Annotated in this window: 102 protein-coding genes and 2 pseudogenes (1 of these 104 running past the window's edge); 39 read left to right on the top strand and 65 right to left on the bottom strand. The window is 74.2% G+C overall.

Annotated features, from left to right (window positions below; all coding sequences use genetic code 11):
* Positions 1-237 carry the 3' portion of a 5'-3' exonuclease gene (locus LWC35_RS04695; RefSeq protein WP_232868742.1) on the top strand. 714 nt of this gene lie to the left of the window's left edge, so the window shows 237 of its 951 coding nt (coding positions 715-951); its start codon lies off the left edge, out of view; its stop codon occupies positions 235-237.
* A 128-nt stretch (positions 238-365) separates the two neighbouring features.
* Here the strand turns inward: LWC35_RS04695 and LWC35_RS04690 are convergent, their stop codons facing one another.
* From LWC35_RS04690 to LWC35_RS04655, 8 genes are all read right to left on the bottom strand, one after another.
* Positions 366-1,694, bottom strand: a complete 1,329-nt coding sequence (locus tag LWC35_RS04690; protein WP_232868631.1) for a GNAT family N-acetyltransferase — start codon at positions 1,692-1,694, stop codon at positions 366-368.
* Positions 1,695-1,789: 95 nt separating this feature from the next.
* Entirely contained in the window at positions 1,790-2,665 is an 876-nt protein-coding gene (locus LWC35_RS04685; RefSeq protein WP_232868630.1) for a DUF4333 domain-containing protein, read from the bottom strand.
* Between the two features lie 200 nt (positions 2,666-2,865).
* Positions 2,866-5,631, bottom strand: coding sequence for a DEAD/DEAH box helicase (locus LWC35_RS04680; RefSeq protein WP_232868629.1), 2,766 nt, complete (start codon positions 5,629-5,631; stop codon positions 2,866-2,868).
* A gap of 80 nt (positions 5,632-5,711) precedes the next feature.
* Positions 5,712-6,641, bottom strand: coding sequence for a twin-arginine translocase subunit TatC (tatC, locus tag LWC35_RS04675; protein ID WP_269803608.1), 930 nt, complete (start codon positions 6,639-6,641; stop codon positions 5,712-5,714).
* Between the two features lie 61 nt (positions 6,642-6,702).
* Complete coding sequence (gene tatA / locus LWC35_RS04670; RefSeq protein WP_232868627.1) at positions 6,703-7,008, bottom strand: Sec-independent protein translocase subunit TatA; 306 nt, start codon at positions 7,006-7,008, stop codon at positions 6,703-6,705.
* A 61-nt stretch (positions 7,009-7,069) separates the two neighbouring features.
* Positions 7,070-7,255: a hypothetical protein gene (locus LWC35_RS04665; protein WP_232868626.1), complete on the bottom strand. Its 186-nt coding sequence runs from the start codon at positions 7,253-7,255 to the stop codon at positions 7,070-7,072.
* On the bottom strand, positions 7,255-8,253 hold the full coding sequence (locus tag LWC35_RS04660; RefSeq protein ID WP_232868625.1) for a helix-turn-helix transcriptional regulator: 999 nt from the start codon (positions 8,251-8,253) through the stop codon (positions 7,255-7,257). Before LWC35_RS04660 ends, LWC35_RS04665 begins: the two co-directional genes overlap by 1 nt.
* Before the next feature lie 22 nt (positions 8,254-8,275).
* Positions 8,276-9,265 carry a helix-turn-helix transcriptional regulator gene (locus LWC35_RS04655; RefSeq protein ID WP_232868624.1) on the bottom strand — a complete coding sequence of 330 codons (990 nt, stop codon included), beginning with the start codon at positions 9,263-9,265 and terminating at the stop codon, positions 8,276-8,278.
* 217 nt (positions 9,266-9,482) lie between these two features.
* Between LWC35_RS04655 and LWC35_RS04650 the strand changes: the two genes are divergently transcribed.
* Entirely contained in the window at positions 9,483-9,731 is a 249-nt protein-coding gene (locus tag LWC35_RS04650; RefSeq protein ID WP_232868623.1) for a hypothetical protein, read from the top strand.
* A 67-nt stretch (positions 9,732-9,798) separates the two neighbouring features.
* On the opposite strand, the gene pafA is transcribed toward LWC35_RS04650, so the two are convergent.
* Positions 9,799-11,160 (bottom strand): Pup--protein ligase, encoded by a 1,362-nt coding sequence (gene pafA, locus LWC35_RS04645; protein ID WP_232868622.1) that lies wholly within the window; start codon positions 11,158-11,160, stop codon positions 9,799-9,801.
* A 42-nt stretch (positions 11,161-11,202) separates the two neighbouring features.
* On the opposite strand from pafA, the gene LWC35_RS04640 reads away from it, so the two are divergent.
* From LWC35_RS04640 to LWC35_RS04625, 4 genes are all read left to right on the top strand, one after another.
* A complete protein-coding gene (locus LWC35_RS04640) occupies positions 11,203-11,991 on the top strand; it encodes a diacylglycerol/lipid kinase family protein (protein ID WP_232868621.1) in 789 nt (262 codons plus the stop codon).
* Between the two features lie 88 nt (positions 11,992-12,079).
* The gene (locus LWC35_RS04635) at positions 12,080-12,847 is read left to right on the top strand and encodes a methyltransferase domain-containing protein (protein ID WP_232868620.1); all 768 of its coding nucleotides are present in this window, start codon (positions 12,080-12,082) and stop codon (positions 12,845-12,847) included.
* A 57-nt stretch (positions 12,848-12,904) separates the two neighbouring features.
* A complete protein-coding gene (gene fdhD / locus LWC35_RS04630) occupies positions 12,905-13,732 on the top strand; it encodes a formate dehydrogenase accessory sulfurtransferase FdhD (RefSeq protein ID WP_232868619.1) in 828 nt (275 codons plus the stop codon).
* 25 nt (positions 13,733-13,757) lie between these two features.
* Positions 13,758-14,120 (top strand): VOC family protein, encoded by a 363-nt coding sequence (locus LWC35_RS04625; RefSeq protein WP_232868618.1) that lies wholly within the window; start codon positions 13,758-13,760, stop codon positions 14,118-14,120.
* Positions 14,121-14,186: 66 nt separating this feature from the next.
* On the opposite strand, the gene prcA is transcribed toward LWC35_RS04625, so the two are convergent.
* The 5 genes from prcA to fdhA form a co-directional block, all read right to left on the bottom strand.
* Positions 14,187-15,017 carry a proteasome subunit alpha gene (gene prcA, locus LWC35_RS04620; RefSeq protein WP_232868617.1) on the bottom strand — a complete coding sequence of 277 codons (831 nt, stop codon included), beginning with the start codon at positions 15,015-15,017 and terminating at the stop codon, positions 14,187-14,189.
* Between the two features lie 73 nt (positions 15,018-15,090).
* The gene (prcB, locus tag LWC35_RS04615) at positions 15,091-16,035 is read right to left on the bottom strand and encodes a proteasome subunit beta (RefSeq protein ID WP_232868616.1); all 945 of its coding nucleotides are present in this window, start codon (positions 16,033-16,035) and stop codon (positions 15,091-15,093) included.
* A 127-nt stretch (positions 16,036-16,162) separates the two neighbouring features.
* Positions 16,163-16,360, bottom strand: coding sequence for a ubiquitin-like protein Pup (locus tag LWC35_RS04610; RefSeq protein WP_037038873.1), 198 nt, complete (start codon positions 16,358-16,360; stop codon positions 16,163-16,165).
* A 144-nt stretch (positions 16,361-16,504) separates the two neighbouring features.
* Complete coding sequence (gene dop, locus LWC35_RS04605; protein WP_232868741.1) at positions 16,505-18,007, bottom strand: depupylase/deamidase Dop; 1,503 nt, start codon at positions 18,005-18,007, stop codon at positions 16,505-16,507.
* Positions 18,008-18,123: 116 nt separating this feature from the next.
* Positions 18,124-19,335 carry a formaldehyde dehydrogenase, glutathione-independent gene (gene fdhA, locus LWC35_RS04600; protein WP_232868615.1) on the bottom strand — a complete coding sequence of 404 codons (1,212 nt, stop codon included), beginning with the start codon at positions 19,333-19,335 and terminating at the stop codon, positions 18,124-18,126.
* Between the two features lie 51 nt (positions 19,336-19,386).
* Between fdhA and LWC35_RS04595 the strand changes: the two genes are divergently transcribed.
* Entirely contained in the window at positions 19,387-19,947 is a 561-nt protein-coding gene (locus LWC35_RS04595) for an NUDIX domain-containing protein (RefSeq protein ID WP_232868614.1), read from the top strand.
* Between the two features lie 32 nt (positions 19,948-19,979).
* Here the strand turns inward: LWC35_RS04595 and lpdA are convergent, their stop codons facing one another.
* Positions 19,980-21,383 carry a dihydrolipoyl dehydrogenase gene (lpdA, locus tag LWC35_RS04590; protein WP_232868613.1) on the bottom strand — a complete coding sequence of 468 codons (1,404 nt, stop codon included), beginning with the start codon at positions 21,381-21,383 and terminating at the stop codon, positions 19,980-19,982.
* Positions 21,384-21,483: 100 nt separating this feature from the next.
* Positions 21,484-22,020, bottom strand: coding sequence for a MarR family winged helix-turn-helix transcriptional regulator (locus tag LWC35_RS04585; RefSeq protein WP_232868612.1), 537 nt, complete (start codon positions 22,018-22,020; stop codon positions 21,484-21,486).
* Between the two features lie 92 nt (positions 22,021-22,112).
* On the opposite strand from LWC35_RS04585, the gene LWC35_RS04580 reads away from it, so the two are divergent.
* Entirely contained in the window at positions 22,113-22,673 is a 561-nt protein-coding gene (locus tag LWC35_RS04580; protein WP_232868611.1) for a YceI family protein, read from the top strand.
* A gap of 112 nt (positions 22,674-22,785) precedes the next feature.
* Complete coding sequence (locus LWC35_RS04575) at positions 22,786-23,586, top strand: AraC family transcriptional regulator (protein WP_232868610.1); 801 nt, start codon at positions 22,786-22,788, stop codon at positions 23,584-23,586.
* A gap of 65 nt (positions 23,587-23,651) precedes the next feature.
* On the opposite strand, the gene LWC35_RS04570 is transcribed toward LWC35_RS04575, so the two are convergent.
* From LWC35_RS04570 to LWC35_RS04560, 3 genes and pseudogenes are all read right to left on the bottom strand, one after another.
* The gene (locus LWC35_RS04570; RefSeq protein WP_232868609.1) at positions 23,652-24,068 is read right to left on the bottom strand and encodes a VOC family protein; all 417 of its coding nucleotides are present in this window, start codon (positions 24,066-24,068) and stop codon (positions 23,652-23,654) included.
* Between the two features lie 129 nt (positions 24,069-24,197).
* Entirely contained in the window at positions 24,198-25,955 is a 1,758-nt protein-coding gene (gene arc, locus LWC35_RS04565) for a proteasome ATPase (RefSeq protein WP_232868740.1), read from the bottom strand.
* Positions 25,956-26,170: 215 nt separating this feature from the next.
* Positions 26,171-26,992, bottom strand: a pseudogene (locus LWC35_RS04560) (tRNA (adenine-N1)-methyltransferase); the annotation flags it as partial.
* Between the two features lie 410 nt (positions 26,993-27,402).
* Between LWC35_RS04560 and LWC35_RS04555 the strand changes: the two are divergent.
* Together LWC35_RS04555 and LWC35_RS04550 are read left to right on the top strand one after the other, a co-directional pair.
* Positions 27,403-28,500 (top strand): RecB family exonuclease, encoded by a 1,098-nt coding sequence (locus tag LWC35_RS04555; RefSeq protein WP_269803602.1) that lies wholly within the window; start codon positions 27,403-27,405, stop codon positions 28,498-28,500.
* Between the two features lie 56 nt (positions 28,501-28,556).
* Positions 28,557-29,297 (top strand): thioesterase family protein, encoded by a 741-nt coding sequence (locus tag LWC35_RS04550; RefSeq protein WP_269803601.1) that lies wholly within the window; start codon positions 28,557-28,559, stop codon positions 29,295-29,297.
* Between the two features lie 145 nt (positions 29,298-29,442).
* Here the strand turns inward: LWC35_RS04550 and hisG are convergent, their stop codons facing one another.
* From hisG to metH, 4 genes are all read right to left on the bottom strand, one after another.
* The gene (gene hisG, locus LWC35_RS04545) at positions 29,443-30,327 is read right to left on the bottom strand and encodes an ATP phosphoribosyltransferase (RefSeq protein ID WP_232868738.1); all 885 of its coding nucleotides are present in this window, start codon (positions 30,325-30,327) and stop codon (positions 29,443-29,445) included.
* Positions 30,328-30,401: 74 nt separating this feature from the next.
* Positions 30,402-30,665: a phosphoribosyl-ATP diphosphatase gene (locus LWC35_RS04540; protein ID WP_232868606.1), complete on the bottom strand. Its 264-nt coding sequence runs from the start codon at positions 30,663-30,665 to the stop codon at positions 30,402-30,404.
* 218 nt (positions 30,666-30,883) lie between these two features.
* Positions 30,884-31,609, bottom strand: a complete 726-nt coding sequence (locus tag LWC35_RS04535) for an HAD family hydrolase (RefSeq protein WP_232868605.1) — start codon at positions 31,607-31,609, stop codon at positions 30,884-30,886.
* On the bottom strand, positions 31,599-35,180 hold the full coding sequence (gene metH, locus LWC35_RS04530; protein ID WP_308194462.1) for a methionine synthase: 3,582 nt from the start codon (positions 35,178-35,180) through the stop codon (positions 31,599-31,601). The genes LWC35_RS04535 and metH overlap by 11 nt, the downstream gene beginning before the upstream one ends.
* A 76-nt stretch (positions 35,181-35,256) precedes the next feature.
* On the opposite strand from metH, the gene LWC35_RS04525 reads away from it, so the two are divergent.
* Both LWC35_RS04525 and LWC35_RS04520 read left to right on the top strand, forming a co-directional pair.
* Complete coding sequence (locus LWC35_RS04525; RefSeq protein ID WP_232868604.1) at positions 35,257-36,153, top strand: PAC2 family protein; 897 nt, start codon at positions 35,257-35,259, stop codon at positions 36,151-36,153.
* 20 nt (positions 36,154-36,173) lie between these two features.
* On the top strand, positions 36,174-37,328 hold the full coding sequence (locus LWC35_RS04520; RefSeq protein WP_232868603.1) for an MFS transporter: 1,155 nt from the start codon (positions 36,174-36,176) through the stop codon (positions 37,326-37,328).
* Between the two features lie 30 nt (positions 37,329-37,358).
* On the opposite strand, the gene mshC is transcribed toward LWC35_RS04520, so the two are convergent.
* Positions 37,359-38,597, bottom strand: coding sequence for a cysteine--1-D-myo-inosityl 2-amino-2-deoxy-alpha-D-glucopyranoside ligase (gene mshC, locus LWC35_RS04515; protein WP_232868602.1), 1,239 nt, complete (start codon positions 38,595-38,597; stop codon positions 37,359-37,361).
* Between the two features lie 53 nt (positions 38,598-38,650).
* A complete protein-coding gene (locus LWC35_RS04510; protein WP_232868601.1) occupies positions 38,651-39,346 on the bottom strand; it encodes a GntR family transcriptional regulator in 696 nt (231 codons plus the stop codon).
* A gap of 107 nt (positions 39,347-39,453) precedes the next feature.
* On the opposite strand from LWC35_RS04510, the gene LWC35_RS04505 reads away from it, so the two are divergent.
* The 5 genes from LWC35_RS04505 (at position 39,454) to LWC35_RS04485 (ending at position 44,886) form a co-directional block, all read left to right on the top strand.
* Entirely contained in the window at positions 39,454-40,881 is a 1,428-nt protein-coding gene (locus LWC35_RS04505) for a sugar porter family MFS transporter (protein ID WP_232868600.1), read from the top strand.
* Positions 40,878-41,795, top strand: a complete 918-nt coding sequence (locus tag LWC35_RS04500) for an N-acetylglucosamine kinase (RefSeq protein WP_232868599.1) — start codon at positions 40,878-40,880, stop codon at positions 41,793-41,795. Before LWC35_RS04505 ends, LWC35_RS04500 begins: the two co-directional genes overlap by 4 nt.
* Before the next feature lie 29 nt (positions 41,796-41,824).
* The gene (locus LWC35_RS04495) at positions 41,825-42,832 is read left to right on the top strand and encodes an SIS domain-containing protein (protein WP_232868736.1); all 1,008 of its coding nucleotides are present in this window, start codon (positions 41,825-41,827) and stop codon (positions 42,830-42,832) included.
* Positions 42,829-44,022 (top strand): N-acetylglucosamine-6-phosphate deacetylase, encoded by a 1,194-nt coding sequence (locus tag LWC35_RS04490; RefSeq protein ID WP_232868598.1) that lies wholly within the window; start codon positions 42,829-42,831, stop codon positions 44,020-44,022. Before LWC35_RS04495 ends, LWC35_RS04490 begins: the two co-directional genes overlap by 4 nt.
* Before the next feature lie 63 nt (positions 44,023-44,085).
* A complete protein-coding gene (locus LWC35_RS04485; protein ID WP_232868597.1) occupies positions 44,086-44,886 on the top strand; it encodes a CPBP family glutamic-type intramembrane protease in 801 nt (266 codons plus the stop codon).
* A gap of 6 nt (positions 44,887-44,892) precedes the next feature.
* Here LWC35_RS04485 and LWC35_RS04480 read toward each other — a convergent pair whose 3' ends face one another.
* A complete protein-coding gene (locus tag LWC35_RS04480) occupies positions 44,893-45,060 on the bottom strand; it encodes a hypothetical protein (RefSeq protein WP_232868596.1) in 168 nt (55 codons plus the stop codon).
* 79 nt (positions 45,061-45,139) lie between these two features.
* Entirely contained in the window at positions 45,140-46,147 is a 1,008-nt protein-coding gene (locus LWC35_RS04475; RefSeq protein WP_232868595.1) for a bile acid:sodium symporter family protein, read from the bottom strand.
* A 70-nt stretch (positions 46,148-46,217) separates the two neighbouring features.
* Here LWC35_RS04475 and LWC35_RS04470 point away from each other — a divergent pair, with 70 nt between their 5' ends.
* Entirely contained in the window at positions 46,218-47,075 is an 858-nt protein-coding gene (locus LWC35_RS04470) for a LysR family transcriptional regulator (protein WP_232868594.1), read from the top strand.
* 92 nt (positions 47,076-47,167) lie between these two features.
* Here LWC35_RS04470 and LWC35_RS04465 read toward each other — a convergent pair whose 3' ends face one another.
* The 7 genes from LWC35_RS04465 to LWC35_RS04435 form a co-directional block, all read right to left on the bottom strand.
* The gene (locus tag LWC35_RS04465; protein ID WP_232868593.1) at positions 47,168-49,123 is read right to left on the bottom strand and encodes a vWA domain-containing protein; all 1,956 of its coding nucleotides are present in this window, start codon (positions 49,121-49,123) and stop codon (positions 47,168-47,170) included.
* On the bottom strand, positions 49,116-50,516 hold the full coding sequence (locus tag LWC35_RS04460; RefSeq protein WP_232868592.1) for an ATP-binding protein: 1,401 nt from the start codon (positions 50,514-50,516) through the stop codon (positions 49,116-49,118). The genes LWC35_RS04465 and LWC35_RS04460 overlap by 8 nt, the downstream gene beginning before the upstream one ends.
* A 159-nt stretch (positions 50,517-50,675) precedes the next feature.
* On the bottom strand, positions 50,676-51,155 hold the full coding sequence (locus LWC35_RS04455; protein WP_232868591.1) for a pyridoxamine 5'-phosphate oxidase family protein: 480 nt from the start codon (positions 51,153-51,155) through the stop codon (positions 50,676-50,678).
* A gap of 228 nt (positions 51,156-51,383) precedes the next feature.
* Complete coding sequence (locus LWC35_RS04450; protein WP_232868590.1) at positions 51,384-52,286, bottom strand: M56 family metallopeptidase; 903 nt, start codon at positions 52,284-52,286, stop codon at positions 51,384-51,386.
* A 29-nt stretch (positions 52,287-52,315) separates the two neighbouring features.
* Positions 52,316-52,669 carry a BlaI/MecI/CopY family transcriptional regulator gene (locus LWC35_RS04445; protein ID WP_232868589.1) on the bottom strand — a complete coding sequence of 118 codons (354 nt, stop codon included), beginning with the start codon at positions 52,667-52,669 and terminating at the stop codon, positions 52,316-52,318.
* Between the two features lie 55 nt (positions 52,670-52,724).
* Positions 52,725-53,465, bottom strand: coding sequence for a L,D-transpeptidase (locus LWC35_RS04440; RefSeq protein ID WP_232868588.1), 741 nt, complete (start codon positions 53,463-53,465; stop codon positions 52,725-52,727).
* Between the two features lie 211 nt (positions 53,466-53,676).
* Complete coding sequence (locus LWC35_RS04435; protein WP_232868587.1) at positions 53,677-54,408, bottom strand: enoyl-CoA hydratase; 732 nt, start codon at positions 54,406-54,408, stop codon at positions 53,677-53,679.
* Between the two features lie 81 nt (positions 54,409-54,489).
* Here LWC35_RS04435 and LWC35_RS04430 point away from each other — a divergent pair, with 81 nt between their 5' ends.
* Positions 54,490-56,004 carry an MFS transporter gene (locus tag LWC35_RS04430; protein WP_232868586.1) on the top strand — a complete coding sequence of 505 codons (1,515 nt, stop codon included), beginning with the start codon at positions 54,490-54,492 and terminating at the stop codon, positions 56,002-56,004.
* Here the strand turns inward: LWC35_RS04430 and LWC35_RS40115 are convergent.
* Together LWC35_RS40115 and LWC35_RS04420 are read right to left on the bottom strand one after the other, a co-directional pair.
* Positions 55,977-58,199 (bottom strand): FUSC family protein, encoded by a 2,223-nt coding sequence (locus tag LWC35_RS40115; RefSeq protein ID WP_232868585.1) that lies wholly within the window; start codon positions 58,197-58,199, stop codon positions 55,977-55,979. The genes LWC35_RS04430 and LWC35_RS40115 overlap by 28 nt on opposite strands.
* A 45-nt stretch (positions 58,200-58,244) precedes the next feature.
* Positions 58,245-59,090 (bottom strand): LLM class F420-dependent oxidoreductase, encoded by an 846-nt coding sequence (locus LWC35_RS04420; protein WP_232868584.1) that lies wholly within the window; start codon positions 59,088-59,090, stop codon positions 58,245-58,247.
* Positions 59,091-59,193: 103 nt separating this feature from the next.
* On the opposite strand from LWC35_RS04420, the gene LWC35_RS04415 reads away from it, so the two are divergent.
* Positions 59,194-60,783 carry an FAD-dependent oxidoreductase gene (locus LWC35_RS04415; RefSeq protein WP_232868583.1) on the top strand — a complete coding sequence of 530 codons (1,590 nt, stop codon included), beginning with the start codon at positions 59,194-59,196 and terminating at the stop codon, positions 60,781-60,783.
* Positions 60,780-62,459 carry a bifunctional 3'-5' exonuclease/DNA polymerase gene (locus LWC35_RS04410; RefSeq protein WP_232868582.1) on the top strand — a complete coding sequence of 560 codons (1,680 nt, stop codon included), beginning with the start codon at positions 60,780-60,782 and terminating at the stop codon, positions 62,457-62,459. The genes LWC35_RS04415 and LWC35_RS04410 overlap by 4 nt, the downstream gene beginning before the upstream one ends.
* Positions 62,460-62,903: 444 nt before the next feature.
* On the opposite strand, the gene LWC35_RS04405 is transcribed toward LWC35_RS04410, so the two are convergent.
* The 5 genes from LWC35_RS04405 to LWC35_RS04380 form a co-directional block, all read right to left on the bottom strand.
* Positions 62,904-63,422: a pyridoxamine 5'-phosphate oxidase family protein gene (locus tag LWC35_RS04405; RefSeq protein WP_232868581.1), complete on the bottom strand. Its 519-nt coding sequence runs from the start codon at positions 63,420-63,422 to the stop codon at positions 62,904-62,906.
* Positions 63,423-63,463: 41 nt separating this feature from the next.
* Positions 63,464-64,351, bottom strand: a complete 888-nt coding sequence (locus LWC35_RS04400) for an SGNH/GDSL hydrolase family protein (RefSeq protein WP_232868580.1) — start codon at positions 64,349-64,351, stop codon at positions 63,464-63,466.
* Between the two features lie 84 nt (positions 64,352-64,435).
* Positions 64,436-65,680 (bottom strand): adenosylmethionine decarboxylase, encoded by a 1,245-nt coding sequence (gene speD / locus LWC35_RS40810; RefSeq protein ID WP_372462990.1) that lies wholly within the window; start codon positions 65,678-65,680, stop codon positions 64,436-64,438.
* 11 nt (positions 65,681-65,691) lie between these two features.
* Positions 65,692-66,810, bottom strand: a complete 1,119-nt coding sequence (locus LWC35_RS04385) for a type III PLP-dependent enzyme (protein WP_232868579.1) — start codon at positions 66,808-66,810, stop codon at positions 65,692-65,694.
* 23 nt (positions 66,811-66,833) lie between these two features.
* The gene (locus tag LWC35_RS04380; protein WP_232868578.1) at positions 66,834-69,386 is read right to left on the bottom strand and encodes a PEP/pyruvate-binding domain-containing protein; all 2,553 of its coding nucleotides are present in this window, start codon (positions 69,384-69,386) and stop codon (positions 66,834-66,836) included.
* A 130-nt stretch (positions 69,387-69,516) separates the two neighbouring features.
* On the opposite strand from LWC35_RS04380, the gene LWC35_RS04375 reads away from it, so the two are divergent.
* On the top strand, positions 69,517-70,002 hold the full coding sequence (locus tag LWC35_RS04375) for a pyridoxamine 5'-phosphate oxidase family protein (protein ID WP_232868577.1): 486 nt from the start codon (positions 69,517-69,519) through the stop codon (positions 70,000-70,002).
* A gap of 170 nt (positions 70,003-70,172) precedes the next feature.
* Here LWC35_RS04375 and LWC35_RS04370 read toward each other — a convergent pair whose 3' ends face one another.
* Positions 70,173-71,180: an acyl-CoA dehydrogenase family protein gene (locus tag LWC35_RS04370; protein ID WP_232868576.1), complete on the bottom strand. Its 1,008-nt coding sequence runs from the start codon at positions 71,178-71,180 to the stop codon at positions 70,173-70,175.
* A gap of 32 nt (positions 71,181-71,212) precedes the next feature.
* The gene (locus tag LWC35_RS04365) at positions 71,213-72,394 is read right to left on the bottom strand and encodes an acyl-CoA dehydrogenase family protein (RefSeq protein WP_308194461.1); all 1,182 of its coding nucleotides are present in this window, start codon (positions 72,392-72,394) and stop codon (positions 71,213-71,215) included.
* 66 nt (positions 72,395-72,460) lie between these two features.
* Here LWC35_RS04365 and LWC35_RS04360 point away from each other — a divergent pair, with 66 nt between their 5' ends.
* The gene (locus tag LWC35_RS04360; protein WP_232868575.1) at positions 72,461-73,933 is read left to right on the top strand and encodes an NAD-dependent succinate-semialdehyde dehydrogenase; all 1,473 of its coding nucleotides are present in this window, start codon (positions 72,461-72,463) and stop codon (positions 73,931-73,933) included.
* Positions 73,934-74,038: 105 nt separating this feature from the next.
* Here the strand turns inward: LWC35_RS04360 and LWC35_RS04355 are convergent, their stop codons facing one another.
* A complete protein-coding gene (locus LWC35_RS04355; protein ID WP_232868574.1) occupies positions 74,039-75,457 on the bottom strand; it encodes a lipopolysaccharide biosynthesis protein in 1,419 nt (472 codons plus the stop codon).
* Positions 75,458-76,023: 566 nt separating this feature from the next.
* Between LWC35_RS04355 and LWC35_RS04350 the strand changes: the two genes are divergently transcribed.
* The 4 genes from LWC35_RS04350 to LWC35_RS04335 are packed head-to-tail and all read left to right on the top strand — an operon-like array spanning position 76,024 to position 80,441.
* Entirely contained in the window at positions 76,024-77,175 is a 1,152-nt protein-coding gene (locus LWC35_RS04350) for a Gfo/Idh/MocA family protein (protein WP_232868573.1), read from the top strand.
* Complete coding sequence (locus LWC35_RS04345) at positions 77,172-78,176, top strand: SDR family NAD(P)-dependent oxidoreductase (protein ID WP_232868572.1); 1,005 nt, start codon at positions 77,172-77,174, stop codon at positions 78,174-78,176. Before LWC35_RS04350 ends, LWC35_RS04345 begins: the two co-directional genes overlap by 4 nt.
* A gap of 8 nt (positions 78,177-78,184) precedes the next feature.
* Entirely contained in the window at positions 78,185-79,309 is a 1,125-nt protein-coding gene (locus LWC35_RS04340; RefSeq protein WP_232868571.1) for a DegT/DnrJ/EryC1/StrS family aminotransferase, read from the top strand.
* A gap of 7 nt (positions 79,310-79,316) precedes the next feature.
* Positions 79,317-80,441: a DegT/DnrJ/EryC1/StrS family aminotransferase gene (locus tag LWC35_RS04335; RefSeq protein ID WP_232868570.1), complete on the top strand. Its 1,125-nt coding sequence runs from the start codon at positions 79,317-79,319 to the stop codon at positions 80,439-80,441.
* A gap of 72 nt (positions 80,442-80,513) precedes the next feature.
* Here LWC35_RS04335 and LWC35_RS04330 read toward each other — a convergent pair whose 3' ends face one another.
* The 3 genes from LWC35_RS04330 to LWC35_RS04320 all read right to left on the bottom strand — a co-directional run bounded on the left by LWC35_RS04330 (position 80,514) and on the right by LWC35_RS04320 (position 82,529).
* On the bottom strand, positions 80,514-81,359 hold the full coding sequence (locus LWC35_RS04330; RefSeq protein ID WP_232868569.1) for a polysaccharide deacetylase family protein: 846 nt from the start codon (positions 81,357-81,359) through the stop codon (positions 80,514-80,516).
* Between the two features lies 1 nt (position 81,360).
* Positions 81,361-81,792 carry a hypothetical protein gene (locus LWC35_RS04325; RefSeq protein ID WP_232868568.1) on the bottom strand — a complete coding sequence of 144 codons (432 nt, stop codon included), beginning with the start codon at positions 81,790-81,792 and terminating at the stop codon, positions 81,361-81,363.
* A gap of 152 nt (positions 81,793-81,944) precedes the next feature.
* Complete coding sequence (locus tag LWC35_RS04320) at positions 81,945-82,529, bottom strand: acyltransferase (RefSeq protein WP_232868567.1); 585 nt, start codon at positions 82,527-82,529, stop codon at positions 81,945-81,947.
* A gap of 326 nt (positions 82,530-82,855) precedes the next feature.
* Between LWC35_RS04320 and LWC35_RS04315 the strand changes: the two genes are divergently transcribed.
* The gene (locus tag LWC35_RS04315) at positions 82,856-84,553 is read left to right on the top strand and encodes a lipopolysaccharide biosynthesis protein (RefSeq protein ID WP_232868566.1); all 1,698 of its coding nucleotides are present in this window, start codon (positions 82,856-82,858) and stop codon (positions 84,551-84,553) included.
* 35 nt (positions 84,554-84,588) lie between these two features.
* Positions 84,589-85,971, top strand: a complete 1,383-nt coding sequence (locus tag LWC35_RS04310; RefSeq protein WP_232868565.1) for a glycosyltransferase family 4 protein — start codon at positions 84,589-84,591, stop codon at positions 85,969-85,971.
* A gap of 89 nt (positions 85,972-86,060) precedes the next feature.
* Here the strand turns inward: LWC35_RS04310 and LWC35_RS04305 are convergent, their stop codons facing one another.
* The 7 genes from LWC35_RS04305 to LWC35_RS04275 form a co-directional block, all read right to left on the bottom strand.
* Positions 86,061-86,933 (bottom strand): glycoside hydrolase family 16 protein, encoded by an 873-nt coding sequence (locus LWC35_RS04305; RefSeq protein ID WP_232868564.1) that lies wholly within the window; start codon positions 86,931-86,933, stop codon positions 86,061-86,063.
* A 101-nt stretch (positions 86,934-87,034) separates the two neighbouring features.
* Positions 87,035-88,285, bottom strand: coding sequence for a glycosyltransferase family 2 protein (locus LWC35_RS04300; protein WP_232868563.1), 1,251 nt, complete (start codon positions 88,283-88,285; stop codon positions 87,035-87,037).
* 57 nt (positions 88,286-88,342) lie between these two features.
* Positions 88,343-90,046: a choline dehydrogenase gene (locus LWC35_RS04295; RefSeq protein ID WP_232868562.1), complete on the bottom strand. Its 1,704-nt coding sequence runs from the start codon at positions 90,044-90,046 to the stop codon at positions 88,343-88,345.
* Positions 90,047-90,176: 130 nt separating this feature from the next.
* The gene (locus LWC35_RS04290; RefSeq protein WP_232868561.1) at positions 90,177-90,536 is read right to left on the bottom strand and encodes a hypothetical protein; all 360 of its coding nucleotides are present in this window, start codon (positions 90,534-90,536) and stop codon (positions 90,177-90,179) included.
* Positions 90,533-92,620 (bottom strand): hypothetical protein, encoded by a 2,088-nt coding sequence (locus tag LWC35_RS04285; RefSeq protein ID WP_232868560.1) that lies wholly within the window; start codon positions 92,618-92,620, stop codon positions 90,533-90,535. The genes LWC35_RS04290 and LWC35_RS04285 overlap by 4 nt, the downstream gene beginning before the upstream one ends.
* On the bottom strand, positions 92,617-92,994 hold the full coding sequence (locus LWC35_RS04280; RefSeq protein WP_232868559.1) for a hypothetical protein: 378 nt from the start codon (positions 92,992-92,994) through the stop codon (positions 92,617-92,619). The genes LWC35_RS04285 and LWC35_RS04280 overlap by 4 nt, the downstream gene beginning before the upstream one ends.
* A 202-nt stretch (positions 92,995-93,196) precedes the next feature.
* Complete coding sequence (locus tag LWC35_RS04275; RefSeq protein WP_232868558.1) at positions 93,197-94,468, bottom strand: glycosyltransferase family 2 protein; 1,272 nt, start codon at positions 94,466-94,468, stop codon at positions 93,197-93,199.
* A gap of 383 nt (positions 94,469-94,851) precedes the next feature.
* Here LWC35_RS04275 and LWC35_RS04270 point away from each other — a divergent pair, with 383 nt between their 5' ends.
* From LWC35_RS04270 to LWC35_RS04250, 5 genes are all read left to right on the top strand, one after another.
* The gene (locus tag LWC35_RS04270; protein WP_232868557.1) at positions 94,852-95,745 is read left to right on the top strand and encodes a glycosyltransferase family 2 protein; all 894 of its coding nucleotides are present in this window, start codon (positions 94,852-94,854) and stop codon (positions 95,743-95,745) included.
* Between the two features lie 167 nt (positions 95,746-95,912).
* Positions 95,913-96,638: an energy-coupling factor ABC transporter permease gene (locus LWC35_RS04265; protein ID WP_232868733.1), complete on the top strand. Its 726-nt coding sequence runs from the start codon at positions 95,913-95,915 to the stop codon at positions 96,636-96,638.
* Positions 96,635-96,994, top strand: a complete 360-nt coding sequence (locus LWC35_RS04260) for a PDGLE domain-containing protein (protein WP_232868556.1) — start codon at positions 96,635-96,637, stop codon at positions 96,992-96,994. Before LWC35_RS04265 ends, LWC35_RS04260 begins: the two co-directional genes overlap by 4 nt.
* A gap of 1 nt (position 96,995) precedes the next feature.
* Entirely contained in the window at positions 96,996-97,760 is a 765-nt protein-coding gene (cbiQ, locus tag LWC35_RS04255) for a cobalt ECF transporter T component CbiQ (protein ID WP_232868555.1), read from the top strand.
* Complete coding sequence (locus LWC35_RS04250) at positions 97,757-98,533, top strand: energy-coupling factor ABC transporter ATP-binding protein (protein ID WP_232868554.1); 777 nt, start codon at positions 97,757-97,759, stop codon at positions 98,531-98,533. The genes cbiQ and LWC35_RS04250 overlap by 4 nt, the downstream gene beginning before the upstream one ends.
* Before the next feature lie 108 nt (positions 98,534-98,641).
* On the opposite strand, the gene LWC35_RS04245 is transcribed toward LWC35_RS04250, so the two are convergent.
* The 3 genes from LWC35_RS04245 to LWC35_RS04235 form a co-directional block, all read right to left on the bottom strand.
* A complete protein-coding gene (locus LWC35_RS04245) occupies positions 98,642-99,853 on the bottom strand; it encodes an SPFH domain-containing protein (RefSeq protein ID WP_232868553.1) in 1,212 nt (403 codons plus the stop codon).
* Between the two features lie 15 nt (positions 99,854-99,868).
* Positions 99,869-100,300: an NfeD family protein gene (locus LWC35_RS04240; RefSeq protein ID WP_232868552.1), complete on the bottom strand. Its 432-nt coding sequence runs from the start codon at positions 100,298-100,300 to the stop codon at positions 99,869-99,871.
* A 70-nt stretch (positions 100,301-100,370) separates the two neighbouring features.
* Positions 100,371-101,195 carry a DUF3097 domain-containing protein gene (locus tag LWC35_RS04235; protein ID WP_232868551.1) on the bottom strand — a complete coding sequence of 275 codons (825 nt, stop codon included), beginning with the start codon at positions 101,193-101,195 and terminating at the stop codon, positions 100,371-100,373.
* 169 nt (positions 101,196-101,364) lie between these two features.
* On the opposite strand from LWC35_RS04235, the gene LWC35_RS04230 reads away from it, so the two are divergent.
* Complete coding sequence (locus LWC35_RS04230; RefSeq protein WP_232868550.1) at positions 101,365-102,153, top strand: Rv1486c family protein; 789 nt, start codon at positions 101,365-101,367, stop codon at positions 102,151-102,153.
* Between the two features lie 313 nt (positions 102,154-102,466).
* Here the strand turns inward: LWC35_RS04230 and LWC35_RS04225 are convergent, their stop codons facing one another.
* A complete protein-coding gene (locus tag LWC35_RS04225; protein ID WP_232868549.1) occupies positions 102,467-103,324 on the bottom strand; it encodes a LysR family transcriptional regulator in 858 nt (285 codons plus the stop codon).
* Between the two features lie 70 nt (positions 103,325-103,394).
* On the opposite strand from LWC35_RS04225, the gene LWC35_RS04220 reads away from it, so the two are divergent.
* Positions 103,395-104,579, top strand: coding sequence for an FAD-binding oxidoreductase (locus LWC35_RS04220; protein ID WP_232868548.1), 1,185 nt, complete (start codon positions 103,395-103,397; stop codon positions 104,577-104,579).
* Between the two features lie 218 nt (positions 104,580-104,797).
* Positions 104,798-104,998, top strand: a pseudogene (locus tag LWC35_RS40805) (helix-turn-helix domain-containing protein); the annotation flags it as partial.
* A gap of 107 nt (positions 104,999-105,105) precedes the next feature.
* Here LWC35_RS40805 and LWC35_RS04215 read toward each other — a convergent pair.
* The 7 genes from LWC35_RS04215 to LWC35_RS38965 are packed head-to-tail and all read right to left on the bottom strand — an operon-like array spanning position 105,106 to position 112,237.
* Entirely contained in the window at positions 105,106-106,146 is a 1,041-nt protein-coding gene (locus tag LWC35_RS04215) for a ferrochelatase (RefSeq protein ID WP_232868547.1), read from the bottom strand.
* A gap of 36 nt (positions 106,147-106,182) precedes the next feature.
* Entirely contained in the window at positions 106,183-106,959 is a 777-nt protein-coding gene (gene fabI, locus LWC35_RS04210) for an enoyl-ACP reductase FabI (protein ID WP_232868546.1), read from the bottom strand.
* 43 nt (positions 106,960-107,002) lie between these two features.
* Entirely contained in the window at positions 107,003-107,713 is a 711-nt protein-coding gene (gene fabG, locus LWC35_RS04205) for a beta-ketoacyl-ACP reductase (protein WP_232868545.1), read from the bottom strand.
* Positions 107,714-107,759: 46 nt separating this feature from the next.
* On the bottom strand, positions 107,760-108,755 hold the full coding sequence (locus tag LWC35_RS04200; protein ID WP_232868544.1) for a VWA domain-containing protein: 996 nt from the start codon (positions 108,753-108,755) through the stop codon (positions 107,760-107,762).
* Positions 108,752-109,702, bottom strand: coding sequence for a DUF58 domain-containing protein (locus tag LWC35_RS04195; protein WP_232868543.1), 951 nt, complete (start codon positions 109,700-109,702; stop codon positions 108,752-108,754). Before LWC35_RS04195 ends, LWC35_RS04200 begins: the two co-directional genes overlap by 4 nt.
* On the bottom strand, positions 109,699-110,817 hold the full coding sequence (locus tag LWC35_RS04190; protein ID WP_232868732.1) for an AAA family ATPase: 1,119 nt from the start codon (positions 110,815-110,817) through the stop codon (positions 109,699-109,701). Before LWC35_RS04190 ends, LWC35_RS04195 begins: the two co-directional genes overlap by 4 nt.
* A gap of 52 nt (positions 110,818-110,869) precedes the next feature.
* Positions 110,870-112,237 carry an NlpC/P60 family protein gene (locus tag LWC35_RS38965; protein WP_269803577.1) on the bottom strand — a complete coding sequence of 456 codons (1,368 nt, stop codon included), beginning with the start codon at positions 112,235-112,237 and terminating at the stop codon, positions 110,870-110,872.
* A gap of 210 nt (positions 112,238-112,447) precedes the next feature.
* On the opposite strand from LWC35_RS38965, the gene LWC35_RS04180 reads away from it, so the two are divergent.
* Entirely contained in the window at positions 112,448-113,980 is a 1,533-nt protein-coding gene (locus LWC35_RS04180) for a flagellar basal body protein FliL (RefSeq protein ID WP_232868542.1), read from the top strand.
* Positions 113,981-114,035 lie beyond the last annotated feature (55 nt).

Raw genomic sequence — 114,035 nt, 5'->3', positions numbered from 1 at the left:
GCGGACCCCGGCGACAGCCGGCTCGCCGCGAGCGTGCGGAGCAAGCTCGCCAAGGCCACGGACTACCTGGCCGTCGTCGAGCCCGTGGTCCGGGTGGTGCAGGACGCGCCGGTGGAGCTCTCGCGCTCCGACGTCCTGCCCGACTCCCCCGCCGACGCCGGTGCCCTCGCCGCGCTGGCCGAGCGCTGGGGTCTGGGCGGGTCCGTCGACCGCTTGGTGGCGGCGCTCAAGGGCTGAGGCCCGGCCCGCCGGGCACCGCTCGACGACCGGTGCCCTCGGTGCGGCCGTCGGCACTGCGGTCGGCACGGCGGTCGGCGCCGCGGTCGGTACGGCGGTCGGCGCCGTGGCCGGCCCTGCCGGGGTGGTCAGAAGAAGGTCCCGCACCACGGCACGCTGCCCGGCCCGGGCGCCGCGAAGAGCCGGTCGGCGCGGCCGACGGCGGCCCCGTCGTGCGCGGTCCACCAGCCGCTCGCGACCAGCTCGGACGGGCGCCGGTCGCCGAGGTAGGCCATCGCGAGGCCCGCGACGTCGCACTCCAGGTCGGCGGGGCCGTCCCCGGCCGGCGCGGGATCGGCGGGGTCCGCGCCGTTCGAGCCGGACGCGCGGCCGCCGACCAGGTGTACGCCGTCGTTCGCCGGGAAGAGGGCGTCGTGCACGCGGAGGCGGAGCGGCTCACCCGCCGTCTCGCCCCAGCTGCGGGCGGCGAGCGCGGCCGGCACGTCGAGCAGCCGCAGCCATGTCTCGTCGCCGACGCCGGTGGTGCGGCAGGCCCGCGGGTCCTCGAGGAACAGGTCCAGTGGCTCGTCCAGGGGGCGCAGGTGCGCCGAGACGGCCCGGAGGAGGTCGATGCCCAGCAGGAAGCGCCAGAGCCCCGCGGTGGCCTGCGGGGTCGCGGCGTGCAGGTCGGCCAGCTCGAGGACGTTCTCGCCGAAGTCCGTGCCGTCCTGGCGCACGGTCCAGGTGGCGAAGCCGTCGTCGCCACCGGAGCCGGTGTGCACCGCGATCCCCCGGGCCTGGTCGTCACTGCGCCGGGAACGCAGGACGTGCGCCCACCAGCCCTCGTCGCGCACGATCGGCCCGGCGCGTGCCGTGTCGGCCAGGATGCGGGCGTAGAGCGGTGGCAGGATCCCGGCGGCCTCTTCGGGGTGGAGCAACCGGACCTCGCCGCCCGAGGGGGCGCCGACGCGGAAGCGCGCCCCGGCCGTCACCCGCAGGTTCCGGCCGCGGCTCGCCACGCCGTAGCCGAAGCGGCCGTAGATGCGCGCCTCGCTGGCCCGCAGGGTCGCGGCGACCTCACCCCGGTCGGCCGCGTCGGACAGCTGCTCGCGCATGAGCGCGGTGAGCAGGCCGCGGCGCGTCCGGTCGGCCCGGACGCCGACGCGGGTGACGGCCGCCATCGGCACCCGCGCCCCGCCGGGCACGGTGAGCGCGGACCCGAAGCTCATCGCGGTCCCGGCGAGCGTGCCCGCGGGCAGGTCCACGCCGAACGTGCGGCCCGGGGCGTAGGACAGCCGGGTGCGGGCCCAGTGCTCGTCGTCGACGGGGCCACCGGCGTGGAGGGCGGCACCGAAGAGGGCGTGCGCCGAGCGGAACTCGCCGGGCTCCAGCACCCGCACCTCCGCGCCGGCCGGGGTTGCGGGCGGGCGCGGGCTGTCGGTCCCGGGCTCGCGGGGATCGGTACCGGTCGTGCTCACGATCGCCGATCCTCGGCCCCGGACCGCCTCCTGTCACCCGAAATCGGGAGCGGCCGAGGTCCGGCCGCCGTCCGCGGCCGCGGGTCAGACGCGGGTCAGACGCGGGCGACCTGGTAGGTGCCCTGGTCGTCGAGGACCGTGACCGGGACCTCGACGTTCTCGCCGTCGACGTTCGCGGTGCAGCTGAAGGTCGAGCCGGCCTCGACCTTCTGGCCCTCGGGGCAGCTCACGCCCGTGGCGCCGAGGCCGTAGTCCTGGGTGAGGATCCGGGTGACCCCGGCCTGGAGGGCCTGCTGATCGAACTCCTCGGTGACGAGGAAGCCCGGCTTCCAGAACGCGGTCACGGCCAGGACGGCCAGCACGACCGCCAGCAGCGCCGCGCCGGCGATCAGCGTCCGGCCGCCGCCCGACCGCCCGCGGCGGCGTGCGGCGCGGCCCTCCCCGCCGGGCAGGGTCGAGGTCGCCGAGGCCGCGCCCGGGATGCCGGCGCCCGCGGGGTCCCAGCCGCCGTGCTCGGCGGTGCGGTCGCCCGCCGGGTCCCAGCCGCCGTGCGCGGCGGCGCGGTCGGCCTCCGGGCTCCAGGACGTGTCCTGTGTGGTCGCGGCCGGATCCCACGCCGCGGTTCCGGCCGGGTCCCGGTCCGGCCCCTCGCCCTGGCCGGCGGAGCTCCAACCGGAGGCGGGCGCGACGGCCGGGGAGCCGTAGGCCGGGGTGGGCGGGTCGGCCTCGGCGCCCCGGGTGAAGTCCCACCCGGACCGCCCGGTGTGCGGCACGGTGCTCGACGCGGCGTCGTCCGTCCCGGCACCTGCACCGTCGCCGTTCCCGACCGCGGCCGTGTCGGCGCCGGTGGCGCCGTACCGGTCGGCGCGGTCCGCCTCGGCGGACGGGTCCGGCCCGGTCGCGTCGCCCTCGCCGCCGGCGGCCCGGTGGCCCCGGTCCGTGTCGCCGTGCGGGTCCCGTGGGGTGCTCATCGCCGACCTTCCGTCCGTTCTGCGTTCCGTGCCCTGGTGCGTGTTCGTGTCGCCGGGCGCCGGGCAGGCCCGGCAGAGGCCCGCCAGGGCAACGATCCAAGCACACCGCGACGCGCCGTCGCGGCCGGTCACCGCTCGCGTCCGGCGCTCGACCGCGGGTGCGCTCGCTGCGACCGCGGCTGGACGTCGAGTCCCGCCGGTCAGCCCACTCCCGCCGCCACGACCCCTCGGCGGACCTCGCGGGCCGCCCGGCGCGCGGTGCGCCCGACGCCTTCGGTCTTCCCGGCGACCGAGGCGATCTGCTCGAGCAGGTCGAGCACCTGCCGGGCCCACCGGACGAAGTCGCCCGCGGACAGCTCCTGCCCGTTGCGCTCGGCGGCCTCGAGGACCTGGGCGAGCGACTCGCCGCGGGCCCACCGGTGCATCGGCCAGGCGAAGCCGAGGTCCGGCTCACGGGTGCGGTCGATCTTGTGCCGGCGCTCGTCCTGCTCCAGCTCCGCCCAGATCCGCACCGTGTCGGCGAGGGCCTCGGTGACCGCGCCCTGCGGGACCCGCGGCACCGGGGCGTTGTCCCGGCGCGACTCGTAGACCAGCGCGGACACCACCGCGGCGAGCTCGGCGGGCTCCAGGCCCGCCCACACCTCGTGACGGAGGCACTCGGCGGCGAGCAGGTCCGACTCGCCCCAGAGCCGCGACAGCCGGTGCCCGTGGTCCGTGACCGTCTCGCCGTCGAGGTAGCCGCGCTCGGTGAGCAGCGCGCGGATCCGGTCGAAGCCGCGGGCGAGCGAGTGCGTGGTGGCCCGGACCTTCTGCCGCAGCTGCTCGGTCTCGCGCTCCAGCCGCGCGTACCGCTCGCCCCAGCGGGCGTGGGCCTCGCGGTCGTCGCAGCCGTGGCACGGGTGGGACCGCAGCGCGCGGCGCAGGGTCGCGAGCTCCGGATCGTCCGCGGCGCCGCCACCGCGCCGCTTCCGCTGCGGGGTGGGCGGCACGATGCCGGTGTTGCGCAGCGACGAGGCCAGGTCGCGCCGGACCCGCGGAGAGCGGTGGTCGACGCGCTTCGGCAGCCGCATCCGGCCGAGCGTGCTCACCGCGACGGGGAAGTCGGCGGCGGAGAGGCGGCCCGCCCAGCGGTCCTCGGTGAGCACCAGCGGCCGCGGGTCCTCGTGGTCGCCCGGCGGGTCGAGGACGACCGCGAGCCCGGCCCGGCGCCCGCCCGGCACCGCGATGACGTCGCCCGGCCGGAGCGTGAGCAGCGACTCCGTCACCTCCTGGCGCCGCTCGGCGGAGCCCTGCCGGCGCAGTGCCTTCTCCCGGTCGGACACCTGGCGGCGCAGCCGGGCGTACTCGGCGAAGTCGCCGAGGTGGCACTGCATGGACTCGGCGTAGCCGCGCAGCGCCTCGGTGTTCCGCTCGATCCGCCGCGCCAGCCCGACGACCGACCGGTCCGCCTGGAACTGCCCGAACGACTGCTCCAGCAGCTCGCGGCCCTGCTCGATGCCGAGCCGCTCGACCAGGTTGATCGTCATGTTGTAGTCCGCGCGGAAGGAGCTGCGCAGCGGGTAGGTGCGGGTGGAGGCGAGCCCGGCGACGTGCTCCGGGTCCACCCCCGGCTGCCAGATGACGACGGCGTGCCCCTCGACGTCGATCCCCCGCCGCCCGGCACGCCCGGTGAGCTGGGTGTACTCGCCCGGGGTGAGGTCGACGTGGGCCTCGCCGTTGTACTTGACCAGCCGCTCGAGGACGACGGTGCGCGCCGGCATGTTGATCCCGAGCGCCAGGGTCTCGGTCGCGAACACACAGCGCACGAGGCCCTCGACGAACAGCTCCTCGACCGTCTCCTTGAACGCCGGCAGCATGCCCGCGTGGTGCGCCGCGATCCCCCGTTCGAGCGCCTCGCGCCACTCCCAGTAGCCCAGCACAGCGAGGTCGGCCTGCGGCAGGTCGCCGGTGTGCTTCTCGATGATCCGCCGGATCTCGGTGACCTCGACCTCGGTGGTGAGCCGCAGCCCGGCCCGGACGCACTGCCCCACCGCGGCGTCGCAGCCCGCGCGGCTGAACACGAAGGTGATCGCCGGCAGCAGGGCCGCCCGGTCGAGCCGGTCGATGACCGTGACCCGCGAGGTCGGCCGGATCCCGCCACGGGAGCGCGGTGGACCGCTCCGGCCCGGGCCCGACGAGCGGCCGCGGCGGCCGTCGGTCACCCAGGTCGCCATGTTGTCCTGGCGGGTGAGCTCGCGGGTCTGCCGCAGCAGCTCGGGATCGACGGCGAGCTCGCCGGCCCGCTCGGCGAACAGGTCGTAGAGCCGGTTGCCGACCATCATGTGCTGCCACAGCGGCACCGGCCGCACCTCGTCGACGACCACGGCCGTGTCGCCGCGCACGGCGACCAGCCAGTCCCCGAACTCCTCGGCGTTGCTGACCGTGGCGGACAGGCTGACGAGCGCGACGTGCTCGGGAAGCTGGAGGATGACCTCCTCCCACACCGCGCCGCGGAACCGGTCGGCGAGGTAGTGCACCTCGTCCATGACGACGAACCCGAGCTGGTCGAGCGACCGCGAGCCCGCGTAGATCATGTTGCGCAGGACCTCGGTGGTCATCACGACCACCTGCGCGTCCCCGTTCACGCTGGTGTCGCCGGTGAGCAGGCCGACGGCCGCGGCCCCGTGCCGCTCGACCAGGTCGGCGTACTTCTGGTTCGACAGCGCCTTGATCGGCGTGGTGTAGAAGCACTTGAGGCCCTGCGCCAGGGCCAGGTGCACGGCGAACTCGCCGACGACGGTCTTGCCCGCGCCGGTCGGCGCGCAGACGAGCACGCCGTGCCCGTCCTCGAGCGCCTCGCACGCCTCCCGCTGGAACCCGTCGAGATCGAAGGGGAGGGACCCGGCGAACTCGCTCAGCCGCGGATGCGCGGCGCGGGCCCGGGCCGCGGCGTACGCCTCGGCCGGGGCCGGTGTGCTGCTGGCCACCCGCCCAGGCTGTCACACCACACCGACACTCCGCCGTCGGACGGGTCCGTTACCCCGCTCACGACCGGGCGGATCCGCGCTCAGGTCACGTCGTCGACGTTGCGGGCGTTCGGTTCCGGGCTGTGCACGGGGGCGGGCGCCGGGACCGGGCCCGGTCCGTCGATGCTGCTCGGACCGTCGACCGCGCTCGGGGTGGTGTCGATCGGGGACGGCGCGTCGGGGTCCCAGTCGTCCCAGCCCTCGGCCTTGCGCTGCTTCGCCTTGCGTCTGTCGTGCACCCGCGCGATCTGGATGGCGAGCTCGAACAGCAGCGTGAGCGCCAGCGCGAGCGCCGTCATCGAGATCGGGTCCTGTCCGGGTGTGGCGACCGCGGCGAACACGAACAGGCCGAAGATGATCCCGCGCCGCGACTTCCGCAGCCGCTCGTAGCTCAGGATCCCGATCTGGTTGAGCATCACCACGAGCAGCGGGATCTCGAAGCTGACGCCGAAGATCAGCAGCAGCGCGATGACGAACCCGAAGTAGCTCTCGCCGGTCAGTGCGGTGGTCTGGACCTCGCTGCCGATCGTCAGCAGGAACGCCAGGCCCTGCGAGACGACGAAGTAGGCGAGCACCGCACCCGCGACGAACAGCACGGCGGCGGTGCTGACGAAGATCAGCGCGAACTTGCGCTCCTTCGGGTACAGCCCGGGCACGATGAACGCCCAGATCTGGTACAGCCACACCGGGCACGCCAGGACGATGCCCGCGACCGCACCGACCTTCAGCCGCAGCATGAACTGGTCGAACGGCCCGGTGCCGAGCAGGGTGCAGGACCCGTCGGCGGTGAACACGGCCCGCGACGAGGCGGGCAGCGAGCAGTACGGCTCCTTGAGCAGGGCACCGAGGCTCGGTGCGCCGAAGAACCCGACCTCGAACCAGATGTAGCCGACGATCGTGGTGACCGCGATCGCCAGCAGCGAGATGCCGAGACGGTTGCGCAGCTCGTAGAGGTGCTCGACGAGCGTCATCGTGCCGTCGGGGTTCTTCGGCCGCCGACGGAGGCTGAGCTTCACCACGTCGAGCGAAGCCCTACTGCTGGTGCTCGCGCTGCTCCGCCGGCTGCTCGGCCGGGCGCGGCGGCTCGGCCGCCGCGGTCCCGGTGCTGCCGGTGGTGCCCTGTGCCGGCGGGAGCTGTGCCGGCGGGAGCTGGGCCGGGGGCTCCTGCTTCGCCGACTCCTCGGTCTTCCCGTCGTGCTTCATGCCCTTCATCTCGCCCTTGAAGATGCGGGCGGACTGCCCGACGGAGCGGGCCATGTCGGGCAGCTTCTTGGCGCCGAACAGCAGGAGCACCACCACCACGAGGATGACGATCTCCCACCCGCCGAGACTCGGCATGAGCAGTCCTTTCGACGGAACCGGTTCGCCCCGATAGTACGCACGGGCGCCCCGAGCACGGTCAGCGGCGGGCGCGCAGTTCCGCGGCCGCCACCTGCAGCGGGACGACGGCCTCCCCGGCGCGGCGGCGCTCCTGCCGTGCGGCGTGCACGAACCGCCGCACATGTGCCAGGCAGACCACCGCCACCGCCAGCAGCAGCACGATCCCCGCCGCGCCCAGTAGCACCGGCACCCAGTACAGCCCCATCAGCGCTCCCCCGCTCCCTCGTCCGTCGTCCCCGGCGTCGTCCCCGCCGTGGCGGCGGCCGCCAGGGCCGCCCGGGCCCGCTCTGCCACCACGGCCGCGAGCTCCGGGGGCTCCAGCACCCGGGCGCCGCCCCCGAGACCCAGCACCAGCCGGACCAGCCACGCCGGGTCGGCGTAGCGGAGCCGCACGCGCGCCGCGCCCGACCCGTCGAGGTGCTCGACGACCTCGTCCACCGGGTAGTACTCGGCGATCCACCGGGCCTCGCGCGCCACCTCGAGGACCGCGGTGCGGTGCTCCTCGCTGGGCGAGAACAGCCCGTGCGAGACGTCCGTGGGCTCGGCGTCGGTGGGCGGCGCGCTCGGTTCCGCGAGCTCGGTGACCTCCTCGACCCGGTCCAGCCGGAAGAGCCGCACGCCCTCCGCGCGCCGGCACCAGGCCTCCAGGTACCCGCGACCCTCGACCAGCAGCAGCCGCATCGGGTCGACGGTCCGGCGCGACACCGCGTCCCGCCCGGCCGTGTAGTACACGATCTGCAGCGCCCGCCCGCGGTCGAGGGCCCCGCGCACCGCGGCGGCGGTGGCCTCCTCCTCGCGGGTGAGATCGACGGCGACGGTGGCCACCCCGGCGTCGCCCACCGCCCGCTCGATCTTCGCGGTGGCCCGGCGCACGGCCGCCGTGTCGACGACGCCGGGCGCCTCGCTCAGCGTCCGCAGCGCCACCAGCAGCGCGGTCGCCTCCGCCGTGGTCAGCCGCAGCGGGCGGCGCATCCCGGCGTCCTCGGTCACGCTCACCGTGTCGCCGGAGAACGAGAGGTCGACGAGGTCGCCCGGCCCGTACCCGGGCAGGCCGCACATCCACAGCAGCTCGAGGTCGCGGCGCAGCTGCCGCGGGGTGATGTCGAAGTCCGCGGCGGCCTCGGCGATCGGGATCCCGGGCCGGGCCAGCAGGTACGGCACCAGCGACAGCAGCCGCGGCAGCCGGTCCGCGACCCCGCTCACGCCGCACCCCCCACGACACGCCTCACCGGACCGGCTCCCCCGCGTGCGCGGCGAGCGCTCCTTCCCACAGCCGCCGGACGTGGGCGGCGAGGCCCGGCGGGTCGAGCACCACGACGTCCGGGCCCGCGCCGGCGAGCCAGCGGGCCACCGTGCGCTCGTTGCGCAGCTCGATCTCCAGCACATCGCCCGCGCGTCCGTCCCGCTCCCGCGCTCCGACGACGGTGCCGAGCCGCCGCAACCCGTGCGCATGCCCCTCGGGCACCCACACGCGGGCGGTACCGGTGACGGGCCCGTAGTCGAACGTCCGGCGGATCGACGCCATCAGGTCCGTCCCCGGCGGCACGGTCACCTCGCCGGGCTCGCCCACCGTCTTGACCGGCTCGAGGATGCGCGACAGCCGGAAGGAGCGGACGTCCGCCCGGTCCCGGTCGTGGCCCACGAGGTACCAGCGGCCCCGCCACGACACGACGCCCCACGGCTCCACGGTCCGCCGGGCGATCTCGCCGGTCGGCCCGCCGCGGCGGTGGTCGAAGGTCACCGCCTGGCCCGCCTGCACGGCCGCGAGCAGCGGGGCGAACGCCGGCTCGGCCGCCCGCACCCGCGGCTGCACCGAGCCACGCGTCTCGTCGACCTCCACCCCCGCGGCCCGCAGCTTGCGCAGCGCCCCGTGGGCGGCCCCGGACAGCTCGGGCGAGTCCCACAGCGACCCGGCCAGCGCGACGGCGGCGGCCTCCTCGGCGTCGAGGTCGATCTCGCCGAGCTCGTAGTCGCCCCGGGCGATCCGGTAGCCCTCCACCGTGTCGAACGCCGAGGTGCGGCCGGTCTCCAGCGGCACGCCCAGCTCGCGCAGCTCGGTCTTGTCCCGCTCGAACATGCGGAAGAAGGCCTCGTCGCTCGTGGCGTCGGCATAGCCGGGCACGGTCGCGCGGATCCGCTCGGCGGTCAGGAACTGCCGCGTCGAGAGCAGGCAGAGCACCAGGTTGACCAGGCGCTCGGCGCGGGCGGAGGACACGGGGGCAGCATACGACCAGCTGTTCGAACGGCGCGGGCACCCGCGGAATCTCGGCACGTCGGACCGCGGTCGGGTGAACGGGACCGGGGCGCGGCCACGGTGCCGGGGCGGTGTCGCGGCGGTGTCTCAGGAAGCGACACCGCACGGCCTTGACCCGGCGATCACCGCGGCAGAGGCTTCCGGTGACGCACGGCACAGCACGAGGAGGCCCACCGCGATGACGCACGACGCCGGCCAGCCGGAGACCTTCAACCCGTGGAGCGTCGTGAACCTGGTGTTCCACCATCTCGCCGACCAGGGGCTGCACCCCGTGCTCGGCGAGACCGGCGACCCGAAGCAGGCCGCCGAGGCGCTCCTGCACGCCCTGGGCATCGAGCCGGCGCCCGACCACGCCGGGCCCGCCGCCAAGCCGATCCAGGACGACCTGCTCGCCCTGCGGAGGAAGATGATGCCGGGCATCGAGTAGAGGCCGACGTGACGACGGCCCCGCCGCCCGAGGGCGACGGGTCCGTCCGTCCGTGGAGTGCCGGAGCTCAGAGGGACTGGATCAACCGGTCCACCCGCTCGTCGACCGAGCGGAACGGGTCCTTGCACAGCACGGTCCGTTGCGCCTGGTCGTTGAGCTTGAGGTGCACCCAGTCGACGGTGAAGTCACGGCCCGCGGCCTGGGCGGCGGCGATGAAGTCGCCGCGCAGCTTGGCCCGCGTGCTCTGCGGCGGGGTGTCCTTGGCGACCTCGATCTCGCCGTCGTCCGTGACCCGCTCGACCAGGCCCTTGCGCTGCAGCATGTCGAACAGCCCGCGACCGCGACGGATGTCGTGGTAGGCGAGGTCGAGCTGGGCGATCCGGGCGCTGGACAGGTCCAGGTCGTGCTTGTTGCGGTAGCGCTCGACCAGCCGGTACTTGATCGCCCAGTCGATCTCCCGGTCGATGAGCGAGAAGTTCCGGGTCTCCACGGCGTCGAGCGTGCGGCCCCACAGTTCCACGACCCGCTCCAGCGTGCGGTCCTCGCTGCCGCGCTGGCGCAGGTGCTCGACGGCGCGGGCGTGGTACTCCCGCTGGATGTCCAGCGCGCTGGCCTCGCGCCCGCCCGCCAGCCGCACGGTGCGCCGGCCGGTGAGGTCGTGGCTGATCTCGCGGATCGCGCGGATCGGGTTGTCCAGGGTGAAGTCCCGGAACTGGACGCCGGCCTCGATCATCTCCAGCACCAGGTGCGTGGTGCCGACCTTGAGAAGCGTGGTGGTCTCGGCCATGTTCGAGTCGCCGACGATCACGTGCAGCCGGCGGTAGCGCTCGGCGTCGGCGTGCGGCTCGTCCCGGGTGTTGATGATCGGCCGGGAGCGCGTGGTGGCGCTGGAGACGCCCTCCCAGATGTGCTCGGCCCGCTGGGACAGGCAGTAGACCGCGCCGCGCGGGGTCTGCAGCACCTTGCCCGCACCGCAGATGAGCTGGCGGGTGACCAGGAACGGCAGCAGCACGTCGGCGATCCGGGCGAACTCGCCCTGCCGGGCCACCAGGTAGTTCTCGTGGCAGCCGTAGGAGTTGCCCGCGGAGTCGGTGTTGTTCTTGAACAGGTAGATGTCGCCGCCGATGCCCTCGTCGACGAGCCGGCGCTCGGCGTCGACCAGCAGGTCCTCGAGGATCCGCTCGCCCGCCTTGTCGTGCGCGACCAGCCCGGTGAGCGTGTCGCACTCGGCCGTCGCGTACTCCGGGTGCGAGCCGACGTCGAGGTAGAGCCGCGCCCCGTTGCGCAGGAACACGTTGGACGACCTGCCCCACGACACGACGCGCCGGAACAGGTACCGCGCGACCTCGTCCGGCGAGAGCCGGCGCTGGCCGTGGAAGGTGCACGTGACCCCGAACTCGGTCTCGACCCCGAAGATCCGACGCTGCATGTCTCACAGCGTAAGCGCAGGAAGGCCCATAAGGTCACGCCTGTGACCGACTGGTTCCGGCGAGTCGCCCTGAAATCCCGCCGCCTCGATCGAGGCCTGGCGGCGGCCGACCGACACCACCTGCCGCTGGTGGTGGTCCCCGCCGGGACGCTCAACCACTTCGCCCGCGACGTCGGCGTCTACGACCTGCAGGAGGCGGTCGACGCGACCCGGGCCGGCGAGGCCGTGGCGGTGGACCTGGCGCTGGTCGAGGCCCACCCCGGGATCGGCGACGAGCCCGCGGACCCCGAGGTCATCCGCACCCGGTACTTCCTCAACACCGCCAGCATCGGCTCCTACCCCGAGCTGGTCCGGCTGCGCGAGAGGTGGCAGCCGCGGTGGGGCAAGTGGCCGGCCTTCGCCGCGGCGCTGGTCACCGTGCTGCGCCGGTCGGAGAAGGTCCGGGTCCGGGTCGGCGACCGCTGGCACCTGGTGTGGTTCCTCTTCGTCGGCAACGGGCCGTACCACCCGCGCGGCATGGTCCCCGCCTGGCGGCCGACCCTGGACTCCGGGCTGCTCGACGTCCGGTGGCTGCGCGCCGACGTCGCCTTCTCCCGGCTCCGGGTGGTCGCCGCCCTGATCCTCGGTGCGCTCGGGCACAGCCGCGTCTACACCCAGCTCGAGACCGCGGAGCTCGACGTCGAGCTGGCCGTGCCGAGCATGCTCGCCACGGACGGCGAGGTGGTCGAGGAGGCCGGGCGGTACACCTTCCGGGTCGCCAAGGACCCGATCCCGGTCTACCGGCGCGACGAGGAGCGCTGGACCGGGCGGGACCGGCCGTTCCAGGGCTGACCCGCGCCTGCCCCCCGACGCGGCCCGGGGCCGGCGTAATGCCCGCCCGATCCGGTCCGACCCACCCCGGCATCCCCGGGGAGGACCGATGACGCTCGCGTTCGACGAGGAAGGCGCCCGCGAGATCGAGCGGGTCTACGCGACCCCCGACATCGTCCGGCAGCGCGCCGAGGTCCTGGCCCTGCTCGCGCCACGGCCGGGCGAGCGGATCCTCGACGTCGGCTCCGGGCCCGGGTTCCTGCTGGAGGACCTCGCCGCCGCCGTCGGACCGGACGGGGCCGCCCGCGGCATCGACCCGAGCCCGGCGATGAACGCCCTGGCCGCACGCCGGGCGGGGGCGCTGCCTGCCGTGACCCTCGCCCTGGGCACCGCGGAGTCGCTCCCCTACCCCGACGGCGACCTCGACGCCGTCGTCTCCACCCAGGTCTACGAGTACGTCCCGGACATCCCGAAGGCCTTCGCCGAGCTGCACCGGGTGGTCCGGCCGGGCGGGCGCGTGCTGCTGCTCGACACCGACTGGGACTCGGTGGTCTGGCACGTCGCGGACCGGGCCCGGCACGCCCGCGTCATGGCGGCCTGGGACGAGCACCTGGTGCACCCGCACCTGCCCGCGGTGTGGGCCCGGCACCTGGCCGACGCCGGGTTCCGCGTGACCGCCCAGGCCGCCGTCCCCCTTCTCAACCCGGGCCTCGACGAGGACACCTACAGCGCCCTCATCGCCCGCACCATCGCGCAGTACGTCGCGAACCGCCGGGGCCTGACCGTCGCCGACGCCGAGGCGTGGCTCGCCGACGTCCGCGGGGGCGACTACTTCTTCAGCATGAACCGCTTCTGCGTGCTCGCCGTGCGGGAGTGAGGCACGCGCACCCGACCGAACCGGGCGGCGGCCCCCGCGGCTCCGTACGCTGGTGGCATGGGAAGGCTCACCGCGCGGCGGCCCGTGCTGCGGATCGCGGCGGACGGCACGCAGCGCCGCCGCCCGGACACCCTCGCCGCGGAGGAGCCGCTCGAGCTGCGGGTCGACGGAGCGCCGCTCACCGTCACCATGCGCACCCCGGGGCACGACGTGGAGCTCGCCCACGGCTTCCTGCTCACCGAGGGCGTCGTCGGCGCCGCCACCGACCTGCTGACCGCCCGCTACTGCGACTCGGTCGACGCGGACGGCCGCAACACCTACAACGTCCTCGACGTGGCCCTCGCGCCGGGCGTCGAGCCGCCGGACACCTCGGTCGAGCGGAACTTCTACACGACCTCCTCCTGCGGGGTGTGCGGGAAGGCCTCGCTCGACGCGGTGAAGCTCAAGTCGCGCTTCTCCCCCGCCCACGACCCGGTCCGCGTGCCCTGGGAGGTCCTGGGCACGCTGCCGGACCGGCTGCGCGAGGCCCAGAAGGTGTTCGACTCGACGGGCGGGCTGCACGCGGCCGGGCTGTTCGAACCGGACGGCACCCTGCTGGTCACCCGCGAGGACGTCGGCCGGCACAACGCCGTCGACAAGGTCCTCGGGCACGCGCTGCTCGAGGGGCGGGTCCCGGCGGCCGGCACCGTGCTGCAGGTGTCCGGGCGGGCGTCGTTCGAGTTGGTGCAGAAGGCCGTGATGGCCGGGGTGCCCGTGCTGGCCGCGGTGTCGGCGCCCTCGTCACTGGCGGTGGAGCTGGCGGACGAGGCCGGCCTCACCCTCGTCGGGTTCCTGCGCGGCGGCGCGGGCAACGTCTACACGCACCCGGAACGTCTCGCCCTGTAGGCGCCGGCCGCCCTACCCTCGCGGCATGCGCGTCGACGGGCTGGACCACATCGTGCTGGTGACGGAGGACCCCGAGCGGCTCCTCGCCTGGTACCGGGAGACCCTGGGGCTCGCGCCCGAACGGCTCGAGGAGTGGCGGCGCGGCGAGGTGCCGTTCGCCTCCCTGCGGGTGTCCGAGGGGACGATCATCGACGTCCAGCGCGGCGAGCGGACCGGCACCAACGTGGGGCACTTCGCCCTGCTCGTGACCGGGGCCGATCTCGACGCCCTCGCCGCCGAGCACGGCGTCGCGGGACCGAAGGACCTGTTCGGGGCGCGGGGCCAGGGCCGCGGCATCTACCTGACCGACCCGGACGGCAACGGCGTGGAGCTACGCACCTACTCCTGAGCCGGACGGCCCCGAGGACGACCGCGCCGGCCCACCACGAGGATGGACCGGCGCCGGGTCGAACGCTCAGTTCAGCGACGGCGGCTTGCCCGAGCCGCCCGTGGTGCCGTTCTCCGGCAGGACACCACCGGCGGCCGGGGCGTCGTCGCCGCCGCGGACGTTCGGCTCGTCGGCCGCCTCGCCACGGTTCGCGGCCGGCAGCAGGTTGCGCAGCACGGGCCCGGTGATCCGGCGGAAGGCGCGGCCCGGCCGGCTGCGGTCCAGCACGGCCACCTCGAGCGCCTTCTCGCCGAGCACGCGGGCCTCGGTGCCGTTGCCGGGGCCCGACCCGGGGACCTGCAGACCCTCCAGCGCGGACGCCAGCGCCTCGCCGAGGTCGTGCCCGCCGTCGTAGACGTCCTTGAGCTTCGCCGAGATGGGCTCGGTCGTGCCGCCCATGACCACGTACTGCGGCTCGTCGGTGATCGAGCCGTCGTAGGTGATGCGGTAGAGCTGGTCGCCGTCGGGCGTCTCGCCGACCTCGGCCAGGCAGATCTCCGCCTCGTAGGGCTTCTGCTGCTCGACGAACGCGGCCCCGATGAACTGCGCGTAGGTGTTGGCCAGCCAGCGGCTGGTGACGTCGCGCCGGTCGTAGGAGAAGCCGCGGGAATCGGCGAGCCGGATGCCGGCGGTGCGCAGGCCCTCGAACTCGTTGTACCGGCCGACGGCGGCGAAGCCGATCCGGTCGTAGATCTCGGAGACCTTGTTCAGGGCGGTCGAGTGGTTCTCGGCGACGAACAGCACGCCGCCGGAGAAGGTCATGACCACGACGCTGCGGCCGCGGGAGATGCCCTTGCGGGCGAGCTCCGACCGGTCGCGCAGCAGCTGGTCGACGGAGGAGTAGAAGGGCATCGTCATCGGGGGACGCTCCTGGATCTCATCGTGCTGGCCGGGTGGGGCGGGCGCGCCCGGGGGGCCGGGCGCGGCACGCTCAGCCGCCCGGGTTCTCCGCCCGGTCCGCCACGATCCGGTCGACGATGCCGGCGACCTCCTCGTCCGAGCGCCGCACGGCGCCCTCGGGACCCGTGATGCTGACGACGACCGGGTAGATCCTCCGGACCAGGTCCGGCCCGCCGGTGGCGGTGTCGTCGTCCGCGGCGTCGTACAGCGCCTCGAGCGCGTTGCGCAGCGTGGTCTGCAGGTCCGCCGACGTGCGGTGCAGCTTCTTCATCGAGGACTTGGCGAACACCGACCCGGAGCCGACCGCGTGGTAGCCGAGCCACTCGTCGTAGCGGCCGCCGGTGGGGTCGTAGGTGACGATGCGGCCGGCCTTGGCCGGGTCCGGCTCCTCGGTGTCGTAGCCCGCGAACAGCGGCACCACCACGAAGCCCTGCATGGCCGCGCCCAGGTTGCCGCGGATCATGCCCGCGAGCCGGTTGGCCTTGCCGTCGAGGGACATGGCCACGCCCTCGATCTTCTCGTAGTGCTCGAGCTCGACCGAGTACAGCCGGATCATCTCGATCGCGATGCCGGCGGAGCCGGCGATGCCGACCGCGGAGTGCGAGTCCGTGATGAAGATCTTCTCGATGTCCCGCTGGGCGATGACGTTGCCCGCGGTGGCGCGCCGGTCGCCGGCGATGACGACGCCCTCGGCGAACTGCAACGCGACGATCGTGGTGCCGTGCGGCACGCCCAGCGCGTCCGGGGTCATGGGCCGACCCTCCGGACCGCGGGGCGCGTCGAACATCCTCCCCGGGAGCAGGTGCGGCTGGGTGGCCGCGACGTAGTTGGCGAACGACGTCTCGCCCAGTGCCGCGAAGGCGGCGTGGTGGCCGAGCCCCGGCTGCCCGTCCCGGCCGCCGGCGGCGGGCTCGGGGGAACCGGGGAAGGGACGGCCGATCGCAGCGGGCCCGGGGATGCCCTCGCGGAACTCCATGGTGGGGGGTGTGCCTCTCTCGTCAGTCGCTGTCGGGTGTCGCTCACGGATGGGGGCGGGGACCACCGACCAGCAGACGGGCCGGACCCCTTCCGGGGCCCGACCCGCCACCGGCTGTCAGGTGCGGCTACTGGCCGCCCTTCTGCACGTACGCGCGGACGAAGTCCTCGGCGTTCTCCTCGAGGACGTCGTCGATCTCGTCGAGGATCGTGTCGACGTCCTCGCCCAGCTTCTCCCGGCGCTCCTGGCCGGCCGCCGACGCGTCGCCGCTCTCGTCGTCGTCGCCGCCGCCACCGCCCTGGCGCTTCGTCTGCTCCTGCGACATGACGTCTCCTCCTCGCGTCCGATCCCGGCGACCCGCCACCGTCGTGGCAGGCAGACCCCGGGGTCCGATGCGCCCAGCCTACTTGCCGGGACCCGCCGCCGCCCACGGTTCGCGGGTTGCGAACTGGTGTCCCGGTACGGCGGCTCACCCGTTGGTGAGGGCCTTCACCAGCTCCTCGGCGGTCCGGGAGCCCTCGATCAGCTCCCCGACGTGCCGGCGCGTGCCGCGCAGCGGCTCCAGCGTGGGGATCCGGACCAGCGACTCGCGGCCCAGGTCGAAGATGACCGAGTCCCACGACGCCGCGGCGACCTCGGCCGGATAGCGCTCGAGGCAGCGGCCGCGGAAGAAGGCGCGGGTGTCGTCCGGGGGGTTGCGGATCGCGCGCTCGACCTCCTCCTCGGTGACCAGGCGCTTCATCGACCCGCGGGTGACCAGCCGGTTGTACAGGCCCTTCGCCATCCGGACGTCGGTGTACTGCAGGTCGACCAGGCCGAGGCGGCCCGAGCTCCACTGCAGGTTGTCCCGCTCCCGGTAGCCGTTGAGCAGCCGCAGCTTCGCCGTCCAGTCCAGGCGGTCGGCGGTGCGCATCGGGTCCTCGGACAGGTCCTCGAGGATCTCGCCCCACAGCCGGAGCACCTCGGCGGTGTCCGGGTCGATGTCGGCGCCCTGGGAGTTCTCGACGTGCTTGACGGCCTTCTCGTGGTAGGCCCACTGCAGCTCGACGGCGGTGAGCGAGCGCCCGTCGGTGAGCTCCACCTTCTGCTGCAGCGACGGGTCGTGGCTGATCTGGTGCACGGCGCGGACCGGCTCGGCCAGCCGCAGCTCGTCGAACCGGACGCCGTTCTCGATCATGTCGAGGACCAGCGCGGTCGTGCCGACCTTGAGGAGCGTGGCGTACTCGCTCATGTTGGCGTCGCCGATGATGACGTGCAGCCGGCGGTACTTGTCGGCGTCGGCGTGCGGCTCGTCGCGGGTGTTGATGATGCCGCGCTTGAGCGTGGTCTCCAGGCCGACCTCGACCTCGATGTAGTCGGCGCGCTGGGAGATCTGGTAGCCCTCCGCGTCGCCCTGGGCGCCGATGCCGACGCGGCCGGCGCCCGTCACGACCTGGCGGGACACGAAGAACGGGGTGAGCCCGCCGACGATCGCCGGGAACGTGGTCTGGCGGGCCATCAGATAGTTCTCGTGCGAGCCGTAGCTCGCGCCCTTGCCGTCGACGTTGTTCTTGTAGAGCTGGATCCGCGGCGCGCCGGGCACGGTGGCGGCCCGTACCGCGGCCTCCTCCATGATCCGCTCCCCCGCCTTGTCCCAGATGACGACGTCGCGCGGGGTCAGCACCTCGGGCGTGGAGAACTCCGGGTGCGCGTGGTCGACGTAGAGCCGGGCGCCGTTGGTGAGGATGACGTTCGCCGCTCCGAGGTCGTCGAGCTCCGAGTCGTTGCCCGAGCTGGACAGCGTGGGCGCCGACAGGTCGAACCCGCGCGCGTCGCGCAGCGGCGACTCCACCTCGTAGTCCCAGCGGGCGCGGCGGTTGCGCGGGATGTCCTGCGCGGCCGCGTAGGCCAGCACGATCTGCGTCGAGGTGATGACGGGGTTGGCGGTCGGGTCGCCGGGCACGGAGATGCCGTACTCGACCTCGGTGCCCATGATGCGGCGGGCGGTCACGAACGGACCTCGCGGGAGTGCATCCCCAGAGCCTAACCCGCCCGGCGGCCGGAAGGCGGCCGCCGAGCGGGCGGGTCATCTGCTGCGCAGGCCGTCGATCAGGCCGAGATCATGCCGTGCGGGTCGAGGACGTACTTGCGCGCCGCGCCGCGGTCGAACTCCTGGTAGCCGCGCGGGGCGTCCTCCAGCGGGATGACCGTGGCGTTGACCGCGTCGGCGATGTGCGCCCGGTCGTTGAGGATCGCCATCATCAGCATGCGGTTGTACCGCAGCACCGGGCACTGGCCGGTGACGAAGCTGTGGCTCTTCGCCCAGCCGAGGCCCAGGCGCACCTTGAGCGTGCCCTCCTTCGCGTCGGGGTCCGCCGCCCCGGGGTCGCCGGTCACGTACAGGCCCGGGATGCCGAGCCGGCCCGCCGCGCGGGTGATGCTCATGATGTCGTTGAGCACCTGGGCTGGCTTCTCCTCGCCGCCCCCGTGCCCGGTGGCCTCGAACCCCACGGCGTCGACGGCGCAGTCGACCTCGTTGGTGTTGAGGATCTGGTCGATCTGGTCCTCGAGCGCGGCGTTCTGCCCGATGTCCACGGTCTCGCAGCCGAAGGACCGGGCCTGCTCGAGCCGCTCCTTGTTGAGGTCGCCGACGATCACGACCGCCGCGCCCAGCAGCTGCGCGGAGTAGGCGGCGGCCAGCCCCACCGGACCTGCCCCGGCCACGTACACGGTCGAGCCCGTGGTCACCCCGGCGGAGACGGCGCCGTGGTAGCCGGTCGGGAAGATGTCGGACAGCATCGTGAGGTCGCGGATCTTGGCCAGCGCCTGGTCGCGGTCCGGGAACTTGATGAGGTTGAAGTCGGCGAACGGCACCATGACGTAGTCCGCCTGGCCGCCTTCCCAGCCGCCCATGTCGACGTAGCCGTAGGCCGAGCCGGCACGCGCGGGGTTGACGTTCAGGCAGACGCCCGTGGCCCCTTCACGACAGTTGCGACAGCGTCCGCAGGCGATGTTGAACGGCACCGTCACGATGTCCCCGACGTTCAGGAACTGGACGTCGTCGCCCTTCTCGATGATCTCCCCGGTGATCTCGTGACCGAGGGTCTGACCGGGCGGCGCCGTGGTACGGCCGCGGACCATGTGCTGGTCCGACCCGCAGATGTTGGTCGAGACGTTCTTGAGGATGACCGCGTGCGGCGCCTCGCGGCTCATGCCCATGGCCTGCGCGACGTCGACGGGGACCTCGAGCTTCGGCATGTCGTGGTCCTCGACCTCGACACGGCCGGGCTCCTTGTAGACGACGATCCTGTTTCCACCCATGACCCCCTCCCTACTCGTCTGTGGCCAAGGTCACAACGGGACGATGGACCCGTGACGAGCGCGGACGAGGTGATCGCCGTGTACGACGCGGCCGGGACGGTCGTCGGCAGCGCGCCGCGCGCGCAGGTGTACGCCCGCTCGCTGTGGCACGGCAGCTCCGGGGTGATCCTGCGCAGTACGGACGGCGAGCGCGTGTACGTCCACCGCCGGGCGGACGACAAGCTCGTGATGCCGGGCCTGTGGGACTGCGTGGCCGGCGGTGTGGTCGACCCCGGCGAGACCCCGCTCGACACGGCGACGCGGGAGCTGGCGGAGGAGCTCGGCGTGCGCGGGGTGGCCCTGCACCCCCTCCTGGCCGTGGCGTGGGAGTCCGGGCCGGGCCCCGGACTCGGGGGGCCGGCGGGGCTGCGCTGCCACCTGTTCGGTTTCGAGGCCTTCTCCGACGGCCCGGTCCGCCATCAGCCGTCGGAGGTCGCGGAGGGCGGGTGGCGGACGAACGCCCAGCTCGCAGCGCTGCTCACCGACCCGGCACAGCCCTTCGCCCCGGACTCGCGCGTCCTCGCCGAGCACTTCCTCGCGACGCTCGGAGAACGCGGACGGCACCCCCGCTGAGCGGAGGTGCCGTCCGTGGACGTGCCGGGGTCTCAGAAGTTGATCATGTGGCCGGCCAGGCCGTGGATCGCCTCCTGCAGCGCCTCCGAGAGCGTCGGGTGCGCGTGCACGTTGCGCGCGAGCTCGGTGGCGGTCAGGTCCCACTTCTGGGCCAGGGTCAGCTCGGGCAGCAGCTCGGTGACCTCCGGGCCGATCAGGTGGCCGCCGAGCAGCTCGCCGTAGGTCTCGTCGGCGATGAGCTTGACGAACCCGCCCGGGTCGGCCAGGCCCTGCGCCTTGCCGTTCGCGGTGAACGGGAACTGCGCGACCTTGACCTTCCAGCCGTTCTCCTCGGCCAGGTCCCGGGCCTGCTGCTCGGTGTAGCCGAAGCTCGCGACCTGCGGCTGGCAGAAGGTCGCCCGCGGCATCATCGCGTAGTCGAGCTCCTGCGTCTCCGCGCCCGCGAGCGTCTCCGCGGCCACGACGCCCTGTGCCTCGCCGACGTGCGCGAGCATCAGCTTGGCCGTGACGTCGCCGATGGCGTAGATGTGCGGCACCGAGGTGCGCATGAAGTCGTCGATCTTGATGGCGCCGCGCTCGGTCAGCTCGACACCGGTCTTGTCGAGGCCGTAGCCCTCGACCCGCGGCTGGAAGCCGATCGCCTGGATGACCTTGTCGGCCTGCAGGTCCCGGGTGCCCTTGGCGTCGGAGACGGTGACGGTGACCTGGTCGCCCGAGTCGTCGATCTTCTCGACCTTCGTGCTGGTCAGCACGTCGACGCCGAGCTTCTTGTAGCGCTTGCCGAGCTCCTTCGACACGTCGGCGTCCTCGAGCGGGAGCAGCCGGTCGAGGAACTCGACGATGGTGACCTTCACGCCGTAGTTCGCCAGCACGTAGGCGAACTCGACGCCGATCGCGCCGGCGCCGGCGATGATCACGCTGCCGGGCAGGTCACGGGTGGTGATCTGCTCCTCGTAGGTGACCACGCGCTCGGACAGCGAGGTGCCCGGCAGCAGCTTGGTGGTGGCGCCGGTGGCGATGATGCAGTTCTCGAACTCCACGGTCTCGGTGCCGCCGTCGGTGAGCGCGACCTCGATCGTGTTCGGGTCGACGAACGTGCCCCGGCCGTCGAACTCCGTGATCTTGTTCTTCTTCATCAGGAAGTGGACGCCCTTGACCCGGCCGTCCGCGACCTGGCGGCTGCGGTCGAACGCCGCGCCGTAGTCGAACGAGACCTCCCCGCTGATGCCGAAGGTCTTCTGCTCCTTCGTGACGATGTGCGCGAGCTCGGCGTTGCGCAGCAGGGCCTTCGACGGGATGCACCCGACGTTCAGGCAGACACCGCCCCAGTACTTCTCCTCGATGACCGCCACGCTCTTGCCGAGCTGCGCAGCGCGGATCGCTGCCACGTAACCACCGGGACCGGCACCGAGTACGACGACGTCGAAGCGAGACATGCCACCAGCCTAGGACGCCGGGGCCGCGCAGGTCGGGCCCGGTCCCGCCGGGCCCCACCGGTGCGATCCGGCGCACATCCGGCGGCGTGCCGGACGACCCTCATCCGGCCTCCGGGCAGGCCTCCTCGCCCGCCTGCGCCGGCGCCGGGCACGCCTTGTCGTCCCCCGCGGGCCAGACGGGCCGGTCGGTCAGGTGGGCGACGAGCGTCTCGCTGACGTCGCGCAGCGCCGCGGCCTGCTCGGGCGTCAGGGCGTCGAACAGCAACGAGCGGACGGTCTCCACGTGTCCCGGTGCGGCGGTCTCCAGGGCGGCCAGGCCGGCGTCGGTCAGTCGCGCCCACGCGCCCCGGCGGTCGGTCTCGCAGGCGGTGCGTTCGACCCAGCCCGCCTCCTCCAGCCGCGCGACCGCGTGCGACAGCCGGCTGCGCGAGGACAGCGAGGTGTCGGCGAGCCTGCTCATCCGCAGGGTGCGGTCGGGCGCCTCGGACAGCCGGACCAGGATCTCGTAGTAGCCGTGCGGCATCCGCGCCTCGTTCTGCAGCTGGCGCTCGACGCGCTCGAACAGCAGGCGCTGGGCGGTCAGGAAGGCCCGCCACGTGCGCTGCTCCTCGTCGTCGAGCCAGCGGGTGTGCGCCACGTCACTTCTCCTATGGTTGAACACTCAACTCAACAGCACTATGGTCGCTCTCAACACCTGAGAGTTCAACCAAAACTTCCTGGAGGGTCACGATGACCGCAGCCACCACCCAGATCCCCGGCTACGTCGTGGGGACGTGGGACATCGACCAGGTCCACTCGGACGTCTCCTTCTCCGTGCGCCACATGATGGTCAGCAAGGTCAAGGGTCGCATCGCCCAGTTCGGCGGCACCATCGAGACCGCCGAGCGCTTCGAGGACTCGAAGGTCACCGCGACGCTCGACGCCACCTCCATCGACACCAACAACGAGCAGCGCGACGGGCACATCAAGTCCGCCGACTTCTTCGAGACCGAGAAGTACCCGGAGTGGACCTTCGTCTCCACCGGGATCGAGGCCGACGGCTCGGACTACAAGCTCAACGGTGACCTCACCATCAAGGGTGTCACCAAGCCCGTGTCGCTGTACCTGGAGATCGGCGGCTTCGGCCCCGACGCCTACGGCGGCACCCGCGCCGGCTTCACCGCCACCACCACCATCAACCGCAACGACTTCGGCGTCGACATCTCGATGCCGATGGACGGCGGCGGCGTGGTCGTCGGCGAGAAGGTCCAGCTGACCCTCGAGATCGAGGCCGTGCTCCGCACCGCCTGATCGGCTCGCTCCTGCGGAAGGCCCGTCCACCGGTGTCAGGTGGGCGGGCCTCCGCCGTTCTCCCGGGCTTTCGCTCCTGTTCCCGTCGGAGGGGGGCGGTAGCGTCGCGGCCGTGAGCTACCGGGAGCTGGCCCCGCCCGCGCCGTTGCGCGGCCTGGTCGAGTGCCTGTGGGCCACCGGGAGCGCGGAGTCCGCAGCGCCCACCCGGGTACTGCCCGACGGGTGCATGGACCTGCTCGTCGACGAGGCCGGCGGGCTCTCGGTCGCCGGCCCGGACACCACGGCGTTCCTCGCGCGCGGCACCTGGGTGGGCGGCCTGCGCTTCCACCCCGGTGTGCTGCCGCGCCTGCTCGGAGTCCCGGCCGGCGAGCTGCGCGACAGCCGCGTCGCCCTGGACGACGTCTCCCCCGCTGCCGCGCGTCTCGGGAGCCGCGTCCTGGGGAGCCTGCGCGGCCCGGTCCCCGAGGCCGGGGTCGGTGTCGCGGTCGGAGTCGGGGTCGGGGTGACAGGCGGCGCCGGGCCCACGCGCACGGTCGCTGCGGGCCCGCTCTTCCGGCTGGCCACCGAGCTGGCCGCGGGCGAGCCGAGGCGGGAGACGGCGCCGTGGAGCCTCCCCGCCCTGGGGTCGATCACGGCGCGGCTCGGTGCGGGCGCGGCCGTCGGTGCGGTGGCCGCGGAGCTGGGATGGTCCACGCGCTCGCTGACCCGGCACTGCACCGCCGTCTACGGCTACGGCCCCGCCGTCCTGCGCCGGGTCCTGCGGTTCCGCGCCGCGGCCACGCTCCTGCACGCGGGCCTCGCACCCGCGGAGGTCGCCGCCCGTACCGGCTACGCCGACCAGCCCCACCTCTCCCGCGAGGTCCGTGCCCTCGCCGGCGTCCCCGCGAGCGCACTCCGCCCGGCGCGTTCGTGACCAGCAGGAGCCGAGGGCCCGATCTGGTCCCCGGAGGCGGCCGTCAGCTCCTCACGATCGCGGGATCAGGTCGTGGGCAGGGCGGCGAACAGGTCGACGGGGTTGCCGTCGGGGTCGCGGACCGTGGCGTAGCGCTGCCCCCAGAAGGCGTCGAACGGCTCGCGCTCCGAGGGCGCGCCCGCGGCGGTGAGGGTGGCGTGGGCGGCGTCGACGTCCGCAGGCGTGTCGTACCCGAACGCGAGTGCGAGCCGGCCCTCCCCCGTCGGCGGCGCGAAGTCGGGGGTGAAGCTCGCGATCGTGGCCTCGGTGTCCAGGGCCAGGCGGTTGCCGCCCGGCAGCGGCAGGTCGACGTGCGGCTGGTCCTCCGCCCCGGCGGGCACGTCCAGGCCGAGCGCCCGGTAGAAGGCCAGCGCCTTCACCAGGTCGGCGGTCACGATCTCGAAGAGGGTGCTGGTGGGTCGAGGTGTCGGTCGCGGTCCCATGCCGGCCACGCTACGAACGCCGCCCACCCGCCGTCGTGAACGGATCGGCCACGCTCGGTCCCCGGCAGCGCGCGAGGCCCCGCCCGGCGGACCGGGCGGGGCCTCGTGAGTGCTGCCTTGCTGCGTCGCCTACAGGTACTGGCCGGTGTTCGACGCGGTGTCGATCGCGCGGCCGGTGGCCTCGTTCTTGCCGGTGACCAGCGTGCGGATGTAGACGATCCGCTCGCCCTTCTTGCCCGAGATGCGGGCCCAGTCGTCCGGGTTGGTGGTGTTGGGCAGGTCCTCGTTCTCGGCGAACTCGTCGACGATCGCGGACAGCAGGTGCGCGACCCGCACGCCGCGCTGCCCGGTCTCGAGGACCGACTTGATCGCGGACTTCTTCGCCCGGTCGACGATGTTCTGGATCATCGCGCCCGAGTTGAAGTCCTTGAAGTACAGGGTCTCCTTGTCACCGTTGGCGTAGGTGACCTCGAGGAACCTGTTCTCCTCCGACTCGTCGTACATCCGCTCCACGACGCGCTGGATCATCGCGTCGACGCAGGCCTTGCGGTTGCCGCCGAACTCGGCCAGGTCCTCCTCGTGGACCGGCAGCGTGTTGGTGATGTACTTCGAGAAGATGTCCTGCGCCGCCTCCGCGTCGGGCCGCTCGATCTTGATCTTCACGTCCAGGCGGCCGGGCCGCAGGATCGCGGGGTCGATCATGTCCTCGCGGTTCGACGCGCCGATGACGATGACGTTCTCGAGGCCCTCGACACCGTCGATCTCGGCCAGCAGCTGCGGCACGATCGTGGTCTCGACGTCCGACGACACACCGGAGCCACGGGTCCGGAAGATCGAGTCCATCTCGTCGAAGAACACGATCACCGGGGTGCCTGCCGACGCCTTCTCGCGCGCCCGCTGGAAGATCAGCCGGATGTGCCGCTCGGTCTCGCCGACGAACTTGTTGAGCAGCTCCGGGCCCTTGATGTTGAGGAAGAACGCCCGGCCCTCGTTGGGGTCGTCGCCCCGCTGGGCCGCGATCTTCTTGGCCAGCGAGTTGGCGACAGCCTTCGCGATCAGCGTCTTGCCGCAGCCGGGAGGGCCGTAGAGCAGCACACCCTTGGGCGGGCGCAGCTCGTACTCGGTGAACAGCTCGGAGTGCAGGAACGGCAGCTCCACGGCGTCGCGGATCTGCTCGATCTGCTTGAACAGGCCGCCGATGTCCTCGTAGCCGACGTCCGGGACCTCCTCCAGCACGAGGTCCTCGACCTCGGCCTTCGGCACCCGCTCGTACGCGTAGCCGGCCTTGGTGTCGACCAGCAGGGAGTCGCCCGGCTTGAGCGGCACGAAGTTCGGGTCGGACTCGTCGAACAGGGGGGCGGCGAGCCAGACGACCCGCTCCTCGTCCGCGTGTCCGACGACCAGCGCGCGGCCGGCCAGGCCGTCGAGCGGCTCGGCGAGGACCTCGCGCAGGCCGCAGACCTCGCCGATCTTCTCCCAGTCGCCGGCCTCGACGACCGTGAGCGCCTCGTTCAGCCGCACGGACTGCCCGCTGCGCAGGGTGTCGAGCTCCACCGCCGGGGAGACGGCGACACGCATGCGCCGGCCGGAGGTGAAGACGTCGACGGTGTTGTCCTCGTAGGACGTGAGGTAGACGCCGTAGCCGCTCGGGGGCTGTGCCAGGCGGTCGACCTCCTCGCGGAGCGCGACGAGCTGGGAGCGCGCTTCCTTGAGGGTCTCGGTGAGCTTCTCGTTGCGCGCGCTGAGCTGGGAGAGCCTGCTGGCGGACTCGGCGAGCCGCTGCTCGAGCAATCGCGCGTGCCGGGGGGATTCGGTCAGCTTGCGCCGCAGCATCGCGACTTCTTCTTCGAGGTAGCGGATCTGTGCCGCCGCCTCCGCCGGGGACAGGGCCCCGCCGTCGCCTGGCTGGTGAGTGCCGGGACCGTCGTCGTAGGGGTTCACGGCATCCTCCCTCCGTGTTCCGTTTCCATACGGTACCCGTAGACGTCGCCCACGGCGGTGAGGCGATCTGGTGATCCGTCACTCACGCGGACGGCACCTTGACGCCACCGGAGTGTCTGGTTCCCGTAATCGGGCGGTTCTAACGGCGGGACCGAACGCCCTCAGCGACTGGTCGGTCTGCGCTGGGGTCGGGGCGGGACCACGCCGTCGGCGAGCCGGCGGGCGGTCACCAGGAACGCTGTGTGACCGATCATGCGGTGCTCGGGGCGAACGGCCAGCCCGACCACGTGCCACGGCCTGATCAGGGATTCCCACGCCTGCGGCTCCGTCCAGCACTGCATCTCGCGGAGCTTCTCGACGAGCGTCGACAGCTGCGTGGTGGTCGCGACGTACCCCACGAGGACACCGCCGGGAATCAGGGCGTCACGCACCGTCTCGAGCTGTTCCCAGGGCGCGAGCATGTCCAGGATCGCGCGGTCGGCGGGCTCGGCGCGCCCGTCGTGGGTCGCAAGATCACCGAGGCGCAAGGTCCAGTTGGGTGGCGTGTCGCCGAAGAACCGTCGCACATTGCGTTCGGCGTGTTCGGCGTGATCGGGGCGGATCTCGTAGGAGACCACCGAACCGGTGGGGCCGACGGCCTGGACCAACGAACAGGTCAGCGCCCCGGACCCGGCGCCCGCCTCGAGCACCCGCGCGCCCGGGAAGATGTCGCCCCACACGAGGATCTGCGCCGCGTCCTTCGGGTAGATCACGGCGGCGCCGCGGGGCATGGACAGGACGTAGTCGGCGAGCAGGGGCCGGAGCGCGAGGTAGGGCGTGTTGGCCGCGGAGTGGACGACGGACCCCTCCGGCTCGCCGATCAGGTCGTCGTGCGCCAGGGCGCCACGATGGGTGTGGTAGGTGCCGCCCGCCTCGAGGACGACCGTGTACTTGCGGCCCTTGGGGTCGGTGAGCTGCACCCGGTCCCCCTCGCGGAAGGGACCGCCGCGGGCCCGGAACCCCGCTGCCTCGCCGGCCCCGAGCGCGACCCCGGCGTCGACGGGCTCCGGGTCGGTGTCGACCAGCTCGGTGTCGACCAGCTCGGTGTCGACCGGCTCCGTGTCGACGGGCTCCGTGTCGACGGGCTCCGTGTCGACGGGCTCCGGGTCGACGCGCTCCGGGTCGACCGGTTCCCCGTCGACGGGCTCCGGCCGAGCGGTCCCGTCCGTGTGCTCGGCGGGGTCGGTGGGGTCCGGGGCACGGAGCTCGGCACGGAGATCGGAGTCGGGCACGGGGCGCAACGCTACTTCCCCCGCGCCCGCCGGTTCCGTGCGGCCGCCCGGGACTGTCGGTGGGCTCGCCTAGCCTGACGGGCGTGAACGAGCAGGCGGGCATCCCCGCGACCGTGCCGGCCCTGGGCGTCCCGGGTACGGGGTCCGCGGCGGACGCGGCGGACGCGGCGGAGCCGGCCGAGGAGCGCCGTCGCCCGGCCCTCTCCCCGTCGCGCGCCGCGGACTTCAAGCAGTGCCCGCTGCTCTACCGCTTCCGCGCCGTGGACCGGCTGCCCGAGGCGCCGAGCCCCGCCGCTCTGCGCGGCACCCTGGTGCACGCGGTGCTGGAGCGGCTGTTCGATCTCCCGGCCGCCGAGCGCGTCCCGGCCCGGGCGAAGGCGCTCGTCGGTGCGGTGTGGGCGGAGATCGCCGCCGAGGCGCCGGAGCTCGCGACGGCGGTGGCCGAGGAGCTGCGGGAGCGCGGGACGGCCGCGGGACCCGCAGGACCCGCGGGCCCCACGGATCCCCCGGATCCCGGCGAGACCCCGCAGCCCGGCGAGAGCGTGGGGTCCTCGGAGCCGGTCGACCCGCTCCCCGGCTGGCTCGCCTCGGCCGAGGCCCTGCTCGACACCTACTTCGCCCTGGAGGACCCGCGCTCCTTCGAGCCGCAGTCCCGGGAGCTGCTCGTGGAGACGGAGCTGGGCTCCGGGGTGCCGCTACGGGGCTACCTCGACCGGCTCGACGTCGATGCCGAGGGCGGGCTGCGCATCGTCGACTACAAGACGGGCGCGGCGCCGCGGGAGGCGTCCGAGGCGCGGGCGCTGTTCCAGATGAAGTTCTACGCGCTCGCCCTGCTCGAGCTGCGCGGCACCGTGCCCGAGCAGCTGCGGCTGGTGTACCTCGGCGAGGGCGGCGAGGAGCTGACGTACCGCCCCGAGGCCGGGGAGCTGCGCCGCTTCCAGCGGATCCTGGAGGCTATCTGGGCGGCGATCCGCGAGGCGGACCGCACCGGCGACTTCCGCCCGCGGCGTGGGCCGGGCTGCGCGTGGTGCGCACACCGCGCGCTGTGTCCCGCCTGGGACGGCACACCGCCGCCCTACCCCGGCTGGCCCGAGCTCCGCGCCGCGTCCACCCCGGCGGGCAGCCCCGCCTCCCCGCCGGTGTCCGGCCCCGGCTCCGCCTCCGTTGCCGGCCCCGCACACGGGGACGCACACGGTGGCGAGGCATCATCGGCCGCGTGAGCGAGGAGCCCTTCTACCGAATCGTCGACGAGAGCGCGGGCCGCTACCACGCGACGATGTCGACCGCCGGCCCGTGGTTCGCCGACGCCCAGCACCTCGGGCCGCCGTCGGCGCTGCTCGTGCGCGCCTTCGAGCGCTGCGCGCCCAGCAGGCCCGACGCTCCCCCGCTGCAGCTGTCCCGCTACACGATCGAGATCCTCGGCGTGGTCCCCGTCGGCGACCTGGAGGTGCGGGCCTGGATCGAGCGGCCGGGTCGGACGATCGAGATGCTGGCCGCCGAGATGACCGCGGGCGGGCGTGCGGTGCTGCGCGCCCGCGCCTGGCGCCTCGCGGTCGACGACACCTCGACCGCGGCCGTGGGCGCGGCCGCCCCGCTGCCGACACCCGAGCAGGCGGCACCGCAGGGCGAGCGGCCGCACGGGTGGCTCCCCGGCTACCTCGACGCCGTCGAGTGGCGCTGGCTCGACGGGAAGTGGGACGAGCCGGGGCCGGGCCGCGCGTGGGGCCGGTTGCGGGTGCCGGTGGTGGAGGGCGAGGAGGCCACGCCGCTGCAGACGCTGGCGGCGATCGCCGACTCGGCCAACGGCGTGGCGGCATCCCTGCCCGTGCAGGACTGGCTGTTCGTGAACACCGAGCTCAGCGTGCACCTGCACCGCCCGCCGACCGGCGCGTGGACGGGCATCGACGCCGCGACGGTGATCGGCCCGACCGGCACCGGGACCGTCACCGCGAAGCTGTTCGACGCCGACGGGCACGCCGGGCACATCAGCCAGGAGCTGACCGTCCGGCGTCGCTGAGCCCGGGAGAGCACCGAGAACGCAGGCGGTCCCGGCGGCGCACGCCGCCGGGACCGCTCACGCGATGCCCGGAACCGCCTCAGTACCGACTCAGTACCGACTCAGCACCGACTCAGCACCGATTCACTACCGGCTCGGTACCGACTCAGTACTGGCCGCCGTCGACCGCGCGGCAGGAGCGGATCTCCGAGGTCAGGATGGCCTTGGCGCCGAGGGCGGCGAGCTCGTCCATGACCCGGTTCGACGCCTGCTTGCGCACCATCGACCGCACGGCGACCCAGTCCGGGTCGGCCAGCGGCGCGATGGTCGGCGCCTGCAGACCCGGGGTGATCCCCTTGGCCGCCTCGAGCTTCTCCTTGGGGCAGTCGTAGTCGAGCATCAGGTACTGCCGGGCGTAGACGACGCCGCGGATCCGCTCGGTGAACACCCGCTTGAAGGCCTTGATCTCCTCGGGCTCCACGCGGTCCATCCGCGGCTCGCGCTCGATCAGCATGGCCTCGGACTCGGCGATCGGGTCGCCGATGACCTTCAGCCCGTGCTGGCGCAGCGTACGGCCGGAGGACACGACGTCGGCGATGGCGTCGGCCAGGCCGAGCTGCACGGAGATCTCCACCGCGCCGTCGAGCTTGATGATGGTGGCGCCGATCCGCTTGCCGGACAGGTGGGAGCGGACCAGCCGCGGGTACGACGTGGCGATCGTCCGCCCGTCGAGGTCCTCGAGCTTCCAGTCCTTGTCCTCCGGCGCGGCGAAGCGGAACTTCGAGGCACCGAAGCCCAGCTTGAGCACCTGCTGGACCTGGCTGCCGGACTCCTCCATGAGGTCGTGCCCGGTGATGCCGAGGTGCAGGTCGCCGGACCCGACGTAGGTCGCGATGTCCTTCGGCCGCAGGTAGAAGAACTCGATGCCGTTCTCGTCGTCGACCATGGACAGGTCGCGCGAGTCGGAGCGCTGCCGGTAGCCCGCCTCGCGCATCATCGTCGCGGCGGGCTCGGCGAGCGTGCCCTTGTTGGGAAGAGCGACGCGGAGCATGGGTGTGGCTTCCTTCGGGTGGGTACGGCTGGTGCCGGACGGGGCGGGGGTGGTCGTCGACACGGCGGAGCTCCCTACAGGTACTTGTAGACGTCCTGCAGGCCCAGCCCGCGCCCGAGCATGATCACCTGCGCGCGGTAGAGCAGCTGGGAGATCTCCTCGGCCAGCGCGGCGTCGTCCTCGTGCTCGGCGGCGATCCAGACCTCGCCCGCCTCCTCGAGGAGCTTCTTGCCCTGCGCATGGACGCCGGCGTCGAGCGCCTCGACGGTGGCCGACCCGGCGGGCCGGGTGGCGGCCTTCTCGCGGAGCTCCTCGAAGAGCTCGTCGAATGTCTTCACGTCCCTGCGATCCCTCTCCAGCCGACTCCTGCGCACCCAGTGTCGGGGGCGCTCCGCGCGGTCACGAACCGGATCGTCCGCGGTGAGGCCGCCGGACCACGGGATGCGCCGGGCGGTGGCGCCTCCGGACGGGTCACCCGGACGGATGCGCCGCTCGTCGCGCGTCCGACACGCCCGACGGTACTCCGCGGCCGCGGGCACCCGCCCGAGCGGCCGCATCAGGCCGCCTGCTGCTCCCGCACCTCGCGGTGCGCCGCGGCCAGGTCGGCGGCGGTGAGGCCCTCCAGCGTCGGCCGCACGACCCGGCCCCGACCGGGCGGGATCGGCACCTCGCAGGGGACGGCGAGCACCACCGCCCCGGAGGCCTCGGCCGCTGCGATCCCGGTCGGCGAGTCCTCCACCGCCAGGCAGTCCTCGGGCGCGAGGCCGAGCAGGTCGGCCGCGCGCAGGTACGGGTCCGGCGCCGGCTTGCCCCGGGGCACCTCGTCGCCGCAGACCGTGACGTCGAAGTGCTCCGCCCCGATCCCGACCAGCGCCTTGTCCGTGAGGTAGCGACCGGTGTTGGTGACCAGCGCGGTGGCGAGGCCCGCCTCCCGCACCGTCCGCAGCGCGGTCAGCGCGCCCGGCCGCCACGGGAGGCCGCCCTCGAACATCTCGGCGGTCCGCCCCACCAGCCGGCGCGCGGCCTCCTCGGCCAGCTCCGGCGTCGGCAGGACACCGGCCTCGCGGAACACGATCGCGAGGCTGCTGCGGAGGTTGCCGCCGAGGGTCTCCCGGCGCGCCTCGGCCGAGAGCTCGGTGCCGCCCAGCCAGCGCAGCACCTCCACGAGCGAGCGGTCCCACACCTTCTCGGAGTCGATCAGGGTCCCGTCCATGTCGAACAGGACCGCGGCGGGCCGCACGGCGTCGACGTCCGGACCCGGCAGGCGATCCTCAGCCGGCATTGAAGTACTTCGCCTCCGGGTGGTGCGCGATCAGCGCGTCGGTGGACTGCTCGGGGTGCAGCTGCAGCTCCTCGGAGAGCTGCACGCCGATCCGGCCGGGCTGCAGCAGGTCGACGATCTTGGTGCGGTCCTCGAGGTTCGGGCAGGCACCGTAGCCCAGCGAGTAGCGGGCGCCGCGGTAGCCCAGCGAGAAGAACTCGGTGACGTCGGCCGGGTCCTCCTCGGCGACCGTGCGACCGGTCGACCAGGTCAGCTCCTCGCGGATCCGCTTGTGCCAGTACTCGGCCAGGGCCTCGGTGAGCTGCACGCCCAGCCCGTGGACCTCGAGGTAGTCCCGGTAGGCGTCCTTCGCGAACAGCGCGTTCGCGTAGTCCGCGATGGGAGCGCCCATCGTGACCAGGTGCAGCGGCAGGACGTCGATCTCGCCGCGGGCCAGCGCGACCTCGCGCGGGCGCCAGAAGTCGGACAGGCACAGGTGCCGGTCGCGGCGCTGGCGCGGGAAGGCGAACCGGTACCGCTCCGGGGCGTCCGCGCGCGGCTCGGTGAGCACCAGCAGCGAGTCCTTCTCCGCGACGGCCGGGAAATACCCGTAGACCAGCGACGCGTGGGCCAGCACGCCCTCTGCGGTGAGCCGCTCGAGCCAGTACCGCAGGCGCGGCCGGCCCTCGGTCTCGACGAGCTCCTCGTACGAGGGACCCGACCCGCCCTTGGCCCCGCGCAGGCCCCACTGGCCCAGGAACAGGGCGCGCTCGTCGATCATCCCGCTGTACTCGGCCAGCGACACGCCCTTGACCACGCGGGTGCCCCAGAACGGCGGGGTCGGCAGCGGGTTGTCCAGCGCGACGTCCGACCGCTCCGGCAGCGGTCCCGCGGTCTCGGCCTCGGCGGCACGGCGCTTGGCCGCGATCCGCTTGGACCGCTCGTGCCGCTCCTTGCGCTCGGCGGCCCTGCGCTCCTCCTCCGGGTCGACGGCGGGGGCCAGGCCGCGCTTGCGGGCCATCGTCGCGTCCATCAGCCGGAGGCCCTCGAAGGCGTCCCGGGCGTAGGAGACCCGGCCGTCGTAGACCTCGGACAGGTCGTTCTCGACGTAGGAGCGGGTCAGCGCCGCCCCGCCGAGCAGCACGGGCAGGGTGTTCCCGCGGGAGTTCATCTCCTGCAGGTTCTCCTTCATCACCACCGTGGACTTGACCAGCAGCCCGCTCATGCCGACGGCGTCGGCGCGGTTCTCCTCGGCGGCCTGCAGGATCGTGGCGATGGGCTGCTTGATGCCCAGGTTGACGACCGTGTAGCCGTTGTTGCTCAGGATGATGTCGACGAGGTTCTTGCCGATGTCGTGGACGTCGCCCTTGACCGTGGCCAGCACGATCGTGCCCTTGCCGTCGTCGTCCGTCTTCTCCATGTGCGGCTCGAGGTGGGCGACGGCGGTCTTCATGACCTCGGCGGAGGCGAGCACGAAGGGCAGCTGCATCTGCCCGGAGCCGAACAGCTCGCCCACGGTCTTCATGCCGGCCAGCAGCGTGTCGTTGACGATCTCCAGCGGCGGGCGCGACCGCATCGCCTCGTCGAGGTCGGCCTCCAGCCCGTTGCGCTCGCCGTCGACGATGCGCCGCTCGAGCCGCTCGAACAGCGGCAGCGCGGCCAGCTCCTCGGCCCGCCCGGCCTTGGCCGACGACGCCGTGACGCCCTCGAACAGCTCCATGAACCGGTTGAGCGGGTCGTAGGGAGGGTGGGCATCGGGTCTGCGCCGGTCGTACACCAGGTCGAGCGCGACGGAACGCTGCTCGTCCGGGATCTTCGACATCGGCAGGATCTTCGCGGCGGACACGATCGCGGTGTCCAGCCCGGCGTTGACGGCCTCGTTGAGGAACACCGAGTTGAGCACCTGACGGGCCGCGGCGTTGAGCCCGAACGACACGTTGGACACGCCGAGCGTGGTCTGCACGTCGGGGAAGCGGCGCTTGATCTCCCGGATCGCCTCGATGGTCTCGAGGGCGTCCCGGCGGACCTCCTCCTGCCCGGTCGTGATCGGGAAGGTCAGCGTGTCGACGACGATGTCGGAGACCCGCATCCCGTGGTTCGTGGTCAGGTCCGTGATGAGCCGGTCGGCCACGCGGACCTTCCAGTCCCGGGTCCGGGCCTGGCCCTCCTCGTCGATGCACAGCGCGACCACCGCGCAGCCGTGCTCGCGGACCAGCTCCATCGTCCGCTGGAAGCGCGAGCCGGGGCCCGCGCCGTCCTCGTAGTTCACCGAGTTGACGATCGAGCGGCCACCGAGCAGCTCCAGGCCGGCCCGCAGCACCTCGGGCTCGGTCGAGTCCAGCATCACGGGCAGGGTCGAGGCGGTGGCCAGCCGGGAGGCCAGCTCGGTCATGTCCGCCACGCCGTCGCGCCCGACGTAGTCGATGCAGAGGTCGATCATGTGGGCGCCCTCGCGGGTCTGCTCGCGCGCGATCGCGACGCAGTCCTCCCAACGCTCCTCGAGCATCGCCTCGCGGAACTTCTTGGACCCGTTGGCGTTGGTCCGCTCCCCCACCATCAGCACGGAGGTGTCCTGGCGGAACGGCACCGGGGCGTAGAGCGACGACACGCCCGGCTCGGGGCGCGGCTTCCGCGCCGCGGGGGTGACCTGGCCGACCGCCTCGGCGACGGCCCGGACGTGCGCGGGCGTGGTGCCGCAGCAGCCGCCGACGAGCCGCAGGCCGTAGTCGCGGACGAACGTGGAGAGCGCCTCGGCGAGCTCCTCGGCCGAGAGCGGGTACTCGGCGCCGTTCGGGCCGAGGACCGGCAGGCCGGCGTTGGGCATCACCGACAGCGGCACGCGCGCCTGCTTGGACAGGGTGCGCAGGTGCTCGCTCATCTCGGCGGGGCCGGTGGCGCAGTTGAGGCCGATGAGGTCGATGCCCAGCGGCTCGAGCGCGGTGAGCGCCGCGCCGATCTCGGAGCCCAGCAGCATGGTGCCGGTGGTCTCGACGGTGACGCTGGTGATGACCGGGATGCGCCGGCCCTCGGCGGCCATCGCGCGCTGCACCCCGTGCACCGCCGCCTTGACCTGCAGCAGGTCCTGGCAGGTCTCGATGAGGAACGCGTCGGCCCCGCCGGCCAGCAGGCCGCGGCCGGTCTCGGTGTAGGCGTCGCGCAGCGTGGCGAAGCGCTCGTGGCCCAGCGTCGGCAGCTTCGTGCCCGGGCCGATGGAGCCGAGGACGTACCGCGGCCGGTCCGCGGTCGCGACCTCGTCCGCGGCCTCGCGGGCCAGGGCGGCACCGCGCTCGGAGAGCTCCCGGATGCGGTCGGCGATGCCGTAGTCGCCGAGGTTGGGCAGGTTGGCGCCGAAGGTGTTGGTCTCGACGGCGTCGGCCCCCGCCTCGAAGTAGGCCCGGTGGATCCCCCGCACGACGTCCGGACGGGTCGCGTTGAGGATCTCGTTGCAGCCCTCGAGCCCGGCGAAGTCGTCGAGGGTCAGCTCCACCCCCTGGAGCATGGTGCCCATCGCACCGTCGGCGATCACCACGCGCTGGTCCAGTGTCCCCAGGAGCGTGGTGTCGAAGCTGTGATCTGACGCGGCTGCGTTCACGGCTGACACCCCCTCAGGCTACCGGCGTCGCCCACCGGGCCCCTCGTGTTACCCGCACGCGCCGTAGGGTGGACGGATGAGCGAGCGAGAGCAGCGGGCGGGGGTGCCCTCGGATCTCCCGGATCTGGTCGACCCGGTCATGATCACGGCGTTCGAGGGTTGGAACGACGCCGGTGAGGCCGCCAGCTCCGCGCTGGAGCATCTCGAGCTGAGCTGGGACGCCGAGCCGCTCGGCTCGATCGACCCCGAGGACTACTACGACTTCCAGGTCACGCGGCCGCTGGTCCGGTTGGCGGGCGGCGTGACCCGGCGCATCGAGTGGCAGACCACCCGGCTCTCGACGGCCAAGCTCCCGGGCAGCGGCCGGCACGTCGTCCTCGTCAACGGGATCGAGCCGAACCTGCGCTGGCGCTCGTTCTGTGCCGAGCTGCTCGAGTACGTCGACCGGCTCGGGGTGACCAAGGTCATCAACCTCGGCGCCATGCTCACCGACGTCCCGCACACCCGGCCCACCCCGGTGCGGGGCACGGGCTACGACACGGCCTCGGCGAAGAAGATGGGCGTGGAGCCGTCGACCTACCAGGGCCCGACCGGGATCGTCGGGGTGTTCCACAGCCTCTGCATCGAGGCCGGGGTCCCCGCGTTGTCGTACTGGGCCGAGGTGCCGCACTACGTGTCGCAGGCCCGGGTGCCCAAGGCCGCCATCGCGCTGCTGCTGCGCGTCGAGGAGGCGCTCGACGTCGAGGTCCCGCTGGGCGGGCTGCCCGAGCAGGCCGAGGAGTGGGAGCGCACGGTCAACGAGATGGCCGACGCCGACGACGAGGTGCGCGAGTACGTGCGCCAGCTCGAGCAGCAGGCGGTCGAGGACGACGAGGACAAGCCGGTGAACCTGGCCGAGGCCAGCGGCGACGAGATCGCGGCCGACTTCGAGCGCTACCTGCGCCGGCGCGGCGGCCCCGGCGGCGGGAGCTGACCGGGGGCGCACCGCACACCGTGTCGCTCCGCCGGGCCGGGCTCTACCTCGGCGGCTTCCTCGGGCCGTTCGGAGGCGGGGTCACCACGGCCATGCTGCCCGAGCTGGGGGCGAGCTACGGCGTGTCCCCCGGCGCGGCGTCCGCCTCGCTCACGGCGTTCCTGCTGCCCTTCGCCGCGATGATGCTGGTCTCGGGCACGCTCGGCGAGCGCTGGGGCCGCAGCCGGACCGTCCGCGGCGCGTACCTCCTCTACGTGCTCTCCTCGCTGGCGTGCGTGCTCGCGCCGACCTGGACGCTGTTCCTCGGCGCGCGGGCGCTGCAGGGCGTGGCCAACGCCTTCACCACGCCGCTGCTCATGGCCGCGCTGGCCGCGTCGGTCGCGCCGGAGGCCCTCGGCCGGGCGCTGGGGTGGTACGGCTCGCTGCAGGCCGCGGGGCAGACGTCGGCACCGCTGGTCGGCGGGCTCGCGGCCGAGGTGGACTGGCACTACGCCTTCTACGGCGTCGCCGCGGTGGCACTGGCACTCGCGGCGGTGGGCATTCCCGCCGACGAGCGCGGGGCCACCAGGGCCCGCGTGCCGCTGCGCAGCGCCTGGACCCCGGCCGTGCTGCGGCTCGGGCTCATCGCCGCGCTGGGCTGGGGCTGCCTGGCGAGCCTCGGCTTCCTGGTCGCGCTGCGGCTGGTCGACGCCTTCACCCTCGACGCCGGCCCGCGCGGGCTCGCGCTCACCGGGCTCGGCGCCATGGGGATCGTCACGGCGCGGCTGGTGGGCGCTGGGGTCGACCGGCTCGGGGCGCGACGCTGCGTGCTGGCCGGGGCGGTGTCCGGCGGGGTGCTGCTGGCCGGCGTCGGCCTGGCCCCCGTGCTGTGGCTGCTCGTGGCGTGCTGGGCGCTGGCCGGGATCTCCAGCCAGCTCATCCTCGTGGGCGTGAACGCGCTGGTGCTGAGCCGGGAGGGCCGCAACCGCGGCGGGGCCGTGTCGGTGGTGCAGTCCCTCCGGTTCTTCGGCGCGGCCGCCTCCCCCGCGGCGCTCCCGCCCGTGTACCACGCGGACCCGCTGGCGGCGTTCCTCGTTCCGGCCGGCGTGCTCGCCCTCGTCACGCCGCTGGCCCTGCCCCGCCGGGGCCCGGCCGAGAACCCGCCCGACACGACGGACGGCACCCTGGCGCCCTGAGCCGAGGCGCGGGGTGCCGTCCGCCGGCCGTCAGAGGGCGATGCCGAGCAGCGCGTCGATCGCGGTGCGGGCGATACCGGGGGCGACGGTGTCGGTGCCCCGCCGCTGCAGCGCCTCGTCGGCCCAGGCGTCGACGGCGGCCAGGGCGCGCGGGGTGTCCAGGTCGTCCGCCAGGTGCTCGCGCAGGCTCGCGACCAGCCCGGTCGCGTCGGGCGCGGCGTCGAGGGAGACGGCCTCGCGCCAGCGGGCGAGCCGCTCCTGGGCGTCGGTGAGCAGGTCCTCGGTCCAGGCCCGGTCCTCGCGGTAGTGCCCGGAGAGCAGCGCGGCGCGGACCGCGCTCGGGTCGACGCCGGCGGAGCGCAGCTTCGAGACGAACACCAGGTTGCCGCGGGACTTCGACATCTTCTCGCCGTCGAGCCCGATCATGCCGGTGTGCACGTAGTGCCGGGCGAACGGGTGGTCGCCGGTCAGCGCCTCGGCGTGGGCCGCGCCGCACTCGTGGTGCGGGAAGATCAGGTCCGAGCCGCCGCCGTTGAGGTCGATCTGGGTGCCGAGCCGGTTGAGCGCGATGGCCGCGCACTCGACGTGCCAGCCCGGGCGCCCGCGCCCCAGGTCGGAGTCCCACGCCGGCTCGCCGGGCCGCTCCATCCGCCAGAGCAGCGCGTCGACCGGGTTGCGCTTGCCGGGACGGTCCGGGTCGCCGCCGCGCTCGCGGGACAGCCGGACCATCGTCTCCTCGTCGTAGGTCGACTCGTAGCCGAAGTGGCCCGTGGCGGCGGAGTCGAAGTAGACATCGGGGTACTCGGGGTCGTCGATCCGGTACGCCGCCCCGTTGACCAGCAGCTTCTCGACCAGCTCGGCGATCTCGGGGATGGCCTCGACCGCCCCGATGTAGTCCCGCGGCGGCAGGACCCGCAGGGCCTCCATGTCCTCGCGGAACAGCGCGGTCTCGCGCATGCCCAGCACCACCCAGTCGTCCTGGTCGCGCTCGGCGCGCTCGAGCAGCGGCTCGTCGATGTCGGTGACGTTCTGGACGTAGTGCACCTGGTGGCCGAGGTCCCGCCAGAGCCGGTTGACCAGGTCGAACGCCAGGTAGGTGGCCGCGTGGCCGAGGTGCGTGGCGTCGTACGGGGTGATCCCGCAGACGTACATCGTGGCGGTGGCGCCGGGCGCGGTCGGCCGGACCCGCGCGGTCGAGGTGTCGTACAGGCGGAGCGGCGGACCGCTCCCCTCGAGCACGGGGAGGTCGACGGAGGCCCAGGTCTGCATGCCGTCCACACTAAATGCTCACGGGGGGTGCTCCGGCCCGTCGCCCGCCACGGTCACACCGCGCGGGCCCGCGCGACGAACGTGAACCGGTCCCCGCGGTACACCGACCGGGTCCACTCGACGGGCCGGCCGTCGGCCGTGTGGCTCAGCCGCCGGACGAGCAGCAGCGGGTGGCCGGTGTCGACCGCGAGCAGCTCGGCCTCGCGCGGATCGGCGAGCCGGCTCTGGACGGCGTCCTGCACGCGGTCGACCCCGCGCCCGTACGCCTCGCGCAGGGTGGCGTAGAGCGATCCCCGCGCCTCCAGCTCCGCCGCGAGCCCGGGCAGGTCGCCGGCCAGCCGCGCGGTCTCCAGGGCCAGGGGAACGCCGTCGACCAGCCGGACCCGCTCCACGACGTGCACCGGTTCTCCGGCGGTGAGGCCCAGCCGACCGGCGGTCTCGGCGTCGGCCGGCTCGGTGCGGACGTCGAGGATCCGGTTGGCCACCCGTTCGGGCCCCAGGTCGTCGGTGAAGGACGTGAGCTGCTGGACCTCGACGAGCAGCGGCTCGGCGATGTACGTGCCGCTGCCCTGCGTGCGGTCCAGCCGCCCCTCGGTGACCAGCTCCGCGATGGCTTGCCGCACCGTGGTCCGGGACGTGTCGAACCGCTCGGCGAGCTCGCGTTCGGTCGGCAGCGCGGTGCCCGGCGTCCCGGCCTCGACCAGGCCCAGCAGGGCCTGTTTCACCGTCCAGTACCGCGGCACCCGCACGACGCCCCCTTGACGCTGGGATTGGTCTATGCCAACCTACCAGGCATCACTTTGGTATAGACCAATCAGTGGCGATCCAATCAGTGTCGATCACAAGGGGCACGAGCGTGGGATTCATCGGGGAACTGCGCGGCTCGTCGAGGCTGGGGCTGCTCGTCGCCGCCTCCGCCGCGACCGTCGGCGTCATCTACGGCTACGACCAGTCGAACATCGCCGGCGCGCTGCTGTTCATGACGAAGGACTTCGGCCTGAGCACGCACCAGCAGGAGCTGGTGACCACGGCCGTCGTCGTGGGCCAGATCCTCGGCGCGCTGGGCGGCGGCGCGCTGGCCAACCGGATCGGCCGCAAGCCGGCGATGATCGGCGTCGCGGCGACCTTCGGGCTGTTCTCGCTGCTCTCGGCGCTGGCGGTGAGCGTGCCGATGCTGCTGGTCTCGAGAGTGCTGCTGGGCCTGACGATCGGCGTGTCCATCGTGGTCGCGCCGGTGTTCGTGGCGGAGTCCTCCCCCGCCCGGGTCCGCGGCGGGCTGCTCGTGCTCTACCAGGTGGCCACCGTCGTCGGGATCATCGCCGGCTACCTCGTGGCCTGGGCCCTGGCCGGGAGCGGCAGCTGGCGCTGGATGCTCGGCCTCGCCGCGGTGCCGGCTGCGCTGGTCACGCTGATGATCGTGCGCCTGCCCGACACCGCCCGCTGGTACGCGATGCGCGGGCGGCTCGCCGAGGCCCACGCCGTGCTCGAGCGCCTCGACCCGGGTGCCGACGCCGACGCCGCGCTGGCCGACATCACCACCGAGTCCGGTGAGACCCGCCGCCGCGGCGTGTGGCGGGAGATGCTGCGCAAGCCCTACCTGCGCGCGACGCTGTTCGTGGTCGGGCTCGGCTTCTTCATCCAGATCACCGGCATCAACGCGATCGTCTACTACTCGCCGAGGATCTTCGAGGCCATGGGCTTCACCGGCGACGCGGCCCTGCTCGGCCTGCCCGCGCTGGTGCAGGTGGCCGGCCTCGTCGCCGTCGTCGGGTCGCTGGTGACGGTGGACCGGATGGGCCGGCGCCCGGTGCTGCTCGGCGGCATCGCGATCATGGTGCTGGCGAACGTGCTGCTCATCGCGGTGTTCGCGACGGGCGGCGGCACGGTCCTCGGCTTCATCGGGCTCGTGCTGTTCACCGTGGGCTTCACGTTCGGGTTCGGCTCGCTGGTGTGGGTCTACGCGGGCGAGGCCTTCCCCTCCCGGCTGCGCTCGCTCGGCGCCAGCACGATGTTGACCGCGGACCTGCTGGCCAACGCGGTGGTCGCGGCGGTGTTCCTCACCCTGCTCGACGGGCTCGGCGGTGTGGGGACGTTCGTGGTGTTCGGGGTACTCGCCCTGCTGGCGATGGTGTTCGTGCACCGCTACGCGCCGGAGACCCGGGGCCGGGAGCTGGAGGAGATCCGGCAGTACTGGGAGAACGACGGCCGGTGGCCGGCCGCCACGAGCCCTGCCGGCACGAACCCGGCCGTCACGGACGGCACGGAGCGGGAGGCCACGCGATGACCGACCTGCTCGCCCTGGACATCGGCGGCTCGACGACGCGGGCGCTGCGCTGCACCGACGGGCGGCGCCGGACCTCGGAGACCGGCTCGGCCAACCTCGCCTCGGTGGGCGACGCCGAGGCCGGGCGCCGGCTCGACGCGGCCTTCGCCGGGCTCGGCGACCTCGCCGGCGTCGAGGCGGTGTGCGCCGGCGCCGCGGGCGCCGACTCCCCCGCCACCGTCGCGCGGCTGACCGCCCTGCTGGCCGAGCGTGTCCCGCACGCCCGGGTGCTGGTCGTGCACGACACCCAGCTGATGCTGGCGGCGGCCGGGCTCGACGCGGGCGTCGTGCTGATCTCCGGGACCGGCTCGGTCGCCTGGGGACGGCGGCCCGACGGCGGGCATTTCCGCGCCGGCGGATGGGGCTACCTGCTCGGGGACGAGGGCAGCGGCTGGTGGGTGGCCCGCGAGGCCGTCCGGCACGCGCTCGCCCGGCACGACCGGGGCCTGCCGCACGACGCCGTGACCGCGGCCCTGCTCGACGGCTGCGGGCTGGGGGGCTGTGCCGAGCTGCTCGACCACGTGTACGGCCGGCCCGACCGCCGGTACTGGGCCGCTCGCGCCGACGCCGTCGCCGGGCTCGCTCCCGAGGACCCGGCCGCGAACGCGATCCTCGGCCGTGCCGCCGACGCCCTCGCCGGCCTCGCCCGCTGTGTGCTCGACCGGCTCGACCTGGCCGGACCGGTCGTGCTGGGCGGCGGGTTCGCCGTACACCGCCCGGTGCTGCAGCGCATGGTCCGCGACCGGCTGCCCGGCGTGGACCTGCAGGTCCTGCGCACCGACCCCGTCCTCGGCGCGCTGCACCTCGCACGCGCCCTCGTGGGTGCCCCGGAGATCCCGGCCGGCGCCGTTCCCGTCCTGGAGGAGATCCCGTGACCACGACCCTCGGCGGCCCCGGCGCGCTGATGGCCTCGGAGACCGCCGAACAGCCCACCGTGTGGCGGCGGCTGCTCGCCGAGTCCGGCCCGTCCGGCGCCTCCGGGGTCGACGCGGCGGCCGCGCTCGTGCGCCGCCGGTCCCCCCGCTTCGTGCTGCTGGTCGCCCGCGGGACCAGCGATCACGCCGCCCTCTACGCGAAGTACCTGGTCGAGATCACGCTCGGGCTGCCCGCGGGCCTCGTCTCGCCGTCGACCTTCACCGCCTACGGCGCCCGCCCGGACCTGCGGGACGTGCTGATGATCGCCGTGAGCCAGTCCGGCGGGTCCCCCGACCTGCTCCGCACGCTCGAGGTCGCGAAGGCCGGCGGGGCGCTCACCGTGTCGGTGACCAACAACGCGGGATCCGCCCTGGCCACCACGGCCGACGCGCACGTCGACGTCCTCGCCGGGCCGGAGCGGGCCGTCGCCGCCACCAAGTCCTACACGGCCCAGCTGCTGGCGTTGTCCCTGTTGCTCGACCGGGTCCACGGGGGCCCTGGTGTGGCGGACGGGCTGCCCGACCTCGGCGACGAGGTGCTGAGCCGTGACGCCGAGATCGCCGCCCTCGCGACGCGGTACCGCTTCGCCGAGCGGATGATCACGACCGGGCGCGGCTACTCGTACCCGACCGCGCGCGAGGCGGCGCTGAAGCTGATGGAGACCGCGTACGTCTCGGCGCAGGCCTTCTCCGGGGCCGACCTGCTGCACGGGCCGCTCGCGCTGGTGGAGCCGCGGGTCCCGGTGCTGGCGGTGGTCTCCGCGGGCCCGGGCGGCGAGGCCTTCCGCCCGGTGCTCGACGCCCTGGCGGAGCGGCGGGCGGACGTCCTGACCGTCGGGAGCGCCGGGGCGGGGATCGTGCTCCCGGAAACCGCCGACGCGCTCGCCCCGCTGCTGGAGATCCTGCCCTTCCAGCTGCTGGCCCGGCACGTCGCCGTCGACCGCGGCGGCGACCCGGACGCGCCGCGGGGGCTGCGGAAGGTCACGGAGACGCTGTGAGGCCGTCCTCCCCCGCGAGCGGCCACCGCCCCGCACGTCACCGGGTGGGCGGCGACGTCGTGATCCTCGCCGCCGACACCGTCGTCCTGCCCGGCTCGTGCGGTCCCGGCTGGGTCGGTCTCGCAGGCGGGCGCATCGTCGCGACCGGGATCGGCCGCCCGCCGCGGCCGGCGGACCGGGACCTGGGCGCGGCCGTCGTCGTGCCCGGGTTCGTGGACCTGCACGTGCACGGCGGGGGCGGCGCCGCCTACACGACCGGCGATCCGGAGGAGGCCGCCCGCGCGGTGGCCTTCCACCGCGCGCGCGGCACCACGACCACGCTCGCCTCGCTGGTCACGGCCACGCCGGAGGTGCTGCGGCGGGCGGTCGCGGCCCTCGCCGGGCTGGTGCAGGAGGGCGAGATCGCCGGCGTGCACCTCGAGGGTCCGTGGCTCGCCGAGGGCCGGTGCGGCGCCCACGACCCGGCCCTGCTGCGCGACCCGGATCCGGCCGAGCTCGACGCCCTGCTGGGCACCGGTGCGGTCCGGATGGTCACGCTGGCGCCGGAGCGGGAGGGCGGGCTCGACGCCGTCCGGCGGGTGGCGGGGTCGGGTGCGCTCGCCGCCGTCGGGCACACCGACGCGGGGTACGCCCTGGTCCGGGAGGCGATCGAGGCCGGAGCCCGGGTCGGCACCCACCTGTTCAACGCGATGGCCCCGCTGCACCACCGCGAGCCGGGGCCCGCCGCCGCGCTGCTCGGCGACCCGCGCGTGACCGTCGAGCTGGTCACCGACGGGCTGCACGTCCACCCCGCATTGTGGGAGCTGGTGCTGGCCTCGGCCGGCCCTTCGCGGGTGGCGGCGGTGAGCGACGCCATGGTCGCCGCGGGCATGCCCGACGGGCGCTACCGGCTCGGCGAGCTCGACGTCCGGGTCGCCGGCGGGGTCGCCCGGCTCGCCGGGCGCGGCTCGATCGCGGGCAGCACCGCCACCGGTGACGCGCTGTTCCGACAGATCGTCGAGCACGCCCCCGACCGGGCGTCCGGCCTGGTGAGGGCGGTGGCGATGACGGCGTCGACACCCGCGGCCACCCTCGGCCTCGACGTCGGCGTACTGGAGCCCGGCCGCCGCGCCGACGTCGTCGTGCTGTCCCCCGGGCTGGAGGTGCGGGAGGTGTACCGGCGCGGGGTCCCCGTGGCACCGCCCGCGTAGGGCGATGCCCGCCCGGGCCGGACGCCGGGACGGTGGGGTCCCGTCACCGACCGGGGGACCGCCATGACCGCACTGGTGCGCCGGCACCGCCTCGTCGCGTTCTTCCTGCTCACCTTCGTGCTGTCGTGGTGGTCCTGGCCGTTCCAGGCGGCCGGTGTCGCCCCGGTGGCGCACTGGAGCTGCGGGCCGCTGCTCGCGGCGCTGATCGTGGCCGGCATCGCCGACGGCCGCGCGGGCTACCGGGACCTGGGCGCGCGGCTCGTCCGGTGGCGGGTCGGCGTCGGGCCCTGGGCCTTCGCGATCGTCGTCCCGCTGCTCGTGCTCGCGCTGGCCGTGGCGCTGAACGTGGCCGTCTGGGATGCCCCCGCGCCCGACCTCGCCCGGATCGCCTGGGGCGATCTGGCACTCGTCGCGGCCGTCCGGCTCGTCAACCCGCTCGACGGACCGATGGGCGAGGAGCCCGGCTTCCGCGGCTACGCCCTGCCGTGGCTGCAGGTCAGGCGGACACCGCTCACGGCGGCGCTGGTCCTCGGCCCGGTCGTGGCGCTGTGGCACCTGCCGCTGGTCGTCACCGGGCAGCTGGCCCCGGTCGGCCTGCCGGTGACCGTGGTGATCACGGTCGTCTACGTGTGGCTGTTCGACCGGGCCCGCGGCAGCGTGCTGCTCACCCTGGTCTTCCACGTCCTGCAGGGGACCATCAGCTACGCCGTGCTCGGCCTCACCGGCGCCGACGCCGCTCGGATGGACCTCATCACGGGCGCGCTCTGGACCGTGCTCGCCGTGGGCCTCGCGCTCGATCCACGGATGCGCCGAACGGCCCCGGACGAGGCGACGGTGACGCGGTTCGCGGCGCGCACGGCCTGACCGCCGTCACCACCAGCCGCGCGGCAGCCGTGCCTCGATGTCCCTGACGTGCGCGCGGGCACAGGCCGGGCAGAGGGCGCTCTCCCGGCCGTCGGGATCCCGCTCGACGCTCCAGGCCAGGCGCGCGGGCTCGTCGGCCTCGACCGTCGCCCCGCAGCGTTCGCAGGTCCACATGCCGCTCCCTCCCCCGCGAGTCGGCACTCTCAGGTCACCGAACCACACATTCGCGTTCCCCGGGATACGACCAGCGGGGTCAGGCGGGGACGGGTTCGGCGGCCGGTTCCTCCGCGTGCCGGGCCATGCGCCCGGCGATCGCCGCGCAGGCCATCAGCTGGATCTGGTGGAACAGCATCAGCGGCAGCACGAGCAGGCCGACCTGCGGGCCGGCGAACAGCACGCCCGCCATCGGCAGGCCGCTGGCCAGGCTCTTCTTGGACCCGCAGAACAGGATCGTGATCCGGTCGGCGCGCGCGAACCGGCGCGGGACGACCCAGGTGATCGTCAGCACCACGCCGAGCAGCAGCAGGCAGGTCGCCAGGAGGGCGCCGAGGGCCGCCGGGGAGAGCCGTCCCCAGATGCCCTGCACCATGCCCTCGCTGAACGCCGTGTACACGACGAGGAGGATCGAGCCCCGGTCCACGACCTGCAGGTACTTCTTGTTCCGGGCCACCCAGCCGCCGATCCAGCGCCGGAGCAGCTGGCCGAGCACGAACGGCGCGAGCAGCTGCAGGGCGACGTCCACGATCGCACCCCCCGAGATCCCGCCCTGCGACGACAGCAGCAGACCGGTGAGCAGCGGGGTCACCACGATGCCGAGCAGGTTCGACAGCGACGCCGCGCAGATCGCGGCCGGCACGTTGCCGCGCGCCACGGAGGTGAACGCGATCGACGACTGCACCGTCGAGGGCAGGCAGCACAGGAACAGCACGCCCAGCTTGAGCTCGGTGGGCAGCAGCGCGGACGGGACGAGCTGGATCGCCAGGCCGAGCAGCGGGAACAGCACGAACGTCGCCAGCACGACCGTGCCGTGCAGCCGCCAGTGCTTCAGCCCCTCGATCGCCTCGCGGGTGGACAGCCGCGCGCCGTAGAGGAAGAACAGCAGGCCGATGGCCACGGTGGTCGCGTGCCCGACGCCGGTCGCCACCGCCCCGCGGGCAGGCAGGAGCGCCGCGATCCCCACCGTGAGGAGGATCAGCACCAGGAACGTGTCGATCCGGATCCGGTCCCGCAGACGCTTCCACCACCGCAGCACGGCGTTCATCCTCCGCCACCCTCGCTCATGCGGAAACACGCACACGGCTCTGTCTGTCATCACGAACTACGATGAGCCGATGCTGGACCCGGTGTCCCTGCGCTCGTTCGTCGCGGTCGCGCAAACGCTGAGCTTCACCCGCGCCGCGGACCGGCTCGGCGTGCGGCAGTCGACGGTGAGCCAGCACGTCCGCAAGCTCGAGGCGAAGGTGGGCCGCACGCTGCTCGCCCGCGACACCCACACCGTCGCCCTCACGCCCGACGGTGAAGCGATGCTGGAGTTCGCCACCACGATCCTCGACACCGGCGCACGCGCCCTGGCCCACTTCCGCGGCGCGCGGGTCCGCGGGCGGCTGCGGTTCGGGGTGTCCGAGGACCTCGTGCTCACCCGGCTGCCGACGATCCTCGCCGGCTTCCGCCGCCGGCATCCCGAGGTGGACCTGGAGCTCACGGTGGGGCTCAGCGAGACACTCGAGGCCGAGCTCGACCGCGGTGAGCTCGACCTGCTCTTCGCCAAGCGCTCCCCCGGCCGCACGGGCGGCACCCCGGTCTGGCACGACCGGTTCGTCTGGTTGGCCGCCCCCGGCCACCGGCTCGACGACGAAGCGGTCCCGCTGGTCAGCTACCCGCCGCCGAGCCTGTCCCGGGCCGCGGCGATCGCGGCGCTCGAGGCCGCGGGCCGGCCGTGGCGGATGGCCTGCACCAGTGGATCCCTGTCCGGGCTGCGGGCGGCCGCTCTCGCCGGGCTCGGCGTCGTCGCCCACGCCGAGACGCTGATCCCCGCCGGGCTGGCCCCGGTCGCCGGACTGCCCCGCCTCGGGGAGTTCGACTTCACCCTGCAGACCGGCCGCCGCGCCCTGACCGCCCCGGCCGAGGCCCTGGCCGGGGCGATCCTGGACAGCGCAGGCACGCTGCAGAACCGCATTATGGAACCCTAACGCGAATTTCCCCCCGCATTTGACGCACTATGGAACCATAATGCGATCTGACGGGCTCGAATCGAGCGTTATGGTTCCATAATGCGACGGGGTCAGGAGCGGCGTTTCAGGTAGTCCGCGACCACCTCGGCGCCGAGTCCGTCGAGGGTCGGGTTCACCACCCGGCCGCCCACCCGCTTGGCCACGTCGTCCATGAACACGGCCAGGCGCGGGTCGTCGCCCAGCACGAAGAACGTGAACGCGGCCTTCAGCCCGGCCAGCTTGTCGAGCTCTCCGATCGTCGCCCGCAACGTGTGCGGGCTGGGCGGGTAGTCGAAGTAGGCCTCGCCGTCCGGCTCGAGGTGCGCGGTCGGCTCGCCGTCCGTGACCACGAGGACCACCGGGGTGGCGTCGGAGTTCTTGCGCAGGTGCTGCCCGGCGAGCAGCAGGGCGTGGTGCAGGTTGGTGCCCTGCGCGTACGCCCCCTCCAGGCCCACCAGCTCCCCCAGCTCGACGGACTGCGCGTGCCGCCCGAAGGTCACGAGCTGCAGCGCGTCGCCGCGGAACCGCGTGGAGATCAGCTGGTGCAGCGCCAACGCGGTGCGCTTCATCGGCACCCACCGGCCCTCGGCGACCATCGACCAGCTCGTGTCGACCAGCAGCGCGACCGCCGCGCGGGTCCGCTGCTCGGTCTCGACGATCTCCACGTCGCTCACGTCGAGCGCCCGCGGGTCGCCGCCGGCCCGCCGCAGCTGGGCGTTGAGCAACGTCCGCGGCACCGACCACGCCTCGGTGTCGCCGAAGGCCCACGGCCGGGTCTGCCCGGTCGCGTCGCCCGCGGACCCGGCGCGGCGGGTGTCCCGCTGCCCGGTGCGCCCGGACAGCTGCTCCGCGACGTCGCGCAGGATCGACTGCCCCAGCCGGCGCAAGGCCTTGGGCGACAACAACAGCGACCCATCGGCGGCCCGCTCGAACAGGCCCTGCCGCTGCAGCTCGCGCTCGAGCTGGGCCAGGGTGCGGGCGTCGACACCGGCCTGCTCGCCGAGCATCTCGGTGAGCGCGTCGAGGTCGATGTCGTCGAGCCGGGCGCCCGGGTAGCTCTGCGAGAGCTGCTCGGCCAGCGAGTCGAGCTGCCCCAGCTCCTCGAGGGCCCGGGTGGCCTCGCCCATCCCCATCGGGTTCTCCCCGCGGAACCGGCCGGAGCCCTCCCAGTCCTCGCCCGGCCGCATCGCCTGCAGCTGGGCGTCGAGCCGGGCCATCTGCTGCGCCAGTCGCGGGTCGCCGAAGGCCTGTTGGGCCAGCTCCATCAGCTCCGCGCGCTGCTCGGCCGACATCGAGTTGAGCATCCGCTGGGCCGCGGCGGCCCGCTGCGCCAGCAGGTCCGCCAGCTCGTCCGTGTTCTGCGGGTTCTCCGGGAAGAACTCCCCGTGCTTGTCCATGAACTCGCGGAACTCGTCCGCGGTGTCCTGGCCCTGCGCGTGGTGCTCGAGCAGGTCGTTGAGATCCGACATCATCTCGTGGATCCGCTCGACGTCCTCGGGCGTGGCGTTCTCCATCGCCTGCTTCATGCCCTGGAAGCGCTGGTCGAGCATCTCCCGGCCGAGCAGGTCGCGGATGTCCTCGTAGGCCTGCCGGGCTTCCGACGAGCGCCAGTCGTACTCGTTGAGCTCGCGGACGGCGCCGCCGGTGTCGTTCGGCAGGGCGTCGAGCTGCATCTCGCGGAACCGTGCGTCGTCGGAGTCCTCGTTGCCCAGCGCCTCGCGCTCGGCGTCGAGGGCACGCGCCAGGAGCTCGCGGACCTCCTGCAGCGTGCCGTCGAGCCGGTTGTCCCGCTGCAGGTCGCGGCGACGTTCCCAGACCTGGCGGGTCAGGTCGTCGAGCCCGCGGCGGCCGTCGAGACCCCGGCGGAGCAGCTCCTGCAGCGCCTGGCGCGGCGAGGAGCCCTCCATGACGTCCCGGCCGATCTGGTCCACCGCCGAGCGGATGTCGAACGGCGGGGCGAGCGGGTCCGGGCCGCCGGCGTAGGGACCGTAGGCGTAGCGAAGCCTTCTCCTGCGGGGATCAGCCATACTCCACCGTGTCGCCGTCGTCGGTCTCGTCCTTGGCGAGCTTGCGGGTGAGGAACAGGTACTCCAGGGCCAGCTCGGCGGCGGACGCCATCGGGCCCGGGTCCTCGGTGCCCTCGGCGCCGAGTCGCCGGGCGACCTCGGTGAGCGAGCCGACGGTCGGCAGCTTGGCGACGACCTCGGCCGCGGGCACCCGCTCGCCGGTGCGGACCGGCCGGGTGGCCACCTCGTCGGCCAGCTCGCCCAGGTCGACCCCGCGCAGCGCGAACCGGGCGGTGTCGGCGACGGACCGGCGCAGCAGATGCTCGAGGATCTCCTCCTCGCGGCCCTCCTCACCGGACTCGAACTCGATCTTGCCGCGGAGCACCGCGGGCACGGCCTCGAGGTCGACCGGCCGGGCGTAGGCGCGGGCCTCCCCGGTCAGCGCGGCACGGCGCAGGGCCGCCGCCGCCACGGTCTCCGCGGCCGCCACGGCGAACCGGGCGGACACGCCGGAGCCCTGGTCGACCGCGCTCGACTCGCGCAGGTGCCGGGTGAACCGGGCGACGACCTCGACCAGGTGCCGTGGGACCTCCGCGGCCAGGTGGGCCTCCTGGAGCACCAGCGCGACCTCGTCGGACACCTCGAGCGGGTAGTGCGTGCGCACCTCCGCGCCGAAACGGTCCTTGAGCGGGGTGATGATCCGCCCGCGGTTGGTGTAGTCCTCCGGGTTCGCGCTCGCGACCAGCAGGACGTCGAGCGGCAGCCGCAGCGTGTAGCCGCGGACCTGGATGTCGCGCTCCTCCATGACGTTGAGCAGCGCGACCTGGATGCGCTCGGCGAGGTCGGGCAGCTCGTTGATCGCCACGATGCCGCGGTGCGCCCGCGGCACGAGGCCGAAGTGGATGGTCTCGGGGTCGCCCAGGGAGCGGCCCTCGGCGACCTTGACGGGGTCCACGTCGCCGATCAGGTCGGCGACGGCGGTGTCGGGGGTGGCGAGCTTCTCGGTGTACCGCTCGGAGCGGTGCAGCCAACCGACGGGCAGGTCGTCGCCCAGCTCGCCCGCGCGCCGGATCGTCTCGGGCGCGATGGGCGCGTACGGGTGTTCGCCCAGCTCGGAGCCCTCGACCACCGGGACCCACTCGTCGAGCAGGTTCGCGATCGAGCGGAGCAGACGGGTCTTGCCCTGGCCGCGCTCGCCCAGGAGCACGACGTCGTGGCCGGCGATCAGGGCCCGCTCCAGCTGCGGGAGCACGGTGGACTCGAAGCCGACGATGCCCGGCCAGGGGTCGCGGCCCTCGCGGAGGGCGGCGAGCAGGTTGTCGCGGATCTCGGTCTTGACGCCCTTGAGCTCGTGCCCGGAGGCACGGAGGGCGCCGAGGGTGCGGGGAAGATCAGACGGTGGTGTGACGGGCACGGGTTCCACGCTACGCCCGCGCCATGATTACCGCGCAACGTTTCCCCGTCTGCGCAGCTCAGACCCTGTTTCGGTGTCCACCGGGTCGCGGGTCGCGACGGCGGGCCCGAGCCGTGCCCCTCGGCTCGAGGAGGTCGTCACGCGCGGAGATGTCCCCGGTCAACTCGTCAGCCCGCTCGGGAAGCGCGTCTCGAAGTCGAGGATGCGCACCTGCTCGGGAACGATCGCGATGCGCCACATCTCGACCTCGGGCGGGAACCGGCTCAGCCACGCGGAGCCCTGCTCCGGGCCGAAGTACCGCTCGGCCGCCTCGGCGTACTCGGCGCAGACGCCGGTGACCTTCGAGACCCGCGCCCGGCCCCGGATCGAGAGCACCTTGTAGGGCCACTCCTGGGAGTCGATGGTGACGGCGACCGGAACGTCGTCGTGCAGCGCCTTCAGTTTCGGCGCACCCGGCGGCGTCGCCATCACGATCTGCGTGCCGTCCCAGTGGAACCAGATCGGCACCACCCGTGGAGTCCCGTCCCGCCAGCAGTAGGCCAGACGGGCAGGGATCCTGGACGACAACAACGCGCGGGCGACCGGATCGTCGAGGTCCGCAGGGAGCTCGTTGCGGTGGACGGTCGGGTTCGACGACATGTCCGGCACCTCCCTGACCGACTCCCCGCGTGGATGGGGCCGGCGGGCCCGAGCGACCAGCCGCGAGCCCCTCGGCGCGCACGGTCCTCCGACGATCTCCGGTGCGCGATACGCGGTACTACGTATCCGTCGGGGGGCGATGCGTCGGCCGTCGGTTCACCTGGCGATCGGGCCGCCTGCCGCACCGCGACGAGCAGGAGGAAGGACGGGTCCGCGCACTGCCGCCCCTCACACGAGGAGCAGCAGGGTGGGGACCGCCACCAGTGCGAGCGCCCCCAGCCGGACCGCCGCCCGCGAGTACCACGGGAGCGGGCAGGGGTGCGCGGTGATCCGCTCGATGCGGGCGTCGAGGGCGTCGGTGAACGAGCTGAGTGCGGCCGCGGGGGCCGACCCGCCCACCGTCTTGAGCGCCCCGACGAGCTCGTGGGGCTCGGAGCGGCACGCCGCCACGTCGTCCGCCCGCATCTCGATCAGCTCGGCCACGGCGATCTGGGCGCAGACCATCCCGCGCACGAACGGGGCCGTGGCACCCCACGCGACGAAGGGCAGGACCACGAGATCGTGCCGTTCGCGCAGGTGCGACTTCTCGTGGGCGAGGACCGCCCACACCTCCTCCGGCGACAGGGCCTCCAGCACGCCCGCCGAGACGACGAGCCGCGAGCTGCGCCCGGGCAGGCAGTACGCCACGGGCTGGGGATGGTCGAGCACGCGGGTACCGGGCGAGTCCGGCCAGGGCGTGGCCAGCACGTCGAGCAGGTCGCGGTGCCGGCGACGGGCGCGGACGGTGCGCAGGTACATCGTGCTCAGCACCCACACCAACCGCCCGCCGACGCCGAGCGCAACCAGCAGGGCGATCAGGTGGACGGCGTCGAAGCGGTCCGGCCAGTGGCCCTCGTTCCACTCCACGAACAGCGTGCCGACGGCCGTCGGGAGCGAGTCACCGAGCGGGGAGAGCCCGTAGACGACGCCCGACCCGACGAGCGAGAGGCCGCCGGCCAGGCCGATCGCCTGCCACACGAGCAGCGCGCCCACGGGGTCGCGGTGCGTCCAGCGCGCCCGGGAGAAGGCACGACTGACCGGCTCGGCGAGCAGGACGCCGAGCAGGAGGAGGCCGAGCGCCGCGAGCGCCATCGACCCATTGTCCGGGAGGCCCGGCGGGACTAGTCGAGCAGGTCCCGCAACTTGCGGCGCTCCTCGTCGGGGATCGAGCCGAGGAAGCGGGCGAGGGCGGCGCCGCGGTCCGGCGCGCCGTCGAGCGCGTCGTTCATCAGCTCGGCGACGTGGTCCTCACGGCTCGCGGTGGCGCGGTAGTGGTGCGCCCGGCCGTCCCGCGTGCGGACGACGAGCTGTTTGCGCTCCAGGCGGCCCAGCACCGTGAGCACCGTCGTGGTGGCCAGCTCGCGATCGGCGAGCGCCTCCTGCACCTCGCGCGCGGTCAGCGCGCCCCGTCCTTCGTGGGCTGCGGCCCAGAGGACCTCCATGACCGCACGTTCCAACTCACCCAGGCTCGGCACGGGATCGATTCTACTCGACGTAGAACCCGACCGGCGCCAGAACTTAGGGTGTCCTTCACGTGACCTGTACCTCGTCGCCGACCTGGAGGTGGGCGAAGAAGGCCTTCGCGTCGGCCTCGAGGAGCTTCACGCACCCGGCCGACGGCGTGTCCTGGCGGCCCTGGTGGAACGCGACGCCGCCGGGGGCGAAGAACACCGAGTAGGGCATCTGCACCAGGTACTCGCGGCTCGTGTACTGCTCGGCCTTCCACTGCACCGAGAAGGTGCCGACCGGGGTCGGGTCCTCCCGGTCGCCGGTCTGCACCTGCACCGGCCCGCGCACCACCGTGCCGCCGTCCATCAGCCAGGCCTTGCGCCCGGCGACGTCGACGCAGGCCCGGGCGGTCGCGGTGCACGGGGTGCCGGCGACGCCGTTCGGGTAGGTCGCGGGAGCGTCGCCGCGGGCGGCGGCGGAACCCGCGGCCGGGGCGGCGGCGCCCAGCCGGGTCGGCGCGCCCGTGCCGGAGCCGGCGGCCGGCCCGGCCGTCGGGTCCGCCGTGACGGTGGGATCGGCCGGGTCGGCGGTGTCGGTCGCGTCCTCGTGCGTGGCCTCGGCCGGCCCGTCCGCACTCTCCTCGCCGGCCGGTACCGCGGACGGATCGAGCAGTCCGCCGATCGAGGGCAGCACCGGCCGGGTGTCCGGCCGGGCCGCAGCGGGCCCGAAGCCGACCAGTCCGACCACGAGGGCGACCACTCCCGCCACCACGGCGCCGCTCACCGCGGCGGGGCGCGCCCGCCGTCCGTCCTGCCGGACCATCCTCACCTCACCTGCCGCACGTCCTTCCCGGTTCAACGACCGGGCGCCGGGGCGGGTGACGGCCCGGGCGGCACGGAGGTGACGATCCGTCGACGTCGAGCCCTTCGGGTGAGACGGAGGCATCACCCTCACGACCACCCGCCCCATTCGGCTACCCGGAGTGGCCGGAAGGGTCCGAACGGAGCAGTCGCGATACCGGAGGAACCGGAGGTCAGCGGCCCTCGTAGGCCGGGACGCGCTTCTCCGACCGCGCGGTCCGGCCCTCCTCGAGGTCCGCGCTGCGCCAGCACCCCTCGAACGCGTCGGCGAGGAGGGGGTCCTCCTCCTCCAGCTCGACGCGGTCGAGCACCAGCTTGTTGTAGGCCAGGGTGAGCGGCGCGAGGCCGGCCAGCTCCGCGGCGAGGGCGCGGGCGTCGTCGAGCGTGCCGAGGCGGTCCACCAGGCCCCGGTTGAGGGCGAGCTCGGCGCCCACGGTGTCGCAGGCGAGGAGCAGTGCCCGGGCCGTGGCCCCGCCCGCGACCTGCGCGAGCCGGCGGATCGTCCAGGGGTTGACCGCGAGCCCGAGGCGGGCCGTCGGCAGCGCGAACACCGCGCCCTCGGCGGCGACGCGCAGGTCGCAGGCGATGGCGAGCTGCGTGCCGGCCCCGATCGCCGGGCCGTTCACGGCGGCGACCACGGGTACCGGCAGGGAGTGCACGGCGCCGAGGGCGGCGTGCAGCGCATCCCGGAAGCCCTCGCCGTAGACCTCGCCGAAGTCCGCGCCGGAGCAGAAGCTGGTGCCGGTGCCGGTCACCACGACCGCCCGGACCCCGGCCGCGCGCAGCTCCTCGGTCGCGGCGACGATCCGCCCGCAGGTCTCCACGTTGAGCGCGTTGCGCCGTTCGGGCCGGTCCAGCTCGAGCACGCCGACCCGGTCCGCCCCGACCGTCACGTTGACCGCCACGTCCACACTCCCCCTCGCCCGCCGACCGACCGGCCGAGATTACGAGGTGCGGCCCGCCACGGCCGGGCTAGGGTCCGGCGCATGGCGGAGCAGGGGCTGCGGATGGGTACGCGGGCCGGGCGGTGGGTGCTCCTCACGACCGTCCTCGGATCGAGCCTCGCGATGCTCGACGGCACCGTGGTCAACGTGGCCCTCGCGGACATCGGCCGGGACCTCGACGCGGGATTCACCGGACTCCAGTGGACCGTCAACGCCTACACCCTCAGCCTGGCGTCGCTGATCCTGCTCGGCGGTTCGCTGGGCGACCGTTACGGGCGGCGCCGGGTGTTCGTGATCGGCGTCGTGTGGTTCGCGCTGGCCTCGCTGGCGTGCGGGCTCGCCCCGAACATCGAGGCGCTGGTGGCGGCGCGGGCGCTGCAGGGGGTCGGTGGGGCGTTGCTGACCCCGGGCAGCCTCGCGATCATCTCCGCGTCGTTCCACGGCAAGGACCGCGCTGCCGCGGTCGGTGCCTGGTCCGGCCTCGGCGGCATCGCCGGCGCGGTCGGGCCCTTCCTCGGGGGCTGGCTCGTGGAGTGGACCTGGCGTGCGGTGTTCCTGCTGAACCTGCCCCTCGCCGCGGTCGTCGTGACGGTGGCGCTGCGGCACGTGCCGGAGACCCGCGACGCGGCGGCGGCACGCGGGCTGGACCTGTCCGGCACGGCCCTGGCGGTGGTCGGGCTCGCGGGCCTCACCTGGTCGCTCACCGGGCTGGGCGCCGGGGAGCGCACGGCCGCGCTGTGGACGGCGCTGGTCGTGGGGATCGTGGCGCTCGGGGTGTTCGTGCTGGTGGAACGGCGGTCGCGGCACCCGCTGGTACCGCCGGTGCTGTTCGCCGACCGGGTCTTCGCGGCGGCCAACGTCGTCACCCTGCTCGTGTACGCCGCGCTCGGCGCACTGTTCCTGCTGCTGGTGCTGCAGCTGCAGATCGTGGCGGGGTTCCCGCCGGTCCTCGCCGGGGCCGGGCTGCTGCCCGTCACCGTCGTCATGCTGCTGTTCTCGGCACGGGCCGGCGCTCTCGCCGAGCGGATCGGGCCGCGGATCCCGATGACCGTCGGGCCGGTCCTGGCCGCCTGCGGGCTGCTGCTCATGCTGCGCATCGGCCCGGGGGCGTCCTGGCTGACCGACGTGCTGCCCGGGGTCCTGGTCTTCGCGGCGGGCCTCACGCTCACCGTCGCGCCGCTGACCGCGACCGTGCTCGACGCCGCCCCGGACCGGTTCGCCGGCGCCGCGTCCGGGGTGAACAACGCGGTGGCCCGCGCCGCCGGGCTGCTCGCCGTCGCGGTCATCCCGGGGGTGGCCGGGATCGGCAACGTCGACTACTCCGACCCCGTCGACTTCGACGCGGGGTTCCACACGGCGCTACTGATCGGCGCGGGACTGCTGGTGTTGGGCGGGCTGGTGTCCGCGGTGACGATCCGCAGCCGGCTGGGCGCGGAGCCCCCGCAGGCCGGGCCCCAGCCCGTCGGGCCGCCGCTGGAGCGGATCCCGCTCGAGCGGTGCGCGCACTGCGGGATCAACGCCCCGCAGGCCTATCCGCGCGACTCCGCCGGTTCCTGAGCACGGCCGGCGGGGCCGGCGAGGTCGCGCGCGAACCCGACGACGACCTGGTCGATCCGCCGCAGCGGCCGGACCGCGGAGAGCATGTCGCGGCGCAGACCGGGGTCGTCGCAGCGCGCCGCCCACGCCTCGGCGGCGTCGACGAGGTCCTCGGCGGACACGATCCCGTCGGCCCCGGCCGGGCCGCCCGGCCGCAGCAGCTCGCCGAGGCCGACGATGTTGGCCCGGATCCGCTCGACGGCCGGATCGAGGGTCGGCGCCCACCCGGGGACGACGATCCGGTCGGAGAGCCGCGCGAGCGCGCGGGTGTAGTGGTCCACGGCCGTCAGGACCCGCAGGGCGCGTTGGTAGCTGCCCCGCCCGTGCCGCCGCGGCACCGGGTTGTCCAGCGGCTTGGCCCGCTGGCGGAGGGTGCCGAGCTTCTCGTCCGCGGTCCGTGCGAGCTCGACCGGCAGGCCCGCCGGCGGGCGCCCGGTCAGCCGGTCCACGGTCGCCTCGAGGGCCTCGTCGAGGGCCAGGACGGTGTCGTCGAGCGCCTCGTGGAAGGCCGCGCGGGTGTGCTTGGGCAGCACGACGAGCGCGGCGAGGGCGCCGAGCGCACCCCCGACCGCCGTCTCGGCCACCCGCAGCACGAGCGTCTCGACCGAGAACTGGCCGATCAGGCCGTAGAGCAGGGCGAGCACCGCCGTGATCCAGAAGGCGAGCAGTGCGACGGAGACCCGGAACAGGTACAACGCCAGGAAGACGCAGACGGCCAGCAGGACCAACGTCGGGATCGGGCGGCCGCCGACGAGGAAGGCCAGCAGCATGCCGGCCACGACGCCGCCGACGGTCCCGAGGAGCCGTTGCCAGCCGCGGGCGAGGACGTCGCCGCGGCTCGCCGTGCCCGCGAAGACGACGAACGCCGCGATCACCGCCCAGTACCAGCGGGCCGGGGAGATCAGCTCGCCCACCACGATCGCGAGGCTGGTCGCGACCCCGACCTGGACGGCCTGCCGGGTGGACAGCGCGATCCGGTCGACCGGACGGCCGGGCTCCTCCTCGGCCTCCTCGTCGGCCTTCTCGTCCTCGGTCGGCTCGGCCAGGGTGATGGGCGGGGGGACGGGGCTCGCACGGCCGTCCAGCGCGTCGGCCAGCCGGACGATCGCGAACGCGACCCGCTGCTCCCGGGGTCGCGCGCCGCTGTGCTCGGCCACGAGCTCCGCCACGCTGCGGCGGGCCTCGTCGAGGACCGCGCCGCGCATCGCCTCCGGCACGCCGGTCGCGGTGGCCGAGGCGATGCCGCGCACCCCCTCGAGCAGTGCCTCGCGCACCTCCGGCTCGAGCGCGCCCGGCCGTGCGGGGTCGTCGGCCAACCGCCGGGTCGAGACCGCGAGCCGTTCGGCGGCCAGCTCCAGATCGGCGACGGCGAAGGACAGCGCGCGCCGGGGATCGTCCTCGCCGGCCTCCTCGTCGGGCCCCTCCTGCTCCTCGCGCAGCTGCTCGATCCGGTCGACGACCAGCAGCATCGTGTCGTTGAGCCGGATGCGGCGGCGGTGCAGGTCCGCCAGCGCGGTGTCGATGTCCTTCTCGTCGTCCGCGGGTGCCTCGAGGACGTCGATCACGGCCAGCGCCAGGGCGTGCACGTGCGCCCGAACCGCCCGGAGCAGGTCGCCGAGCACCTTCTCCGGCTTCTCGGCGAACACCCAGCCGCGCAGCAGGAGCGTGGACCCGATGCCGATGCCGACCGCCGCGAGCAGGGCGGGCAGCTGGGCGGGCCGGGCCTGGAGGAACTGGGTGAAGAAGTAGGGGTTGAACATCGCCATGCCCAGCGCCATCCCGCGCGGGCCGTACCGGCGGATCCACACCGCCACCATCATGACCAGCACGAACACCGTGTCCGAGACCAGCCGGTGCTCGGCCAGCAGCGTGCCGAGGACCGTCGCCGCGGCTGCGGGCAGCAGCATCAGCGCAGTGGTGACGCGGCGCCGGTGGTTGTCCGGCTCGTTCACCGACAGGTTGCTGACCATCGCCAGCACCGCCGCGAACACCACCACCGTGACGGGCTGCCCGGTGATCCCGCGGACGACGGACATGAGCACGACGGCCAGCACCATGGCCGCCGTCGCCACCCCGGCGAGGCGCAGCCGGCCCAGGCCGGGATCCACGCCCGTCACCCAGGTGCGCAGCTCCCCGATCCAGGCCCGCCCGCGCACGGGACGAAGTCTCCCACCGCGGTGATCGCCCCGCTCACGTCGGGCTCAGCCCAGCCCGAGCTCCGCGGCCAACGCGCGCAGGGCGTCGCGGTACTCGTCGTCGGGCGTGCCGGACGCGGTCAGGATCTGCGCGGCGATGTGGTCGGCCCCGGCCTCGAGGTGGGCGTTCAGCCCGGCGGCGACGGCGGCCGCGTCGCCGTGCAGGACCAGGGCGTCGATCGTCCGGTCGCTGGCGGTGTCGAGGTCCTCGGTGGTGAAACCGGTGCGCAGCAGGTTGCGGCGGTAGTTGGACAGGCGCAGGTAGGGCTCGCGGACCTTCGGCCGGCCCACCTTCCGCGCGTACTCCGGGTCGGTGGACAGGACGACCTTGTGCTCGGGGGCGAGCAGCGGGCCCGTGCCGAGGATCTCCCGGGCCTCGGCGGTGTGCCGCGGCGTGGTCAGGTACGGGGCGGCGCCGGCGGTCCGCTCCCCCGCCAGCCGCAGCACCTTCGGGCCCAGCGCGGCCAGGGCACGGCCCGCGACCGGGACACCGGCGGCGTCGAGGTCGTCGAGGTAGCCGACGATCGTCTCGTAGGGCGAGCGGTACTCCTGGGTCGCCTCGGGGTGCCCGATGCCGATCCCGAGCAGGAAGCGGCCGGGGTACGCCTTCTCGAGGCGGTGGTAGGACGCGGCGACCTCGGACGCGGGGGCCTGCCAGATGTTGACGATGCCGGTCGCGATCGCGATCCGCGCGGTCGCCGCCAGCAGCTCCTCGGGCAGGGCCAGGTCGGCGGGCGGCGAGCCGCCGATCCAGATCGCGCCGTAGCCGAGCGACTCGATCTCCGTCGCGAGCTCGGGAGTGAGCTGGTCGCGGCGCAGCCAGATCCCGTAGCGGCCCAGGTCCACCGACATGCGTTCCTCCTCGCGTGCTCCGTTGCGGGGCGTTCCCCTTCCCCGCCAACCGGCCCCCACACGTCCTGCATTCCTGTCGGTGCCCGTCCGTAGGCTTCCGGGTGTGAATCTTCGGGGTGGGCATCGTCGGGGCGCGGGTCGCACCCTCCCGTGGCGGCGCCGGCCGCAGGTCCTCGTCCCCGGCCGACCCGACCGGCCCCGCCGGGTCCGGCCCGGCACGCGCGCGGTCGTGGTCGGCGGCGGGATCGCGGGCGTCAGCGCGGCGGTGGTGCTCGCCGAGCGCGGGGTGGCGGTCACGGTGCTGGAGGCCGCGGACACCCTGGGCGGGCGGCTCGCTGCCTGGCCGCACACCCTGCCGGACGGGTCGGAGCAGGTCGTCGAGCACGGGTTCCACGCCTTCTTCCGGCACTACGACACCTGGCGGTCGATCCTGCGGCGGGTCGACCCCGAGCTCGGGTTCCTGCGCCCGGTGGAGGGCTACCCGGTGATCTCCCGCCGCTGGCCCGCGGAGGACCTGGGGAACCTGCCGGCGGCACCGCCGCTCAACCTCCTCGCGCTGTTCGCCCGCTCCCCCAGCCTGCGGCTGCGCGAGATCGCGGGGGCGGACGCGAGCCTCGGCTTCGCCCTGCTGGCGCACGACCCCGAGACCACCGCCGCGCGGTTCGACGCCATGAGCGCCGGGGAGTTCCTCGCTGGGCTCGGGGTGTCCGAGCGGGCGCGGCAGATGCTGTTCGAGGCGTTCGCCCGGTCCTTCTTCTGCGACCGGGACGGGCTGTCCGCGGCCGAGCTCGTGGCGATGTTCCACTACTACTTCCTGGGCAACCCGGCGGGGATCGGCTTCGACGCGCCGGCCGAGGACCACCTCACGGCGATCTGGGCGCCGCTGGCCGCGTACCTGCGCGGGCTGGGCGCCGAGGTCCGGACGGGGACGCGGGTCACCTCGTTGGAGCGCGCGGGGCAGGCCTGGCGGGTGCACGGCGCGGGCGGGCCCGTCGAGGCCGAGCACGTGGTGCTCGCCCTGGACCCGGGTGCGCTGCGGACGCTGCTCGGCGGGTCCCCGGTCGCCCCGGACCTCGCCCGCCGGGCGGCGGCCCTGTCGGTCGCGCCGCCCTTCGCCGTCACGCGGCTGTGGCTGGACCGGGACGTCCGGCCGGAGCGGGCGGTGTTCAGTGCGGTCTCGGGCGAGCCGACGCTCGACTCGGTCACCGTGTACTCGCGGCTGGAGGGCGGGTCGGCGCGCTGGGCCGCGGGCACCGGCGGCTCCGTGGTGGAGCTGCACTCCTACGCCTGCCGAGCTCCCGACGTCACCACCGCCACCGCCCGGATGCGGGCCGAACTGGCGGCGCTGTGGCCGGAGACGGCCGAGGCGAGGGTCCTCCACCTGCAGGAGCGTCTCGAGGCCACCGCTCCCGCCTTCCCGCCCGGCACCGCGGGCACGCGCCCGGGAGTGGTGGGCGACGCACCGGGCGTCCGGCTCGCGGGGGACTTCGTGGAGTGCCCGTACCCGTCCGGGCTGATGGAGCGGGCCGCGATGACCGGGGTGCTCGCCGCCAACGACATCCTCGCCGCGGAAGGGGCCGGCCCCGAGGAGATCCGCGGGATCGCCGCCCGCGGGCTGCTGGCAGGGCTGCCCGTGCACCGGCTCGGTCGGCTCCGTCCGGCCGTGCCCCGCCCCGCCCCGGCGCTGCGGTGAGCACCTCGGCCGGCGGGGTGATCACCTCGGTCGCCTCGGCCGGCGGCGACGGCCAGGGACGGGCAGCTCGGCTCGCGGTGCACCTCGACGCCGATCGCGCCCTGGCGCTGGTGCGCCCACTCGACGCCGGCGGTGAACCCGTCGGTCCCGTGCGCACGGTCCCGCCGGCCTCGCTGGACCTGCGCGGGCAGCGGGCGGTGTGGCGCAACGCCCGGACCTACCGCGCGTTGCTCGCGGCGGGGGTACGGGCCGATCGGGCGCACGACGTCCAGCTGGTCGAGGGCCTGCTCGACGGCGTCGACGGGGCGGTCGGGGCGCCGCACGGGCTGGCCGCCGCGGCCGCCAGGCTCGCCGGCCAGCCCGTCCCGCCGGACGAGGAGCCCGGGGACTCCGCCGACGAGCCGCCTGCCCTGTTCCGCCGCGCCGAGCCCGATCCGGGCGCGACCCTCGACTCGCTGGTCGCCGTGCACGCCGTCCAGCAGCGACGGCTCGCCGCCGATCCGCGGCTGCGGACCCTCGCGGCGGCCGAGTCGGCCGGCGGGATCGTCGCGGAGGAGATGCGGGCCGAGGGCCTGCCCTGGCGGGCCGACGTGCACGACGCACTGCTCACCGAGGCGCTCGGGACTCGCCCCGCCGGGCACGGCCGGCCCCCGCGGCTCGCCGTGCTCGCGGCCGAGGTCGAGGCGGCGTTCGGGCGGCCCGTGAACCCCGACTCGCCCGCCGAGCTGCTGCGCGCCTTCGCCCGGGCCGGGTTCGAGCTGCCCAGCACCCGGAGCTGGGTGATCAAGCGCGTCGACCATCCGGCCGTCGCGCCGCTGCTGGCGTACAAGGACCTCGCCCGGCTGCACGCCGCGCATGGTTGGAACTGGTTGCGGACCTGGGTGCACGAGGGGCGGTTCCGGCCGGAGTACGTCGTCGGCGGTGTCGTGTCCGGGCGCTGGGCCACCCGCGGGGGCGGGGCGTTGCAGATCCCCAAGGCCGTACGGGCGGCCGTGCGGGCCGACGACGGGTGCCGGCTCGTCGTCGCCGACGCCGCCCAGCTGGAGCCGCGGATCCTCGCCGCGATCGCGGGCGACGCCGCGCTGGCCCGTGCGGGCGGCGCGGAGCGGGACTCCGACCTCTACGCCGGCCTGGCCGCCGAGCTGTTCGGCGCGGGCGTGCCGGAGGGGCGGGCGAAGGCGAAGCTGGCCGTGCTGTCGGCGATCTACGGGCAGACCTCGGGCGACGCCGGCGCCCACCTCGCCCTGCTGCGCCGCCGCTTCCCGGCCGCGGTCGCGGTGGTCGAGGAGGCCGCGCGGGCCGGCGAGGAGGGCCGGCTGGTCAGGTCGTGGCTGGGCCGCACCTGCCCGCCGGCCCGGCCCGGCGACGAGGTGCCGGCGCGGGCGCGGGCCCGCGGCCGGTTCACCCGCAACTTCGTCGTGCAGGCCACGGCAGCGGAGTGGGCCCTGGTGCTGCTCGCGGAGCTGCGGACCATGCTCCGGCGGTCGGGCAACCCGTCCCGGCTGGTGTTCTTCCAGCACGACGAGGTGCTGCTCCACGGGCCGGCGGTCGCCGCACCGGAGGCCGCCGAGCTGGTCCAGACCGCCGCCGACTCCGCCACCCGCACCCTCTTCGGCACAACCCGGGTGCGCGTCCCGATGCCCGCCCGTGTGGTGGAGTCCTACGCCGAGAAGTAGCGCAGTACGGTTCCACAACGCGCGATTTTTCTTCTCGCAGCCGCATTGTGGTTCCACAATGCGGACGACTCGAACGCCCAGAGTCGACTGGGTCACGCGCGATATCGACACTCTCGATCGCGCTATGGATCCATAGTGCGAGAATCTGGCGCCCTCGGACGCAGTATGGCTCCATAACGCGTCCCACTCTCGCTCTTGCTGACATAACGACTCCACACTGCGCGAGTCGCGCCATGCCAATCGCACTATGGTTCCATACCGCTCGCGCCGCCGGGCGCAGTCGCAGTCGCAGTCGCAGTCGCAGTCGCAGTCGCAGTCGCAGTATGGTTCCATAACGTGCGATTCCGACGCCTCCGAGAGCATTATGGTTCCATAACGCGCCAAATCCGGGCCCTCGATCGCGTTATGGTTCCATAACGCGCCAAATCCGGGCCCTCGATCGCGTTATGGTTCCATACCGCGCGTCGGGGTCGGGCCGCCCCGGCCGTCGCCGGCGATCTTGCGGGAGTCGTGGGTCTGCGGGTAGGAGACCGGCTCCACCCGGATCAGCACCCGGCGCGGGCTGTCGAGCAGTCGCAGCATGCGGTCGGGGTCGCGAGGCTGGAGCCGGCGGGCGAGGAGCGGGAGCACGGCCTCGAGCGTCACCCGGTCGCGGTGCACCGTCGCACGCCCGCGCAACCGCACCATCCGGCGTCCCGGCAGGTCCGTGCCGAGGTTGCTGATCACCAGGCCGACCCGCGGGTCCCGCTCGACCGCCGTGACGTGTGCCCGCCCCGTCACGGCAGTCAGCCAGAACACGCCGTCGTGGAACAGATGGCTCATGGTCACCCCGGCCGGCCAGCCCTCCTCGTCCGTGAAGAGGAACGTGCACTCGCGGGCGGCGTCGACGAGCTCGACCCGGTCGGCCGCGGCCAGCCGGGCCTGCTCCATGCCTTCGAGGTCCCGCTCGCCGACACGCGTCACGAGCCGAGGGTAGGATGTCGGACGGCCGTTTGGTAGAGCTACTACGCGGCGGAGGGCACCGGCGCGCCGAGCGCGGAGAGGACCGCCGCCCCCATCGCCTCCATGCCCTGCGCGTTGGGGTGCACCGGCGCCGCGGGCGAGGTCGGCAGCAGTCCCTCGATCCACTTCACGCCCGGGAGCTGGCACATGTCGTGCCCCACCGTCGGGGTGTAGGTGTCGACGTAGGTCGCCCCGGCTGCGGCGGCCTGCGCGCCGAGCATCGCGTTGAGCTCCTTCTCGATGCCGCGCAGCCACGCGACGTCGCCCGGGCTGAACGGCACCACGGGGAAGCAACCGGGCCCCTCGTCCGGCAGCAGCGACGGGTATCCGACGACGGCGACCCGGGCGCCCGGCGCGCGCGTGCCGATCTCCCCCAGCGCCGCGGCGATCTTCGGCGCGGTCTCCGCGATCCGCCGGTCCAGCTGGTCGCCGTAGAAGTCCTTGCACGCGGCGCCCAGCGGCTGCTGCGGCGAGCGGAGCGCGCACTCCTGGATGATCTCGCCGAACCCGATGTCGTTGCCGCCGATGGTGAAGGTGACGAGGTCCTCGCTGCCGTCGAGCGCGTCGAACTGGGCAGGGTTCTCGCCGAACGTGACCTTCTGCGGAGCTGCGAAGTCCGCCGTGGTGGCGCCGCTGCAGCTCACGTCGACGAAGTCCGTGGCGCCCGTCCCCCGGGCCACCACGGACGGGAAGTTCGCGCCCGATCGCAGGCACCCGGCCGGCTGCCCGGTCTGCGGCGGGACCAGGGGGCCGGCGCTGTAGGAGTCACCGAGGGCGACGTACCGGCCGGCCTGCTCGGTCTCGTCGGCCAGCGCCGTCCCCGCCGTTCCGACCACGGCGAGCACCACGCCGACCAGGAGTGCCAGGGATCGACTCGGGACACGGCGCACGGACGGCCTCCGGGGAGCGGGCGGGGCGAGCGACGCCCACCGGGGAGGTGGGCGGACGGCGCCGGGCCCGGCACCACCGGGACACTAACGAGATGATCGCGCGGCGGGACCGTCTTCCATCCGGGTGAGTGAACGGCGCAGGCGCAGCGGGGGGACGAGCGCCGCCCGCAGCGACGCGGCGTCGAGCGTGTGCGGCGCATAGCCCAGCCCGTCGAGGCGACCGGAGGCCAGCTCGGCCGGGTCGCCGGGAGGCGCGTCGGGCAGACCGCAGACGAAGGCCCACTCGTGCTCCGGGCTGCCGACGTAAGCACGGTGCGGGAACACCGCGCCGAACCGCTCCCACGCCGCGCGCAGCGTGGCGTCGCGCCACTGCGCCGGGCTGCCCGCCTGGCTCACGACGACGCCACCGGGCCGCAGCCGGGCCGCGCAGCGGGTCAGGAAGTCGCCGGTGTAGAGCCGGTTGAGCTGGGCCTCGGGCTGGTCGGGACGCTCGTCGGGCAGGTCGACGACGATCACGTCCCAGGTGCCCTCCGTCCCGTCGACGAACGCGAGCCCGTCGTCGTAGTGCATCCGGACCGGCCCCGCGTGCGCCTCGGCGGCGGCGAGTGCGGCCGGCGTGTAGCCGTAGGGCAGGTGCTCGGCGCAGAGCCGCACGCACTCCCGGTCGAGGTCCACGTGGTCGACGACCACGGCGCCGGACGCCACCGCCAGCTCGCTCACCACGCCCTCGCTCGACCCGATCACCAGCACGCGCTCCCGGCGCTGCGCGAGCAGCGCGGCCGGCACGAACAGGGCCTCGTGGTAGGTCAGCTGGGTGTGCTCGGCGCTCTGCCGCTCGCCGTCGCAGAACAACGTCGCGCCGTGCGCCGTGTCCGCGATCAGCACCTCCTGCAGCGCGGTCCGGGTCCGCAGGCGCACGGCCTCGAGCTGCCAGCGCCGGGTCAGCCCGGGCGAGATCGGTTCGTCGACCCGCCCCGCACCGCCACGGTCCACGACCTCGATCGCGGCGTCCGCGGCGCCGAGCATGAGCGCGAGCCGCCGCACGGCGTACAGCGGGTCGGCGCCGTCGCCGCAGGTGAAGGCGTCGACGAAGGCGGACCCGAGCTCGGGCCAGGTGTGGACCGACGCGTGCGACTCGGCCAGCAGCGCGACGACCGTGACCCCCTGCGGCGCGAAGTGCTCCGCGACGATCTGCCGCACGTCCGCCCCGGCGGCCAGCAGCGAGGTGCGAAGGGCGTGCCGCAGGCCGTCGGCGTCGTCGAGAACGGCGGGGTCGATGCCGCGCAGCTCGCCGAGGACGTGCCGGCCGACGGGATGGGACGTCTGCACGGGGCACGACCCTAGGTGACGGCCTCGGGCACCAGGACGTGCACGGGCAGCGGGCCGAAGCCGTTGAACCCGACCGAGGCGTAGCTCGCCGTGTAGGCGCCGGCGTGCAGGAGGTCGACGGCGTCGCCCGCGGCGAGGTCCAGGGGCAGGGCGTAGGGCCGGCGGCGGTAGAGGACGTCGTCGCCGTCGCAGGTCGGGCCGGCCAGCACCACCGGGCCGGGCGGGCCGGCGCGGCCGGGTACCCGCACCGGGTAGTCGATCGCCTCCCCCTCCGCCTCGGCGAGCCCCTGGTAACGGCCCGCGTCGAGGTAGACCCAGCGCCGGTGGTCGATCCCGGGGCGGCGGGACACCCGCAGAGCCGTGGTCCGCAGCACCCCGGCCTCGGCGACGAGCGCGCGCCCGGGTTCGAGGACCAGCCGGACCGCGTCGACGTCACCGGCCGTGATCGCCGCGGCGACGGCCTCGTGGATCGCGTCGGCGTAGGCCGCGAACGGCGGGACCTCCGCGCGGTAGCGGACGGGCAGCCCGCCCCCGACGTCGAGCACGGGCCGCCCGATCCCGGCGGTGGACGCGACCCGCAGGGCGACCCGCACCGCCCCGGCGAACGCCGCGGGCCTGAGCTGCTGCGATCCGGCGTGGAACGCGATCCCGTCCCGGCCGCGGGCGAGCCGGGCGGCCTCGGCCGGGGTCGCGCCGAACTTGCCCAGGAACGGGGTCGCCGCGCCGTCGTCGGCCACGAGGACGCGCACGAGCACCTCGGCGCCGGCCGGCAGGCCCGCGAGATCCTCCGCACTGTCCGTGACGAACCGACGGACGCCCTGCGTGGCGGCGGCCGCCGCGGCACCCGGGCCCCGGACGGGGTTGCCGTGGCAGAGCCGGGCCGGGTCCGCGCCCGCCTCCAGGCAGAGCGCGATCTCCTCGGGCCCGGCCACGTCGAACCCGCTGCCGAGGGCGGCGAGAGTGCGCAGCACGTCCGCCTCGGGGCACGCCTTGACCGCGTAGAGGATCTCCGCGTCGGGGAAGGCCGCCGCGAGCTCGCCGTACCGCCGCGCCACGAGCCCGGCGTCGAGCACCAGGAACGGGGTCGGTCGGGGCTCGGCGAGGAAGGCCTCGAGGGCGGGGGTGGGCACGACCCGATCCTGCCGCCCGCCGATCAGCCGGGCCGCACCCGACCCGCCGTCCCGTCGACGACCACCCGCTCCCCGGTCGCGATGCGCGCCACCGCACCGGGCACCCCGACCACCGCCGGGATCCCGTACTCCCGCGCGACGACCGCCCCGTGCGAGTTCGCCCCGCCCATCTCCATGACCAGCCCGGCGGCGGTGAGGAACAACGGCGTCCAGCCCGGGTCGGTCGAGGGGCAGACGAGGATCTCCCCCGGTTCCAGCCGGGCGTCGGCGGGATCGGCCACCACCCGCGCGGGCCCCTCGACCACGCCGGCCGATGCCGGGGTGCCGCGCAGCTCCCCCGGTACGAGCGGCGGCGCCTCCGGGTCCGGGACCGCCTCCGGCTCGGTCCCGTCGGAGAGCAGGATCCGCGGGACGTGGCGGCGCCGACGCTCCCGGTCGTACCCGGCCCGTCGGGTGGCGACGAGCGCACGCAGGTCGGCGCCGGCCAGCCCGGCGCGGCAGTCGTCGGTGGTGAGGTGCACGACGTCGCGGGCCGCGGCGATCCGGCCGGCCGCGGCGAGCGCCCCGCCGACGGCCAGGAGATCCGACCTGGCCGCGTCGAGGAGCGCGACGAGGGCGAACTTCGGCAGCTCGCGCAGGCCGGCGAGCGCCCGGGCCCGGCGCAGCAGCAACCGGACCGCGCGCCCGCGCAGGCCCCCGACCCGCGACGCGAGCGCGTCGGCGGTGCGCTCCGCCTCGGCCGCCGCGGCGGCGAAGACCCGGTCCGGGGTGCGGTCGGGGTCGGCGCGCAGGTACCCGGCGAGTACGCCCAGCAGGTACGTCGGGTCCTCGCGCCACCGCGGGACCCCGAGGTCGATCTCCGCGACGGCGCGGTGCCCGTAGCGTGCCAGGAAGTCGCGCAGGCCGTCGGCCAGGGCCGCGGGTGCGCCGTCCGCCGCGAGCGCCCGCCGCGCCGCGCCGACCGGTCCCGTGACCAGCGCCGTCGACGCCGGGTCGGTGGCGATGCGCCCGGCCAGCCTCCAGAGGTCGAGGTCCATCTCGGTGGTGACGTTGTGCGGCAGCCCGCGCAGGACCGTCGACAGCTCGCCGGGCCGGGCGCGGCCCCGCAGCAGGACCGCGGCGAGCCCGAAGGCCACGAACCCCGCCCCGGCCACCGGGAACACCCGCGCGATCACGGTGGGCAGCTCGCCCGCGAGCGTGGCCTCGATCCGGTCGAGGCGCGCCGCGGCCGGGAGCGGGGCCCGCGCGCCGAGCCGGTCCCGCAGGTCCGCGACCGCCGCCTCGGCCCCGCGCCGCGCGGGGCCCGGCGCCAGGAGCGCGATCCCCAGCCGCGGCGGCACCCGGAACCGGGCGAGGACCCGGGCCAGCGCGCGGGCGAAGCGCAGCCGGCGCCGCGGCAGCACCGTGAACGCGGGATCGGCGAGCACCCGGCGGAGCACGACGGCGGACCGCGTCTCCATGACGTCGAACAGGCGGGGGACCACACGCCGCCCGACCGGGTGCCGGAGCGCACCGGTGACGTCGACGAGCAGCCGCTCCCCCGCCACCGCGAGCACCGGCGCGCCGGCGCGGAGGTCCGGGACCGGGATGCCCCACAGGCGGGCGAGCGCACCGGTCATCACACGGAAGGCGCCCTGGCCCGCGGTCGTGAGCGGGCCCAGCACCCCCTGCGCGACGTTGACGTTGAGGTAGATGCGCAGGCCGGGCGCCGGGCTCTCGGGCAACGGGTAGAGCGTGGTGACCGGCCGCGCCTGCACCAGCCAGACCCGGTCCGTGCCGTCGACGGCCCACTCGAGGTCCTGCGGCCCGCCGTGCTGCTCCGCGACCCGCCGGCCGAGTGCGGCGAGCTCGCGGGCGCGGTCGTCCGACAGGCAGGGCCCCACGCCGCCGGCCCGCCGCTCGACGACCCGGCCACCGGCGTCGAGCACCAGGTGCTCGGGGTCGACCGTGCCCGAGACCACGGCCTCCCCCAGCCCCGGCGCCGCGTCGATCACCGTCTCGCCGCGCCGCCCGGTGACCGGGTTCGCGGTGAACAGCACCCCGGCCGCCGCGGCCGGCACCATCCGCTGCACGACGACGGCGAGCGCCACCGTCCGGTCGTCGATCCCGTTGGCCGCCCGGTAGGCCACGGCACGGTCGGTCCAGAGCGAGGCCCAGCAGCGGCGCACGGCGTCGAGCACGGCGTCGGGGCCCTCGACGTCGAGGTACGTGTCCTGCTGGCCGGCGAAGCTGGCGTCGGGCAGGTCCTCGGCGGTGGCCGACGAGCGCACGGCGACCCGGCCGTCGGCGAGCGCCCGGATCGCCGCGGCCAGCTCCCCGGGCACCGGGGCGGCGTGGACGGCCTCGCGCAGAGCGGCCGGTGCGGCGCCCTCGTCGAGCAGCCGCCCGACGACCCGGTCGGCCACCGCCCGGTAGGCGACGGTGGTGACACAGCTGCCCGGCGGGACCGGGAAGCCCGCCCGGAGCAGCCGGCCGAGCGAGGCGGCCTTGCCCCCGACGAGCGCCGGATCGTCGGCCGCGGCGAGATCGAGGATCCGTGGGCCGGCGGTGAGCGGGCCGGGCAGCGTGTGCGTCATGGCGCGCCTCCTCGTGCGTGCGAGGAGCGTAGTCCGACACCTCCCCGTTTTCAACGCTCGTTGAATGAAGGCACGCCGAGACTGCCCGGCTCGGCGCCGCCCGTCCCTACTGATCGGTAATGTCCGGCCCATGACCGCACCGAAGGCCCAGCGCCGGGGCCGGGCCATCGCCATGACCGACGACGAGCGGGACGCCTTCCTCGCCGAGGAGCGGACCGTCCGGGTCGCCACCAACGGCACGCACGGCCCGCACGCGACACCGCTCTGGTTCCACTGGGACGGCTCCGCGATGTGGCTGACCTCGCTCGTCCGCGCGCAGCGCTGGGCCGACCTGGAGAAGGACCCGCGGATCGGGGCAGTGGTCGACGCCGGGCACGACTACGACCAGCTCCGCGGCGTCGAGATCCGCGGGCGGGTGGAGCCGGTGGGCGAGATCCCCCGCACCGGCGAGCCGAACCCCGAGCTGGAGCGGGTCGAGCGGGCCTTCGCCGACAAGTACACCGGCGGCCACGTGGTGGTCGACGGCCGGCACGCCTGGCTGCGACTGACCCCGGAGAAGATCAGCAGCTGGGACTTCCGCAAGCTGCCCGGCGCACGGCAACAGCCCGGCGCCTGACCCGCACCCCGCGCTACGGAGCCAGAGCGCGATTTCGAGGGCCGGAAATGCGCGTTGTGGAACCGTCGTGCACATCCCACGGCCCTGGTGATGCGACAGGGAGCCATGACGCCGGGCGCACGGCGGTCCGAGCGTCATGGCTCCCTACTGCGTCAGGGCTCCCTACTGCGTCAGGGGGTGCCGGTGAGCAGGGGCCAGAGGCCGTCGGCTCCGGCCTCGAGGGCGCGGGCGCCGACCCGGTCGTTCCAGTAGGCCTCGGAGCCGTCCTCGTCCCGCCAGGCCCAGAGCCGGGTGGTGACCAGGCGCAGGTCGTGCTCGCGGGTGAACCCGATCGCCCCGTGCACCTGGTGGGTGATCCGGGCCACCTGCCCGGCCGCCTCGCCGGCGCGGGCCTTCGCCGCGGCGATCGCGAACGACGCCTCGGCGAACCCGCGTCGGTCCACCTCCCGCGCCGCCGCCGCCGTGGCCGCCGCGGCCGCGGCCACCTCCGCGCCCGCGAGCGCGAGGGACTGCTGAATGGCCTGCAGCTTCGCGATCGGGCGGCCGAACTGCACCCGCTCGGTGGCGTACCTGACCGCCATCGCCACCGCCCCCCGGGCCGCGCCGGCAAGCAGCAACGCCCGGCCCAGCGCAGCGCGCAGCGGAAACTCCACCACCGCCACCGACGGCACCACGGCCACGTGCCGCACGGTCAGCTCGTTGAGCACCAGGTCGTCGCGGGGCTCCTCGGCGAGGTTGACCCCCTCCTCGACCCCGGCGCCGGTGGTGTCGACCAGCAGCACCTGCTCCCCCGCCAGCACCGCGACCGCGCCGACCGCGCGGCCCCAGGGCACCCGGCGCAGGGTGCCGGACACGTCCGCCCCGGCCCCACCCGCGGCCGGCTGGATCGTCAGGTTCCCCGCGACCGTCGCCGACAACGGCCCGGACGGCACCTCGATCCCGGCCGCGTGCAGCAGCCACGCCGCCAGCAGGTCGGTCTCCACCAGCGGCACCCGCGCGGCGAACTGCCCGGCCGCGGTCAGCACCGCCGCCGCGTCGGACACCGTGCCGCCGCTGCCCCCGGCCTCCTCGGGCAGGGTCAGCCGGGCCAGCCCGGTCTGCTCGACGCTCTCCCACAGCTTCGCGTCGAACGCGTCCGTGGAGCTGTCCCAGGCGTCGCCGAAGACCGACTCCGCCATCTCCCGAAGCTCTGTGTTCGACTCGGCACTCATCAGCGCAGCCCCAATCCGCGGGCGACGATCCCGCGCAGGATCTCGTTCGTCCCGCCCCGCAGCGTGAAACCCGGGGCGTGCAGCACCGCGTCGGCCAGCAGCCGGGCGAATCCACCCTGCTCGCCCCCCGGGTCCGGCGGGATGGACACGAGCAGCCGCGCCGCGTCGATCACCTCGTTCTCGAACCGCGTGCCCAGGTCCTTCACCACCGCCGCGGCCAGCTCCGGCGCCTTGCCCGCCTCCAGCGCGCCCGCGATGGCCAGCGACATCCGCCGCAGCGTCCAGTACCGCGACACCAGCCCGCCCAGGTCCCGCCGGCGTCCCGCGTCGAGATCATGGCCCGCGATCTCGCCCAGCAGCGCCACCACCAGCGGGAACGTCGACAGGTAGCGCTCCGGGCCCGACCGCTCGAACGCCAGCTCCGAGGTCACCTGGTGCCAGCCCTGCCCGATCTCGCCCAGCACCATGGAGTCGGGGATGAAGACCTTGTCGAACACCACCTCGTTGAAGTGGTGCGCCCCGGTCAGCAGCGGGATCGGCCGGATCGTCACGCCCGGCGCCTTCAGGTCCACGATCAGCTGCGACAGCCCGGCGTGCCGGTTGGTGTCGTCCTTCGGCGAGGTCCGCACCAGCGCGAAGAAGGCGTGTGCGTGGTGCGCCCCCGACGTCCAGACCTTCGTGCCGGTCAGCTCCCAGCCGCCGTCGACCCGGTCCGCCTTCGACCGCACCGACGCCAGGTCGGAGCCCGAGTCCGGCTCCGACATCCCGATGCCGAAGTACACCTCCCCGGCCGCGATCCCGGGCAGGAACCGCTGCCGCTGCTCCTCGGTGCCGAAGCGCATCAGCGACGGCCCGATCTGCCGGTCCGCCACCCAGTGCGCGGCCACCGGCGCGCCGGCCGCGAGCAGCTCCTCGGTCACCACGTACCGGTCCAGCGCGCCGCGCCCGTGCCCGCCGTACTCGGTCGGAATCGTCATCCCCAGCCAGCCGCGCCGCGCCAGCTCCTTGGTGAACCGCTCGTCCCACCCCGAGAGCCAGGTGTCCGCGCGCGGACGCCAGGCCCCGGCCGCACGCTCCTCCGCGAGGAACGCGCGCACCTCGGACCGCAGCGCCGCAACGCGCTCCGGCAGCTCCACCGGCGGGGGCACGAGATCCGGCAGTGTCGCCATCGTGTCCGTCACCCGTCCTTCCTAGCCCACGGATCGTGCACGTGCATCAAGGTGTGGCGGGATGGGAACATCTGGGGCATGACGAACCCCGATCTCGAACGGAAGGTCCTCGAGGCCGTCCCCACCGGTCTGCTCATCGGCGGCGAGTGGCGACCGGCGGCCTCGGGGGCGACGACGAAGGTCGAGGACCCGTCGACGGGCGAGGTCCTCGTCGAGGTCGCCGACGCGGGGCCGGAGGACGGGCTCGCCGCGCTCACCGCCGCCCACGAGGCGCAGGCCGGCTTCGCCGCCATGGCGCCGCGCGAGCGCGGGGAGATCCTGCGCCGCGCCTACGAGACGATGATCGCGCGCGTCGACGACCTCGCCCTGCTCATGACCCTGGAGATGGGCAAGCCGCTGGCCGAGTCGCGCGGCGAGGTCACCTACGCCGCCGAGTTCTTCCGCTGGTTCAGCGAGGAGGCCGTGCGGATCGACGGCGGGTTCGCCACCGCGCCCGCGGGCGGCAGCCGCTTCCTCGTGATGAAGCAGCCGGTGGGCCCCTGCGTGTTCATCACGCCGTGGAACTTCCCGCTCGCCATGGGCACCCGCAAGATCGGCCCCGCGATCGCCGCAGGCTGCACGGTCGTGATCAAGCCGGCGCCGCAGACCCCGCTGTCGATGCTGGCCCTGGGCCAGATCCTGCTCGACGCCGGGTTGCCGGCGGGCGTGCTGAACATCATCAACGCCACGGACGCGGGCGGGGTGATGGAGCCGATCATCAAGGACGGTCGGGCGCGCAAGCTCTCGTTCACGGGCTCCACCGGCGTCGGCAAGATCCTGCTGGAGCAGTGCGCCGCCAAGGTCCTGCGGACCTCGATGGAGCTGGGCGGCAACGCCTCGTTCCTCGTGTTCGACGACGCCGACCTCGACAAGGCCGTCGAGGGCGCGATGCTCGCGAAGATGCGGAACATGGGCGAGGCGTGCACCGCCGCCAACCGCTTCTACGTCCAGCGCGGCGTCGCCGAGGAGTTCGCCGCCAAGCTCGCCGAGCGGATGGGCGCGTTGAAGGTCGGCCGCGGCACCGAGGACGGCGTGCAGGTCGGCCCGCTCGTCGACGCGAAGGGCCGGGACAAGGTCGTCGACCTCGTCGGCGACGCGATCGCCCACGGCGCGCAGGTCAAGGTCGGCGGTGAGGCCGCGGAGGGCCCGGGCTACTTCTACCCGCCGACGGTGCTCACCGACGTGCCGCGGAACTCCCGGCTCAACCACGAGGAGATCTTCGGCCCGGTCGCGCCGATCTCGGTGTTCGACACCGAGGACGAGGCCCTCGCGGCAGCCAACGCCACCGAGTTCGGCCTGGTGAACTACGTGTTCACGGAGAACCTCAACCGGGCGCTGCGGGTCTCGGAGAAGGTCGAGAGCGGCATGGTCGGGCTCAACACCGGCCTGGTGTCCAACCCGGCGGCGCCATTCGGCGGGATCAAGGAGTCCGGGCTGGGCCGCGAGGGCGGCACGGTCGGGATCGACGAGTTCCTCGAGCTCAAGTACGTCGCCATCGGCGGCCTGGGCTGACTGCACCAGGGAGCCATGACGCTCGTTCTCCACCCGAATCCGGGCGTTGTGGAACCATGACGCCCGGACCGGGGGCTGGTCCGGGCGTCATGGCTCCATGGTGCGTCAGGGGTGTGCCGGCGTGCGCCTGCGCCGCAGGCGCGGCCACACGATCACCGCGACCGCGCACACCAGCTGCGAGATCGCGTAGCCCGCGGCCACCGGCATCAGCTGCTCGACGGGGTGCGTGCCGGCGGCGTCGGCCGGGCCGATCGGGATGAACAGCACCACGGCGATCACGAACGCCGTGCTGATCAGCTGCAGCCGGGCGAAGCCGACGCCGTCGTGCCGCGCCTGCCGCACGCCGAGCTCGTGCGAGATCACCAGCCGGGCGATCATGCCGAGCAGCAGCACGCGGAGCACGTCGTCGGCCGCGGCGTAGCCCGGCCCGAAGAACTCCAGGCCGAACCGGGCCAACAGCACGCCCACCACGATCATCGGCAGGAAGATCAGGTACAGCCGCTTGCGCGAGGCCCGGATGTGCGCCGCGGCGTTGTCGGGGTCCCGGGCCAGCTGCGCCGACAGCGACTGCATGAACCGCTGCGCAGCGATGTCGATCACCATGACGGCCTGCCAGGCGATGAAGAACGCCGCACCGGTCGTCGCGCCGAAGCGCTGGGTCACGATCACCGTGACCTGGTTGAACAGCAGCACCGTTCCCCAGTGCGCCAGGGTCGTGGGGCCGAGGAAGGAGACGGCCTCGCGGCGCGTCGGCAGCCACTCGCGGTCCGAGAGCTGCGCGAACTTGCGCGTGTAGATCCCGCCGACCACCGCGCTGCCGAGCGTCCACACCGCGATCGGCACGACCCACGACAGCACGACGCCGAACGGGCCGAGGCTCGCGCCCAGCGCGACCAGCATGCCGATCCGCGCGACCGCGAAGGCGATGTTGCGCCACGACGCCCACCAGGTCTTGCCGACCGCGATGAGGCTGAAGTCGTGCACGCCCCACAGGCCCCAGCCGATGCCGGCGGCCAGGAACAGCAGCCCGCCGGCCCACAGCGGGAGCACGCCGCCCGCGCCGGTGGTGGCCATCAGCGGTTCGAGCAGCACGTAGACCAGCCCGACCAGCGCGCACGACGGGATGATCACCAGGTGGCTGCGCCAGAACAGGGTCGAAGCCTTGCGGCCCGACCGTGGCATCCACAGCATCATCGCGGAGTCGAGGTTCAGCTGCGCCACGCCCGCGACCAGCAGGAACGCCGACACGAACGCCGAGGCGTAGCCGACCGCCTCCTGCGGCATGATCCGCGCCGCGATCAGCCAGCTGACGAAACCGGCCAGCGACCCGACGGCGCCGCTGATCGACAAGGACAGGCCGTCGGAGAGCGCCCGCCTGCCCGAGCCGCCCGACGACGACCCGAGGTCCTTCCCGGCCGCGGCCGGGGGGTCGGCGCCGTCACCGGTCCGCGCGGCCGCGGGGCCGGGCACGAGCTCGACGGTCGGTGGGTCGTGGGGCCGGGGTGGGCTGTCGAACCAGTCCACCGGCTCACCGCCGGCCGAACCGTTCGACCGGCGGCCCGCCGCGGAAACCCCGGGGCGGCCCGCCGCGGAATCCCCGGGGCGGCCCGCCGCCGTGCCGCCCGAGGGGTTCCGCCGGTCGCCGGCCGAGCCGGGAGCGACGTCGTCGAAGAGGGGAGCCGGTCGCCGATCGGGGTCGGGGACCGGGGGTCGGGTGCCGCCCGCGGGCGGATCGGGCTCCTCGCGCCGGTGCGCGGAGACGGGGGTGCTGGCCTCGGAGTCCGGTCGTGTCACTGCGCCTCGGCAGGGACGGAAGCGGACGACGGGACAGCTCCGACCACGGGGGGCAGGTGGGGAAGCCTGGCCGTCAACATGGGCGCCGATGTTACCGGCGGCCGGCCCGCGTCCCCCGTGCGGCCGAGCGGGGCCCGGGTGCGCCGCCGGGACGAACGGGATGTCGCGGGCCGGCCCGTCCGCACCGGTACCCCACGGGGCGATCCGGGCACCGCCCGACGCGCTGGGGATCACCCGATGGGGTCCTTGTAGGGTCCGGACCCGAGATCGCCGCCGCACTCAGGGGACGGGACCGAATGGGGGACGGGTACACAGTGGAGCAGAACGGTCCTATCGGGATAGCCGTCGTCGGGGGCGGGTACTGGGGTCCGAACCTCGTCCGCAACGCACAGCAGACCCCGGGCCTGCACCTCGAGTACCTGTGCGACCTCAACGCCGACCGCGCGCGGCAGGTCCTGGGCAACTACTCAACCGTGCGGATCTCCACCTCGCTCGACGAGGTGCTGGCCGATCCCGCGGTGTCCGCCGTCGCGATCGCGACCCCGGCCGCCACCCACTTCGACGTGGCGATGCGCGCCCTCGAGGCCGGCAAGCACGTGCTGATCGAGAAGCCGCTGGCGCCGTCCTACGAGGAGGGCCGCCGGCTGGTCGAGGCCGCCGAGCGGCTCGGCCGGGTCCTCATGGTCGACCACACCTTCTGCTACACCTCCGAGGTCCGGCACATCCGCGAGGTCGTGCGCAGCGGGCGCCTCGGCGACCTGCAGTACATCGACTCGGTGCGGATCAACCTGGGCATCGTGCAGCCGGACGTGGACGTCCTGTGGGACCTCGCCCCCCACGACCTCTCCATCTTCGACGCGATCCTGCCCGACGACGTGTTCCCGGTCTCGGTGGCCGCGCACGGCTCCGACCCGGTGGGGGCGGGGCACGCGTGCGTGGCGCACCTGACGCTGCGGCTGTCCAACGGCGCGCTCGCCCACGTGCACGTCAACTGGCTCTCCCCCACCAAGATCCGCACCTTCGTGGTGGGCGGGTCCAACCGGACCGTGGTCTGGGACGACCTGAACCCCACCCAGCGGGTCTCCGAGCACGACCGCGGCGTCGACCGGATCCAGTCCGACCTGGACGACGCCGACGTCCGCGGCCGCAGGCTCGTCTCGTACCGCACCGGCGACACCGTCGCCCCGGCCCTGGCCAACCTGGAGGCCCTGCGGTCGGTCATGGTCGAGTTCGCGGCGGCCATCGCCGAGAACCGGCGCCCGCTCACGGACGGCTTCGCGGGCCTGCGGGTGCTCGCGATCCTCGAGGCCGCCTCCGAGAGCCTCGCGAAGGACGGCCAGTCCGTGCCGATCCGCGCGATCCAGGAGACCCCGCGCACCACCGCCGGGGTGATCGAGGACGTTCCGACCACGATGGCCCAGCGCGGCCGCGGAGAGGTGACGGTGTGACCAGCAGCGAGAAGGCGGCACAGCCGGTCGAGGGCCAGCGGATCCTGGTCACCGGCGGTGCCGGCACCATCGGCTCGACCCTCGTCGACCAGCTCGTCGAGGCCGGCGCGGCCGAGGTCGTCGTGCTGGACAACCTGGTGCGCGGGCGGCGGGAGAACATCGCCGCGGCGCAGGCGGCCGCGGGCGACCGGCTGACCCTGGTCGAGGGCGACATCAACGACCGCGAGCTGGTCGGCGAGCTCACCGCAGGTAAGGACCTCGTGTTCCACCTCGCCGCACTGCGGATCACCCAGTGCGCCGAGCAGCCGCGGACCGCGCTGGAGAGCCTGGTCGACGGCACCTTCACGATCATCGAGGCCGCGGTCGAGCACGGCGTGAAGAAGGTCGTCGCGAGCTCGTCGGCGTCGGTCTACGGCCTGGCCGAGGAGTTCCCGACCACCGAGCGCCACCACCCGTACAACAACGACACCTTCTACGGCGCCGCCAAGGCGTTCAACGAGGGCATGCTGCGCAGCTTCCACGCCATGAACGGCCTGGACTACGTCGCGCTGCGCTACTTCAACGTCTACGGCCCGCGGATGGACGCCTACGGCGTCTACACCGAGGTGCTGATCCGCTGGATGGAGCGGATCGCCCGGGGCGACCGCCCGCTGATCTTCGGCGACGGGAAGCAGACGATGGACTTCGTCCACGTCCACGACATCGCCCGCGCCAACGTGCTCGCGGCGCAGGCCCCGGTCACGGACGACGTCTACAACATCGCCACCGCCCAGGAGATCAGCCTGGCCGGCCTGGCCGAGGCGCTGCTGAAGGCGATGGACTCCGACCTCACCCCGGAGTTCGGCCCGGCCCGCCAGGTCAACGGCGTGACCCGCCGGCTCGCGGACATCTCCGCCGCCGCCCGCGACCTCGGCTGGAAGCCGACGATCGGGTTGGACGAGGGCCTGCGCGGGCTCGTCCGGTGGTGGAGCGAGGAGACCGGCACGAAGGTCGGCGCATGATCCCGGTCATGAAGCCCCTCCTCGGGGACGAGGAGGCGGAGGCCGTCGCGGCCGCCGTGCGGTCGGGCTGGGTGGCGCAGGGTCCGCGGGTCGCCGAGTTCGAGAAGGCGTTCGCCGCCCACGTCGGCGCCGCGCACGCCGTCGCGACCTCGAACTGCACCACCGCACTGCACCTGTCGCTGTACGTGCTGGGCGTGGGCCCGGGCGACGAGGTCGTGTGCCCGTCGTTCTCCTTCATCGCCACCGCCAACGCGATCCGCTACTGCGGCGCCACCCCGGTGTTCGCCGACGTCGAGCCGGCGACCGGCAACGTCACCGCCGAGACCGTCGCGGCCGTGCTCACCCCGCGGACGAAGGCCGTGCTGGCGGTCCACCAGGGCGGGCAGCCCGCGGACATCCCGGCGATCAAGGCCGCGTGCGGGGAGGTCCCCGTGGTCGAGGACGCCGCCTGCGCCGCCGGGGCGACCCTGCACGGCAACCCGGTCGGCACCGGTGCGCTGCTCGCGGCCTGGTCCTTCCACCCGCGCAAGCTCCTCACCACCGGCGAGGGCGGCATGGTCACCACGGACGATCCCGAGTGGGCCGCCCGGATCCGCCGGCTGCGCGAGCACGGGATGACCGTCTCCGCCGCCGACCGGCACGCCGCGGGCACGAAGGTCGTCCTCGAGGGCTACGACGAGACGGCCTTCAACTACCGGATGACGGACATGCAGGCCGCGATGGGCCTGGTCCAGCTGGGCCGGCTGCCCGGGATCGTCGCGCAGCGCCGGGCCATCGCCGAGCGCTACCGCGAGCTGCTCGCCCCGCTCGGGGTGCGCGCGGTCGGCGACCCGCCGCACGGCACGGCCAACTACCAGTCGTTCTGGGTCGAGCTCCCCGAGGGGGCCGACCAGGTCACCGTCCTCGGCGCGCTCGCCGAGGCGGGGATCTCCGCCCGGCGCGGGATCATGGCCGCGCACCTGGAGCCCGCCTACGCCGGGCACCCGCACGGGCCGCTGCCCGTCACCGAGCACCTCACACGCCGCACCGTGATCCTCCCGGTGCACCACGAGATCGGGGAGGCCGAGCAGCTCGCCGTCGTCGACGCGCTGGCCGGCGCCCTCGGTCTCGCCACCAGCTCCCCGAGCCACTAGGAGCCGCATGGCCGCCCCCAGCACCCCGGTCCCGCACGCCCCGATCCCCCTCGTCGACCTCGCCGCCCAGCACGCCGAGGTGGCCGCCCAGGTCGCCGAGGGCTGGGAGGAGGTCCTGGCCCGCACCGCCTTCGTCGGTGGGCCGGCCGTCGCCGAGTTCGAGGCGGCCTACGCCGCGTACTCCGGCGTGGAGCACGTCGTCGGCGTCGCCAACGGCACGGACGCGCTCGAGCTCGCCCTGCGCGCGCTCGGCGTCGGCCCGGGCGACGAGTGCCTCGTGCCGGCGAACACGTTCATCGCCACCGCCGAGGCCGTCGCCCGCGCCGGGGCCGAGGTCGTGCTCGTCGACTGCGAGCCCGGCACCGCCCTGATCGACGTCGACGCCGCCCTGGCCGCCGTCACCGAGCGGACCCGGGTCGTGCTGCCGGTGCACCTGTACGGCCAGGTCGCCGACGTCGCCCGGCTGAAGGCGGGTCTGCCCGACCATGTCGCGATCTGCGAGGACGCGGCGCAGTCCCAGGGTGCCCGGCGAGACGGGCTGCAGGCCGGCGCGATCGGCGACATCGCCGGCACCAGCTTCTACCCCGGCAAGAACCTCGGCGCCTACGGCGACGCGGGTGCGGTGCTCACGCGTTCGGCCGAGCTGGCCGAGCGGGTCCGGCTGCTGGGCGCGCACGGGTCGCCGCGCAAGTACGAGCACACCGTCGTGGGCGTGAACAGCCGGCTCGACGCGCTGCAGGCCGTCGTGCTCTCGGCGAAGCTCACCCGGCTCGACGGGTGGAACGCCGCCCGGCGGGCCGCGGCGGCCCGCTACGACGCCCTGCTCGCCGACCTGCCGGGCGTCACCACGCCCACGGTCACCCCGGGCAACGAGCCCGTCTGGCACCTCTACGTGATCGAGGTCGACCGGCGCGACGAGGTCCTGGCGCACCTCAACGCCAACGGCGTGGGCGCGGGCATCCACTACCCCACCCCGGTGCACCTCACGGGAGCCTTCGGGCACCTCGGCAAGACCGGCGACTTCCCCGTGGCCGAGGCGACGGCCGACCGGATCCTGTCGCTGCCGCTCTACCCGCAGATCACCGAGGAGCAGCAGCAACGGGTCGTGGACACCCTCCGCGCCGCGCTCTGACCCCGCACACGAACGGCGCCCCCGCCCACCCGGAGGTGAGCGGGGGCGCCGTTCGTCGTGCCGGGCGTCGGGTCAGCGCGGGCCCAGGAACCACTCTTCCCAGTTGTCGAAGGCACCGTTGAGCGCGGCGCGGAAGATCAGCGGGCGGTCGATCTGCGTGATGAAGGTGCGCGGGACGGTGCCCGCCGGGCGCGTGTCGACGGCCTGCGCGTACACCGTCCGGTAGACGCGGCTCGCGATCGCGCCCGCCTCCGGCGTCCAGTTCGCCGACTGCCCGAAGGGGATGGCGAACTCGTCGATCGGGTGACCGAGCATCCTCTCCAGCCGGGCCCGCGACTCGACGAGCTCGCGCTCCGCGGCGGCGGCGTCGAGCCGGCCGAAGTCGGGGTGCGACGCCGAGTGGCTGGCCAGCGTGACGCCGGCCGCCTCGAGCCGGGCCAGGCCCGCCCAGTCCAGCACGTGCGCGTAGCCCGCGTCGTGCCCGCCGTCGGCCCACCCGCTGACCGCGAACATGGTCGACGGGACGCCGTGGTGGCGCAGCACCGGCACCGCGTTGTCGAGCACGCTGGTGGCACCGTCGTCGAACGTGATCGCCAGCTGCCTGCGCTCCGGAGCGGCCAGCACCTCGGCCGGGGTGGCGAAGGTCCACCCGTCGTCCACGGCCACCTGCAGGTGCCGCTCGAAGTCCGCCGGCCGCACGTCGTTGACCCCCCACTCGTCCGTGCCGATCGAGTGGTAGGCGAGGATCCGGCCGACCGCGCTGCCGCGGGGCCGGGTCAGGCCGGTGCGGGTCCGCAGCGCCTCGTCGAGCGCCAGGCCCCACCGCTCCGCACGCATGCGGCCCGCGACGGCGCACCGGTAGGCGGCCTGGGCCGCGGGCAGCTCGCCCAGCGTGCTGCGCAGGGAGGACACCGCCACCTCAGCCCTTCCGCCCGACGCCGCTGAGGATCACCCCGGCGAGCAGGGCCGGAACCGTCCACTCCACCGCGTGGATGGTCGTCTCGGGAACCTCCTTGCTCCCCATGACGGCCGTGCCGGCGACCGCACCCACCGCAGCGGTGGTGAGGCCCAGGCCGACCAGGTCGGCCTTGCTGCGGCGCTGCGCCAGCAGCCCGATGCTGCCGAGCAGGTGCGCCGCGGCCGCCGCGCGGAAGATCGGGGTCCAGCGGGCCCAGCCGGCGGCGACGACGCGCTCGCGGTCCTGCGGGCCCCCGGCGGCGTCGGCGGCGGCGTTGAGGCCCGAGGCCCCCATCAGGGAGCCGCCGAACCAGGCGGCCGCGCCGACGTCGCGCAGGGCGCGCAGCGCGGTGCTCGCGGCGGTGGAGGGGGTGGTCTGGGCGGCACGGGCCATGTGGGTCTGCTCCTCGGTCGGGTGTGGTCGGCACGGGTCGCCGGCTCGCGCGGGGAGCGGAGGCGGCGGCGTCCCGTGGCGGGGCCGACCGGCCGGTCGCCGGCGGGGACCCCGGTGGACTCTCCCGCCGCGGGACTCTAGCGACGGGCCCGTCAGCCCCGGACGCGCAGTCCCTCCCCGGCCCGCTCGTGCGCGGTGCCGCACCCGGGACACACCAGGTCCTCGCCCAATCGCTCGCCGCAGACGCAGACCCAGCCCTTCACCCGCGCCGGGTTCCCCGCGACGAACGCGTGGGCCGGCACCGAGCGGGTCACGACGGCACCGGCCGCGGCGAAGGCGTGCTCGCCGATCTCCGTCCCGCACACCACGACCGCGCCGGCGCCGAGCGTCGCGCCGCGGCGGACCACGGTCGACAGGAGCGCCTCGGGCCCGCGCTTGATCGCCGCGCGCGGCCGCAGGTCGTTGGTGAAGAGCACGTTGGGGCCGAGGAACACGTCGTCCTCACAGGTCACGCCGGAGAAGACGAGGGTGCCGTTCTTGACCGTCACGTTGTCCCCGAGCACCGCCCCGTCCTCGACGAAGGCGCAGTCGCAGATGTTGCAGTCCCGGCCGACCCGGGCGCCCGGCAGGACGTGCGCGAAGGCCCACACCCGGGTGCCCTCCCCGACGTCCGTGCTCTCGCAGAGACCCCGCGGGTGCACCCGCACCCCGGTCGTGCTCGTCGTGGCGCCGGTCATGCGCGCTCCCGCCCTCGTCCGTCGTGTGCGGCGCCGACGATAGCCGCGCGCTCCGGCGGTCCGTCCCCCGATCCCGTGACCGCCGGGCGAGCGGTGTCGCACCGGACGGTGCGTAACGCGCTCCGTCGGGTGACCGATGGACGACCGTGGGTCCGCCTCCGGACCCCCGCGTGCGAATCGGGCAGGTTACACCCGGAGATCAGCACCGGCGAGTCGACCATTAGGCTCGGGCGACCGAGACGAGGAGCGGCGACCGGCGCCCGGCGGGTGCGCGGCACGGACAGGTCTGACGGGGTACTGCGGTAGTGGAGCGAGACAGGGGTCCGGTGCGCGGCGACGAGCGGATCGCGGACGGCCCCGGCCGTTCCACCGCGGCGGTCGACCGGATCACCGGCCCGGGCGCGGACCCCTACGCCGACCCCCCCACCGAGCGCTTCGCCGCCGTCCAGGTCCCCGCGCCGGGCACCGCGGAGAACGCCGCGCTCGAGACCGTCGGATTCCGGACCACGCAACGACACAGCGTCGACGCGGACACCCACGGGGACGGCGACAGCCCCGCCACCGCGGAGCTCCCCGAGGCCGCGGTCGAGCCGGGGACCGGCGCCGGGATCGACGCGGGGACGGACGCCGAGCCGCCGCGCAAGCGCCGTTCCCTGCTGCCCAGCCTGGAGCTCAACGCCTTCGCGCTCATGGCGGCCACCGGCATCACCGCCCTCGTGGGTCTCGGCTTCTGGGCGATCGCGGCCCGGCTGCCCGCGACGGAGGTCGGCCGGTCCTCGGCGATCCTGTCCACCGCCACGATGCTGTCGCAGGTCGCGGCGTCGAACGTCGGGCTGCTCTTCGGCCGCGTGTTGGCGTCGGCCGGCACGAAGGCGCGCAGGCTCGTCCTGGGCGGCTACGCGATCGCGATCGTCATCGCGCTCGTTCTCGGCGCGGGTTTCCTGGTCTTCTTCCCGCACGACGAGCTGTTCCCCACCTTCTGGGACCGGGCGGCGTTCCCGCTGCTCGTCGCGCTGCTCGCGCTCTCCACCCTGCAGGACTGGGTGCTCACCGGGCTGCGCCGCTCCACCTGGATCCCGCTCGAGCAGCTGCTGTTCGCGCTGGGCAAGATGGGCCTGCTGATCCTCTTCGCGAACCTGGCCTTCGAGAAGGGCATCCTCGTGGCCTGGGCGCTGCCGATCATCGCGCTGCAGCTGGTGATCTCGCCGATCCTGTTCCTGCGCCTGCTCCCCCGCGTGCCCCCGCCCGGCGAGGGCACCCCGCCGATGCCCGACCGGCGCGGGCTGCTCTCGATCTTCCTGGCCGAGTACGCCACCGGCGCCGTCACGGTGATCATCCCGCTCGTGCTGCCGCTGCTGGTGGTGGCGCGGCTGGGCACCGAGGCCAACGCCTACTACGCACTGCCGTGGCTGATCGCCGAGTCGTTCAGCGTGCTGATCTGGAACATCAGCTCCTCGTACGTGGTGGAGGCCAGCCACGACCGGCGCGAGCAGTGGACGCTGATGAAGCGGACCTTCCGGCTGAGCTACCTGATCGGCGGCCTCGGCGTGCCGTCGCTGTTCTTCCTGGCCCCGTGGGTGCTCTCGGTGCTCGGCGACTCCTACTCCGAGCAGGGCACCTGGGTGCTGCGCTACGCGGTGCTCGCGATCCCCTTCACGATCATCAACATGAACTTCATCAACACCTCGCGACTGCGCAACCAGATGGGGCGCGTCGTGGTGCTCGAGGTGTTCACCGCCGGCCTGGTCATCGGGCTCGCGGTGGTGCTCATGGACCGCATGGGCATCGGCGGCGCCGGCCTGGCGTTCCTCCTCGCCCAGGCCGTCACGGCGCTCGTCGTCGCCGTCCCGCTCGTCCGCTTCATGCGGACGCTGCGGCGCGGCGCCGTCGAGGAGGGGACCGACCGGGCGTCCGAGCCGTCCCAGCCGGGCGGGCCGGGCGACGACGCCGGCCGGTCCGACCCCCCGACAGAGCCGACCCCCGTCGCCGGACTGGCGACGGGAGCAGGCCGGCGCCCGTCCTGACGGACGGCCTTCTTCACACGAGGGAGACCCGAGGAGTGAACGCGCACAGCGCTCCCCGCGCAAGCCGCTGGCCCACGGACCGGCCGCTGCGCCTGCTCGTCGTCCTGCACAACCTGGACATCGGCGGCAGCCAGCGCAACTCCGTGGACCTGGCCGCCGGCGTGCGGGACATGGGCCACGAGGTCGTCGTCGCCGGGCCGCCCGGTGTCCTCGAGGACGTCATCCACAAGCGCGGGGTGCGGTTCGAGGCGGTCGAGGAGCTGGTCCCGGACAACATCGCGCCCACCGCACGCGCGGCCTACAAGCGGATCCGTGACCTGTCCCGACGGCTGCAGCCGGACCTGATCCACGCCTACGAGCTCACGCCCTCGCTGCTCGCCTTCCTCGGCCCGCACCGCCTCGACGACGTGCCGATGACCATGACGATCAACAGCATGTCCGTGCCGGACTTCATGCCCGGCTCCGTGCCGCTGCAGGTCTGCGGACCGCTGATCGCCATGGAGACCCGCGAGCGCAGCGGCTCGATCGGCGTCCTCGAGATCCCGACGGACACGGTCGGCCAGTACCCCGACTACCCCGGCGGCGCCGCCTTCCGGGCCGAGCTCGGGATCGCGCCGGACGAAATCGCCGTCGTCGTCGTCAGCCGGTTCGCCCGCGCGCTCAAGCAGGAGGGCCTGGAGACGGCCATCCGCGCCGCGGGCCGTATCCCGCCGCACCACCGGCTCCGGCTGGTGATGGTGGGCGACGGGCCGGCGATGCCCGAGCTACGGGCCCTGGCCGACGCGACGAACGCCCGCGCCGGCCGCGAGGTCGTGCTGCTGCCCGGGATGCGGGTCGACCCGCGCCCCGCCTACGCCGCCGCGGACATCGCGCTCGGCATGGGCGGGTCGATCCTGCGCGCGATGGCCTTCGGCAAGCCCTGCATCGTGCAGGGCGAGCGCGGCTACTTCCAGATGCTCGACCGCGAGTCGGCCCGGTTGTTCCGCTGGCGCGGCTTCTACGGGATCGGCGACGGCGGTACCGGCGAGGACGCCCTGGTCCGCGAGCTGACCACGCTGCTGGACGACCAGGTGCGCCGCAAGGAGAACGCCGCGTTCGCCCTCGAGCTCGTGCGCCGGCACTACAGCCTCGAGCACGCCCTGCGGGTGCAGATGGAGTGGTACCAGAAGGCGCTCGCCGAGCACGTCCGCCCGAGTCGCAGCGAGGTGGCGCGCACGGTCGCGTCGGTCGGTGCCTGGTTCGCGGCGCGGGCGGCCGGTCGGGTCAAGCCGGACACGTTCAACAGCTCGGAGCGGATCGCACCCGGCATCGCCGGCCCGGTGCCGGACTGGTTCGACCCGGACATCGACACCGACACCGGCAGCATCGACATCGCCAACGCGAAGACCCTGAAGCTCAAGGCGGTCCGCCGGGGCTGAGCCCCTCGGGCTGCCCCGGGCACGCCACCGAGAACGCCACCGGCCGGTGTCCCCTCGCGGGACACCGGCCGGTCCGTGTCACGGGGCGCTCAGCCGCTGTACTTGTACTCCTTGACCCAGTCCACCTGCATCTCGGACGGCTGCACGTTCTTCGGGTCGCCGTCCTCGGGGAACCAGTCGAGCTGGATGCACAGGTGCATCGGGCCCGGCGGCAGTGTGTCCTTGTCCTCGATCCGGTACCACTCGCGCCCGTCGAGGTAGCCGATGACGTGGTCCGGGGTCCACTCGACGGCCCAGTTGTGCCACTCGGTGCCGTCGACCGCAACGTCGTGCTCGATCTGCTTGTTGTCCTCGCCGTAGTGCAGGAACGAGTTCACGTTCTGCCGGTTCGGGTCGGTGGCCTCGAGGAAGTCGATCTCGCCGCCCTCCGGCCAGTTCTCCTCGTCCGGCCACAGCAGCAGCAACGCGTGGTAGGTCGGGTCGCCGGCCGGCATCTTCACGCGGCCCTCCCAGCGCCCGTACATCTGGCCCGGGTTGAGCGCGAGGCCGCCGGTGTTGCCCTGGGCGTCGCCCTTGATGGTGAGGATGCCGTTGTCGACGTGGATCGCGTCGGGCGTGCGGCGGCCGTTGCCGTCGTGGCCCTCACCCTTGTAGATGCTCCAGCCGGCCGGCCGGGGCCCGTCGAACTCGTCGACCCGGGACGGCTCGCCCCAGCCGAGCAGCGTGGCGGCGCTGGTGTCGGTGCCCGCGCTCGGGGTCTTCGTGGCCGTGGTCGGGCCGGGCGGCTCCGACACGCTGCCGCTGCCCCCGGTGTTGCCCGTATCCGACGACGGCCGGCCGACCAGCACGGCGATCAGCGCGATCACGGCCACGACCACGACGCCGCCGATGATCAGGCCGGTGCGACGGGAGATCCCCCGGGTGGGGGCACCGCCACCACCGGACCCGGACGGTTCGGACACTCGGACTCCTCGGTCACATCGAACGACTCAGATCGGACAAACTGGACAGGCCGCGAGCCTAGGACACCCCGCCGACGCCCCCGTCACCGAGTCCAACGACCTCAGCGGTCGGACGTGACGTGGGAGTTCAGCGGGGACAGCCGGGGCACCCGGCCGCCGACCCGCCGGGTCGCGCGGCGCCCGCGGACGTAGGCCGAGCCGCCGTCGACGATCCACGCCAGCCGCTCCCCCAGGCTGCCGGCGGCCACGCCCTCGCCCGCGGTGGACTCGCGCGCCCCGATCTGCCGGAACTGCGCCACCGCGGCCGGGAGGCGCCGGGCGGCCATGGCCCCGGCGCGCGGGTCCAGGGCGATCTTGGTGAGGAAGGCGCCCAGACCCATCGAGTAGCCGCGCAGCTGGCTGCGCAGCTCCTCCGGCGACGCCCGGTGGTGGTGCCACACGAACGCGCCCGGGTCGTAGCCGACCAGGTGGCCGGCCAGCACCAGCCGCACCATGAACTCGCAGTCCTCGCCGCCGCGGGTCGGGGCGCCGGCGCCGAGCGCCTCGTCGAACCCGCCGACTGCGCGCGCGATGTCGGCGCGGACGGCGAAGTTCGCGCCGATCCCGAACAGCCCGGGCGAGAACGGGAAGATCGCGGAGTCCTCCGGCGGGTGGCTCAGCGAGTAGCGGCGCGCCTCGAAGCCCCGGTTCCAGACGAGGGCGCGCTCGGCGGCCAGCTGCTCCTCGGTGTCCAGCCGGGCACCGATCACCGGCCCGCTCACGCAGGCCAGGTCCGGCTCGGCGGCGAACACGGCGGCGATGCGGCTCGCCCACTGCCGGTCGACCTCGGTGTCGTCGTCGGTGAACGCGACGAGCCGGGTGACCGCCTCGCGCAGCCCGCGGTTGCGGCCGACGGACAGGCCGCGGCGCCGCTCCCGGACGTAGACCACGCCACGGTCGGCGAACTCCTCGGCGACCAGCCGGGTGCTCTCGTCCGGCGGGTCGTTGTCGACCACGACCACGGTGACGGCCGGGTGGTCACCCGCCACCACGGCGGCGATGCTGGTCCGCAGGCTCTCGGCCCGGCCGCGAGTCGCGATCACGACGGTGAGCGGCTCGTCCGAGGGCGGCAACGACTGGTCCTCCCCCGTGTCCGGACCCAGCTGCGCCTCGATCGCGGCACGGACCGTCGACGTCGTCGCGCGGCCCCCGACCAGCCCCACCGAGATCAGCCCGGCGGGTATCCCGCCCGCGGTGACCAGCAGCCGGGCCGCCAGGTAACGGGGGTCCACCGACAGGTCCAGCGCGTCCGACCCGTCGGTCCGCCGCTCGACCCGGCCGACCCAGGCCGGCGCCCGCCCCGGCAGCTCCATGCTTCTCCTCCGTGGTTCGTCGACGGCGCGCGGCGCGCACCGGGCCCGTGGCTCCGCTCAGGCCTGACCGGCCGGCGCCACCACGTCCTCCGAGGCCGCGGCCGGTCGCGCCTGCGAGACGACCTGCGGCCGGGCCAGGCGCACCGGCTCCAGGGGCGTGTTGCCGAGGATCATGTCCGACGCCTTCTCGGCCACCATCAGCGTGGGGGCGTAGGTCTGGGTGTTGGTGACCGTCGGGAAGATCGACGCGTCGACCACCCGCAGCCCCTCCACACCGTGCACCCGCAGCGTGGACGGGTCGACGACGTCGTCGTCCGTGCGGCCCATGCGGGCGCTGCCGGTGGGGTGCAGCCCGGTCTGCGCGGTGTGCGAGATCCAGTCGAGGATCTCCTCGTCCGTCTGGAACTCGGGTCCGGGGACGACCTCCCCGCCGTCCACCCCCGAGAAGGCCGGCTGGGCCATGATGTCGCGCGCGATCCGGATCGCCTTGACCCAGTCGTCACGGTCCCGCTGGTTGTCCAGGTAGTTGAAGATGATCCGCGGGTGCGCGGTCGGGTCCGCCGAGCGCAGCGTGACGCTGCCGCGGGAGCGCGCCGCCATGGTGCCGACGTGCACCTGGTAGCCGTGCCCCTCCACGATCCGCTTCTCGTCGAAGGCCATCGCCATGGGCGCGAACCCGACGATGACGTCCGGGAACTCCATGTCCTCGTTGCTGCGGATGAAGCCCGCGGCCTCGAAGAGGTTGCTGCCCGCCGGGCCGCGGCCGGCGAGCCACTGCAGACCCATGAGCGGCCAGTTCTTCTTGTCCTTCATGTGCACCATCGAGATGGGCTGGGTGCACCGGTGCTGGACCTGGACGGCCAGGTGGTCCTCGAGGTTGTGCCCGACGCCGCGCAGGTCGTGCACCGGCGAGACCCCGACGGCGGCGAGTTCCTCGGCCCGGCCGACGCCGGAGAGCTGCAGCAGCTGCGGGCTGTTGAAGGCACCGCCGGACAGGATGATCTCCTTGGCCCGGACGATCTCCTCGCGGCCGCCTCCCGCCCGGAAGGTCACCCCGACCGCGCGCGTCCCGGAGAACACGATCTGCGTGGCCAGCGCGCGGGTGCGGACCTCGAGGTTCGGCCGCCCCATCACCGGGTGCAGGTAGGCCTGCGACGACGACTGGCGCCGGCCCCGTCGGATGTTGCGGTCGAACGCGGCGAAGCCCTCCTGCACCGCGCCGTTGAGGTCGGCGGTGAGGTTGTACCCGGCCTGCTGCGCGGCCTCGAAGAACAGCGCGAACAGCGGGTGGTCGGCCGGCGCCCGCTCGACGGTCTGCAGGCCGCCGCGGCCGCGGTACTCGTTGCCCCCGAAGGTCAGCGAGTCCTCGATCTTCTTGAAGTACGGCAGGACGTGCGCGAAGTCCCAGGCCTCGTCCCCGACGACCTTGGCCCACTGGTCGAAGTTCGCCGGGTGGCCCCGGACGTAGGTCATGGCGTTGATCGAGCCGGAACCGCCGAGCAGCTTGCCGCGCGGCAGGTCCATGCGCCGGTTCTGCATGTACGGCTCGGGCTCGGAGACGTAGTGCCAGTTGTGGCTCTTGCTGGCGATCGCGAGGCCCATCGCCGCCGGCATGTGGGTGAACACGTCCCAGAACGGGTCCGATTTCCCGGCCTCGAGAAGGAGCACCCGGTGGGCGGGGTCGGCGCTGAGCCGGTTGGCCAGGACGCACCCGGCCGCACCGCCGCCGACCACGACGAAGTCGTAGACCTTGTCCGACATGAGGTGTTGAGCCCTCCTCTGGGAACGCTGCGTGCCTGGCCCCCCGCGTCGCGGCGGACCGGACCGACCCCGGTCGCCACCCCGCAGCGGCGGTCACGATATCGCGGTGAAATCCGCGGCCCTGACCGGGTCAGGGCCCGGCACCCGCCGCGGGCGCGTTCGGGTTGGCGTGCGGGTCGGGGGCCGCGGGAGCGTTCGGGTCCGCCGCGGCCGGCGCGGGCCGCTGCGGCTCGTCGAGCGGGAGCCCGGTGACCGGGTCCGTGCGGGTGAGGACGGAGTGGACGACCTGCCGTCCACCCTGGACGGTGAGCAGCGCGACGACGACCGCGACGACGCACACCGACGCCACCGTGAGGGCCCGGACGCGGGTGGGCGTGCGCTCGAGCCGCCCCCGGCTGCTCTCCACCACCCAGGCGCGAATGCCGAGCACGGCGAGCAGGCCGAGGAAGGACAGCCAGACCCACTTGTCGAAGGCCGGGTCGATCGTCATCCGGCCCTCCCCGCCGTGCCGCCGGGGAGCACGGGCGCCCCGACCTTGCGCAGCACGTAGTCGTACGGGTCGTCCTGGCTCTGGTACCAGAAGTAGTACTTGCCCTGGTGGACCAGGGTGTTCGCGTAGTCCAGCGACCAGTGGGGCGGCTTGTCGTAGAGGAACTCGCCCTGGGCCTCGATCGACCCGAAGTTCACGATCACGTCGGGGGCGACCTTGTCGGTGCAGCCGAGGGGGTCGTCCGAGACGCCGATCCGGCCGCAGCCCGGCACGCCGCCGCCGCGCCCGAAGAGCGTGAGGCCCTCGATCGCGAACGGGCCGGGGTCGGAGAGCGGGATGACGTTCTGCCCGGGCGGGGTCGTCGCCACGACCGACCGGTACATCGCGGCGTCCTCGGGGTAGACGACCTGGTAGGAGTCGTTGCCCCCGCGCAGGAACACCAGCGTGCCGAACAGCCCGACCATGCCGACGGCCAGCACCGGACGCATCCACGACCGCTTGCGCACCGTCCAGCGCAGGAAGTCCGCGCCGAGGATGGTGAGGATCGGCAGGCCGAACAGCACGATCCGCAGGAAGCCCTCGCTGCCGTAGCCCTGCGCCGCGAACGCCATCGGCACCGCGGCGAGCCCGATCGGCACGAGGTCCCGCCGGCGTCGCCAGTAGACCCAGGCGCCCACCCCGCCCAACAGGTAGGAGAAGCCCGCGACGAGGACGCGCCCGTACTTGACGACGATCTGGCCCAGGTCGCCGGTCAGCCGGTCGGCCACGCCCTCCTGCAGCGCGGCGCCCGTGTCACCGGTGCCGATGAACAGCGTGATCTGGTTCATCCAGATGGAGCGGGCGGCGATCAGGATGAACAGGACGACGCCGATGACGCCGATCAGCACGAGGCCGCGGCCCCGGTAACGGCCGACGACGGCCAGCAGGAACAGCTGGCCGAGGATCGCGAACGGGGTGAGCTGGTGCGCCGGGATCACCGCGAGGATGCACAGTGCCGCGCAGAAGTAGACCAGCAGCAGCTGCCGCGGGGGCAGGGTCGGCCGGTTCGGCGGCGTCATGCCCGAGACGAGCCAGCGGTGCAGGAGCGGCAGGCGTTTCGCGCCGCGGTGCGGGGCCGGCCAACCCGGCACGCCGCTCGGGTCGGTCCGGCGGGTGGCCAGCGGGCCGAGCGCGAAGGTCAGCACCGTGAGCAGCAGGCAGATGCCCGTGGCCTGCGGCGAGAAGTAGTCCTGCTCGATCCAGTTCAGGCCGACGAACAGCCAGGCCGCGGCCCACGGGGCACGGGTGCCGCCCAGCATCGAGCGGGCCAGCGCGTAGATGCCGATCGCCCACACCGTGACGACGGCGGGCGGGAACCAGCGCAGCACCTCGTCGAGCTGGTCGGCGCCCCCGGCCTGGCGGAACCACGCCCACTGGGCGAAGAACGCGGGCCAGGAGAACCGGGCGTCGAGGCCCTGGGGCGGGACGCCGTTGGCGACCGCCACCGCGTCGACGAAGCCGGTGATCGTCCAGGCCGTGCCGAACCGCGCGGCCGGCTCGACGACCGACGGCAGGCCGGTCGAGCACAGGATCAGGACCCCGGTCGCGGTGCCGAGCATCGGGATGCGCGGGCGCCGGGCGTAGAGCTCGGAGAGGCAGGAGCCGATCGCGAACAGCAGGGCCAGCCAGCCGGGGATGCCGAGCACCTTGGCCAGACCCCAGCCGTCGAGCGCCCCCAGGTCGGTGGTGACCACCGCGAGCGGCAGCATGGCCAGCGCCAGCAGCGCCAGCGCCGGCGAGAGCCAGCGGTCGATCACGGTCCGGTTCCGCGCGTACCACGACAGGTCGGTCGGTGGTGCGGCGTCCGCCGGCGGTGCGGTCGGCGGGACGACCGGGATCGCCGCGGTGGGCGGGTCGGTGCCGTCCGTGCCGTTCCCGAGGGGCGGGCCGACGGGCCGGAGGACCTGCGTGGCCTCGGGATCGCTCCGGACGCTCTCCTGCGCGTCGGGGCCGGCGCTACCACCGGTGGGGTCCCCGGCGCGGCCGGCGCCCTCGCCCGGGGCACCGCCGTCGCGGGCACCCCGGCGGGTGTCCTGGGTGGTCACTGGGCGACCACCGCGTGCCGGAGCAGGAACGGGATGCTGATCGCGGTGACGATGTAGAGCATGAGGTCGGGGTGCCACCAGACGGCGCTGACCATGATCTGCGCGGCGAGCAGCGTGGTGGCCACGCCGACGCCGAGGGTCAGCAGCCAGACGTGCGCCGCGGGCGCGCGGCGCAGGAAGCCCGCCGCGGACCAGCCGGGGCCCAGCAGCAGGAAGCCGATCGTGATGAAGAGGCGGAAGTCGCCCGCGGCGCCGCCGGTGACGTCGAGCAGGCTCAGGACGCAGGCGGCGAGGCCGGCGACGACGAGCATCAGCGCGACGCCGCGGCGCGCGGTGCGGGCGCGCGTCAGCTCGGCCGCGGAGGGCATGCTCACCGCGTCACTCCGTTCCCTCGCCGGACGTCGTCCGTGGTCGACACCGTTCCCGTGCTGGACACCGCACTGCTCACCGCGCCGGTCGCCGGGCTGCCCGGCACCGCGCTGCGCGGCGGGACCGCCGCACGCCGACCGGCGCCGGACGGACCCCGGCGCCCGTCAGGAGTATGCCGGGCGCCGGTGATCCGCAGGAGGCGACCCCTCAGGAGGCCTCCTCCTCGAGGGCGTAACGCGCGTCGAGCGCCTCACGCTGCGCCGCGGCGCGCTGGGGCGTGGGGCGGTCGTTCCCCGCCGCCGGACGGTTGCCCGGGCGCGGCGACGGGCGCGGCGGCGCGGTCGCCGCGGGCGGCGCCGGCGGTTGCGCGACCGTACCGACCGGCTCGACCGGCTCGACCGGCTCGGTGGTCGGGGGCACCGGCAGGGTGTCGGCGTTGCCGAGCGCGCGGCCGTTCACGTGCCCGTTGCCGTTCACCTGACCGCCGTTCACGTGCCCGCCGTTCACGTGCCCGCCGTTCACGTGACCGCCGTTCACGTGACCGCCGTTGACGAACCCGTTGGTGGGGGCACCGGTTCCGGGTCCGCTGTGGACGGCGTGCCCGTTCGGTCCGGTGTGGCCGTTCGTCGCCGGGTACCCGTTCGGTGCGGACCCGTCGAGGGGCGTGCCGTACCGCGCCGCGGCCGGAGCCGTCACCGCCGGTGGCTCCTCGCGGCGTTGGTTGGCCCGCCGCCGCTCGGCGGCCAGGGTGCGCAGGACGCGCGTGCCGTCGGCGAAGGTCCGCAGGTTGGTGTCGCCGAAGAGGCGCTCGCGCTCGTAGGAGGGGACCTCCGTGACCCGCAGCCCGGCCGCGGCGACCCGGCAGGCGAGCACGGTCTCGATCTCGAAGCCGTCCCCCCAGAGCATCGACCCGTCGTCCGGTGCGGGAGCGTCCACCGCCGGCAGCTCCAGCAGGGGCAACAGGTCGGCCCAGAAGGCGTTGTAGCCGTAGCAGAGGTCCGAGTGGCGCGTGCCGAACAGCGCGTTGGCCACGCCGTTCAGCCCGGCGTTGCCGGTCCTCCGCAGCAGTGTGATGTCGTCGCTGCCGCCGCCGCGCGTGAAGCGGCTCCCCTTCGCGAAGTCCGCACCGGCCTTCAGCGCCGCCACGAACGCCGGGATCTCCGCCGGGTCGGCCGAGCCGTCGGCGTCGAACATCACGATGATGTCGCCGGTGGCGGCGGCGAACCCGCACGCCATCGCGTTGCCCTTGCCCTTGCGGGTCTGCTCCACGATCCGCACCCAGGGCAGCACCCGCCGCGCGGTCTCGACCGTGCCGTCGACGGAGTTGCCGTCGACGACGATCACCTCGTGCACGGCCGGGCGCACCGCCGCGATCGCGGGCAGCACCACCTGCAGGTTGCGGGCCTCGTTCCGGGTGGGCACCACCACGGACACGGTCGGATCGGCGCTGCGCTGGCCGCGCCGGTCACTGCGCTGCATCGCAGTCTCCCCCTCGTCGCACCTCGTGTGCTGTCGCGTTGACGCCTCGGCGCCCGACTTCTGCAGGTCGAGGTCTCACCCGGTACTCCGTCATCGCTTGGCTTATCTGTCGGCCTCGTCGGTGCGTTACGTGACGGGCCGTTAGCCCGACCGCGTGCGCGCCCTCCGCGCCGCCCCCCGTTCGGGTCCCGACCGAGCGCGCCGGCGACCGCGCTCCGGTCACCTGGCGGGCACTCGGCTGCTCCGGGTCCACGCCCCGAACCTTACGGACAGTGCGATCACGCCGCCGACCGGGTCCGTCCGTGGCCCCTCGGTAGAGTCGCGGCCATGGACAGCACGGACCGCCACCCGCACGCGGCGGAGCAGCGCGGACCGGGCGCCCGATGACCGCGGCCGGCTTCCCGGGCGTCTACCAGGCCACCGTGTCCGTGGTCGCCGCCGTCACGGACGGCGAGCGCCACCTCGCCGAGACGATCGTGTCGGTCCTGGAGCAGACGGAGCCCGACTTCGAGCTCGTGCTCCTCGACAACGCGAGCACCGACGCCACCCACGAGATCATGCGGTCCTTCGCCGACCCCCGGATCCGGGTGGAGCGCCTCGGCGAGCGCCTCCCCCGCGCCGAGGCCCGCAACCGGGCCGTCGCGGCCGCGCGGGCCCCGCTGGTGAAGACGGTCACGGACGGCGACATCCTCCATCCCCGCTGCCTCGAGCTGCAGACCCAGCCGCTGCTCGACGACCCCGGCCTGACGCTCGTCGCGGCCCGCCGGCACGTCGTCGACGACAAGAGCCGGGTGCTGGTCCCCCGCCGCGGGCTGAACGGGCTGATCGGCACCCGCAGCGGGGACGAGGTGGCGCGCAAGATCGTGCGCAGCCGCAGCAACCTGATCGGCGACGCGTGCAACGTCACCTTCCGGCGGGAGGGCTTCACCGCCGCGGGCGGGTGGCGGGGCCGCCGCGACGAGCTGCTCGACCTCGACTGCTGGCTGCGCCTGCTGCACCACGGCGACTTCCTCGGCCGCCCCGAGCCGCTCGCCGCCGTGCGGATCAGCGGCTCGCCGCGCCAGCCGGGCTACGCCGAGCGGGTGCGCGGGGAGCACACGGCCATCGTCGCCGAGCTCGGCGACTCCCCGGCCTACGAGGTCCGCGCGCTCGACCGCCTGGTCGGCGCGGCGCTGGCCCCGGTGGGCGCGCTGCGGCGCGCGGGACTGTCGCTGCTCGCCGGCCGGTCGGAGAAGCGCGAGGAGCGGGAGCGCGCGCGGGCACTCGCCGCGGCCTGACGCCGGACGGGGCCGCCCGGACCCCTTCCTCGGGCGGGCCGACCCCTCCGACCGGACAGTCGCAGCGGACTCGCTCCCGCACATTGTTTGCGATTGCCTCGCCGACGCGTTGAGATGGGGGCAGCGCCGTGTCCGGCGCACCCCTCGGCACCCGGGAGGCCTGCTCCATGGTCACCATGGTCACCGCCATGCACATGAGCGACGGGCTGGTGAACGCGCCGACCTCGCTCGTCTTCGGGGCCGTGGCCGTCGTCGGCCTCGTGCTCTGCCTCGTGCGCGCCCGCGCGGACCTCGACGAGCGCACCGCGCCGATGGCCGGGCTGGTCACCGCGTTCGTGTTCGCCGTGCAGATGATCAACTTTCCGATCCTGCCCGGCGCCAGCGGGCACCTGCTCGGCGGCGCGCTCGTCGCGATCCTCGTCGGGCCGTGGGTGGGCACGGTGTGCATCGCGATCGTGCTGCTCGTCCAGGCGCTGCTGTTCGCCGACGGCGGGCTCACCGCGCTCGGGACCAACATCACCAACATGGCGCTCATCGGCGTGTTCACCGGGTACGGCGTGGCCCTGCTGCTGCGCCGGTTCGCCCGGCGCAGCCGCGGCGGGCTGGTCGCCACGGCCTTCGTCGCCGCCTTCGTCAACACCGTGGTCGCCTCGCTGGGCTTCGTCCTCGAGTACGCGATCGGCGGCAGCGGCGGGGCCTCCCTCGGGACCGTGTTCGTACTGATGGTGGGCCTGCACGCGCTGATCGGCATCGGCGAGGGCGTGATCACCGCAGCGACCGTCGGCGCCGTCGCGGCCGTGCGCCCGGACCTCGTGTACCTGCTGCGGGGCACGGCGACGCCGCTGGTCCGGAAGTCCGCGCCCTCGACGCCGACGACCGGGGGTGCCGCGTGAACCGGCGGCGCGGGTTCCTGCTCGGGTTCCTGGTGGTCGCCCTGCTCGTCGCGGGCGGGCTCTCCTACGTGGCCAGCTCCAGCCCCGACGGGCTCGACACGGTCGCGCTGCACGGCTGCCAGGTCACCGGGACCGGGAGCGGCGAACAGCTCGACGGGACGTGCATCGCGCAGAACGCCGGCGAGCACGCCACCGCGCACTCGCCGCTGGCGGGCTACTCGGTCCTCGGCGGCGAGGGCACGGTCGGGATCGCCGGCGTCGTCGGCGTCCTCGTGACCCTCGCCCTGGCCGGCGGGCTGTTCTGGCTCCTGCGCCGGCGCACCCCGACGCGGTCGGCCGAGCGGGGGGACGACTGAGATGGGCGCCGGCCACGCGCACCCGCTGCACCTGCACCGGGACTCCCCGGTCCACCGGCTGCCGCCGCAGGTGAAGATCGTCGCCGCGTTCCTCGGCGTGGTGTGCGTGGTCGCGACGCCGCGGGAGGCCTTCGCGGTCTTCGCGGGCTACCTGGTGCTGCTCCTCGGGGTCTGGGTCGCGGCCCGCATCCCCGTCGGCTGGATCCTGCGCCGGTCGGTGATCGAGCTGCCGTTCGTGGTGCTGGCCGTGCTGCTGCCGCTCACCGGGCCGGACCCGCGGATCGAGTGGCTGGGGCTGTCGCTCTCCGAACCCGGACTGCTCGGCGCGTGGAACATCCTGGTCAAGGGCACGCTCGGCGTCCTCACCTCGCTCACGCTGGCGGCCACCACGCCGATGCGCGACCTGCTCGTGGGCCTGCAGCGGCTCCACGCCCCGGCCCTGGTCACCACGATCGCCACGCTCATGCTCCGGTACGTCGACGTGATCGCCGGGGAGGCCCGGCGCATGCGGCTGGCCCGGATCGCCCGCGGACACGACCCGCGGTTCCTGTGGCAGGCCGGCGCCACGGCCCGCGGCATCGGGGCGCTCTTCGTTCGCTCCTACGAGCGGGGCGAGCGCGTGCACCTGGCGATGCTGTCCCGCGGCTGGACGGGCGCGATGCCGGTGCTCACCGAGAACCGCACGACCCGGCGGGACTGGGCCGCCGGGCTGGCGCCGGTCGCCGTCGCCGCGGCGCTGGCCGCGACCGGATGGATGATCGCATGACCCTCGCCGACCCGCTCCGCGCCCCCGACGGCGCGGGCGCCACGCCGCCGTCGCTGCTGGTGCGGGACCTGCTGTTCGCCTATCCGGACGGCCACCAGGCGTTGCACGGGGTGGACCTGCGGATCGAGCCGGGCGAGCGGGTCGCGCTGCTCGGGCCCAACGGCGCCGGCAAGACCACCCTGGTCCTGCACCTCAACGGGATCCTCGCCCCCGGCGAGGGCACGGTCGAGGTCGGCGGCCTGCCGGTGACCAGGCAGCACGTGCAGGAGATCCGGCGTCGGGTCGGGATCGTGTTCCAGGACCCCGACGACCAGCTCTTCATGCCCACGGTGCGCGAGGACGTCGCCTTCGGCCCGGCCAACTTCGGGCTCGCCGGCGCGGCCCTCGCGGAACGGGTCGACCAGGCGTTGGCCGCCGTCGGGATGCAGGAGCAGGCCGACCGCTCGCCGCTGCACCTCTCCGGCGGGCAGCGTCGGCGGGTCGCGCTGGCCACCGTGCTGGCCTGCGACCCGGAGATCCTGGTGCTGGACGAGCCGTCGTCGAACCTCGACCCGGTCGCCCGCCGCGAGCTCGCCGAGGTGCTGCTCGGGCTGGGCCGGACCATGCTGATGGTCACCCACGACCTGCCCTACGCGCTGCAGCTCTGCCCTCGCAGCGTCGTGCTCGACGACGGCGTGGTCGTGGCCGACGGACCCACCCGGGAGCTCCTGGCCGACCGCGCCCTGCTCGAGCGGCACCGCCTGGAGCTCCCGTTCGGTTTCTCACTGTCCTGATCGCACTATGGAACCATAACGCGAATTCAGAGGGGGATTCTGCGCGTTATGGAACCATAATGCGCAGGATCGCCTGTCTACGGCGCAATCTTGGTGCCGTGATGTCGCTCAGCGGGGCGGGGCCTCCTCGGACCAGTCGCCGCGGGCCGGGACGCCGTTCGGCGGGGCGTCGCCCGTCCCCAGGGCCGGCCGCACCTCCTCCCCGATCGCCGGCACGTGCTGGGTCGCCTCGGCCGTGGCCGCCGCGACCTGCCGCGCGATCTCGGGGTCGCCGGTGGTGTCGAACCAGTTCTTGACGGACTCCTCGTCCTCCTCGGGGACCGAGCGCACGCCGTCGTCGGGCGACGGGGTGTACTTGAAGACGCCGTCCTCGCCCGGCGCGCCGAGCATCCTGGTGAAGCCCTCGAGCGCCTTGCCGAAATCCGACGGCACCAGCCACACCTTGTTCGCCTCGCCCGCCGCCATCTGCGGCAGGGTCTGCAGGTACTGATAGGCGAGCAGTTCGGGCGTCGGCCGGCCGGCCTTGATCGCGGCGAACCGCTTCTCGATCGCCTTCGCCTCACCCTGCGCCCTGAGGTACGAGGCCGCCCGCTCACCCTGCGCCCGCAGGATCCGGGACTGCCGCTCGGCCTCGGCCCCGAGGATCGCCGCCTGCTTGGAGCCCTCCGCGGTGAGGATCTGCGCCTGCTTCTGGCCCTCCGCGCTGCGGATCGCGGCCTCCCGCTGGCCCTCCGCGGTGAGGATGGTGGCCCGCTTCTCGCGGTCCGCCTTCATCTGCCGCTCCATCGACTCCTGGATCGACGGCGGCGGGTCGATCGCCTTGATCTCCACGCGCTCGACCCGGATGCCCCAGCGGCCGGTGGCGTCGTCGAGCTCGCCGCGCAGGACCGTGTTGATCTGGTCACGCGAGGTGAGCGTCTCCTCCAGCGTCATGCCGCCGACGACGTTGCGCAGCGTGGTCGTGGTGATCTGTTCGACGCCGACGATGTAGTTCGAGATCTCGTAGACCGCGGACTTCGGGTCCGTGACCCGGAAGTAGACGACGGTGTCGATGTTCACCGTCAGGTTGTCCTGCGTGATCACCGGCTGGGGCGGGAAGGACACGACCTGCTCGCGCAGGTCGATCCGCTCCCGGATCCGGTCGACGAACGGCACCAGGAACGCGAGCCCCGGGTTCTGCGTGGTCTTGTACCGGCCCAACCGCTCCACCACCGCGGCCGTGGCCTGCGGGATGATCTGCACCGCCTTCGCCAGCGTGATGATCACGAAGAGCACGATCAGCACGATCACGACGAGCAGTCCGACGTTCACCGTCTCCATGTCCCTTTCCCCCGTCTACTCGGCGAGCACGAGCACGGTGGCGCCCTCGATGCGCACCACCGTGACCCGGTCGCCGGGCTCCATGACCTGCTCGCCGTCGAAGGAGCGGGCGGACCATTCGTCCGGCCCGATCCGCACGCGGCCGCCGTGCCCGTCGACCCGCCGCGAGACCACGGCGGAACCGCCGACGATCTTGTCGGTGTGGTGCACGTAGCCCTCCACCGACTTCTGCGCCTTGCGGCGCAGCACCGGCCGCACTCCCGCGAGGAGCAGCACCGAGGCGACCGCGAACAGCAACGTGCTGCCCAGCCAGCCCAGGCCGAACACCGCCGCGCCCCCGGCCGCGACGAGTGCGCCGCCGCCGAGCATCGCCAGCACGAACTCTCCCGCCAGCATCTCGCCGGCGAGCAGGGCGATCCCGGCGATCAGCCAGATCAGCGGAACCATGGGGCCAGGATGGCAGAGACCACGGGCCGGGGTGACCGAAATGATCATTTCGGTCGCGCAACGGTCGGGGTCAGCCCTCCTGGGTCACGAAGTCGATCAACTGCTCGACGGCACCGATCAGCGACGAGTCCAGGTCGCGGAAGGACTTCACGGCGCCGAGGACCCGCCGTGCGCCGTCGGCGGGCTCGCCCCAGCGCAGGGCCTCGCACACCCCCGTCTTCCAGTCGGTGCCGCGCGGGATCGTCGGCCAGGCCCGGATCCCGACGGCCTGCGGCTTCACCGCCTCCCAGACGTCGACGAACGGGTGGCCGGTCACCAGGACGTTCGGCCCAGCGACGGAGGCCGCCTGGCGGGTCTCCATGGTCCCGGCCACGAGGTGGTCGACGAGGATCCCGAGCCGGCGGTGCGGGGCGGGGCCGAACTCGCGGACCGCCGCGGCGAGGTCGTGCACGCCGTGCAACGGCTCCACGACGACACCCTCGACGCGCAGGTCGTGCCCCCAGACCGTCTCGAGCAGCGCGGCGTCGTGGATGCCCTCGACCCAGATGCGGGCCGCGCGGGCGGTGCGCGCCTTGAGGTTCTCCACCCGCACCGAACCCGACGCCGAGCGGGCGGGCCCCTGCGGCGCGGGCGCGGGCTTCACCAGGGTCGCCGGCCTCCCCTCGAACAGGAAGGCCGCGGGGCGCAGGGGAAAGACGCGTCGCGTGCCGGACCGGTCCTCGAGGGTGACCTCGCGGACGTCGACCTTCACCACCGCGCCGCAGAACCCGCTCGCCGGGTCCTCGACCACGAGACCGGGTTCGGCGGGGACCTCCGGGATCTCCTTCCGCGTGCGGACCCGGGTCCCGTCGGCGCCGAACGCGCCGCGGTAGTCGTGCGTGCGGGGTGCGGGCATGTCCGGGGTTGTATCCCAAGGCGCACACCGGGTCGGCGCCGACACGCGGAGGGGCGCCCGAAGAGTGCATCCCGTGCGCCACCGACCGAAGGCCGTTCACCGAACGTCACGCAGCGTCACCCGCACGGCAGAGGCCGGGTTGCCGTCACCCGTGGTTAGCCTGGCGTTCGTGCCCCGCTCCTCCGCCACCTTCGCGGTGTGGTCCTCGGCCTGGCTGGCCGGGTCCGCCGCGCCGGACGACGTGCTCGACGCGCTCACCCCCTGGGCCGAGGCGCACGACGTCGTCGCCGCCGACGAGGCCACCGCGGCCGCCACGGACCTCCCCGCACCCGGCTCGCCCGTCTCGTCGCTGACCTTCCTGCTCGCCGCGCTCCGCCGCGCCCCCCGCGGCGCCGGCCGGCTCGTGCTCCCGGTGTCCGGGGACATCCGCGGCCTGCCCGGCCCCGGGTCCTTCACCAGCGCCGCGATCGCCGCCGGTGAGGGCGTGCTCTACGCCGAGGCCGGGCTGGGCGTGGTGCCGAGCCCGATCGCCGACGGCGTCCTGCGCTGGACCGTGCACACCGTCCCGGCGCCGGTGCCGCCCGCCGAGTACGTGCCGCTCGCCGAGGCCGAGCACGAGTTGCGGGCACAGGTGCGGGAGTCGACGTCGATCCTCACCGAGCTCGGGGTCGCCCGACACCGGCCGGGCGTGCGCGAGGAGATCGCCGCCGCACTGCGCGCCCGCCCGGCCACGCACTGGCCCGCCGGGATGCCGGGCCGCGCGCTGCGGGTGCTGCAGCAGGCGGACGAGGTGGAGGCGATCCTGGCCGCCGCCTCGGCCGACGAGCCCGGCGGTGCCCTCTCGGCCTCCGCCGCCACCGCCCGCCGCGAGGCCCTGCGCCCGCTCGACACCGCCGTCCGGGTCGCCCGCCGCGCCGCGGTCGCCGAGGCGGTCCGCGCCTACGCCCCCACCCCGTGACCGCGAGCCGCGCCGTCGACTCCCGCGAGTCGGCAGTTCCGGCAGCGCGAGTCGGCAGTTCCGGTAGCGCGAGTCGGCAGTTCCGGTAGCGCGAGTCGGCAGTTCCGGTAGCGCGAGTCGGCAGTTCCGGCAGCGCGAGTCGGCAGTTCCGGCAGCGCGAGTCGGCAGTTCCGGCAGCGCGAGTCGGCAGTTCCGGCAGCGCGAGTCGGCGGTTTCGGTAGCGCGAGTCGGCGGTTTCGGCCAGCCGAGTCCCACCTCACCGAGGCTCCCGGAACGTGGGTATCGGTGCCCCGAAAGTGCCGGCTCGCGGGTCTCAGGGCCGCGCCCGCGCCGCGGCGATGAGCGCCCGCGCGGCAGGTCCGTTGGGGCCGTCCGCCCGCCAGGCCAGCTCGATCCGGCTGCGCACCTCCGGCACCAGACGCGCGGCACCGACGTCGAGCCCCGCGGCCCGGACCGCCCCTTCCGGCAGCACCGCGACGCCCAGCCCGCGCGCGGCCAGGCGGGCGAGCAGGAGCGGATCCCCCGCCTCGAACGCGATCGCCGGACGGACGCCGGCGGCCGCACACGCCGCGTCGAAGGCGCCACGCGGTCCCGTGCCGGGCGACATGCACATCACGGGCCGTTCGAGGAGCTCGTCCAGACCCATCTCGTCCGCCTCGACCCCGACGGCGACCACGGCCTGGTCGGTGATCGTCCGCGTCGCGACGCCGGCCGGCGGGGCACCGGATATGCCCGCCCACACGAGGTCCAGCTCCCCCGCGACCAGCTGCGCCAGCAGAGCGTCCGAGGTCCCCTCGCGCAGCGAGATCTCCACCGCGGGATGGGCGCGCCGGAACTCGGCCAGCAGGTCCGGCAGGTCGGTCGCCGCCAGCGACGGTGCCATCCCCACCGCCACCCGCCCGCGGACCAGGCCTTTCAGCTCGTCGACGGCCAGGTGTGCCCCTTCGACGGCCGCGAGCGCCGCCCGCGCGTAGGGCAGCACGGCCTCCCCCGCGGCCGTCGGCGTCACCCCACGGGAGGTGCGGGTCAGCAGCGGCTCGCCGAGCTCGCGCTCCAGCTGTCTGAGCTGGGCGCTCACGCCGGGCTGGGCGACGTGCAGCCGCGTCGCCGCCGCCGTCACCGTCCCCTCCTCGACCACGGCGACCAGATACTGCAGGTGACGCAGCTCCATAACTCAACATGCTAGCGGTGAGACGATCCATCTCTTGGACTTCTCGCTCCGCGGCGTCGAAGGTGGAGCCATGTCCACGACGAGCACCCTCACCGGCACTGTCCTCCGCCCCGGCGACCCCGGCTTCGACACCGAGCGCCGCGGCTTCCAGGCCGCCCGCGCCCACCGTCCGGACCTCGTGGTCGTGCCGGCCACGGCGGCCGAGGTCCAGGCCGCCGTCCGGCACGCCCGCGACCGGGACCTGGACCTCGCCGTGCAGTCCAGCGGCCACGGCCTCGCCACCCCGCTCGACGGCGGGCTGCTGATCAGCACCCGTCGGATGCGGGCGGTCACCGTCGACCCGGCAACCCGGCGGGCCCGGGTCGAGGCCGGCGCGACGTGGGCCGACGTCGTCGCCGCCGCGAGCCCGCACGGCCTCGCGCCGCTCAGCGGCAGCTCCCCGGGCGTCGGCGTGGTGGGCTACCTCCTCGGCGGCGGGTTCGGCCTGCTCGGCCGCACCTTCGGGTTCGCCGCCGACCGGGTCCGCGGGGTCGAGGGCGTCGCACCGTCCGGTGAGGCGGTCGAGCTCGACCGGCTCCCGGCCGACGGCACCGTCGTCACCGCCGTCGAGATCGAGCTCGTCGGCCTCGCCGAGGTCTGGGGCGGCGCGCTCGCGGTCGAGGTCACGCCCGCGGTGCTCGACGGCTGGGCCACCTGGAGCGCGGACCTTCCCGAGGAGGTGACGACCGGGATCTCCCTCGTGCCCTTCGGCGACGACCCGGCCCTGCCCCCACCGTTCCGCGGGCGGCACATCGGGATGATCACGATCGCCGCCACGGTCGACGCAGCGGAGATCGTCCGCCCGCTCCGCGAGCTGGGGCCGGTGGTCCACGAGCGGCTCGGGTGGATCCCCGCCGCGGAGTCGCACACGATCCACCACGACCCCACCGAACCCGAGCCCTACGCCGGCGACGCCCGTCTGCTCCGCACCCTCGACCGCGACGGACTGCGGACGATCCCGGCGCTGACGGGCCCGTCGGCCCCGGTCCCCTCCGTCGTCGAGGTGCGCCGGCTCGGCGGGGCGTACGGGCGCGGCCGGACGGTCCCGGCCGCGTTCCGGGAGGCCACCCACCTGCTGCGGGCCGTCACCGTCCTGGACGGCCCGGACGAGCAGGCCGCCCGCGTGCTCCACGAGGATCTGTTCCGCCCCTTCACCGCCGACGATCTCGGACGGGCCTGGGGCTTCTGCTACGGACTCGCCCGGGCATCGAACTAGTCGTTGACAGGTTCTCCTCGCCCGGCCGGTGTTGACACTGACAAGTTCGACGACGGAGCTCGCGATGTCCGTCGGATCGACCGTTCCCGCGGCGCTGGTACGCGGGCTCCGTCAGCTCCTGGAGCCCGTCCACGCGCTGCTCTGCTACGCCCCGAGGTCGGCGCCGAGGCGAAGGAGCTCGGCTACGACACCGGCACGCGCCGGCCGTCGTACCTCCCCTGCGCGCCGCGCCGCTCGGCCGACCGGGCCCGGAGGTCGTCACCGCCGCCTTCGACAGCTTCCGTCCGGCGACGGTCGCCGAGCACATGCGGACTGCCTGGAGCACGGCGTCGCCCGACGACGTCGTCGAGGCCCGGCTCGGCGGCGTCGCCGCCGGGCTCCACGCGCTGCTCGGCCCACTCGCATCCCGGGAGCTCCCGAGATGTGTTGCTCGGACTCCTGAAACTCCCGACTCGCGCCACCGAAACTCCCGACTCGCGCCACCGGAACTCCCGACTCGCGCCACCGGAACTCCCGACTCGCGGGGTCAGGGGCGGGTGGGGCGGCGGGTGGGTTCGCAGCAGTGGGCCGCGCAGGGGGCGCCGTCGGTGGTGCAGCCCGCCCGGGGAACAGTGCCCAGGGCCCGGGGCGGCGCGTCGGAGAGGTGCTCGGCCATCAGCTCCACCACCATGTCGGCGAAGCGCGGGTCCGGGCCGGCTGTGGCGGCCCGGGCGAAGGCCATGCCCAGCTCGGCCGCCTTCTCCGCAGCCTCGTTGTCCAGGTCCCAGATGACCTCGATGTGGTCGGACACGAACCCGACCGGCGCCACGACGACCGCCTCGATGCCCTTGGCGTGCAGCGCCTCGACGTGGTCGACGATGTCCGGCTCCAGCCACGGCACCTGCGGCGGGCCGGAACGGGACTGCCACACGACGTCGTACTCGCTGATCCCGAGCTCCGCCGCGACCAGCCGCGCCGCCTCGGCGATCTGCCGCGAGTAGCGGTGCCCGCCCTCCTCCGGCACCCCGGCCGCGGCGTCGGCCGCCACCGGGATCGAGTGCGCGGTGAACACCACCCGAGCCCCGCCGGGGACGGTGGCCAGCGCGGCCCGCACCGCGTCGGCGTTGGCCTGCACGAAGAGCGGGTGGTCGAAGAAGTGCCGCAGCTTGGTCAGGTGCGGCGCGTCGGCACCGACGGCGGCGCGTGCGCGCTCGATGTCGTCGTCGTACTGCCGGCAGGCCGAGTAGCCGCCGTACGCGCTGGTCGCGAAGACGAGCGCGTTCCGGACGCCGTCGCGGGTCATCTCGGCGACGGTCTCCTCGACCATCGGGTGCCAGTTGCGGTTGCCGAAGTACACCGGCAGGTCCGTCCGCGACCGGATCGCGGCGATCAGCTCCCGGTTGCGGGCGTTGATCGGCGAGACGCCGCCGAAGTGCTGGTAGTGCTCCTCGACGGCGTCGAGCCGCTCCGGCGGCACCCCGCGGCCGCGCACCACGTTCTCGAGGAACGGGCGCACCTCGTCCGGCCCCTCGGGACCGCCGAAGGAGAGCAGGAGCAGCGCGTCGTACGACTCGGAGGACGAACCCACGGCCTCATTCAACCGCGCGGCCGTGGGCCCCGCCCGTCACACCCCGACCGCGTGGAACCCGCCGTCCGCCATCACCATCGACCCGGTGGTGGTGGGCAGCCAGTCCGACAGCACCGCGCAGACGGTCTTGGCGACGGGCACCGGGTCGGTGACGTCCCAGCCCAGCGGGGCCCGCGAGTCCCAGTTGTCCTCGAACGCCGAGAAGCCGGGGATGGACTTGGCGGCCATGGTCTTCACCGGGCCGGCGGCGACCAGGTTGACCCGGATCCCCTGGGGGCCGAGGTCCCGGGCCAGGTAGCGGGTGACGGACTCGAGCGTCGACTTGGCGACGCCCATCCAGTCGTAGGCCGGCCAGGCCTGGCGGTTGTCGAAGTCCATCCCGACGATCGACGCGCCCCGCCCGAGCAGCGGCAGCAGCGCCGTGGAGAGGCTCTTGAACGAGTACGCGCTGACCTGGATGGTGGTGGCGACGTCCTCCCACGGAGCGTTGAGGAACGCCCCCTCCCCCAGGCAGGACGCCGGCGCGAACCCGATGGAGTGCAGCACGCCGTCGAGCTTCGGGGAGTCACCCAGGTGCGGCGAGACCCGCTCCACCAGGGAGTCGAGCTGCTCCTGGTTCGCCACGTCGAGCTCGACGACCGGGGCGGGCTTCGGCAGCCGCTGCGCGATCCGCTCCACCAGCCGCATGCGGCCGAACCCGGTGAGCACCACCTCCGCGCCCTGCTCCTGCGCGATCTTCGCCGCGTGGAACGCCAGCGACGCGTCGGTGATCACACCGGTGATCAGCAGCTTCTTGCCCTCGAGCAGTCCCATCAGGACCCTTTCGCCGTCGTTCGGGGAGTTCGGGAGGTGACGCTCAGTGGCCCATGCCGAGGCCGCCGTCGACCGGGATGACCGCCCCCGTGACGTAGCCGGCCTGCTCGGACCCGAGCCAGGTGACGGCCGAGGCGACCTCCGCGACGGACGCGTAGCGGCCCAGCGGCACCTGCTTGGTGATCTCGGCGCGGCGCTCGTCGGAGAGCGCGCGGGTCATGTCCGTGTCGACGAAACCGGGGGCGACGACGTTGGCGGTGATGCCGCGCGACCCGAGCTCGCGGGCGACCGAACGGGCCAGCCCGACCAGTCCCGCCTTCGAGGCCGCGTAGTTGACCTGACCGGCGCTGCCCAGCAGCCCGACCACCGACGAGATGAAGATCATGCGCCCGCCGCGGGCCTTCAGCATCCCGCGCGACGCCCGCTTGGCCACCCGGTAGGCGGCCGTGAGGTTGGCGTCGAGGACCGAGGTGAAGGAGTCCTCGCTCATCCGCATGAGCAGACCGTCGTCCGTGATCCCGGCGTTGGACACGAGCACCTGGACCGGCCCGTGCTTCTCCTCGACCGTCGTGAACGCCGCGTCGACGGCGTCGGCGTCGGTGACGTCGCACTGCACCGGCAGCAGCTCCCCCGGGAGCCCCTCCGCCGAGCTGCGGTACGTCACCGCCACCTGGTCCCCCTGAGCCGCGAACGCCTCCGCGATCGCCAGGCCGATGCCGCGGTTTCCTCCGGTGACCAGCACGCTCCTACCCACGGGCACAGAACCTAGTGCACGGGCGCGCGGCGGGCCGCGACACGCGTCACGGCAGCCGCCGGCCCAGCAGCAACCCGCTGCCGAGCCCCACCACGAGCAGCAGCGCCCCGCCGGCGAGCCACGGCCGGCTGGTGTCGACCCGGCGCACCTCGTAGCCGATCTGCTCGGACAGGTCCGCGTAGACCCGGCGCAGCTCGTCCTCGCTCGCGGCGGTGAAGAACTGGCCGCCGGAGAGGTCGGCGATCTGCTTCATCGAGGCGTCGTCGACGGCGACGCGGGTGCGGCCGCCCTCGATGTCGATCGTCCCGTACTCGGTGCCGAACGAGATCGTGGAGACCGGGATCTTGGCCTCGGCGGCCTGCCGCGCGGCGGTGAACGAGCCGCGCGGCTCGTTCTCCCCGTCCGGCCCCGGGACGGTCTGCTTGCCGTCGCTCATCAACACGATCCGGGCGGGCGGGGGCGGCTCCTCGGCGCCCGCGCCGCCCGCACCCGCGACGGACTGGGAGAACGACTCGATCGACTGCATCGACGCGAAGATCGCTTCGCCGGTCGCCGTGGACTCGGACAGCTTCAGGCTGTCCACGGCCCGCTTGACGGCGGTGCGGTCGGTGGTCGGCGAGACCAGCACCGCGGCGGTGCCCGCGAACGACACCAGCCCGAGGTTGATCCCGGGCGTGAGCTGGTCGGCGAACGACTTGGCCGCGGCCTGCGCCGCCGCGAGCCGGGTGGGCTCGACGTCCGTGGCCTGCATCGACAGCGAGACGTCGATCACCAGCATCACGGTAGCGCGGTTGCGCGGGACCTTGGCCTCCGCCTGGGGCCCGGCCAGTGCGATCGTGAGCACCGCCAGCGCCGTGAGCAGGGCGGCCGCCGGGACGTGCCGGTACCAGCCCGGCCGCTTCGGGGCGACCTTCTCGAGCAGCTCGAGGTTGGTGAACCGGACGACGTCCCGGCGTCGCCGGCGGAGCAGCACGAGGTACGCGACCACCAGGACCGCGACGACCAGCAGCCCGAGCAGCCACCAGGGCGAGGAGAAGGTCACCGCCCGCCCCCCGACCGGGTCCGCTTGCGGGCCAGCGCGAACCGCACGATGTCGGAGATCCAGTCCGAGTCGGTGCGCAGCCGCAGGTGCGCGGCACCGCAGCGGCGCAGCGCGTCGGCCACCCGGTCGCGGTGCTCCGACGCCGCCGCGGCGTACTCGCGGCGCAGCAGCGGCGTGGTCTCGACCTCGCGCTGCCGCCCGGTCTCCGGATCGGCCAGGACGACCGTGCCGACGTCGGGCAGGTCCAGCTCGCGCGGGTCGAGGACCTCGACGGCGAGCAGGTCGTGCCGGGCCCCGAGGCCGCGCAGCGACCGCTCCCAGTCCGGTTCGCCGAGGAAGTCCGAGATCACCACGGCGAGCCCGCGCCGGCGGGGCGGCCGGCGCAGCTGCTCGAGGGCCTCGGTGAGGTCGCCGCGCGTGCCGTCCCCGGCCCGGGGCACCTCGGCGACGCGGCGCACCACCATCCGGGTGTGGGCGAGCCCGCCGCGGGCGGGGATCCGGACGGTCTCGGCCCCCGTCGCGACGATCGCGCCGATCCGGTTCCCGCCGCCGCGGGTCAGGTGCGCGACGGCGGCCAGCGCCGCCACCGCCAGGTCGCGCTTCTCGCAGTCCGCCGTGCCGAAGTCGAGGCTCGGCGACAGGTCGACCACGGCCCACGTCTCGAGCTCGCGGTCGGCGATGGTCTCGCGGACGTGCGGCTCGGTGGTCCGCGCGGTGACCGCCCAGTCCATCCGCCGGACGTCGTCGCCCGCCCGGTACGGCCGGGCCTCCGCGGGTTCGGACCCGGGGCCGGGCAGCAGGCCGAGGTGGTTGCCCTGCAGCAGCCCGTCGAGCCGGCCGCGGACGCTCAGCTCGAGGGTGCGCAGCGCCGCCTCGAGGTTCCCGCCGCGCAACGACGGCGGGCCCGGGTGGCCCACCCGCGGGCCCGCGGGGCTGGGCGCGGTCACGACGAACCGGGCGCCGGCGGGTAGGCGGCCGTCGGCGGGGCCGCGGGGGTCGGAGCGGTCGGGGCGGCCGGCTGGGCCTGCGGCCGGGCGGTGACCTGCGGCAGCGGGACGGTCTGCAGCACGCGCTGCAGGATGTGCTCCATCGGGACCTGGTCGGCGACGGCGTCGTAGGACAGCACGAGCCGGTGGCGCAGCACGTCGGGGGCCACGTCGAGAACGTCCTGCGGCAGCACGTAGTCCCGCCCGCGGACCAGTGCCAGCGCGCGGGCGGCCGCGACGATGCCGAGGGTGGCCCGCGGCGAGGCGCCGTAGGCGACCCAGCCGGCGATGTCCTGCAGCCCGTGGTCGGCCGGGGTGCGGGTGGCCACGACCAGCCGCACGACGTAGTCGACGAGCGCGTGGTGCACGAAGACCTGCGCGGCCACGCCCTGCAACCGGACGAGCTCCGCCGGCTCCATGACCTGCTCGGCCACCGGGGGCGTCGCGCCCATCCGGTAGACGATCTCGCGCTCCTCCTCGACCCCGGGGTACTCGACGAGGATCTTGAACAGGAACCGGTCCCGCTGCGCCTCGGGCAGCGGGTAGACGCCCTCGTTCTCGATCGGGTTCTGCGTGGCCAGCACCAGGAACGGGTCGGGCATGGGGAAGGTGCGGCCGCCGATGGACAGGTGCCGCTCGGCCATGACCTCGAGCATCGCGGACTGGACCTTCGCCGGGGCGCGGTTGATCTCGTCCGCGAGCACGAAGTTCGCGACGACCGGGCCCAGCTCGACGTCGAACTCCTCGCGGCCCTGCCGGTAGATCCGGGTGCCGAGGATGTCCGAGGGGACGAGGTCGGGGGTGAACTGCAGGCGCGCGAACGAGCCGCCGACGACCTTGGCGACCGTCTCCACGGCCAGCGTCTTGGCGACGCCCGGGACGCCCTCCAGCAGCAGGTGCCCCTTGGCGAGCAGCCCGACGAGCATCCGTTCGACCAGCCGGTCCTGCCCGACGATCACCCGCTTGATCTCGAAGACCGCGCGCTCGAGGTGCTCGGCGTCGTCCTTCGGCGTGGAGGTGGCGGCGGGGGCCGCCGGGGTCCCGGAGGGCGGCGTCGGGTCCGGAGAAGGGTGCACGCTCACCGCACCATCACACCGGACCGCCCGTGAACTACCGGTGAGCGGGGCGTCAGATCACCCGGGCGACGGTCGGCAGCAGCCCGCCCGAGTAGCGCACCGGCGAGATCTTCACCGAGGCCCCGGAGTACGGCGCCTCGATCATCTTCCCGTTCCCGATGTAGAGGGCGATGTGGTAGACGCGGCCGTTGCGCGCCCACGACAGCATGTCCCCGGGCTTCATCTGCGCGAGCGGGACCTGGTCGCCGTAGGCGTGCTGGTTGCCGCTGTACCGCGGCAGCTGCACGCCGACGCCGGCGAAGGCGTAGAGCATCAGGCCGGAGCAGTCGAAGCCGACCTTGCGGTAGTCGCCGAAGGCGTCGGCGACCCCGCCGTCCCGGATGCCGCGCGACGGGCCGCGGGCCGTCCCGCCGCCCCAGGCGTAGGTCACGCCGAGTTGCGACATCGCCCGGTCGATCACCGTCTGCACCGCGGCGGACCCGGTGCGGCGGGTCGCGGGCGGGGCCGCCGAGGCCGACGAGCCCGCCCGGGCCGCGGCCTCCTCGCGGGCGGCGCGCTGGCGCGCCGCCTCGGCCTCCTCCTGCGCGCGCTGCCAGTCCTGGAACCGCTGGCGCTGGGCGCGCAGCCCGGCGTCGGCGTTCTCCGCGGCGTCGAGCTGGGCCTGGACCTGCGCCTGCTCCCCCGCGACGGCCTGCAGCCGCTGCGCCTGCTCGTCCGCCGCCTGCTGGGCCCCGGCCAGGGCCTGGTCCGCCGCGGTCTTCGCGTCGGCGGCCGCCTGCCGGCGCTGCTCGGCCTCCTCCTGCGCCTTACGCGCGACGGAGTCGGCGTTGGCCTGCTGGACGCGGGCCCGCTCGAGCCCGTCGAGCGCGGCGGCCTGCTGCTGGGCGAGGGCGTCGGTGAGCTGGGCCCGGTCGACGAGGTCCTGCGGCCCGGTCGCGGTGGTGAGCAGGCCGATCGGGCCGAGGTCGAGGCCCTGCGAGTAGGTGCCGGCGACGAAGTCGTCGAGCCGCGTGCGGGCGGCGTCGACGGCCTTGCCCGCCGCCAGGGTCTGGGCGCGGGCGGAGTCGGCGCGTGCGGCCGCGGCGTCGGCCTCGGCCTGGGCGCCGGTCAGGACGTCGAGCGCCTGGTTGGCGGACTCGTGCTGCTCGGCGACCTGGATCTGCAGGTCGTCGGCCTCCGCCTGGAGCTCGGAGAGCCGTTGGGTGAGCCGGGCGACGTCGCCGGCCCGGCCGCTCACGGCATCGCGGCTGCGCTGGAGGTCCTCGTTGCTCGGGTTCGGCGGCGGGGTCGGGTCGGGCGCGGCACCCGCGGTCGCCACGGAGGTGGCGGTGAGCAGCGTGACGAGCAGGACCAGCAGCAGCCCCCGCGCGTACCGCACCGCTCTCCCCCCACCGGTGATCGACTGGAACGTCGGCACCATGGCACCGGCGTGTCGTCACGGCGGGTCGCCACGCCGGTACACCGCGGCAACTTCCACCACTCGGAGGAAGGGGCACCGGGCAGGCCGGCCCCACCGCTGGTCCGGACGGGGCACGGCCTCTCGGTACTTGCACCCTGTCGGGACGGCGGCGGGTCCACCATGATCCTCCCGACGCATCCGGTCCCGGATGCCCGACGAGGGGTGGGAACAGTGAGCGACGGCGGACGGGACCCCGCGGTTCCCGAGGACCGGCAGTGGGCCCAGGGTCCGGGCGTGGGCGCGACGCCGGACCCGTACGGGCAGGGCTGGCCGCCGCAGGGGCACCCGGCCGCCTCCCACCCGGCCCCGCCGCAGCACCCGACGTCGCAGTACCCGGGAGAGCAGCACCCGACCCCGCAGAACCCGACGCAGCAGAACCCGACCCCGCCGTACCCGACCCCGCAGTACCCGACGCAGCAGTACCCGACCCCGCCGTACGGCGGCGATGGGCAGCCGCCGACCTGGGGCCCGCCCCCGGGGTACGGGGGCGGCGACGGCGGCACGCCCCGGAAGAAGCGGCGCCGGCCCCTGGTCGTCGCGATCGTCGCGGTGGTCGTGCTCCTGGCCGGCGGGGCCGCGGCGGCGTGGGCCCTGCTCGGCGGCAGCGGCGGCGCGAGCACGCCGAACGGCGCCGTCACCGCGCTGGCCGAGGACCTGGAGGGCCGCGACTACCTGCGGGCCTACAGCCGGATCGCGCCGAACGAGGCCACCCTCCTGACCGACCTCGACTCGGTGCTCACCACGGAGCTGCAGCGCCTCGACGTGCTGCGCCCCGACGCGCGCGCCGACGCGACCCTCGACACCGTGACCTTCTCCGGGCTGCGGTTCGACGAGGCCGGCGCCGAACAGGTCCGCCCGGGCGTCACGATCGCCAAGCTCGTCGCCGGCACGATCACGATCACGCAGGACCCGGCGAGCCTGCCCTTCACCGACTCCTTCAAGGCGAAGGTGTACCCGGACGACACCCCGCCCGGGGGCGTCCCGCGGACGATCGACGTCGCCCAGGTGGTGCGCGAGGAGGGCGGGCCGATCCGGATCGCCACCGTGCAGCTCGACGGCGAGTGGTACGTCAGCGGCCTCTACACCGCCGCCGACTACGCGCTGCGCGACGCCGCGGAGCCGTGGCCCACGACGTCGGTCGACGCCCGCGGGGCGGGCTCCGCGCAGGACGCCGTGCGCGACCTCGTCCAGGCCGCCCTCGACGCCGACGTCCGCCGCGTGATCGAGCTGACCGACCCCACCGAGATGGCCGCCCTGCACGACGCCGGGCCCGCCCTGGTCGACGGCGCGGCGGGCGCGCAGCCCACCGGCGCGAGGATCGTCGACCTGCAGACCACCGAGACCGACGTCCGCGGGCACACCGCGCTGTCGCTGGCGAGCCTGACCGTCGACGACGGCGCCGGCACGCAGGTCACGCTGACCCGCGCCGGCGACTGCCTGACGATCAGCGGCGTCGAGGGCGCGCCGCCGCAGCTCTGCGCGAACCAGCTCGGCTCGCTGGTCGGTGCCCAGGTCGGCACCTCCCCGGCCCTGCAGGAGCTCACACCCCGGCTGGCGACGGCCGTGCTGAACGTCAAGGTGGTCACGAGCGAGGACGGCGGGTCCTGGTACGTCACCCCCGGTCAGACCGTCGTGCAGCTGTACGCCGACCTGCTCGGCGCGCTGCAGCCCGGTGATCTCGACACCCTGGTCGCCGGCCGCTGACTCCCTCGTCCACCCCGGCTCGACCCGGCGGCCCGCCGCGCACACCCCCCCCCGG

Source organism: Pseudonocardia kujensis (assembly GCF_021283305.1).
Taxonomy (GTDB): Bacteria; Actinomycetota; Actinomycetes; order Mycobacteriales; family Pseudonocardiaceae; genus Pseudonocardia; species Pseudonocardia kujensis.
This window is presented reverse-complemented; position numbering and strand designations above follow the sequence as displayed.

Excerpts from the sequence above, each read along its gene's own strand:
- LWC35_RS04685 (WP_232868630.1), bottom strand. The coding sequence starts at position 2,665 with ATGAGCACCCCACGGGACCCGCACGGCGACACGGACCGGGGCCACCGG.
- tatC (WP_269803608.1), bottom strand. The coding sequence starts at position 6,641 with ATGACGCTCGTCGAGCACCTCTACGAGCTGCGCAACCGTCTCGGCATC.
- tatA (WP_232868627.1), bottom strand. The coding sequence starts at position 7,008 with ATGCCGAGTCTCGGCGGGTGGGAGATCGTCATCCTCGTGGTGGTGGTG.
- LWC35_RS04665 (WP_232868626.1), bottom strand. The coding sequence starts at position 7,255 with ATGGGGCTGTACTGGGTGCCGGTGCTACTGGGCGCGGCGGGGATCGTG.
- LWC35_RS04650 (WP_232868623.1), top strand. The coding sequence starts at position 9,483 with ATGACGCACGACGCCGGCCAGCCGGAGACCTTCAACCCGTGGAGCGTC.
- pafA (WP_232868622.1), bottom strand. The coding sequence starts at position 11,160 with ATGCAGCGTCGGATCTTCGGGGTCGAGACCGAGTTCGGGGTCACGTGC.
- LWC35_RS04635 (WP_232868620.1), top strand. The coding sequence starts at position 12,080 with ATGACGCTCGCGTTCGACGAGGAAGGCGCCCGCGAGATCGAGCGGGTC.
- fdhD (WP_232868619.1), top strand. The coding sequence starts at position 12,905 with ATGGGAAGGCTCACCGCGCGGCGGCCCGTGCTGCGGATCGCGGCGGAC.
- LWC35_RS04625 (WP_232868618.1), top strand. The coding sequence starts at position 13,758 with ATGCGCGTCGACGGGCTGGACCACATCGTGCTGGTGACGGAGGACCCC.
- prcA (WP_232868617.1), bottom strand. The coding sequence starts at position 15,017 with ATGACGATGCCCTTCTACTCCTCCGTCGACCAGCTGCTGCGCGACCGG.
- prcB (WP_232868616.1), bottom strand. The coding sequence starts at position 16,035 with ATGGAGTTCCGCGAGGGCATCCCCGGGCCCGCTGCGATCGGCCGTCCC.
- LWC35_RS04610 (WP_037038873.1), bottom strand. The coding sequence starts at position 16,360 with ATGTCGCAGGAGCAGACGAAGCGCCAGGGCGGTGGCGGCGGCGACGAC.
- dop (WP_232868741.1), bottom strand. The coding sequence starts at position 18,007 with ATGGGCACCGAGGTCGAGTACGGCATCTCCGTGCCCGGCGACCCGACC.
- fdhA (WP_232868615.1), bottom strand. The coding sequence starts at position 19,335 with ATGGGTGGAAACAGGATCGTCGTCTACAAGGAGCCCGGCCGTGTCGAG.
- lpdA (WP_232868613.1), bottom strand. The coding sequence starts at position 21,383 with ATGTCTCGCTTCGACGTCGTCGTACTCGGTGCCGGTCCCGGTGGTTAC.
- LWC35_RS04580 (WP_232868611.1), top strand. The coding sequence starts at position 22,113 with ATGACCGCAGCCACCACCCAGATCCCCGGCTACGTCGTGGGGACGTGG.
- LWC35_RS04570 (WP_232868609.1), bottom strand. The coding sequence starts at position 24,068 with ATGGGACCGCGACCGACACCTCGACCCACCAGCACCCTCTTCGAGATC.
- LWC35_RS04550 (WP_269803601.1), top strand. The coding sequence starts at position 28,557 with ATGTCGACCGCCGGCCCGTGGTTCGCCGACGCCCAGCACCTCGGGCCG.
- hisG (WP_232868738.1), bottom strand. The coding sequence starts at position 30,327 with ATGCTCCGCGTCGCTCTTCCCAACAAGGGCACGCTCGCCGAGCCCGCC.
- LWC35_RS04535 (WP_232868605.1), bottom strand. The coding sequence starts at position 31,609 with ATGCCGGCTGAGGATCGCCTGCCGGGTCCGGACGTCGACGCCGTGCGG.
- LWC35_RS04525 (WP_232868604.1), top strand. The coding sequence starts at position 35,257 with ATGAGCGAGCGAGAGCAGCGGGCGGGGGTGCCCTCGGATCTCCCGGAT.
- mshC (WP_232868602.1), bottom strand. The coding sequence starts at position 38,597 with ATGCAGACCTGGGCCTCCGTCGACCTCCCCGTGCTCGAGGGGAGCGGT.
- LWC35_RS04500 (WP_232868599.1), top strand. The coding sequence starts at position 40,878 with ATGACCGACCTGCTCGCCCTGGACATCGGCGGCTCGACGACGCGGGCG.
- LWC35_RS04495 (WP_232868736.1), top strand. The coding sequence starts at position 41,825 with ATGGCCTCGGAGACCGCCGAACAGCCCACCGTGTGGCGGCGGCTGCTC.
- LWC35_RS04485 (WP_232868597.1), top strand. The coding sequence starts at position 44,086 with ATGACCGCACTGGTGCGCCGGCACCGCCTCGTCGCGTTCTTCCTGCTC.
- LWC35_RS04480 (WP_232868596.1), bottom strand. The coding sequence starts at position 45,060 with ATGTGGACCTGCGAACGCTGCGGGGCGACGGTCGAGGCCGACGAGCCC.
- LWC35_RS04475 (WP_232868595.1), bottom strand. The coding sequence starts at position 46,147 with ATGAACGCCGTGCTGCGGTGGTGGAAGCGTCTGCGGGACCGGATCCGG.
- LWC35_RS04470 (WP_232868594.1), top strand. The coding sequence starts at position 46,218 with ATGCTGGACCCGGTGTCCCTGCGCTCGTTCGTCGCGGTCGCGCAAACG.
- LWC35_RS04465 (WP_232868593.1), bottom strand. The coding sequence starts at position 49,123 with ATGGCTGATCCCCGCAGGAGAAGGCTTCGCTACGCCTACGGTCCCTAC.
- LWC35_RS04455 (WP_232868591.1), bottom strand. The coding sequence starts at position 51,155 with ATGTCGTCGAACCCGACCGTCCACCGCAACGAGCTCCCTGCGGACCTC.
- LWC35_RS04450 (WP_232868590.1), bottom strand. The coding sequence starts at position 52,286 with ATGGCGCTCGCGGCGCTCGGCCTCCTCCTGCTCGGCGTCCTGCTCGCC.
- LWC35_RS04440 (WP_232868588.1), bottom strand. The coding sequence starts at position 53,465 with ATGGTCCGGCAGGACGGACGGCGGGCGCGCCCCGCCGCGGTGAGCGGC.
- LWC35_RS04430 (WP_232868586.1), top strand. The coding sequence starts at position 54,490 with ATGGCGGAGCAGGGGCTGCGGATGGGTACGCGGGCCGGGCGGTGGGTG.
- LWC35_RS04420 (WP_232868584.1), bottom strand. The coding sequence starts at position 59,090 with ATGTCGGTGGACCTGGGCCGCTACGGGATCTGGCTGCGCCGCGACCAG.
- LWC35_RS04380 (WP_232868578.1), bottom strand. The coding sequence starts at position 69,386 with ATGACGCACACGCTGCCCGGCCCGCTCACCGCCGGCCCACGGATCCTC.
- LWC35_RS04375 (WP_232868577.1), top strand. The coding sequence starts at position 69,517 with ATGACCGCACCGAAGGCCCAGCGCCGGGGCCGGGCCATCGCCATGACC.
- LWC35_RS04370 (WP_232868576.1), bottom strand. The coding sequence starts at position 71,180 with ATGGCGGAGTCGGTCTTCGGCGACGCCTGGGACAGCTCCACGGACGCG.
- LWC35_RS04360 (WP_232868575.1), top strand. The coding sequence starts at position 72,461 with ATGACGAACCCCGATCTCGAACGGAAGGTCCTCGAGGCCGTCCCCACC.
- LWC35_RS04350 (WP_232868573.1), top strand. The coding sequence starts at position 76,024 with ATGGGGGACGGGTACACAGTGGAGCAGAACGGTCCTATCGGGATAGCC.
- LWC35_RS04340 (WP_232868571.1), top strand. The coding sequence starts at position 78,185 with ATGAAGCCCCTCCTCGGGGACGAGGAGGCGGAGGCCGTCGCGGCCGCC.
- LWC35_RS04335 (WP_232868570.1), top strand. The coding sequence starts at position 79,317 with ATGGCCGCCCCCAGCACCCCGGTCCCGCACGCCCCGATCCCCCTCGTC.
- LWC35_RS04325 (WP_232868568.1), bottom strand. The coding sequence starts at position 81,792 with ATGGCCCGTGCCGCCCAGACCACCCCCTCCACCGCCGCGAGCACCGCG.
- LWC35_RS04320 (WP_232868567.1), bottom strand. The coding sequence starts at position 82,529 with ATGACCGGCGCCACGACGAGCACGACCGGGGTGCGGGTGCACCCGCGG.
- LWC35_RS04300 (WP_232868563.1), bottom strand. The coding sequence starts at position 88,285 with ATGGAGCTGCCGGGGCGGGCGCCGGCCTGGGTCGGCCGGGTCGAGCGG.
- LWC35_RS04295 (WP_232868562.1), bottom strand. The coding sequence starts at position 90,046 with ATGTCGGACAAGGTCTACGACTTCGTCGTGGTCGGCGGCGGTGCGGCC.
- LWC35_RS04290 (WP_232868561.1), bottom strand. The coding sequence starts at position 90,536 with ATGACGATCGACCCGGCCTTCGACAAGTGGGTCTGGCTGTCCTTCCTC.
- LWC35_RS04275 (WP_232868558.1), bottom strand. The coding sequence starts at position 94,468 with ATGCAGCGCAGTGACCGGCGCGGCCAGCGCAGCGCCGATCCGACCGTG.
- LWC35_RS04270 (WP_232868557.1), top strand. The coding sequence starts at position 94,852 with ATGACCGCGGCCGGCTTCCCGGGCGTCTACCAGGCCACCGTGTCCGTG.
- LWC35_RS04265 (WP_232868733.1), top strand. The coding sequence starts at position 95,913 with ATGGTCACCATGGTCACCGCCATGCACATGAGCGACGGGCTGGTGAAC.
- cbiQ (WP_232868555.1), top strand. The coding sequence starts at position 96,996 with ATGGGCGCCGGCCACGCGCACCCGCTGCACCTGCACCGGGACTCCCCG.
- LWC35_RS04250 (WP_232868554.1), top strand. The coding sequence starts at position 97,757 with ATGACCCTCGCCGACCCGCTCCGCGCCCCCGACGGCGCGGGCGCCACG.
- LWC35_RS04245 (WP_232868553.1), bottom strand. The coding sequence starts at position 99,853 with ATGGAGACGGTGAACGTCGGACTGCTCGTCGTGATCGTGCTGATCGTG.
- LWC35_RS04240 (WP_232868552.1), bottom strand. The coding sequence starts at position 100,300 with ATGGTTCCGCTGATCTGGCTGATCGCCGGGATCGCCCTGCTCGCCGGC.
- LWC35_RS04235 (WP_232868551.1), bottom strand. The coding sequence starts at position 101,195 with ATGCCCGCACCCCGCACGCACGACTACCGCGGCGCGTTCGGCGCCGAC.
- LWC35_RS04225 (WP_232868549.1), bottom strand. The coding sequence starts at position 103,324 with ATGGAGCTGCGTCACCTGCAGTATCTGGTCGCCGTGGTCGAGGAGGGG.
- LWC35_RS04220 (WP_232868548.1), top strand. The coding sequence starts at position 103,395 with ATGTCCACGACGAGCACCCTCACCGGCACTGTCCTCCGCCCCGGCGAC.
- fabI (WP_232868546.1), bottom strand. The coding sequence starts at position 106,959 with ATGGGACTGCTCGAGGGCAAGAAGCTGCTGATCACCGGTGTGATCACC.
- LWC35_RS38965 (WP_269803577.1), bottom strand. The coding sequence starts at position 112,237 with ATGGTGCCGACGTTCCAGTCGATCACCGGTGGGGGGAGAGCGGTGCGG.